The 115,343-nt window shown below is 41.9% G+C and carries 95 protein-coding genes (1 of these 95 running past the window's edge); 44 read left to right on the top strand and 51 right to left on the bottom strand.

Annotation, left to right across the window (positions count from 1 at the left end; all coding sequences use genetic code 11):
• The 6 genes from G7092_RS28970 to G7092_RS28995 all read right to left on the bottom strand — a co-directional run.
• Positions 1-3,329, bottom strand: a 3,329-nt coding sequence (locus tag G7092_RS28970) for an RHS repeat domain-containing protein (RefSeq protein WP_166095609.1), incomplete at its 3' end; no start/stop codon positions are given.
• A gap of 87 nt (positions 3,330-3,416) precedes the next feature.
• Positions 3,417-4,535: a hypothetical protein gene (locus tag G7092_RS28975; RefSeq protein WP_166095611.1), complete on the bottom strand. Its 1,119-nt coding sequence runs from the start codon at positions 4,533-4,535 to the stop codon at positions 3,417-3,419.
• Between the two features lie 594 nt (positions 4,536-5,129).
• Positions 5,130-6,053, bottom strand: a complete 924-nt coding sequence (locus G7092_RS28980; protein WP_166095613.1) for a PorP/SprF family type IX secretion system membrane protein — start codon at positions 6,051-6,053, stop codon at positions 5,130-5,132.
• Between the two features lie 57 nt (positions 6,054-6,110).
• Positions 6,111-14,039, bottom strand: coding sequence for an MBG domain-containing protein (locus tag G7092_RS28985; RefSeq protein ID WP_166095616.1), 7,929 nt, complete (start codon positions 14,037-14,039; stop codon positions 6,111-6,113).
• A gap of 68 nt (positions 14,040-14,107) precedes the next feature.
• Positions 14,108-15,067, bottom strand: coding sequence for a methionyl-tRNA formyltransferase (locus tag G7092_RS28990; RefSeq protein ID WP_166095618.1), 960 nt, complete (start codon positions 15,065-15,067; stop codon positions 14,108-14,110).
• A gap of 24 nt (positions 15,068-15,091) precedes the next feature.
• Positions 15,092-15,631 (bottom strand): phage tail protein, encoded by a 540-nt coding sequence (locus G7092_RS28995; RefSeq protein ID WP_166095620.1) that lies wholly within the window; start codon positions 15,629-15,631, stop codon positions 15,092-15,094.
• Between the two features lie 401 nt (positions 15,632-16,032).
• On the opposite strand from G7092_RS28995, the gene G7092_RS29000 reads away from it, so the two are divergent.
• From G7092_RS29000 to endOF3, 4 genes are all read left to right on the top strand, one after another.
• Positions 16,033-17,457: an inorganic phosphate transporter gene (locus G7092_RS29000; RefSeq protein ID WP_166095622.1), complete on the top strand. Its 1,425-nt coding sequence runs from the start codon at positions 16,033-16,035 to the stop codon at positions 17,455-17,457.
• Positions 17,458-17,471: 14 nt separating this feature from the next.
• Positions 17,472-18,293: a universal stress protein gene (locus G7092_RS29005; protein WP_166095624.1), complete on the top strand. Its 822-nt coding sequence runs from the start codon at positions 17,472-17,474 to the stop codon at positions 18,291-18,293.
• Entirely contained in the window at positions 18,293-19,351 is a 1,059-nt protein-coding gene (locus G7092_RS29010; RefSeq protein WP_166095626.1) for a metallophosphoesterase family protein, read from the top strand. The genes G7092_RS29005 and G7092_RS29010 overlap by 1 nt, the downstream gene beginning before the upstream one ends.
• Before the next feature lie 541 nt (positions 19,352-19,892).
• Entirely contained in the window at positions 19,893-20,888 is a 996-nt protein-coding gene (gene endOF3, locus G7092_RS29015; RefSeq protein ID WP_166095629.1) for an endo-beta-N-acetylglucosaminidase F3, read from the top strand.
• A 155-nt stretch (positions 20,889-21,043) separates the two neighbouring features.
• Here endOF3 and G7092_RS29020 read toward each other — a convergent pair whose 3' ends face one another.
• The 6 genes from G7092_RS29020 to G7092_RS29045 all read right to left on the bottom strand — a co-directional run bounded on the left by G7092_RS29020 (position 21,044) and on the right by G7092_RS29045 (position 29,835).
• A complete protein-coding gene (locus G7092_RS29020; protein ID WP_166095632.1) occupies positions 21,044-21,898 on the bottom strand; it encodes an HD domain-containing protein in 855 nt (284 codons plus the stop codon).
• Positions 21,899-22,102: 204 nt separating this feature from the next.
• Entirely contained in the window at positions 22,103-23,215 is a 1,113-nt protein-coding gene (locus G7092_RS29025; RefSeq protein WP_166095634.1) for a phytase, read from the bottom strand.
• 54 nt (positions 23,216-23,269) lie between these two features.
• On the bottom strand, positions 23,270-24,523 hold the full coding sequence (locus G7092_RS29030; RefSeq protein WP_166095636.1) for a right-handed parallel beta-helix repeat-containing protein: 1,254 nt from the start codon (positions 24,521-24,523) through the stop codon (positions 23,270-23,272).
• A gap of 30 nt (positions 24,524-24,553) precedes the next feature.
• Positions 24,554-27,322 carry a TonB-dependent receptor gene (locus G7092_RS29035; RefSeq protein ID WP_166095638.1) on the bottom strand — a complete coding sequence of 923 codons (2,769 nt, stop codon included), beginning with the start codon at positions 27,320-27,322 and terminating at the stop codon, positions 24,554-24,556.
• A gap of 521 nt (positions 27,323-27,843) precedes the next feature.
• Positions 27,844-29,424 carry a tetratricopeptide repeat protein gene (locus G7092_RS29040; protein WP_235953969.1) on the bottom strand — a complete coding sequence of 527 codons (1,581 nt, stop codon included), beginning with the start codon at positions 29,422-29,424 and terminating at the stop codon, positions 27,844-27,846.
• A gap of 252 nt (positions 29,425-29,676) precedes the next feature.
• Positions 29,677-29,835 carry a hypothetical protein gene (locus tag G7092_RS29045; RefSeq protein ID WP_166095640.1) on the bottom strand — a complete coding sequence of 53 codons (159 nt, stop codon included), beginning with the start codon at positions 29,833-29,835 and terminating at the stop codon, positions 29,677-29,679.
• Between the two features lie 472 nt (positions 29,836-30,307).
• Here G7092_RS29045 and G7092_RS29050 point away from each other — a divergent pair, with 472 nt between their 5' ends.
• The 5 genes from G7092_RS29050 (at position 30,308) to G7092_RS29070 (ending at position 37,177) form a co-directional block, all read left to right on the top strand.
• Complete coding sequence (locus G7092_RS29050) at positions 30,308-32,809, top strand: TonB-dependent receptor (RefSeq protein WP_166095642.1); 2,502 nt, start codon at positions 30,308-30,310, stop codon at positions 32,807-32,809.
• A 29-nt stretch (positions 32,810-32,838) separates the two neighbouring features.
• Positions 32,839-35,235 carry a TonB-dependent receptor gene (locus G7092_RS29055; RefSeq protein ID WP_166095644.1) on the top strand — a complete coding sequence of 799 codons (2,397 nt, stop codon included), beginning with the start codon at positions 32,839-32,841 and terminating at the stop codon, positions 35,233-35,235.
• Position 35,236: 1 nt separating this feature from the next.
• On the top strand, positions 35,237-36,412 hold the full coding sequence (locus G7092_RS29060) for a PepSY-associated TM helix domain-containing protein (protein WP_166095646.1): 1,176 nt from the start codon (positions 35,237-35,239) through the stop codon (positions 36,410-36,412).
• 2 nt (positions 36,413-36,414) lie between these two features.
• The gene (locus G7092_RS29065; RefSeq protein WP_166095648.1) at positions 36,415-36,591 is read left to right on the top strand and encodes a hypothetical protein; all 177 of its coding nucleotides are present in this window, start codon (positions 36,415-36,417) and stop codon (positions 36,589-36,591) included.
• 148 nt (positions 36,592-36,739) lie between these two features.
• Complete coding sequence (locus G7092_RS29070; RefSeq protein ID WP_166095650.1) at positions 36,740-37,177, top strand: DoxX family membrane protein; 438 nt, start codon at positions 36,740-36,742, stop codon at positions 37,175-37,177.
• Positions 37,178-37,189: 12 nt separating this feature from the next.
• Here the strand turns inward: G7092_RS29070 and G7092_RS29075 are convergent, their stop codons facing one another.
• Positions 37,190-37,771, bottom strand: coding sequence for a TetR/AcrR family transcriptional regulator (locus G7092_RS29075; RefSeq protein ID WP_166095653.1), 582 nt, complete (start codon positions 37,769-37,771; stop codon positions 37,190-37,192).
• Between the two features lie 115 nt (positions 37,772-37,886).
• Entirely contained in the window at positions 37,887-38,642 is a 756-nt protein-coding gene (locus G7092_RS29080; protein WP_166095656.1) for a glucose 1-dehydrogenase, read from the bottom strand.
• 326 nt (positions 38,643-38,968) lie between these two features.
• On the opposite strand from G7092_RS29080, the gene G7092_RS29085 reads away from it, so the two are divergent.
• Positions 38,969-40,738 (top strand): peptidase associated/transthyretin-like domain-containing protein, encoded by a 1,770-nt coding sequence (locus tag G7092_RS29085; protein WP_166095658.1) that lies wholly within the window; start codon positions 38,969-38,971, stop codon positions 40,736-40,738.
• 656 nt (positions 40,739-41,394) lie between these two features.
• Here the strand turns inward: G7092_RS29085 and G7092_RS29090 are convergent.
• From G7092_RS29090 to G7092_RS29105, 4 genes are all read right to left on the bottom strand, one after another.
• Positions 41,395-42,375, bottom strand: a complete 981-nt coding sequence (locus G7092_RS29090; RefSeq protein ID WP_166095660.1) for a FecR domain-containing protein — start codon at positions 42,373-42,375, stop codon at positions 41,395-41,397.
• A complete protein-coding gene (locus tag G7092_RS29095; RefSeq protein WP_166095662.1) occupies positions 42,372-42,947 on the bottom strand; it encodes an RNA polymerase sigma-70 factor in 576 nt (191 codons plus the stop codon). The genes G7092_RS29090 and G7092_RS29095 overlap by 4 nt, the downstream gene beginning before the upstream one ends.
• Before the next feature lie 101 nt (positions 42,948-43,048).
• Entirely contained in the window at positions 43,049-43,624 is a 576-nt protein-coding gene (locus G7092_RS29100) for a porin family protein (protein WP_166095665.1), read from the bottom strand.
• 220 nt (positions 43,625-43,844) lie between these two features.
• Positions 43,845-44,909: a hypothetical protein gene (locus tag G7092_RS29105; RefSeq protein WP_166095667.1), complete on the bottom strand. Its 1,065-nt coding sequence runs from the start codon at positions 44,907-44,909 to the stop codon at positions 43,845-43,847.
• A gap of 281 nt (positions 44,910-45,190) precedes the next feature.
• Between G7092_RS29105 and G7092_RS29110 the strand changes: the two genes are divergently transcribed.
• From G7092_RS29110 to G7092_RS29120, 3 genes are all read left to right on the top strand, one after another.
• Entirely contained in the window at positions 45,191-45,694 is a 504-nt protein-coding gene (locus G7092_RS29110) for an RNA polymerase sigma factor (RefSeq protein ID WP_166095670.1), read from the top strand.
• 4 nt (positions 45,695-45,698) lie between these two features.
• A complete protein-coding gene (locus G7092_RS29115; RefSeq protein WP_166095673.1) occupies positions 45,699-46,364 on the top strand; it encodes a hypothetical protein in 666 nt (221 codons plus the stop codon).
• A gap of 87 nt (positions 46,365-46,451) precedes the next feature.
• Entirely contained in the window at positions 46,452-46,805 is a 354-nt protein-coding gene (locus G7092_RS29120) for a DUF488 domain-containing protein (protein WP_166095675.1), read from the top strand.
• Positions 46,806-46,969: 164 nt separating this feature from the next.
• Here the strand turns inward: G7092_RS29120 and G7092_RS29125 are convergent, their stop codons facing one another.
• Positions 46,970-48,856, bottom strand: coding sequence for a chloride channel protein (locus G7092_RS29125; RefSeq protein WP_202985460.1), 1,887 nt, complete (start codon positions 48,854-48,856; stop codon positions 46,970-46,972).
• Between the two features lie 207 nt (positions 48,857-49,063).
• Here G7092_RS29125 and G7092_RS29130 point away from each other — a divergent pair, with 207 nt between their 5' ends.
• The 3 genes from G7092_RS29130 to G7092_RS29140 all read left to right on the top strand — a co-directional run bounded on the left by G7092_RS29130 (position 49,064) and on the right by G7092_RS29140 (position 52,293).
• A complete protein-coding gene (locus G7092_RS29130) occupies positions 49,064-49,759 on the top strand; it encodes a Crp/Fnr family transcriptional regulator (protein ID WP_166095677.1) in 696 nt (231 codons plus the stop codon).
• 77 nt (positions 49,760-49,836) lie between these two features.
• Positions 49,837-51,684, top strand: a complete 1,848-nt coding sequence (locus tag G7092_RS29135; protein WP_166095679.1) for a chloride channel protein — start codon at positions 49,837-49,839, stop codon at positions 51,682-51,684.
• Positions 51,685-51,699: 15 nt separating this feature from the next.
• Complete coding sequence (locus G7092_RS29140; RefSeq protein WP_166095681.1) at positions 51,700-52,293, top strand: DUF4202 domain-containing protein; 594 nt, start codon at positions 51,700-51,702, stop codon at positions 52,291-52,293.
• On the opposite strand, the gene G7092_RS29145 is transcribed toward G7092_RS29140, so the two are convergent.
• On the bottom strand, positions 52,294-53,589 hold the full coding sequence (locus G7092_RS29145) for a pepsin/retropepsin-like aspartic protease family protein (protein ID WP_166095684.1): 1,296 nt from the start codon (positions 53,587-53,589) through the stop codon (positions 52,294-52,296).
• Positions 53,590-53,751: 162 nt separating this feature from the next.
• Between G7092_RS29145 and G7092_RS29150 the strand changes: the two genes are divergently transcribed.
• Positions 53,752-56,208 (top strand): AsmA family protein, encoded by a 2,457-nt coding sequence (locus G7092_RS29150; RefSeq protein WP_166095686.1) that lies wholly within the window; start codon positions 53,752-53,754, stop codon positions 56,206-56,208.
• Positions 56,209-56,522: 314 nt separating this feature from the next.
• Entirely contained in the window at positions 56,523-57,383 is an 861-nt protein-coding gene (locus G7092_RS29155) for a sigma-70 family RNA polymerase sigma factor (protein WP_166095688.1), read from the top strand.
• A 139-nt stretch (positions 57,384-57,522) separates the two neighbouring features.
• Here G7092_RS29155 and G7092_RS29160 read toward each other — a convergent pair whose 3' ends face one another.
• The gene (locus tag G7092_RS29160) at positions 57,523-57,714 is read right to left on the bottom strand and encodes a cold-shock protein (RefSeq protein ID WP_076378023.1); all 192 of its coding nucleotides are present in this window, start codon (positions 57,712-57,714) and stop codon (positions 57,523-57,525) included.
• A gap of 265 nt (positions 57,715-57,979) precedes the next feature.
• Between G7092_RS29160 and G7092_RS29165 the strand changes: the two genes are divergently transcribed.
• Both G7092_RS29165 and G7092_RS29170 read left to right on the top strand, forming a co-directional pair.
• On the top strand, positions 57,980-58,531 hold the full coding sequence (locus G7092_RS29165) for a hypothetical protein (protein ID WP_166095690.1): 552 nt from the start codon (positions 57,980-57,982) through the stop codon (positions 58,529-58,531).
• 120 nt (positions 58,532-58,651) lie between these two features.
• Positions 58,652-60,835, top strand: a complete 2,184-nt coding sequence (locus tag G7092_RS29170) for a TonB-dependent receptor family protein (RefSeq protein ID WP_166095693.1) — start codon at positions 58,652-58,654, stop codon at positions 60,833-60,835.
• A 139-nt stretch (positions 60,836-60,974) separates the two neighbouring features.
• Here G7092_RS29170 and G7092_RS29175 read toward each other — a convergent pair whose 3' ends face one another.
• Both G7092_RS29175 and G7092_RS29180 read right to left on the bottom strand, forming a co-directional pair.
• Complete coding sequence (locus tag G7092_RS29175; protein WP_166095695.1) at positions 60,975-61,352, bottom strand: response regulator; 378 nt, start codon at positions 61,350-61,352, stop codon at positions 60,975-60,977.
• A gap of 151 nt (positions 61,353-61,503) precedes the next feature.
• Positions 61,504-62,076, bottom strand: coding sequence for a thymidine kinase (locus G7092_RS29180; RefSeq protein ID WP_166095697.1), 573 nt, complete (start codon positions 62,074-62,076; stop codon positions 61,504-61,506).
• Positions 62,077-62,148: 72 nt separating this feature from the next.
• Here G7092_RS29180 and G7092_RS29185 point away from each other — a divergent pair, with 72 nt between their 5' ends.
• Entirely contained in the window at positions 62,149-63,192 is a 1,044-nt protein-coding gene (locus G7092_RS29185; protein WP_166095699.1) for a DUF8457 domain-containing protein, read from the top strand.
• Positions 63,193-63,265: 73 nt separating this feature from the next.
• On the opposite strand, the gene G7092_RS29190 is transcribed toward G7092_RS29185, so the two are convergent.
• The 15 genes from G7092_RS29190 to purH all read right to left on the bottom strand — a co-directional run bounded on the left by G7092_RS29190 (position 63,266) and on the right by purH (position 76,860).
• Positions 63,266-65,377 (bottom strand): peptidase domain-containing ABC transporter, encoded by a 2,112-nt coding sequence (locus G7092_RS29190; protein ID WP_166095702.1) that lies wholly within the window; start codon positions 65,375-65,377, stop codon positions 63,266-63,268.
• Between the two features lie 11 nt (positions 65,378-65,388).
• Positions 65,389-66,555, bottom strand: coding sequence for an HlyD family secretion protein (locus tag G7092_RS29195; RefSeq protein ID WP_166095704.1), 1,167 nt, complete (start codon positions 66,553-66,555; stop codon positions 65,389-65,391).
• Positions 66,556-66,621: 66 nt separating this feature from the next.
• Positions 66,622-66,783, bottom strand: a complete 162-nt coding sequence (locus tag G7092_RS29200) for a hypothetical protein (RefSeq protein WP_166095710.1) — start codon at positions 66,781-66,783, stop codon at positions 66,622-66,624.
• A 145-nt stretch (positions 66,784-66,928) separates the two neighbouring features.
• On the bottom strand, positions 66,929-67,111 hold the full coding sequence (locus G7092_RS29205) for a hypothetical protein (protein WP_166095713.1): 183 nt from the start codon (positions 67,109-67,111) through the stop codon (positions 66,929-66,931).
• A gap of 113 nt (positions 67,112-67,224) precedes the next feature.
• Positions 67,225-67,434 (bottom strand): hypothetical protein, encoded by a 210-nt coding sequence (locus G7092_RS29210; protein WP_166095715.1) that lies wholly within the window; start codon positions 67,432-67,434, stop codon positions 67,225-67,227.
• Positions 67,435-67,565: 131 nt separating this feature from the next.
• The gene (locus G7092_RS29215) at positions 67,566-67,781 is read right to left on the bottom strand and encodes a hypothetical protein (RefSeq protein WP_166095718.1); all 216 of its coding nucleotides are present in this window, start codon (positions 67,779-67,781) and stop codon (positions 67,566-67,568) included.
• An 84-nt stretch (positions 67,782-67,865) separates the two neighbouring features.
• Positions 67,866-68,072, bottom strand: coding sequence for a hypothetical protein (locus G7092_RS29220; RefSeq protein WP_166095606.1), 207 nt, complete (start codon positions 68,070-68,072; stop codon positions 67,866-67,868).
• A 148-nt stretch (positions 68,073-68,220) separates the two neighbouring features.
• Entirely contained in the window at positions 68,221-68,418 is a 198-nt protein-coding gene (locus tag G7092_RS29225) for a hypothetical protein (protein WP_166095720.1), read from the bottom strand.
• A gap of 197 nt (positions 68,419-68,615) precedes the next feature.
• Entirely contained in the window at positions 68,616-68,819 is a 204-nt protein-coding gene (locus tag G7092_RS29230; RefSeq protein ID WP_166095722.1) for a hypothetical protein, read from the bottom strand.
• 538 nt (positions 68,820-69,357) lie between these two features.
• Positions 69,358-70,626: a rod shape-determining protein RodA gene (rodA, locus tag G7092_RS29235; protein WP_166095724.1), complete on the bottom strand. Its 1,269-nt coding sequence runs from the start codon at positions 70,624-70,626 to the stop codon at positions 69,358-69,360.
• A gap of 1 nt (position 70,627) precedes the next feature.
• Positions 70,628-72,640: a penicillin-binding protein 2 gene (gene mrdA, locus G7092_RS29240; protein WP_166095726.1), complete on the bottom strand. Its 2,013-nt coding sequence runs from the start codon at positions 72,638-72,640 to the stop codon at positions 70,628-70,630.
• Positions 72,637-73,155: a rod shape-determining protein MreD gene (locus G7092_RS29245; protein WP_166095728.1), complete on the bottom strand. Its 519-nt coding sequence runs from the start codon at positions 73,153-73,155 to the stop codon at positions 72,637-72,639. Before G7092_RS29245 ends, mrdA begins: the two co-directional genes overlap by 4 nt.
• Positions 73,148-73,981, bottom strand: a complete 834-nt coding sequence (mreC, locus tag G7092_RS29250; RefSeq protein WP_166095731.1) for a rod shape-determining protein MreC — start codon at positions 73,979-73,981, stop codon at positions 73,148-73,150. Before mreC ends, G7092_RS29245 begins: the two co-directional genes overlap by 8 nt.
• 116 nt (positions 73,982-74,097) lie before the next feature.
• Positions 74,098-75,120, bottom strand: a complete 1,023-nt coding sequence (locus G7092_RS29255; RefSeq protein WP_076378059.1) for a rod shape-determining protein — start codon at positions 75,118-75,120, stop codon at positions 74,098-74,100.
• A 213-nt stretch (positions 75,121-75,333) separates the two neighbouring features.
• Positions 75,334-76,860 carry a bifunctional phosphoribosylaminoimidazolecarboxamide formyltransferase/IMP cyclohydrolase gene (gene purH / locus G7092_RS29260; RefSeq protein WP_166095734.1) on the bottom strand — a complete coding sequence of 509 codons (1,527 nt, stop codon included), beginning with the start codon at positions 76,858-76,860 and terminating at the stop codon, positions 75,334-75,336.
• A gap of 216 nt (positions 76,861-77,076) precedes the next feature.
• Here purH and fabG point away from each other — a divergent pair, with 216 nt between their 5' ends.
• The 5 genes from fabG to G7092_RS29285 all read left to right on the top strand — a co-directional run bounded on the left by fabG (position 77,077) and on the right by G7092_RS29285 (position 82,775).
• On the top strand, positions 77,077-77,820 hold the full coding sequence (gene fabG / locus G7092_RS29265) for a 3-oxoacyl-[acyl-carrier-protein] reductase (protein WP_166095737.1): 744 nt from the start codon (positions 77,077-77,079) through the stop codon (positions 77,818-77,820).
• A gap of 247 nt (positions 77,821-78,067) precedes the next feature.
• On the top strand, positions 78,068-78,655 hold the full coding sequence (locus G7092_RS29270; protein ID WP_166095739.1) for a hypothetical protein: 588 nt from the start codon (positions 78,068-78,070) through the stop codon (positions 78,653-78,655).
• Positions 78,656-78,672: 17 nt separating this feature from the next.
• Positions 78,673-79,119, top strand: coding sequence for an energy transducer TonB (locus G7092_RS29275; RefSeq protein WP_166095741.1), 447 nt, complete (start codon positions 78,673-78,675; stop codon positions 79,117-79,119).
• Between the two features lie 86 nt (positions 79,120-79,205).
• Positions 79,206-81,287, top strand: coding sequence for a vWA domain-containing protein (locus G7092_RS29280; RefSeq protein WP_166095744.1), 2,082 nt, complete (start codon positions 79,206-79,208; stop codon positions 81,285-81,287).
• 321 nt (positions 81,288-81,608) lie between these two features.
• On the top strand, positions 81,609-82,775 hold the full coding sequence (locus G7092_RS29285; RefSeq protein WP_166095746.1) for an acyltransferase family protein: 1,167 nt from the start codon (positions 81,609-81,611) through the stop codon (positions 82,773-82,775).
• A 160-nt stretch (positions 82,776-82,935) separates the two neighbouring features.
• Here G7092_RS29285 and G7092_RS29290 read toward each other — a convergent pair whose 3' ends face one another.
• The 10 genes from G7092_RS29290 to G7092_RS29335 form a co-directional block, all read right to left on the bottom strand.
• Complete coding sequence (locus G7092_RS29290; protein ID WP_166095748.1) at positions 82,936-83,397, bottom strand: hypothetical protein; 462 nt, start codon at positions 83,395-83,397, stop codon at positions 82,936-82,938.
• Positions 83,398-83,528: 131 nt separating this feature from the next.
• Positions 83,529-83,852, bottom strand: coding sequence for an FtsB family cell division protein (locus G7092_RS29295; RefSeq protein ID WP_317170018.1), 324 nt, complete (start codon positions 83,850-83,852; stop codon positions 83,529-83,531).
• Positions 83,853-84,016: 164 nt separating this feature from the next.
• The gene (locus G7092_RS29300; protein WP_166095750.1) at positions 84,017-85,390 is read right to left on the bottom strand and encodes a DEAD/DEAH box helicase; all 1,374 of its coding nucleotides are present in this window, start codon (positions 85,388-85,390) and stop codon (positions 84,017-84,019) included.
• A 476-nt stretch (positions 85,391-85,866) separates the two neighbouring features.
• On the bottom strand, positions 85,867-86,409 hold the full coding sequence (gene lspA / locus G7092_RS29305) for a signal peptidase II (RefSeq protein WP_166095754.1): 543 nt from the start codon (positions 86,407-86,409) through the stop codon (positions 85,867-85,869).
• A gap of 61 nt (positions 86,410-86,470) precedes the next feature.
• Positions 86,471-86,791, bottom strand: a complete 321-nt coding sequence (locus G7092_RS29310; protein ID WP_166095756.1) for a DUF7683 domain-containing protein — start codon at positions 86,789-86,791, stop codon at positions 86,471-86,473.
• Positions 86,792-86,849: 58 nt separating this feature from the next.
• A complete protein-coding gene (gene eno / locus G7092_RS29315) occupies positions 86,850-88,145 on the bottom strand; it encodes a phosphopyruvate hydratase (protein ID WP_166095758.1) in 1,296 nt (431 codons plus the stop codon).
• A gap of 162 nt (positions 88,146-88,307) precedes the next feature.
• Positions 88,308-89,042: a DUF2490 domain-containing protein gene (locus G7092_RS29320; protein ID WP_166095761.1), complete on the bottom strand. Its 735-nt coding sequence runs from the start codon at positions 89,040-89,042 to the stop codon at positions 88,308-88,310.
• 83 nt (positions 89,043-89,125) lie between these two features.
• Positions 89,126-90,619 carry a TonB-dependent receptor gene (locus G7092_RS29325; protein ID WP_202985462.1) on the bottom strand — a complete coding sequence of 498 codons (1,494 nt, stop codon included), beginning with the start codon at positions 90,617-90,619 and terminating at the stop codon, positions 89,126-89,128.
• A gap of 212 nt (positions 90,620-90,831) precedes the next feature.
• On the bottom strand, positions 90,832-91,929 hold the full coding sequence (locus tag G7092_RS29330) for an ABC transporter permease (RefSeq protein ID WP_166095763.1): 1,098 nt from the start codon (positions 91,927-91,929) through the stop codon (positions 90,832-90,834).
• Between the two features lie 128 nt (positions 91,930-92,057).
• Positions 92,058-92,822, bottom strand: coding sequence for an ABC transporter ATP-binding protein (locus G7092_RS29335; protein ID WP_166095765.1), 765 nt, complete (start codon positions 92,820-92,822; stop codon positions 92,058-92,060).
• Positions 92,823-93,418: 596 nt separating this feature from the next.
• Between G7092_RS29335 and G7092_RS29340 the strand changes: the two genes are divergently transcribed.
• Positions 93,419-94,663 (top strand): dicarboxylate/amino acid:cation symporter, encoded by a 1,245-nt coding sequence (locus G7092_RS29340; protein ID WP_166095767.1) that lies wholly within the window; start codon positions 93,419-93,421, stop codon positions 94,661-94,663.
• A 321-nt stretch (positions 94,664-94,984) separates the two neighbouring features.
• Here G7092_RS29340 and G7092_RS29345 read toward each other — a convergent pair whose 3' ends face one another.
• Together G7092_RS29345 and G7092_RS29350 are read right to left on the bottom strand one after the other, a co-directional pair.
• Positions 94,985-95,899 (bottom strand): C1 family peptidase, encoded by a 915-nt coding sequence (locus tag G7092_RS29345; RefSeq protein ID WP_166095770.1) that lies wholly within the window; start codon positions 95,897-95,899, stop codon positions 94,985-94,987.
• A gap of 737 nt (positions 95,900-96,636) precedes the next feature.
• Entirely contained in the window at positions 96,637-97,641 is a 1,005-nt protein-coding gene (locus tag G7092_RS29350) for a hypothetical protein (RefSeq protein ID WP_166095772.1), read from the bottom strand.
• 201 nt (positions 97,642-97,842) lie between these two features.
• On the opposite strand from G7092_RS29350, the gene sucD reads away from it, so the two are divergent.
• From sucD to G7092_RS29405, 12 genes are all read left to right on the top strand, one after another.
• Positions 97,843-98,718, top strand: coding sequence for a succinate--CoA ligase subunit alpha (gene sucD / locus G7092_RS29355; RefSeq protein ID WP_166095774.1), 876 nt, complete (start codon positions 97,843-97,845; stop codon positions 98,716-98,718).
• 372 nt (positions 98,719-99,090) lie between these two features.
• The gene (locus G7092_RS29360) at positions 99,091-99,972 is read left to right on the top strand and encodes a helix-turn-helix domain-containing protein (RefSeq protein ID WP_166095776.1); all 882 of its coding nucleotides are present in this window, start codon (positions 99,091-99,093) and stop codon (positions 99,970-99,972) included.
• A gap of 119 nt (positions 99,973-100,091) precedes the next feature.
• The gene (locus tag G7092_RS29365; RefSeq protein ID WP_166095778.1) at positions 100,092-100,490 is read left to right on the top strand and encodes a (R)-mandelonitrile lyase; all 399 of its coding nucleotides are present in this window, start codon (positions 100,092-100,094) and stop codon (positions 100,488-100,490) included.
• A 10-nt stretch (positions 100,491-100,500) separates the two neighbouring features.
• Entirely contained in the window at positions 100,501-100,914 is a 414-nt protein-coding gene (locus G7092_RS29370; protein ID WP_166095780.1) for a putative quinol monooxygenase, read from the top strand.
• Between the two features lie 21 nt (positions 100,915-100,935).
• Positions 100,936-101,919, top strand: a complete 984-nt coding sequence (locus tag G7092_RS29375; protein ID WP_166095783.1) for an aldo/keto reductase — start codon at positions 100,936-100,938, stop codon at positions 101,917-101,919.
• A gap of 389 nt (positions 101,920-102,308) precedes the next feature.
• Positions 102,309-102,686 (top strand): methionine-R-sulfoxide reductase, encoded by a 378-nt coding sequence (locus tag G7092_RS29380; RefSeq protein WP_166095786.1) that lies wholly within the window; start codon positions 102,309-102,311, stop codon positions 102,684-102,686.
• A 555-nt stretch (positions 102,687-103,241) separates the two neighbouring features.
• Entirely contained in the window at positions 103,242-104,213 is a 972-nt protein-coding gene (locus G7092_RS29385; RefSeq protein WP_166095789.1) for a ribonucleoside-diphosphate reductase small subunit, read from the top strand.
• A 205-nt stretch (positions 104,214-104,418) separates the two neighbouring features.
• Positions 104,419-106,791 carry a ribonucleoside-diphosphate reductase subunit alpha gene (locus G7092_RS29390; RefSeq protein ID WP_166095791.1) on the top strand — a complete coding sequence of 791 codons (2,373 nt, stop codon included), beginning with the start codon at positions 104,419-104,421 and terminating at the stop codon, positions 106,789-106,791.
• A gap of 165 nt (positions 106,792-106,956) precedes the next feature.
• Positions 106,957-107,163 carry a cysteine-rich CWC family protein gene (locus tag G7092_RS29395; RefSeq protein WP_166095793.1) on the top strand — a complete coding sequence of 69 codons (207 nt, stop codon included), beginning with the start codon at positions 106,957-106,959 and terminating at the stop codon, positions 107,161-107,163.
• Positions 107,164-107,250: 87 nt separating this feature from the next.
• Positions 107,251-108,207, top strand: coding sequence for an acyltransferase family protein (locus G7092_RS29400; protein WP_166095796.1), 957 nt, complete (start codon positions 107,251-107,253; stop codon positions 108,205-108,207).
• 114 nt (positions 108,208-108,321) lie between these two features.
• Positions 108,322-108,450 carry a hypothetical protein gene (locus G7092_RS30865; protein WP_262889524.1) on the top strand — a complete coding sequence of 43 codons (129 nt, stop codon included), beginning with the start codon at positions 108,322-108,324 and terminating at the stop codon, positions 108,448-108,450.
• Between the two features lie 341 nt (positions 108,451-108,791).
• Positions 108,792-108,965, top strand: coding sequence for a hypothetical protein (locus G7092_RS29405; protein WP_166095798.1), 174 nt, complete (start codon positions 108,792-108,794; stop codon positions 108,963-108,965).
• A 77-nt stretch (positions 108,966-109,042) separates the two neighbouring features.
• Here the strand turns inward: G7092_RS29405 and G7092_RS29410 are convergent, their stop codons facing one another.
• Positions 109,043-110,248: a LamG domain-containing protein gene (locus tag G7092_RS29410; protein WP_166095801.1), complete on the bottom strand. Its 1,206-nt coding sequence runs from the start codon at positions 110,246-110,248 to the stop codon at positions 109,043-109,045.
• Positions 110,249-110,335: 87 nt separating this feature from the next.
• Here G7092_RS29410 and G7092_RS29415 point away from each other — a divergent pair, with 87 nt between their 5' ends.
• The 5 genes from G7092_RS29415 to rpsJ all read left to right on the top strand — a co-directional run.
• On the top strand, positions 110,336-111,613 hold the full coding sequence (locus G7092_RS29415) for a hypothetical protein (RefSeq protein WP_166095803.1): 1,278 nt from the start codon (positions 110,336-110,338) through the stop codon (positions 111,611-111,613).
• A 322-nt stretch (positions 111,614-111,935) separates the two neighbouring features.
• Positions 111,936-112,349: a 30S ribosomal protein S12 gene (rpsL, locus tag G7092_RS29420; protein ID WP_002993550.1), complete on the top strand. Its 414-nt coding sequence runs from the start codon at positions 111,936-111,938 to the stop codon at positions 112,347-112,349.
• 19 nt (positions 112,350-112,368) lie between these two features.
• Positions 112,369-112,836, top strand: a complete 468-nt coding sequence (gene rpsG / locus G7092_RS29425; protein WP_090462876.1) for a 30S ribosomal protein S7 — start codon at positions 112,369-112,371, stop codon at positions 112,834-112,836.
• Positions 112,837-112,965: 129 nt separating this feature from the next.
• Positions 112,966-115,077 carry an elongation factor G gene (fusA, locus tag G7092_RS29430; protein ID WP_166095805.1) on the top strand — a complete coding sequence of 704 codons (2,112 nt, stop codon included), beginning with the start codon at positions 112,966-112,968 and terminating at the stop codon, positions 115,075-115,077.
• A gap of 158 nt (positions 115,078-115,235) precedes the next feature.
• Positions 115,236-115,343 carry the 5' end (the start) of a 30S ribosomal protein S10 gene (rpsJ, locus tag G7092_RS29435; RefSeq protein WP_022830652.1) on the top strand. 198 nt of this gene lie beyond the right edge of the window, so 108 of the gene's 306 nt are visible here — the first part of the coding sequence; it begins with the start codon at positions 115,236-115,238; its stop codon lies beyond the right edge, outside the window.

The raw sequence follows: 115,343 nt of genomic DNA on the forward strand, positions 1-115,343 counted from the left end.
TAATGATAATCCATGTGTTTCACAATATTCCCATCCTTATCCTTCACATTCATTAACCGCTGGAAGCTATCATACTCGTAAGTCGTTGTCTCTCCCTTCGTATCTGTTATACTCGTTATACCAGAAAGTGTATTGTGCTTGAATCTCACGATCTGACCTTTGACTAGCCCTGCATTAGACAATAAAGGCGAGAGAAAATTATCCACATTTATGCTGCTAGGATTCCTGGTATTCCTGAAGGCTTCGATGGTTGATGCCCCGCCCAAGGCATTAGTAACAGTGGTATAATCAGCATTAGAAAGTTGCGCCACGAGGTGATTGCCACCGTATCCCCATATATAAGTCATCGGCGGTCCATTTTCCTTTTGCAGGGAAACCGGCGCTCCATGGGTATCATATTGCATATACCTTAACCTAGTTTCTTCCGCGAAGGCAAGTGTTTTGGTGATCACCGTTTCGGGGGCATATAACATCCCTGACCAGTTCCTGTATTTTGTTTTTCTCAAAAAAGTTTGTGTCGTGCCTGTAAATAATATTTCACTAATAACAGGTTTTATGATATTCTTACTTAACATCCCGTTGTAAACCACGACATCCTCACCTGCAACGACCATATCATTAGGGTAGTTATACTGCGTTTTGAGTTCCACGTTTTTACTGTTGACTATACTGGATTGTTTTAGATAATAGTATATTGGGTCGTACGTATTCGTAGTAGTCACCGCAGTGGTCAGATTATTGGATGAATAATCGGTAAGAGTGCTTTGTATCAGTTCACTCCTTCCGGCTATTGGCGTAAAGCTGGACATCAAAAAATAATAGGGATCTTGTTTAGGATCGATATGATAAACAAGTGGGGTGCCCTGGGGTACTTTCGGCCACAGGAAACGAACAGGAGCGATGCTGATAGACCGGAAGTTCTCAACCCTGGTAGGATTAGAGGAATAGTTATCCGTTACAGAATTATAAGTATTCTCAGTTTTTTTTAACAGTGTATTATTAGCGTCATATATCTCTTCGGATTTCAACAGACCGTAGTTCCAATCGGCATACTCTACCGGGGTAGAGGGGAAATTTTCCAAAAGCGTTGGTGGCTGATCCGCGAAAGAAGTAAACGTTCGGACGGTTTTTCCGATATAAACCCCATTCTGACCATTTTTTTCTATAATGCGCTTATAAGTTACAGGGCTTCCATTGATTACCGGTAGATCGTTGACCGATGACGAGGTCCGGATAATATATCCATAACCGGTAAAATAAGCAGGGGCCTCATTGCTGGTTTCGTCATATTTATAATCATAATCAGCCAGATAAGTGTAAACCGGCCTATATCCAAGCGCCCCCGAAGAGGTAGTGCCATCTTCCAGCACATACTGATATTCACGAACAGTAGCAGGAGTAGTATTGGGTAAATAATCTGTTATTTTTTTTGCTCTAATCCCGCCCACATAACGTTGCACATGGCTCAATACAATTTGTGAACTTGACCCTGCATTGATCTCCCGCCATCCGATCTCTACATAATCATCATAACCAGATAAGTTTAGTGTATAACACTTTACCGTATAGGTTGCCCCTTTAATCAGATTAGTAATACTAAAACTGAGCGTTTGCTGATTAATATCACCAGAAGGAAAAGGGAGTATCTTAGTTACCAGGAGTTGATTGGAAGGATTATAAAACTCAAATTTAATTCCGCAGCCAGATGAAGTACAGGCTGTAGCTGATGGATTGCCCTTGATAGTAAAATCCGTACTGGTGTTATTTTCGCCCTGGAAAACAAAGGGAACCGTTGCCGATGGGTTAATAGAACTGCTTACACCGCTACTCGTACTCCTGTCTGTAAACGGAGGCGTTTGTACGGTAACCGTTTCATTTTGATTGAGCCAAACATCCTTGGCAGTATTGGCCTCCATCTCAAATACGGTATACCCCCCTGTCGGATAGGTTATCTTAGTGAGACTTCCTGCTTTTACCCTTTCCGGATCAGTATCCCGGTTCCCACCTAAAAATTCCCGAAAGGGTGGATATTGTCCACCTGGTGCACGAAAATATTCGTGAGGAATCAGGTCGTTACTGGGATTGTTATTATAATACCCCCAATGATCCTTGTTGTTATTAAAGCGTTGAGGCAACGCGGGAGAGTTCACATATTCAAATAAATAAGGCTTCAAGGTATTCGATTCAGTGCTGCCGAATTGTTGAACGGATTGTAAAGTGGCCCTTCCGCCCAGGGAATAATCCTGGGCTAATAAAAATCCATAGGACATTCCGCCTTTACTCAGGATGATCTTTTGGAGCAAGTTATCACTGGAACCCGTGGGTACATCTTGTCTAATAGTTGGATTATAAAGGAAACTCACCGTATTATCATCCGGAAAAGTAATCTTCTTTATTCTTTTCCCTTTGATATCTACTGATGAAGGACCGCCCATATACGCGCTAAGACCTAGTCCATCGTTGGTTACCGGCAAGGCTATTGTTTGACTGTAAGATATTTGATGATTGGAGAGCAGGGTATTATCATATTCTATTTGGATATAATCCGTACCAGCAGGGTTAAAAACTTTAGTCAGGAACCAGGAAGAAGTGTGATTACCTTGATAGCCGTATTTACTGGTGGTAGTAATCTCATAATCCTCAAAGGAATACTGATACCCCATTTCATCAGTAATAATAAATTTGCTGATGACGGGCTTATTGTTAACCTCCGTAATAAATTTTTCGATCTTTAATCTGGATTGATCCAATAATAGGATATCGTTATTTTTACCCAACACGAAACTACCGCTGCGTCCGTTAAAATTAAAATTGAAGATATCATTTTGGGTATCGATCAGGCCGGAGTTCATTCGGTAAAATAATCTTTCGGCATGTGGTGTGTCGCCTGAGCCGTTTCCTTCGGTATTATTGGAAGGCATAGATCGGTATAGGAAGCCATCACCGGGTAATTCATCATAAACACCTCTTACAGTCCGGGTGATTACCCCACCGGCATTTAAGGACCAACCCAGGCCAACAGTAGAGGCCATTTCATCCACTTTAATCCCGCCGGCATGATAATCCAATGAGATCGTCATGCTAATACCGAAATTTCCCCCGGGCCAGGTATAAATGGGTATCCCCACCTGTGGAATCCCTGTTGACTGATTGACCTGGATATTCCCCGGTTTCGTAATGGCGCTGGCGTTGGGTGATGCAGGGATCACATTTTCAAAGGTTGGTGTGAGGGTTATTGGGTTTGTTTGGGCCCATACACTCGGCAAAAATAATACTGTAATTAACAGAAAAATAATAAGGCGTGAGCGGTATACATAATATACTTTCATAATGCAGGAGTTTGTATAAGATTAAGTTATGGCAATTTATCGTGATCATACTACTGGTCATGGCAAGAAACCAGTAACAGGGGGTTGTTATTTATCCTTGGCGATCATTTGTTCCAGTTTTTGAAGCCGTTTGTCCTGAGCTTTTTGCACTTGTTGCTGCTGTTCAATTTGCTCTTGCTGCTTTTTCAATTGCTCTTCCTTTTGTATCAGGTAAAGAGTCAGCTCTTCTACCTTCTTCATCAATAATTTATTCATCTCGCTTACGTCAAGCCCTTTCTTGATCATTTCCAGTTCGGAAGGTATTTCTGGTAAATGTTGATTCTCTTCGATATATGCTTTTACTTCATTTAACGGTCTTAGTTGATAATCTTTTTTAAATACATAATCCGACCATCCGTTTAGATCGATCAATACGGATTTGGAATGAATTGTGCCATTCACTGACAACTTTTGATCTGGAGTAAGCGTTCCGACTCCGATATTTCCTCCTCCATCAATAACAAGGTCATTTCCATAATACCACTGGCTTCCTGTACCAAGTTTATCAAACATTCGCCTTGTTCCTAAAATCATTTTTCCTGTGGCATTACCATTGCCCGCATTTCCTGCTACGGTTATTATTCTTGCTTGTCCCCACACATTAGAGCCGTCTGTGTTAGCAGGAATAACGAATTCCAATTGAGCTCCTGTAGTTGTGGACCTGCCTCCTGTATTTGCCTGAATCACCAGACCATCGTTGTTAATACCAACATTATTACCACCACCATCTATTGAAACACCATTTCCAACTATATGAAAAATTGCTCTTGGTAAGGTAGTACCGATACCCACATTTCCATTGTATAACCAAGTCATTGCATGCCGATCAGGTATATCATTGATATTGCTTCCTCCATTTATAAATAAATCTAACTGAGACCCCGATGTACCCGGTCCTCCATGCCCTATTCTAAATTCCGCACTTTCGTTATAAGAATAATTGGGAGTTCCGTATCTTGAAAGTTTAAAAACCGATTTCGTTGGTGCCTGAACACCCCCTGGCTTGCTGGTTGATGGTTCGGAAATATGTAGATTACTTGCTGGTGATGTTGTACCAATACCAATGGAATTGGTGGTTGAAGTAACAGTGCCGTTAGTTGTCCACTGGGCATGTACTAAAGGTGAAAAGCTTAAAAATAAGGACAGTGGAAAGATGAGTTTCTTCACGATGTAAGACGACGGTTAAGGGTTTGATTAAAAATGTATAAGCAGAATCAATCTGTATAGATTAATACTAAGTTGTTATTGAATGAATAATATTGTTTGATTGAAGCCTTATGGTAGGGATTTCTTACTGTGATAATGTGATCATATTGCAGGATTAAGGTGACTCAAATATAATTATTTATCATTCCAAACAAATACAGATGATAAAATATTCATATTGTTCATTGTAACAGTTAATAAACACTTGTGAATTGTTTTTGGGACCATCTGTGAAGAGAGAAGGCACGGATTCACACCATCCTTTATTTATAATTTGGTGTATCTTCATCGAACTATACAAATATCGGTGCTATTATTTATTTAGATGGTGACACTCCTTTGTCAGTCAAACTTAATAAGGAAAAGTCTGATCTTGGATAATAAGGAGCTTGCTATTAAATCCTTGTTTCGCTCGTTCGATCCCAACTGATACCACAAAAAAAGTATCAACTTATATCAAAACCTGTAAATTGACAATTTACAGGTTTTTTGTTTAGTCCAAATGCCAAGCAACACGAGGATATCTGATATCTATTTCATAACTACCTATCCTCTTTACTTGCGGAACAGTTTTAACTTCAATCCTAATTCAAATGCACCGGCTGTATAACCACTAAGCTTTCCGGTTTCAAGGTTATAGGTGAAGTTAAAAGCATAGGCTTTCTGGTCAAACACCAAACCAAGGCCTGTACTTTGATTGCTATGATAGATGGCTTGTAACGATATAAAGTAATTACTCATGGTGAAGTTAAAACCGGCATCAACAATATCCTTAGCGCCTTTAACTTTACGATAAGCAGTAAGCGGCTCTATCAGCAAATCGGTATAACCACTGCTTATATATATTTTATAACTGGCAGCTGCAAAAAACTCGACCCTATCTACATCTATACGTTCAATGGAATTTCTAAAAAAAGCAGCTTTTAGGTTAGGAATAGCCCCTTCTAAAAATAAATTCTCACTGGTATAAGCTATTCCAAAATCACCATCTATATAAGGTTTTGCCTGGTTGTACCTGGCTATCTGCTCGTCAGTCTCATCCCCTACTACCTTGTCGAGATCAATACGCCCGTCATTCACACCCAAGGAAAGACCAAAATTCAGTTTCTGGTTATGATCGCCAAGCGGCAGGTGATAGGCATAAGTACCCATGGCACGGGTTTGCCTGATCAACCCCGACTGATCGTCGGTTACATTCAAGCCCACACCTACCCTATCCGTTGCATGATAATCAGCTGTAAGTGTTTGTGATTTTGGTGAACCAGGAAACGTGTTCCATTGCTGGCGATAGCCTAAATTAATATTGAGCCCCTGATCCAAACCAGCCATAGCGGGATTAATCAGGTACCTGTTCTGGAAATACATAGATTGAAAAGGATTTAATTGCGCCCTGCTACACAATGTAAAACATGTAAGGAGCGCCATTAACAACAAAGGCTTTTTAAAACTTATATGATGATGTTGTTTAAGGTTTTTCATTTTATTTATAGTTTCTTTTGATCTTCGGTTTTTCTTGTTGCTCTGATTCTGATTGGTTTATCTATCGTGGATAATGGTGATAAATCCTTTGAACTGGCGTTTTTGCGGCCCCAGGTCAACAATGTAATAATACGTTCCTTCTGTTAGTGGGGCGCCGCCATAGGTTCCATTCCAGTCGTTGGTGTAACCATGTTTGGTGTAAACTGTGCGTCCTGCCTTATCAAAAACCGTAACCGTGTTATTAGGAAAAAGCTGAATATCGGCTATTACCCAGGTATCGTTCTTGCCGTCGCCATTGGGGGTAAGTATATTGCTGGCTACAATACTCTTTTGATCCTCGCCCCTGTAAACAACCAGCGTATAAGTATTCTTAGTAATATGATCCTGAGCCGTTACTATGATATTGATGGTGTTATTACCAACGTTAAGCGGAATAAAGAATGACTGCCGGTCATTTGGTGCTGAAGATCCGTTAATAGTCGCTGTAGCCGTTGGATCAAAAGTGAGTGTAAGACGTACTCCTTGTATTTCGTTATCGACCTGCGCATTATAACTGAAATTATCTGAATTAAATGAAGGTGTTAAGGTACCGTATGTTGATACCAGATTGATCAGTTTAGCATTGCTGAGTGCTATAACCGTTAGCTTACCCGATACATAATTAAAGGAGTAATTGGCTGCTACGGCACCGCTTGCTGTAATCGAATATGAACCCGGTAATGAAGCAGAATTGGCAACGGTAGCCAGCACAGGCAACTTGGTTAATGCAGCCTGATCATCGCCGTTCACAAAACCGCTGTACACTGCGGTGAACGCCGGATTAGCCACACCGTACAAACGGCTTTTATCTTCGGCTGTAATGGTTAGCATAGCTTTATTAATGGTTAATGTTCCGGCTATGTAAACAATTTGATAGTTTGCAATGGCAGCCCCACTTACCGTTATAGGGTAAGTTCCAGCTGAAGATGATTGTGTCGCAGTTGTAGCGATAGCTGGCTGTGTAGTTAAGTTACTGGCACTTTCACCATTTACAAATCCGTTGTAGCTGATGTTTAGTACTGGATTAGCCGAGCCGTAAATTTTGCTGGCATTATTAGCGGTAATAGTGAGCGTTCTTAGCGTAATAGTCAGGTTAGCTCCAACATAAGTTAGTGTATAATTACTATTGAGTGCCAGACTGCCTTGCTGAATAGCATATGTACCTACGTTCTCTCCTGCAACACGGGTAAGTGCACCGGTAAATTTATCTGTGCCTACTAATGCGCCGGTAGTGATAGCATAAGTTAGTGCAGGATCAGCAGTACCGTAAACTTTGCTCTGTGCAATGGCCGTAACAGCGATAACTGCTTTTCCAATAGTTAGATTTGCGCCTGCATAGGTTAGCGTATAGTTACTATTAAGTGCAAGGCTGCCTTGCTGTATGGCATAGACACCTACATTTTCACCCACAACACGAGTAAGTGCACCGGTAAATTTGTCTGTCCCTACCAATGCGCCGCTGGTAACAGCATAGGTCAGGGCCGGATCAGCAGCACCGTAAATCTTGTTTTGTGCATTGGCCGTTACTGTGATAGCAGCTTTTCCGATGGTCAGATTTGCACCAGCATAAGTCAACGTATAGTTACCATTAAGCGCCAGACTGCCTTGCTGAATAGCGTAAACCCCTACGTTTTCACCTGCTGCACGGGTTAACGCACCAGTGAATTTATCTGTGCCCACTAATGCGCCCGTCGTGATCTTATAGGTCAACGTCGGATCAATTGTACCATAAATTTTGTTTTGCGCATCAGCGGTAACTGTGACAGATGCTTTGTCTATAGTTAGGTTAGCGCCAATATAAGTCAGTGTATAATTACCGTTAAGCGCCAGGGTACCTTGTTGAATGGCATAAGTACCTACATCTTCACCTGCAGCCCTGGCCAAGGCGCCGGTAAATATATCCTTACCTACCAGCGAGCCATTGGTGATACTATAAGTTAGCGCCGGATCCACTGTTCCATAGATTTTGCTCTGTGCATTAGCTGTAATTGCGATAGCGGCTTTACCAATGCTAAGATTAGCTCCTACATAAGTCAACGTATAATTATTGCTAAGAGCCAGGCCACCTTGCTGAATAGCGTAAATCCCTACGTTTTCACCTGCTGCACGGGTTAACGCACCAGTGAATTTATCTGTACCCACTAATGCGCCACTGGTGATCGTATAGGTTAAGGCGGGATCAGTAGTTCCGTAAATTTTGTTTTGTGCATCGGCCGTAATCGTGACAGCGGCTTTGCCAATACTAAGATTAGCACCAATATAAGTTAGTGTATAATTACTATTAAGCGCGAGTGTGCCCTGCTGAATAGCATAGGTACCTATGTTCTCCCCTGCAACACGGGCTAGCGCACCGGTAAATTTATCTGCGCCCACTAATGCACCGGTTGTAATCTTGTAAGTCAGTGCAGGATCTACTTCACCATAAATCTTTGTTTTTGCATCCGCAGTAACAGTAATTGCGGCTTTACCAATCGTTAGGTTAGCGCCTGTGTAAGTCAGTGTGTAATTACTGCTCAAGGCCAGGCTGCCCTGCTGAATAGCATAAGTGCCTACATTTTCGCCGGCTGCACGGGTAAGTGAGCCGGTAAAGGTATCCGCAAATTTTAACGCTCCGCTGGTGATCTTGTAGGTTAGCGCAGGGTCGGCTTCACCGTAAGCTTTGGTTTTCGCATCGGCGGTAACAGTGATGGCCGCTTTACCTATGGTGAGGTTAGCGCCTGCGTAAGTGAGGTTATAATTGCTGCTGAGTGCCAGGGAGCCTTGCTGAATAGCATAAGTACCTGCGTTTTCGCCTGCAGCACGGGTAAGCGAACCAGTAAAAGTATCCGCAAATTTTAAGGCTCCGGTGGTGATCTTGTAGGTCAATGTTGGATCAACATCGCCATAAGCTTTGGTTTGCACATCGGCGGTTACCGTGATAGCGGCTTTACCAATGGTCAAATTAGCGCCCACATAAGTAAGCGTATAATTGCTGCCGAGCGTCAAAGTACCTTGCTTAATGGCGTAAGTGCCCACGTTTTCACCGGCTGCACGGATAAGCGAACCGGTAAAGGTGTCCTTGCCTGCCAGGGCACCGCTGGTGATCTTATAAGTTAAGACAGGATCGGCATCGCCATAAGTTTTTGTTTGCGCATCGGCAGTTACGGTGATGGCCGTTTTGCCAATGGTGAGGTTAGCGCCTACATAAGTCAATGTATAATTGCTGCTGAGCGCCAAAGTACCTTGCTGAATTGCATAAGTGCCCACATTTTCGCCCGGAGCACGGGTAAGCGAGCCGGTAAAGGTATCCGCAAATTTTAACCCTCCACTGGTTATCTTGTAGGTCAATACCGGATCAGCATCACCAAAATTTTTACTTTGCGCATCAGCAGTAACCGTAATGGCTGCTTTACCAATCGTGAGGTTTGCGCCCACGTAGGTTAGTGTATAATTGCTGCTGAGTGCCAGGGTACCCTGCTGAATAGCGTAAGTGCCTGCGTTTTCGCCGGCGGTGCGGGTTAACGTACCGGTAAATTTATCAGTACCTACCAACGCACCATTCGTGATCTTATAGGTCAGTGCCGGATCAGTTGTCCCGTAAATTTTTGTTTGTGCATCAGCCGTTACGGTGACTGCCGCTTTACCAATGCTCAGGTTAGCACCAACGTAGGTTAGGGTATAATTACTGCTGAGTGCCAGGCTGCCTTGTTGTATGGTGTAAATACCTGCGTTTTCACCCACAGCGCGGGTAAGTGCACCTGTAAACTTATCTGTACCTACCAATGCTCCGCTGGTAACCTTATAGGTTAGTGCAGGATCAGCTGCACCAAAAGCTTTGTTTTGTGCATCGGCGGTTACCGTGATAGCGGCTTTACCAATGGTCAGGTTAGCACCTGCATAAGTGAGGTTATAATTACTACTAAGCGCCAAAGTACCTTGTTGAATGGCATAAGTACCTGCATTTTCACCTGCAACACGTGTAAGCGCGCCGGTAAAGGTATCCCCCAATTTTAGCAGCCCGCTGGTGACTTTGAACGTCAGCGCCGGATCAACTGCACCGTAAGCCTTGGTTTGTGCATTGGCAGTTACCGTGATGGCTGCTTTACCAATGGTCAGATTAGCACCAACATAAGTCAGCGTATAATTGCTGCCGAGCATCAAAGTACCTTGCTGAATAGCATAAGTACCCACATTTTGGCCTGCAGCACGAGTAAGCGAACCTGTAAATGTATCACCGGGCGCCAATGTACCGCTGGTGATCTTATAGGTTAATACCGGATCAACATCACCATAAGTTTTGGTTTGTACGTCGGCCGTTACGGTAATGGCCGTTTTGCCAATGCTGAGGTTAGCGCCTACGTAAGTAAGATTATAATTGCTGCTGAGGGCCAACGTACCTTGCAGAATAGCGTAAGTACCTGCACTTTCGCCCGGAGCACGTGTAAGAGCGCCGGTAAAGGTATCCGCAAATGCCAGTCTTCCACTGGTAATTCTATAGGTCAGTACCGGATCAGCGGCACCAAAAGCCTTTGTTTGCGGATCGGCAGTGACGGTTATGTCGGCTTTATTAATGGTAAAATTAGCGGTAACGAAAGTCAGCGTATAATTATTATTGAGTGCCAAACTTCCCTGTCTGATGGCATAAATGCCCGCATTTTCGCCGGGTACACGGGTCAGGGAGCCAGTAAATGCATCTGTGCCTACCAATGCGCCTGTAGTAACTGCATAGGTTAAAGTAGGATCGACGTTGCCATAAATTTTATTTCCCGCATTAGCGGTAATCGTAATAGCAGCTTTACCTATGGTAATGTTCCCGGCAACATAGCTAATGGTATAGTTCGCCGGGTTAAATGTACCTCCGGTAGCAGCGCTCGGCACAATAGAACCGGTATATGTATTTACCGCAGCCCCGGCTGCGGCGCCCGTTCCATAAGCAAGGGTTACACTGCCGATGGTTTCTGTACCTACTAGTCCTGTTGAGGTAAAGGCTGTAGACCCTGCTCCCCCAGTAAGGGTTTGGCCGTATGTTTTTGTTTGATCGGTTGCCGTAATGGTCAATGCCGCCTGAGTTACAGTTAGTACACCCGGTTTATAAATAAAAGTATAGTTTGATGATACCGCACCGCTGGGTGTTATTGGATAAGTACCTACCGGCGAATCGGTTACCACGGGAGTTGTTAAAGTGGGGGCTGTTATTAAACTTCCTGCATTATCGGTGCCTACAAAACCACTGTAGCTTACTCCTAATAGCGGAACAGTAGCCCCGTAGATTTTAGAGGCATTATTGGCGGTAACTGTTAGTGCTGCCGGTGTTACCGTTAGCGTTCCCGACTGATAAACAATGGTGTAGTTTGATGACACTGCACCGCTCGGCGTTATTGGATAAGTGTTCACCGGCGAATTGGCAACCACCGGAGTGCTGATAGTAGGCAGTGTAGTTAAGCTGGAAGGACCGTCGGTACCCACAAAACCACTATAACTTACCGTCAGGATTGGAACAGGTGCGCCATATGTTTTGGTAGAGCTGTTGGCTGTTATCGTTAAAATTGCCTGCCCAACGGTGAGGGTGCCTGCTGCATAGGTGATACTATAGTTAGCTGCACTGAAAGTACCACCAGTTGCCGCGCTCGGCACTATCGAACCGGGGTACGCTCCCACTGCAGCATTGACCGCAGCCCCCGCACCATAAGTAATGGCTACGCTGCCGATGGTTTCTGTACCTACCAGGCCGGTTGACGTAAAATCAACAGAGCCGGGACCACCGGTAAGTAAGGTTCCAAATGCTTTCCCTTTATTATTGGCTGTAATGGTCAGGGCCGCCTTATTCACCACAATATCACCGGCCACATAATTAATAGCATAGTTGGCCGGTGTAAATGTTCCGCCGTTAGCAGCACTGGCCGTTACCGAGCCGGTGTAAGTATTAACCCCGGCATTGGCAGCAGCACCTGTACCGTAAGCAAGGGTAACATTACCAATGGTTTCTGTGCCAACCAATCCGGCAGTGGTAAATTCTGTAGTTGTGGCTCCGCCGGTAAGCGTTTGTCCATAAGTTTTGGTTATATTTTTAGCAGTGATAGTCAATTTTTTAGGGTTAACTATACTGGCGGCCGTTGCTACATTTACATTGCTTGCACCAGAGCTGCTTAGTACCACATTGCCCGAGTAAGTACCTGCGTTATCGCCGGCAATCAGCCTAATGTAAACTGGTGTTGAAGAAACATTTCCGGCTGAGCCGATGGTCACCGTAGGGCTGAATGTGGCGTTATCTACGCTCACCTCAAAGCCAGTTGGCGCGGTAACCAATATACCAGCAGTAAGATTTATACCCAATACACTAAATGTACCAGGAGCTGAAGCCGTGCCGTAGGTGGTGTTTAAAGCTGATAATGTACCGGTTGCATTGATATTCGACAGAGCAATACTTACAGCTTTACTCACCGGGTTACTGTTCAAAGTACCATCATTTACCGAAAAGGTGATGGTTCTTACGTTTGCGGTAGGGGGCGAATTCAGGTTTCTGTAAGCTATTGAACGTAATGCAGCCTGCCATTGTGCAACAGTGGCCACTCCACTCGGCGATTGCAGAGACAATATCCCCACGAGATTGTTATAAGAGCCTGTAATATCACCCGTGGCACCGCTGGCTGTAAACACCAATCGGTCTTCTGCTGAGTGCAGACCACCGGTAATGGTAACTATACCAGAAGCTAAAGTGCCGCTATCATCAGTTACCGTAATTCCCGGATCTATAATAGCATCCGAACCTGAAAATACAGTTGTGCCTGCAGATGCCGTTAATACCGGGGCTGAGTTGATATGCGTCAGCGTTACTGTAACCGTGTTGCCATCAACCTTGCCATCATTAGCCTTGTAAGTGAACTGATCGTTAGCCGTACTGGTTGAACTGTAAATAAAACTGCCGTTTGAATTTAATGTCAGGGTACCGTTAGCAGGGCCAGATACCAATATGGCGGTAAGAGGATCACCGTCGGCATCGGTATCGTTACCTAAAATGCCGGGAGCAGGAATGGTTAAGGTCACACCGGTACTAAAACTATAATTATCGGCCACCGTTACCGGTGCGTGGTTAGCAGCAAGCGTAGTAAAAGCTTTATCGGCGCCATAGGCTGTACCAATGCTATTGGTAGCATAAGCCCTCACATGGTATGTAGTACTACCGGCCAAGCCCAGGGCGTTTACAGAAATAGCACCGGTACCGGTGCCATTGGTCATTTTAGTATTAGCAATAGTAGGGTTGGCCGTGGTAGCATAAACCACCCCTTTTTCGTTTACCGTAGCGCCGCCATCAGCAGTTACATTGCCAGATAATGTGGCCGAATTGGCGGTAACCGCAGCCGGATCGCCCGTGGTTACTGTTGGTATTACTGCCCCGGTGGTAATAACCACATCGTCAATACCAACGCCAAAGGCGGCAGGTTGATCAGAAGTGAACCTGATTTCATCAATATTGACGAAAGCCCCTAACTGCGATTCCGGGATATTCACCAGCGTTATTGAGCCAAGAGAACCTGTTGATGTCGATCCCTGCTCTCGTCCGCCCTTGTAAGCATGAAGCGTAATTACCTGATTACCTCCGGCAGCAGCACCTACCGATGTTGGTGTAACCGATATGCTCTTCAACGTAAATAAAGCACCAGATGCCGTTAATAAGCGGGCAAAGCTAAATACCGCATCGGTACCCACTTTTTGCATCCGGATGTAAGGATTTCCACCCAGAGCCGAAGACAGGATACGCTGTTCGCCGGTTCCCTGGCACTGCAGTACCCAGCCATTGGCTACGCTGCAATTAGCAGTAGTCAGATTAAGGTTGGCTAAACCATTGTTATCGGCCAGTATGGTGCCCGAAGTAGGAAAACATGACCAGTCGAAAGTTTGGGCCGATGTCCGCAAACTGGTCATAATACTTAAAAGGCCTATACAAAAAATGAGTAAATGTTTTTTCATTTTACTAAGGTTGATTAGTAAGACCGATGCCTTATGATAATCGGGCTTGAATAATTTTATGATCGTTTTTAGTTGGTTTCTGCTGTTGTATAGGTTAAATGCGGCACGCTGTTTGCAAAACTTTGCCCGCTTTTAAAACCATAGGCACCGGCAAACCTGCCCGGTATATAATTATTGTGCATCTTAAAAAAGTTAATATTTAATAAGCGTTCGCCTTTGCACATTACTGCAAACGTGCGCTTATTGATAATAATAGTACCCGATGGATAAGAGTAGTTATTGGTTAAGCCCACAGATGCATCCAGTATTTTTAATTCCAGCCCGTTAATAAGTGCAACAGCCCCCATGTTCCAGGGGTTACAGGCCTGGATAGTATCTATGATCTCTGTGGCCTCCATTTCTTGCCAATTAATAAAAACATCTTTTAGCTCAGGCCGTGCATAATACGCCGCCAGGCTTTCATCCTGTTCAATAAGTGGTAATCTATTACCGTTGTTAACACCATTAAGTATGGCCAGCACGCCTTGTATCTGTAACTGGCCAAACAGTTGATGAACGTTATCGTAATTATAATGCGGCTGATTGGGTATGTTTTGCTGCCAGATGACTGGTCCGCTGTCTAACTGGTCTGTAAGCTTGTGAATGGCCAGTCCAATTTCCTGAACGCCTTTTCGCAATTGCCAGAAAACCGGCGACGGCCCACGAAATTGAGGCAGGGCGCCAAAATGAATGTTATAGGCGCCGTGTGGTATTTGTTCCAGATATTGTGTTTTAACAATGCTGCTATAACCTGAAAAAAAAACGATATCATGTTGTTGCAGCCAGGTATAAAGGTCGGCTTTATCGTGCTCAAATGTAAGTCCAATGCCGGCAGCATTACAATAGCTCACCGTTTCGGGCACACTGTTATCAGGTGCCGTTGAATTACCTACGTAAAGCATAAGCCCTGCTTTCGCCTTATAATGATATAAGGCCGAAAGCAGGGGCATATACAGTGTTGCTGAGTTGGATACAATACCTATTTTCATCAGTTTACTGTGCCGTATATTCCATTAGTTGCGTGATGGGAATATCCCCTCCAGCGCGATAATAAAAGTTACCGCCAGGTATGGCTGCATATTATTATGAGGCAGGCTTCCACCTGTTGGGCCGATGGCATTAGGAGCCATAACCGTGTTAACTCCGTTTGCAGCTGTGAAATTTATTGGGTTACCGCCAGCATCCGGGTCTGTTGAAGTAGCCAGTACACCACTTGTTGGGGAAGGTTGACTCCCGGTGTTAGTACTTGCATTAAGTGCATGAGTGTGTATTGGTATCTGCGAGTTTATCAATGTCACGTTTTCATCGCCTGCCCGCTCGCCGATAACTCTGTTAGTTAAGCCGGGCCCCTGTCCCCAATGTATGGGTGCGCGTCCGCGCAGGTCGGGTAAGGCAAAAGTTGTTATGCCATCGCCGCCATAAAATGTGCCCAGAATAGAAAAAAGTGCACTGTACCTTGCTATTGGTAAAAGCTGACCGTTACAAAGTGCCCAGCCACGTGGTGCAAAATTGCCCGCAAATAATGAAATGGTGCCTAAAAATGGATTGTCCATAATTTTAAAGGTGATTGGTTTGGTTATTGGGTTTAATTAATTGAGATACTATAAAGGATAGATTCCTTACGACAAGACATACCATGCCCGGGCATACTTAATAAAGTATGATACCAGTACGTAGGATGATCTTAAGATAACAAGGGGATGTTTTGAGTGATCTTCATGTTTAAAAAGGGTTAGGGTTTATTATATAAATATAGAGTAAATATAATTATATTTAATATTATAATTTTCAGTTCTTTTTATTCACTTTCCTCAATGTCAATAAATAGCAGCCCAGCAATTGAATTATATAGTAACAATATACTAATATTAAATTTATCTTAAGGCAACCTAAGAAGTGGTTATTTGAAAAGCATGCAACAGATTATGAAATCTGACGTCAGAAGCGTAGTTCTATGAATCACTCACTTATTGCAACTTTTTTCCCTTTTATTGGCCAGGTTGATTTAAGCGGTTATCTTGTGATCGTTTTCATCCTTTGTATCCTGGCAGTTATTGGATTTGAATTCGTAAACGGGTTTCATGATACCGCCAATGCAGTAGCAACGGTTATTTATACCAAAGCCCTGAAGCCTGTTTACGCAATCCCCTGGTCTGGCACCTGGAATTTCCTGGGCGTTTTTCTGGGTGGTGTAACCGTTGCTATGGGCATTCTGAAACTGGTGCCACTGGATAAATTGATGACCCTTCCTATTAGCGTGGGTGCCTGCCTGGTTTTATCTGTACTATTAGCGTCTATAATCTGGAACCTAGGCACCTGGTATCTTGGCATTCCCTGCTCCAGCTCGCATACTATGATTGGAGCAATGATTGGCGCAGGCCTGGCCTTTACCTGGTACTATAATGGCCCCGGGGTAAATTGGGGAAAAGCCGAAGAGATTGGATCATCGCTAATCCTTTCGCCCATTATTGGCTTTGGCGCAGCTGCTTTGCTCATGCTGTTTCTGAAGCATGTAACCAAATCACATGCGCTTTTTCACATTCCCACTGGTGAGAATGACCGGCCGCCTATCCACATCAGAATATTGCTGATCACAACCTGCACATTAGTGAGCTTTTTCCATGGCAGTAATGACGGACAAAAGGGTGTGGGTTTATTTATGCTGATCCTGATCGCATTTCTGCCTGCCCGCTTTGCTGTCAATCATGCTATTCCGAATAGTAAGATATCTGCCGCATTGAACCAAACCGAACAGGTAATTACTAAGAAATTAGAAAGTGATGCATCTAAAAATATAGTATTAACAAAATTGATGGAGGCGGTTAATCAAACCAAAACTTACCTGGCCGAAAAGAATGAAAAAGAGGTGGCCAAAACTTACCGTTACCGTAAACAGGTAGAAAGCGTTGTTAAAGATATCAGGGCATTGTTAAAAGATAAGCAGGTAACTTTATCCATGGAGGAAAAGGAAAAACTTAAATTCGCTTCAGACGAACTGGAACATGTTACCGACTTTGCCCCCATATGGGCTATCGCTACCATATCCCTTTCACTCGGATTAGGAACCATGATTGGTTGGAAAAGGATTGTTGTTACCATTGGAGAAAAAATAGGGAACGAACATCTAAACTATGCCCAGGGTGCTACCTCCGAGATAGTTGCAGCTTCAACCATCGGACTAAGTACAGCGTTCGGCCTCCCGGTTAGTACTACACACGTCTTGTCCAGCGGTATTGCAGGTGCCATGGTTGCATCGGGAGGTAAGGGTAATCTTAACAATAAAACCCTTAAAAACATTGCATTGGCCTGGGTATTAACTTTGCCTGTAGCTATTCTTTTAGCGATGTTGCTGTTTATGTTATTTCATTTGTTTATATAGATAATTATCCTAAAATGAAACAGATCCTGGTTGCCTCTGATTTTTCGCCAAGTGCCGCAAACGCTATGGAGTATGCGATGTCGCTCGCGGTATTATTAAAGCTGGAAGTATGTGTTATTCATGCTATTCACCCAACCGAGGGCATTAATAACAGTATTTATAATGCCATTTTTATTGAAGACTATTACCGCAATAAAAGAGAAGCATTAAAGGCCTGGGCAGCGGTTTATACAGATAAAGACGAATTTAAAAGTGTCAGTGTAACTACCCGGTGCGATATCGGTTTTTTAAAAAATGTCATCACCCATTATATAGACAATTACCCTGTCGAACTCTTGGCTATGGGTATTACCGGCGCCACCGGTTTGAGTGGTATTGTTGGCAGCAATGCCAGCATGATGGTAGCCAGGGTAAAGACCCCCACATTGATCATTCCCCTGGAAAGCCGGTTTCCGGATATTCCGGCTATTACGCTGGCAACCGATTATGAAACAAAGTTGTCGCCAAATGATGTTACCGCGCTCAACGAAATGATCAAAGCCTTCCATACCAAACAAATGCAGGTATTGTATGTGGACGAAAAATCGGATGTGAAACATATTCAAACCGGAGAGGCCAGACTTAAAGAACTTCTCCCGCATACCGAACTTATATTTAATTACCTGAAAGACAGCACGCCACTCAGCGGGATCATGGAATTTATTGAAGAAAACGAAACCGATATTCTCTGCCTGGTTAAACACCACCATAACATTATATACCGTTTATTTAACCGGAGTACCGTTAACCAGATCATGAGCCGGTCTGTTAAAGCCATCCTTGTACTGCATGAATAATGAATTATACTACCCCTGTCATAAAAAAAGACCAGCCGGACGATACTTTTAAAACTCAACCGTTACCGGAACCCATAGGTAAATACCCTTATCATCTCCTTGTAGATGATATTCTACCAGTTGCCAGCCCCAATCAAATGGATTTTCACCTGGTTGGTGATACGGGCGGCACAGGTAATCCCGAAGCCCGACAGGAAATAATTAACCAAATGAGCCTGCAATATGCCCCAGGAAGTTTTTTATATCATCTTGGTGATCTGGTTTATCATTACGGGGAAGCATCTCAATATGCTGATCAGTTTTTTAAACCTTTTGAAAAATACCCCGGACCAATTTTCGCTATAGCGGGCAATCATGACAGCGATGTAAACCCGGACAGCAAAAATCCATACCAAAGCCTGGATGCTTTTACCGCTGTATTTTGCGATAATGAACCCCGGCGTGTTGTTTTCAGCGAGGAAAGTAAAAGACAAAGCATGACCCAGCCCAATATTTTCTGGACGCTGGAAACACCCCTGGCCACCATCATCAGTTTGCACACCAATGTACCAAAGTATGGTGCAGTTTCGGCAGAACAGGAGAATTGGTTCCATAACGAGCTGAAGTCGGCACCATCAGATAAAATGCTGATTTTATGTTTACACCATGCACCATATTCTGCCGATATCAATCATGGTTCTAGCCTACCCATGATCGATATACTGGAAAATGCTTTTAATAGTACAGGTGTACGACCAGATATTGTTTTCAGTGGTCATGTACATAATTACCAGCGGTTTCATAAATCATATGCAGATGGCATAGAAGTACCTTATATCGTTTCGGGCGCAGGCGGCTTTGATGAATTGCACCGTATTGCCGCACTGGATGACAGTCGTTTTGAACCCCTTCCCTTTCCGGGAATTTATCTGAAATCTTACTGCGATGATGAGCATGGATTTTTGCAAATCAGTATTACGCAAACTGGCGATCAATTACAACTAACTGGTAAATATTATTCTGTCAGGGTTGGTGCCCCTTCCATATTACGTGATATTTTTACCGTGCACAAAGCTTAGCCTATTAAAAATCGAGAAATATCGCCGTATAAAATAATTATGCAAACGTTTGCGTGATAATCTGATACCTGTTTTACGCTCCGTTAAAATTCCATATGCAAATACCTCTTTTCTAAGTAGTTTTACCAGCAAACAGCTCAGATCATTAACAGTTGAGCCCCATAACATCCATATTTACTACTGACATTCTTATTATACGCTCTTAATTTACGCAAACGTTTGTGTAACCATAATAATACAAAATCACATCTTTTTGATTTACATTCACTTATGTGTTAGATAGGTTATAACACTGTTATTACGCAAAAATGCTGGCAGCCCTAATGTCCGGCAATTTAAAAAAATTGGCTGCTATCCAGAGTGAGACCTGGATATGGTTGATTAAGTGGTTAGTATAAGGACCCTTTTTAGGAAGGGTTCTTTTTTTGACCTTCTAAACTATCCATTTAAACCCCTTTTGTAAGAAGCGATACCGGGCTATATCAAAGCGCTTTTAAAAGTTACTATACCAATTTTACCGACACCCCCTTTAAAATCAATTATGAAAGAAAAATTTATTTCCCTAATCGGGCTTTTCGTGCTTTGCATGTCAGTGCTGGCATTCACACAATCTTGTAAAAAAGATAATCAGGCAAAGGCTCCCACAAATAGTACGATTAATAGAGCCGTAACCAACAGCACTAATACTCAAAAATTCATTGCCTACTTTGTAACAGATGGACGAAACCCCACTTATAAACTGACTGATATTCCTGACGGGGTAGACATTGTGGTTTTGTTTGTGGTTAAACTTCCAAATTACATTGATACTGTAAAATATCCGGCCAGTGGAGGCTACATCGGCGCTTATAAATCCTATGGTGCTTTTTATGGTGATATAAAAAAGCTGCAGGCACGTGGTATTAAGGTAATACAAAACATTGATGACGACTCCAGCTGGCAAACTACAAAACCTGCCGGATACGCCAGCGCATCTGCCTATGCTTTAAAAATGAAACAGGTATTGCTTGATCAGTTACATTTGGATGGAATAACTTTGGATGTAGAACACAGTGGTACGCCACCCTCTCCAATTCCTGCCTTCCCGGCATATAATAAGATTGGTTATTATGGTTGGTATAGTTCAAGCATGGCTGCCAACGCAAACTACATCAATTGCATTAAAGAAATGACAAAATACTTTGGCACCACGGCCAGCAATGAGTTGGAAATAGCATCGGGCCTGGATTGTTATGCCTGGAACAATATTGCCAGCAATTTTGTAAACAATTTTACTTATTTCGGCGTACAATCTTACGATGGTAATTCAGCCCGTACCCAGTTAATGAATAATTATGCTACGGGTACCAATAAAATACCATCGGCAAAAATGGTTTACGGCCATAATGCGGAAACTGCAAGCTCTCAAAGTGATGCTGTTGATATTGCTAAATGGACACCAACCCAAGGCCAAAAAGGTGGTGTATTTGTTTATGCCTTTAACAGTGATCCTACAGGTTATGGAGCTGCGGTTTTGACCGCAGTAAAAGGTAAATAATATCGTTAAAAATAATCAACATCAAAAATTTAATACCCATCATACTGATAAAGGTGCATTAAAGTTTAAAATGACACAAGCCCGGCTAAAATCTCCGGGCTTGTTTTTTTGTATAAAGTTTAGGTTGTATTTATCTTTTGATTGAGGACACGGTTTTAAACCATAACCAAGGGATATAACGATCTTTGCTTAAATCGTTCTGTTGCACCTTTATTAGCAAATTGCTTAAAATGTGCCATGTTTTCGATATCATTTAATCGCTGGCTCATACTCTTATCCATATTTAATTTACGCAATACCTGGAAATCATCCCGTAAAAGATCGTTCTTTTGAAGTAACCCTTCAGTCAAAGCGTCTTTAATAAGCTCGGCCAGTTTCAGGTTGGCGTATACGTGCTCCGGCTTTTTAAAATAAGCCTCATTTAAACGCCTAAACTGATTTTTGATCCAATCACCCGCTTTTTCGGACTTAACGACCATGCAACCATCCTGGATGGTGAGCTCACTGATAAAGTTCCTGATTTCGGTTAAACCGATAAAGCCAGCCTGGTATAAATCTCTCAAAGTATAATCTACCCGGTCGGCACAAAGCCCGGGGAGCGGCTGCTCCAAAATGGTATGGGCATGCTTAAATAAGGTAGTGCTATCGAATCTGTATTTTTTGAGAATAGCAGGAATTTCTGAGCGATTGATCACCTCATCAAATATGGTTTCGTGATAATCTTCCTTGATGTTTTCAAACACATAATCAGCTACGTGCGAGAAAGCAGTATGTGAAACATCGTGCAGTAAAGCAGCTATTTGTTCTTCGATACCTCCACCAAAATGCTTTACCAGATAAAGTACGCCAACAGAATGCGCATAACGAGTTTGATTTAAAGCCGGGTTTATCAGAAATATCGCTCCTCCCTGATGAATATTTTTTAACCGCTGTACAGGTGCCGACAAGATCAATTCTTCCAGCACTGGCCCTACCTCAAAATTACCGTAAATCTTATCCTCAATCTTCATATCACTTTTTTATATCTGTTAAAAAAATCGGGTATTGCCCCTCCGATTCTGTGATACAAACCTAAATTAAATTTTATTAAAATACTAATATTTTTAGCAATTATTTATGAGTTTAAACGTTTATCAGTGCTATAGACAAAGTAAAAAGTCGCCGTGATTTTTTTCAAGGCGACTTTTTATTATTAATAATTAATTGCGCATCAGTTACTTACCAGTTATTTTCACTTTTAACTCTTTACCAGCAATATCTTCCCAACGGTAATAGTGAAATGTTTTATCGTTACTCATCACCACAAAAATGCCGTGTTTAAAAGTATCATTAAGCGGGGTGGCCACCACATCTGAGCCATCACTTTGCTGGGCAGCTACATTGGCAATTTTCAGCAGTTTATGTTCAAAAGGATTGGCTTTTGTTCCTTCGCGGCTAAAGATCTGGAAACGGTTGGCTCCCTGATCAGATACCAAAATATAACCTGTTTTGTCTGTCAGTTTATAAATAGAGATGCCCTCATGGTCAGCCTCAAAACCAGATGTACCAAATATGGCCAGTTCTTTATCCCCTTTCTCCGGATCGGCATAGTACTGGCGCACGCCAACCTGCTCATCGGAATAATAAATATAGCCCAACTCATTATCAACAGCAATGGCTTCGATCTCTTTTTTGCCGCTGTATTTGCCAAACTTGCGCACCAGAGTAGCTTTAACATTTCCAGTACCGTCGTCTTCTAACAAATACTGCCACAGGTAACTGCCATCTTTCGGTCCATTTTTACGACCGGCTACAGCGTACATCTTACCCGCTTTTGAAGTGTATATAGATATACCCATCAAGTCGCGGTATTCAAAACCTGTTTCGCCAACAAATGCGTCAATACCACCATTATCTACCGGTTTCATATCCGGCAGGGAAAATATCCGCAACTTATGGGTCATACGTTCGGTAGTAATAACAATATCAGTAGGCTTGCCACCTAACATCAGGCCGTAAGCCAGATCGACATTGTTTGGTCGTTTTAAACCACGTACCACTTTATCTTTTACAATTTTTCCTTGCAGGTCAAATACATAAAGTGCTCCTTCGCTATTTTTATCAGTACCGATAATCAGGCTTTGAGCCGGATCTGCAGGGTTTACCCATATCGCGGGATCATCCGTATCAAATAATACAGGCTCTGTAATAATAACTGGTTTAATAGCTTGCGGGGAAACTGCAGGCATTATATTCCCCTTATGATCACGTAACTGGCTCTGGCCATAAGCTGTGTTAAACAACACGATGCCCAGTGATGCCAATAAAAAAGTGTTTAATTTATTCATCAATTATATTTCAAAATGTCCTGCATAAGCAGGGCTATAGATTTTTCTGTTTGTTTATTTTGTTCCGAAAGCGCCGATGTAGGTAGCAGGATCTGGCGATACATAGGTCACCCCATTTACTGTAATACCTGCGGCATGGTGACGGGTAAAGTTAGTTTTACCATGATTTAAGGCAGGCGAACCGCTTTGTAAATGAAAATCCCAGGCGGTATTAAACACCGCATTTAGTACCGGGGTAGATTCGGGGTAATTCACAAATTTAGGGTCGTTGTCACCCGCTTTGGTACTGATAATATCGTTCACACCACCAACAATATCTTTTGATGGCTGAAACTGATTTACCGTGGTTTGGTCATAACCATAATAAAGGTTATTGCTGATCACCGTACGTTTATCTTCGGTTGATTTAGTATCTCTTTTGATACCAAAACGGGTATTGGCAAACAGGTTGTTATAAATATCGGCATGTACATTGTTTTCCAGCCAGATAGAGCCCCCTTTGGCTGATGGTCTGCGCCAGCCGGTATTTACCATGGTATTGTTATAGGCAATAATATAAGCCTGCGGGTTACGATCGCCTGAGTTGGATAACTTAAGGGCATTGGTATTGGCACTATAAACCAGGTTAAAACCCACATCGGCCAAACAGCCCGATTTAAAGTTCATCGCCTCGCCGCCGGTTACCCCGGTTGTATAAAAAGTATTGTTGGCAAAAATGATTTTACCACCTTCAATATAAGTACAGTCCTCCTGGAAGTTACGAACAATGGAGTTAACCACGATAAGCTTACCATTAACGTTCGAGAACCATAAGGCCGGTAAGTTTTCGCCAGCCACGGCTTTATATAGTCCTTGTTTGACAGAGGTTGATGCATCTGATGTTGTATTACCACCATACTCTAAAATGGTATGATCCAGTACCAATTCTGCACAGCTTGGGGCAGCCAGGATACCACCCCACATCTTTCCGAATTTTTTGGCATCGGTACGGTATTGTTCAGCTACGGTGATCTTAACCGGATTTTCGGCTGTACCCATCGAGTACAGATTACCTTTTACGATGAATTCTGGCTTGGCAACAGTATCCATCAATACGGTAACACCTTCTTCAATGGTTAATGATTTGCCTGCCGGGATAATAATATCACCTTTGATGATCTGGGTGCTGCCTTTGGTCCAAACACCTGAAACCTCGCCGCTGGCCGATCCGTTGCCGGAGCTGGTATCCACGTCCAGATTGGCTTTTCTGCAACCACTAATGGTTATAGCCGATAACAGCAGCGCTGTAAATATGGGTTTTAAGTTCATCTTATTTTTGATTAAAATGATTGACATTTTTTAAAGTTTATAGCGCACACCTATCAGGTATGTTTGTTTGTAATAATCACTGCGAATCAGCGTATGTCCGTTCGATTCGATGTTGTCGTCTTTCAGGGCTGCATTGGCCGGATTGGTTCCTTTGATGAACAGCTTGCTTGGCGTGTTAAGCAGGTTACCGCCTTTAACAAATACACTCAATCCGTTTTTAAAGCGTTTCTCGGCCGAGGCATCCATCTGTATAAAACCTTTTTGCCACAGATCATTATTCAGGAACTGCGATACGGTATTGATACGCGGCCCGGTATAAGCACCAGAAACCTGCGCGTCCCAGCCTTTTTTGGTATCCTTATACAATAGGGAAACATTGGCGATATGCTCAGACTGGCCATACAGCGGGCGCGACTGGTTCACTGATATTTTACGGGTATCGCCATTAGCATCGGTTATATAAGTATCCTTTGGTGTAGTGATACGGGAATGGGTGTAAGTGTAATTGGCCTTTACACCAATCTTGTTAAAGAACTTAATGAAATCCAGCTCTAAACCATAGTTATGGGCAGTACCAAAATTACCTGGCGTATAATAAGTATCCTGCCCGCGGGTAGCATCGGCCTGGAAAATATACTCGATTGGGTTTTTGATATTTTTATAAAAAGCACCTGCCAGTAACTGCGTTCCTGCATCCGGGAAAAGTTCATATCTTAAATCGTAGTTATCGGCAATGGCGCGTTTCAGATCGGGGTTACCACGTTCCTGGTATTCCTCGTTAACTACTTTGCTCGGCACTATCTCATAAAACCCGGGGCGGTTAAGCGACCTGAAATAAGAAGCATGCAACTGCTGCTTATTTGTTAAAAAGTACTTGATGGTTAAGCTTGGCAATACATCGGTATATATTTGATTCCCTGTAGGACGAGTTTCGCCGGCCGGGAAAAGCATACGGTATCCCTGATCGGTATGTTCTATCCGTGCACCGCCCACAACCTGTACTGCCTTGGTGGTGAACTTGAACATACCATATCCTGCCCCTATTTTTTCAGAGGCATCATAAGTTAAAGGATTGTTTACGGCGCCGCCCGGGTTGGTTACCGTAAAAGACAGATCGGTATAATTCTGAAAATCGGTACCGTATACTGCTCCCGGGTTAACCGGGGTAAGCGCGTAGTTATTATAAAAACTGCTGCGCTGTTTATCGCGATATAAACCACCTGCAGAGAAATCAACATTTACACCCGCAACCGGCGCGGTATACGTAAGATCGAGGTAACCAGCCTTATCCTCATCCGTATTACGTTCCCAACGATGGGTAAGCGGCGTACCGTTGGTAAGCAATGTTCGCCTGTCTACAAAGTTTTCGCGCACACCATTCAGGCTGATGGTGGTATTATCAGGAACTTCGTTTTCTGCCGATGAATAAACCGCCGACCATTGTACTTTTAATTTATCATTAAACAATTGATGATCGCCCCGCAGCATACCATTATAAATTTGCTGCTTGGTTAAACGGCTACGTGTGGAATAACCCAACTGCGCATTTCCCTTATCAGGATCATAATCGGTCGAAAAATTGGTTGAAACCTCATCCCTAACCTGTATATTAGTTAAATTAACATAGGTATTAAACAAGCTCAGCTTATTACGCTTATCAATCACGTAATCAACTTTGGAGAATAAGCCGTAACGTTTTTGCTGTTCCGAATATTCCCTGTCGCTCTTGCTGGTAACAGCGGCATACTGAGCCGTTGGAACGACTTTTGAACTATAGAATATACTATTGCTACCCCGATAAGTATTCTGATAGCTGCCGGCAACAAGTACGCCTAATTTATTATCAAAAAAGCGCTGGCCTAAGGTTAAGCTGCCCACCACATTCGGCGCCGGATGCTTTAAAGCATAGCTTAGAGTACCTTTTGAAAAATCGTTTTGGGTAGCCTGGTAAGCTTTACCATTTATTTCAGAAGGTGATTTATAGTTGATACCGGAGTAATCGTAGCTCATAAACTTACGGTCGATAAATAGCTGACTATAACCTCCGGCTATATTGGCGTTCACTGTAAGGCGATCGGGAGCATCTTTCATCACCATGTTAACGGCGCCACCAACCGCATCGCCTTCCATATTAGGTGTCAGGGTTTTGTATACTTCGAGGCGATCCAGCAAATCTGCCGGAAAAATATCAAGCGGAACATAGCGATATTTATTATCTGGGCTCGGAATCTTTACGCCGTTAACCAGCGTATAGTTATAGCGTTTGTCCATACCTCTTAAAATGGCATACTGACCATCACCATTGCTATTTCGTTCAACCGAAACACCCGATACACGGGCAATCACATTGGCTACCGTCAAATCCGGCGATATTTCGATAGCCCTGCCAGATACCACATTCATTACCTGGGTTGATTGTTGCTCCAATCTCCTGGCAGTGTTTTCAGAGGCCGCATTCTTTTTGGTTGAGATGGTTACCTCCTGCAATGCCTTACCTGCCTCTTCCAGGTAAATTTTCAGATGCGGGTTATCCTCTTTAGTTATTTCCAGTTCCTGTATCACGGTTTGATACATTACGTAGGAAACCCGCAGATTGAATGCACCTTTTGGTACATCTTTTAATTCGAATGAGCCATCCAGTCCGGTAGTGGTTGCTTTGTTAGTTTTATCCAGACTAACGGTAGCACCAACCATAGGTTCGCCGGTTTTACGGTCGTAAACATGGCCCTTAAGCTTTGTAGCGTTTGCAGCGGTAACGCATAACAACAGGAATAATAAGGTCTGTAAATATTTATTCATTTTTGTTAACGATTGATACAATTGTGTTTGATTTTTTTGACGATGCAAAAGTGTTTAAACCATCTCTTTGCTCCCGAATATTTGCCGTTACAAAAAGGAAACACCGTTACAAGCAGCATATATACAACAGCAACATAAAATCATAACTCAATCATTATCAACAATATAATAACAAACAAAACCTCCATTATCATTACTTTACCGTTACATTAAGGAAGTGTTAAGCACTTAGTGAATGGTGATTAGTGAGTGGAGAATAGTTAGCAAACGGTCATTCTGAGAAACGATGGATCTATTAATTACAAGAAAAATTATTCGAACCGGAATTTGTCTGAATCAGAATTTTCAGAATTAAAGAATTTTCAGAATTTGATTAATTTGCTTAGCATTTTTCCAAACTCACCACTCACCACTCACCACTCACCACTCACCACTCACCACTCACCACTCATCACTCACCACTCATCACTCACCACTCATCACTCACCACTCACCACTCACCACTCACCACTCACTACTCACTACAAAGCTTGTATAAAAGTTGATAGGTTATCGCCCTGTTCCAGGTTGAGTTTTTTGCGGAGGCGATAGCGGGCAACACGCAGGCTATCATTGGAGATACCTAATAAGCCGGCAATATCTTTAGAATCCATATTCACTTTAAGCAAAGTGATCAGCCTCATATCTGCCGATGTTAGCTCATTGCTATGCTGTTTCAATTTATCAAAAAACCGCTGGTGCACCTGCTCAAAAGCAAGGGTAAATTCTTTCCATTGCTGCTCGTGGTTAAAACTTTGGTTTATTTGCTGGATGATCTGCTGCATTTGTTTTTTCTGATCGCGCTTGTCTTCCTTCACCATATCCTGCAGCGTATTACGCATGTTTTCCAGTAACTGATTATTTTTAATGAGATTTAATGTATGGGTTGAAAGTTCCTGGCTTTTAAGCTCCAGCTGCTGTTTCAGACTTTCTTCTTCCAGTTGCTTGTTTTTTAATTCCAACTGCATCAATTCATGCTGGGCTTCAAATATCGATTTGTTCTGTTCGGCCAAAGCACGCTGATCTTTGATCTTTAACCGCTGCCTGCTAAATGTCACCAAGCCCAAAATAATCAGCAACAGTATAATGGTGATAATAGCTATAGTAACTATCTGGTTAATTTTCCGAATATTATTGAGCCGTATAATTTCATCACTCTTCTTATCCATATCATACAACACCTGCAAAAAAGACGTTTGCTTGAGGCTCTCCCTGGAATACACTTCAAGCGAATATTTGCGACTCAGCTCCAGGTAATGATAGGCGCTGTCCATTTGATGAAGCAACTGATAGCCCTTGCCCAGATCACGGCAAGCCGCAGCAAGCTGATACAGGTTATTGTTTTTTACAGACAAGGTATAAGCCAGGCGCGATTGTTCAATTCCCTGCGCATACTTACCCGTTTTGCGTAAAATATCACCAATGTTATTGATCACCTCAATGCTGGCAACCTCATCATGATGTTGCCGGTAAATCTCCAGCGATCTTTTAAAACAAGAGTAAGATGAATCGTAATTGGCCAGGTCTTCATGGATACTACCCAGATTCTCATATATTTTTGCCTGCCCGTAGTTATCGCCTATCTGGTTATAAGTACGTAAGGCTAAATGCTGGTAATAAAAGGAACTATCGTACTGATGATGTTTCTCGTACAGATGCCCTATGGCGCCAAATATTTCTGCTTGTCCTTTTTTATTACCGGTAGATGTGTAAAGAGCCCGGGCTTTATTGTAAACCTGGAATGCTTTGTCGGGTTGTTTGTTATAATAATACAGGATACCCATTTTACCCATGTTCCCGGCCAGCAGGTCTTTATTATTTTCCTGCGCGAATATTTTATCGGCATGTAAATAAAAATCAAGGGCCTGGGCGTAATGCCCCTGGTTAAAGCAAATTTGCCCCATTTGCTGCAAAATACGACCTGCTGCCAGGCTATCATTATCCTGAACAGCTTTGGCATGTGCCTTTTTAAGTATAATAAGTGCCGAATCCGGGCGCGGCTGCCCTAATGATTGTAATTGCTGAAGCTGGGCGCTTTTTTCTGATTGGGCACGGGCCGCCATGTTTAAACATAAAAAAAGTCCAAACAGAACCAACATGAATTGCGAGGGCCGGGCATAAATGCTAACCATACATTAAAATTGAATGGGTGATCATAGTATTAAACAGGGCATTAACTCGCTATCAGGAACAGCAAACAAAGAAAACATTTTAATGTAACCTCAATGTTAACAAACAGGCAGATTACATTAAAGAAACATTGCAATAACAATTCTTTATTCGGGAATATTAATCTGTAAGGCTCCGGATACCGTTCAGGCGTTGGTTTTATGGTCGTTATGTTTTTCGGCTCTGATATCGGAACGGTTCATTTCCTTCTCTATCTTTTTTTTATCCTTTTGATTTTTCCAGGCCAGTAAGCCGATAACTCCCAGCGCCAATAAAATGATCAATACAATTAAAGGATAGTTCATAACCGGTTAATGAGGATTTTAGACGTAGAGGAAGGATTCGAACCTTCAGCGTGCTGCCATCCAGCGCTCTACTATTACCATAATAAATTATAGTTTCTTTTAATTCGGGGGCAAATCTAATCAGCCAATACTATCTCCGGGTTAATCATATATTAATTAATTGCTTGATGCGAAACCAATAATCGATCTCCGATCGGTTTTAATTCTAGCTATAAAGTAATGTCATTTTATTGTTGTTTTTATTTGGATTTAATCTAAATAAGAATTTATTTTGCCACGTGATTATTTCCAGGGAAATAAAAAGGGTTCAAAAATTCCACAATACGCATAGTCATGGTGACATTATTACATACGTGCCTTCTTGTATTTACCCCTTCTTTATTCCTGATCACAAGCAAACCGGAGCCTGCCTGCAAAATTTCAGGCTCTGAATTTTAACCGGTCTTTTAATCATTAATTATTTACACCAACTATGGATTTTCTTTACCCTACCCTTCCAAGTTTTACCCCCACAGATTCTAACAAACGACTGTTCCGTTATCGCGGAGCAGCTATAAAGTTTTTAAACTTTATTATTTTATTAGCTACCTCATATGGAAGCTACGGACAGTCGGCTACTACCGGCATCATTACAGGAACCGTACAAACGGCCGACGGCAAACCGGCAGCTTCCGTTTCTATTTCACTAAAAGGGAATAACCATGGCACAACCGTTGATCTTAACGGACATTACGAATTAAAAAACGTGCGTCCTGGCTCCTATAGTCTGGTTGCACGTCTTATTGGTTTATCAACCCAAACAAAACAGGTAACAGTAAAAGCCGGCGAAACCCTGCAGGTAAATTTTACACTTCAGGAAAGCAACGAACAATTAAATGAGGTAGTGGTAAGCAGTAAAAAAGCCAATCGCTTTTCAGCACCAAAAAGTAGCGATGCTGCTAAAATGCCCTTAAATAACCTGGAGAACCCTCAGGTATATTCAACTGTAACAAGCGCATTGATGACAGAACAGTCTGCTTTCAACATGGATCTCGCCTTAAGAAACGTACCGGGTATCAACAGGCTTTGGGCAGCAACCGACAGATCTGGATTTGGTAATGGCAGTTCTTTTGCCCTGCGCGGATTTCAATTGAATACCTCTCTGCGAAACGGCTTACCCAGTAATGTGAGTACTACCATAGACGCTGCAAATGTAGAGAGTGTAGAAGTACTTAAAGGCCCTTCGGGTACCTTGTTTGGTAGTGCGGTAACAGCATATGGCGGATTGATTAACCGGGTTACAAAAAAACCATATGATCGCTTTGGCGGCGAAATTGCTTACAGTGGCGGAAGCTATGGGTTTAACCGCCTTTCGGCAGATGTTAATACACCGCTTGATTCTGCTAAAAATCTCTTATTTCGTATCAACACCTCACTGAATACACAAAAAACATGGCAGGATGCCGGTTTCCACAACAGCATATTTGTTGCGCCAAGCCTTACCTATAAAGTAAATGACCGCTTATCTTTCTCGTTTGATGCAGAACTGTATAAATCTGAAGGTACTACACCAACCACATTCTTCTTTAACGCAACTGTACCTCAATTAGGTGTTAACAGTGCCGATAAGCTTAACTTAGATTACAACCGCGCGTATATCAGTAATGACCTGGTGTTGAGATCCACCAATCTTAACTTTGTTGGGCAGATGGATTATAAACTATCTGGCAATTGGACCTCGCAAACCAATATCTCGGTCGTGAATACCAATTCGTACGGCCCTATGCCATACTTCTACCTTTTACCAGGCAACAACCAGATTGCGCGTAACGTTTGGACAATAGATGGGTACGACCGTACGCTTGATATTCAACAAAATTTTGTGGGTAAGTTCAATATCGGGACGGTAAAAAACCGCGTGGTGGCCGGTATAGATTACTATAATTACAATGCCAATGTAGTTTACCATGAGTTTTCAGGAACAGCAGGCGGCCAAACTGCCGATGATTTGTTTGATGTGATTAACTCAACAGGCAAAATCCCCAATTATTTAAATTTTAACAAGGCTAAAGTAGATTCAGCCTATGCCAATAGCCCTGCCTCTAAAAATCCGTATATTATATCCAACAAACAATATATAACCAGCGCCTACATATCAGACGTGGTTAATATCACCGATCAGCTGATTGTTAATGCAGCATTACGAATTGACCATTTTGACAATGCCGGCAATTATGATCCCACCAACGGCACAACCAGCGGCGGGTTTAAACAAACTGCATTATCGCCAAAATTTGGTGTAATTTATCAGGTAGTTAAAGACAAGGTATCCTTGTTTGGTAATTTTCAAAACGGTTTTACCAATAAAACCGGGACCGATTTTGCAGGCCATTCCTTCAAACCGGAGCAAGCTAATCAACTGGAAGGCGGCGTTAAGCTGAATGCTTTTGACGGTAAGCTAACCGGAACGATAAGCTATTATGATATAAAGGTATCAAACATTGTGCGCTCAGATATCGACCATCCTAACTTCTCTATCCAAAACGGCACGCAGTTAAGTAAAGGTTTAGAAGCCGAGATCATTGCCAATCCGTTCACCGGTTTCAATATCGTGGCAGGCTACGCCCATAATAACAGCAAATACACCAATGCAGATAATGATGTGAACGGGCTGAGGCCAAATAGTTCGGGTCCTGAAGATATGGCCAACCTGTGGCTAAGCTACCGCATTACAAAAGGAGCGGCAAAAGGATTAGGTGCTGGTTTTGGAGGTAATTATTCTGGTAAGAGTTTAGTAGTAAGCAGCAAAAGTGCCGGTCAGTTTTATGTTCCGGAATACACGGTGTTAAATACCAGCGTATTTTATGATGCCGGTAAATTCCGCCTGGCAGCTTCGGTAAACAACCTCGCTAATAAAAAATACTGGATTGGCTGGTATACCGTAAACCCACAGCAATTAAGGAGTATTTCAGGCAGTATCGCATTTAAATTTTAACCATTTATAACAGATCATTTACACCAACCATGAATTTTATATCTCAGTTCCGTTTTAACAAATCAGGTCGCAATATATTTTGCAGATGCATTGCCGCTTTTTTGCTGTTTCTGTTTTGGTTACCATCTTTTGCGCAATCGCAATCGGGTTCTGTTAAAGGTTCAATAACCTCTGCCGGAGCAAAAGCCGAGCCTTTGGTGAGCATCACCATAAAAGGCAGCACTAAAGGCACTCACACAGATGATAATGGATTTTACCAGATTTTAAACATCAAGCCGGGTACCTATACCCTGGTTATTAAGCATGTTGGGTTTGTTGCACAAAATAAAACCATAGTTGTTAAGCCAGGTGAAGCAGTTACTGCTGATTTTATACTCAGCGAAGATAACCAGGCGCTACAGGAAGTTGTAATAACTTCAGGCTATAACAAATTCGCCAAAAAAGAAACAGGCGACGTAGCCAAAATGCCTTTAAAAAACCTGGAGAACCCACAAGTATACAATGTGGTGCCTAAAGAATTGTTGCAAGACCAGGTGATTGTTAGCTATAACGATGTATTAAAAAATGTTACGGGAGTAAGCCAGGCATTGGTTAACGGTTCCAACTCTTTTAACCTGCGCGGTTTTTTTACAACAAGCTATCTCCGTAATGGCTTGCAGGATAATAAAACTAATAGTATTGAAGTAGCTAACATTGAGCGTATTGAAGTATTAAAAGGCCCTTCGGCTACTCTATTTGGCAGCAGTTTAACCTCTTTTGGCGGTTTGCTTAACCGGGTAACCAAAAAGCCGTTTGAAACTTTCGGCGGCGAAATAGCTTATACCGTAGGTGGCTTTGGCTTAAGCAGGGTAACGGCCGATATCAACACGCCTTTAAATAAAGATAAAGGTTTGTTTTTACGTACCAATGTAGCCTATGACGATGAAGGCAGTTTCCAGGATGCCGGTTTTACCAAACGCTTTTTTGTGGCGCCTTCATTACTGTATAAGGTAAATGATCGCTTGTCGATATCCTTAGATGCCGAGATCTATACGCAGAAAGCCAATGACTTTAACCGCCTGTTCCCGGAGGCATCTTTCACCAAAACCAATCCACGCGATTTGGGTATCGACTGGACAAAATCATACAGCAGTAATGATTTATATGAAACCACGCCCTCTGTAAGTGTATACGGAAAAGTTGATTATAAGCTGTCTGACAACTGGACATCGCAAACCTCTTTTTCGCACACCAACTCCAGTGTGGAGGGCTATTGGAGCTATAACAGTATCCAGGGTGATAGCGTAGTATCACGTAACCCCGGTTATGAGCATACCAACTATAATTATACTGAAGTACAGCAAAATTTTAACGGAGATTTTAAAATAGGCAAGCTTCGCAACCGAATAGTAATCGGGCTGGATTATTACAATAGTACATCCAACAGTTCATCATTAACATTATACGGTTTTGACCAGGTGCGCATACAGGGAAAAGATCCGCGATATAATGAACTCACTAAAACATCATTGGATGCAGCGCTTTCTAAACAACCCTATAACAAAAGCGCAACCAGCCAAAGCACCTACAGTGCTTATGCTTCGGATGTTTTAAACCTAACCGATAATTTGCTGGCCATGGCCAGCCTGCGGGTTGATCATTTTGTAAACAACGGTAACAGAAACATTAACCAGGATACTATCACCGGCAAGTTTAACCAAACCGCATTTTCACCAAAATTGGGTTTGGTATACCAGATCGTTCCCCAGCATGTTTCATTGTTTGGAAATTACATGAACGGTTTTAGCAATAATGCACCAGTACGTCAGCCCGATGGCAGTTTCTCATCATTTAAACCAAGCCAGGCCAATCAATGGGAAGGCGGTGTAAAACTGGATTTGTTTGATGGTAAGCTGAACAGCACCCTGAGCTATTACCACATCAAAGTAAGCGATGTGATTCATCAGGATTTTACGCCCGGACGCTCGGCTTACCAGGTTCAGGATGGCGGGCAGCTAAGCAAGGGCTTCGAGGCCGAACTGATAGCTAATCCGTTCAGAGGCTTTAACCTGATAGCGGGATATGCTTATAATGATATATATACCATCAACACCAATCCCGACGTGGATGGTTTACATCAATGGACCGGTCCGGCCCAAACTGCTAACCTGTGGTTAAGCTATCACTTTTTAAACACCGATTTAAAAGGCTTGGGTCTGGGCATTGGCGGTAACTACAACGGAAAAGCTTATATACAACAGTCCAGGTCACAGGGCGAATTTTATATGCCTTCCTATACTGTATTAAACGCGGTAATTAGCTATGATAAACCAGTTTACCGGGTGAGCCTGAAAATGGATAACCTCACCAACAAAGTTTATTGGGGTAGCTATGTAAGTCAGATGATGCCGCGCAGGTTTAGCGCTACGGTAGCTTTTAAATTATAATATGGCACAATTAAAAAATATCAAAAAGTGGTTTTGGGTTCACCGGTGGACCAGCCTCATCTGTACTCTGTTTTTGCTGCTGCTATGCCTCACTGGCTTGCCGCTCATATTTGAGGATGAGATACAGCAATGGTTAAGTACCGATCCGCCGTACGCGGTGATGCCTAAAAACACGCCTACGGTCAACCTGGATAAATTTGTAAGCCAGGCACGCCATCGCTATCCAAAAGACGTGATCACTTATATTTTTGTTGATGACGACGAGCCGCAGGTAGTGGTGAATATGCTGCCCTCCTATACTTCGGATGACAAGCTAACCCATTCCATGCAATTTGATGCCCGTACAGCCAAATTGCTCAAGGACGAACCACCACTTAACAGCCGGCCGCCAAATTTTATAGCGATAATGCTTTCCCTACACCGTGATTTGTTCATGGAACTGCCCGGCGAGCTGTTTGTCGGTTTGATGGGTATATTCTTCGTAGTATCTATGATCTCGGGTATAGTGTTGTACGGCCCGTTCATGAAAAAACTTGATTTCGGAACCGTACGATCAGGCCGTTCGCGCCGGCTTAAATGGCTCGATCTGCATAATCTGCTGGGCATTGCCACCGCTGCATGGCTGCTGGTGGTAGGTTTTACAGGTGTGATGAATGAGCTTTCCACTCCCCTTTTTGGCCTGTGGCAAATAACCGATGTTAAAGCCATGCTAGATAAATACAAAGGTAAACCTGTTCCCAAAACGGAGGATTTAAGTTCGGTACAGGCTGCATATCAAACCGCCAAAAAAGCCCTGCCCGATGCTACCATAGTGAGTATTGTTTACCCGGGTAACGTATATGGCAGCCCGTTCCATTACCTGTTTTGGGCCAAGGGTAATACGCCTTTAACATCGCAGTTATTTAACCCCATATTGGTTGATGCACCTTCGGGCAAATTAACTGCCGTTGTAAAAATGCCCTGGTATCTCCGTTCTATAGAAATATCCAGGCCACTACATTTTGGTAACTATGGGGGCACGCCTTTAAAGATCATCTGGGCCATATTTGATGTAATAGCCATTATAGTGCTCATCAGCGGTGTGTATCTGTGGATTGTGCGCCGTAAGTTCTACGCGGAATATTTCCTGCGCCTGTCGGCCGAAGAAAATAATGAATCACTCATAACCAATAATTAAGGATGAACAAAAAAGTTTGGGGTGCCCCCTTGATACTGGCCCTTATCTCCATATTTGGATTACTGGCCGCCTTATTAGGTACCGGTGTATGGTATGTACTTTCGTGGATAACGCTGACTATTCCGGTAGTGATTATTATTTGGAAATGGGGAAAACCCACTATCAGATCAAAAAGTTGATCTTAAACAAGAACGGGCTCTGAAAGGCCCGTTCTTGTTTAAGAAAATAGATGTTGCCACATCTATGTCAATTTTGAACCACTTTCAGGTTCAAAGCCCCCGGACATATAAATGTTATCTACCTTTACCTGCATCTTAACACACTATCATGAATAACACAGCTAAAACACCACAACTATTTTTGCGCCTGGCACTTGGCATAGGCTTTATATTGCCGGTACTTGATAGGCTCGGCGCGCTTGGTGCAGCCGGCGAACACGGTAACGCCTGGGGTAATTGGGACAATTTTGTAACTTATACCAATACCCTGCTCCCGTTTTTGGGTAAACCGGCTGCTGGTGTTATGGCCCTGCTGGCTACCATTGCCGAAACCTTATTTGGTATTTTACTGATCATCGGATACAAAACCAAACTCACCGCATTAGGCAGTTTCGCGCTTACTTTGATTTTTGCCTTATGTATGGCCATTTTTGTTGGCCCGAGAATACCTTTCAACTATTCGGTATTTGCCGATAGCGCCGCGGCACTTTTATTGTCAACTATCCCGGTTTATTACTGGAGCGTGGATCGATATCTGAAAAAGTGATTTATCATTCTTTTATTTTAAAGATGAGGTAGCCACCTCGGCAATATCACGGAGTGTTTGTTCATCGGCGCCAGTCCGGGCAGCTACCTTGATACCTGTGATATTGGCAAAAACAAACCGGGCCAATGTACGGGCGCTTTTTTGTATGCCGAATTGCCCCTGCTCCTGCCCCTTTGCTATCAGTTGGGTTAGCGCATCTTCCACGCTCAGGTTATTGTTATTTACCATATCGCCTATCTCTTTATCCTGCCCAGCCAGTTCAACGGCGGTGTTTACCATGAAACAGCCTTTCAACAACTGATCTTCTACACTCTCTTTGATCAGCCCATCAAAAATTTGCTTTATCGTGGCTTCGGGGTCTGTGGCTTTGGCCAGCATGCTGAGCATAGCCCCGGTTTGCTGGGTTTGGTATAGCGACAACGATTTTTTAAACAGCGTTCTTTTATCGGTATAGGTATTGTACAAACTCGACCGGTTGATGTTCAAACAGTCCACCAAATCCTGCGCCGATGTGCCGTTGTATCCCTTTCTCCAAAAAAGCTCCGCTGCCTTCCCCAGCAATTCATCTTCATCAAAATCTTTTTTACGTGCCATGATCAACAAAATTAAATGTCTTATCCCCCACTTGCCAATCAGGCAAACAGGGCAATAAGACAAAGTTAGTAAATTTAATTATTTGAAACAATCGTTTCAAATAAGGACAAATTTTTTAATACACAATAGCGTTCACAGTGAAACCTCCATCCACGGTAATTTCGGTACCGGTAATGAATGAAGCATCATCAGAAGCCAGGAACCGTACAACATTGGCAATTTCTTCTGATTGACCAAAACGGTTCAATAATATCCGTTGGCTCAAAATGGAACCAAAGGCATCAGCCTGCTCCTGTTCTAAACCAAGTTTATCATGAAGAGGAGTTGCAACCGGGCCAGGAGAAATAGCATTAACCCTGATCTTACGCGAAGCCAGTTCGCGTGCCAGTACTTTGTTAAAAGATAACAATGCTGCCTTGCTGGCGGCATAAATACTGCTATCAGGCATACCTAAAACGGCGTTCACAGAAGCATTGAATATAATTGAGCCACCATCATTCAGCAGCGGAATAAACTTTTGAACGGTAAAATAAACACCTTTTACATTCAGATTCATGATGCTGTCATAATGATCTTCAGTGGCGGTTTCTACCGGGCTAAATGCGGCTATACCGGCGTTGAGGAACAGGATATCAACCTTGCCAAATTGGTCTTTAACGGCTTGAACCAGTTGATCAATCTGGTCTATTTTACTTTGGTCTGATACGATACCTGTAGCGCCCAGTTCTTCGGCTGCTTTGTTTACAGCATCGCGGTTACGGCCGGTGATCACTACGGTTGCACCTCGTGCTATCAGTTCTTTTGCGGCTGCATATCCAATACCGCTGTTACCACCAGTAACTACGGCAATTTTGTTTGTTAAATTATTCATTTTTTTAGTGCTTAAGATTCTTGTTTTGAAATGTTGAATCAAAGATAAGTATTTTGAAACGATCATTTCAAAATAAAAATCAATATTTATTTATTGCTTACAATGGGCTGACATTTAGGGAATAAAATGGTTAATTTTGCCGTATTCAAAACATCGCCGGAGATTTCTTTGTCACTTTTTGACAAAACAATCATCTAACCTAAAATAATTTAAAACAGTGTAAGGGTAAAAGCCCTTGAGCGTGTTATCATATGCGCCATGCTTTATGCGGCCTTTAACGGTTCATAAAACAGGCGCACTATTACACACAAAGCATCTATAAATTAATGACCATCAACCAAAAACTAATCACCCGTGGCCTCGCGCTTTTTATACCCGCAGTTTTTTGCTCTAAACTTTATGCTCAGAATAACCTGATGAAAGAGATCTCCATCGGTGAGATCAAACAACAACGCATGGGCAGTGTGCTGGATAAAATTGCCAGTAAAGGCAACTTTTATTTTGCCTATAATAACAAAACCATCCCGGCCGATAGTATGGTATCTGTTGCGGGATACCACGGAACACTTTTTAGTTTGTTAGATAAATTACTGGGTGATAGCTACGAATTTAAAGAAGTGCCCGGATACATTGTATTAAGGCATGCACCCGGCAAATTGTACATTACTGCCGAGGTTGATAAAGAATTAGGCATAGTTAAAGGTTATGTAAATGATGTTACAGGACAAAAAGCTATACCGCAGGCCAGCGTTTATGAAAAGAACCAGCTGGTATCAACCCTAACCAATGACAAGGGCTATTTTGAACTCCGGCTTAAAAACCCAACTGGCGCGCTCTCTTTAAGCGTAAGCAAGGAGAATTATCGCGATACCGCCCTTTATATATTACCGGTAGTAAACGTGGACTCCAAGAATAATAACAACAAGAATTATAAATATTATCCCGACGAAGGCTCAGGGAACGGTGTGGAACACAGCAGGTTTGCGCGCTTCTTTATCAGTTCCAAACAACTGGTACAGGGTATGAACCTGGGCAACTTTTTTGCCACAAGCCCCTATCAGGTTTCGCTGGTACCTGGCTTAAGTACGCATGGTATGTATAACAGCCAGATCATTGACAAAGTTTCCTATAACCTCCTGGGCGGCTATACTGCAGGTATTAACGGCGTTGAAGCAGCCGGTATATTTAATATCAACCGCAAAGATGTAATCGGTTTTCAGATGGCCGGGATATTTAACGTAGTAGGTGGCAGCCTGAGCGGTTTTGAGATAGCCGGGATTTACAACAATGTGCTCAATAATTCAAGCGGCATGCAGGTGGCCGGTATAGGTAACAGGACCAATAAATTTAAAGGTGTGCAGGTGGCTGGTATAGCCAACCGCGATCAGGAGGCACAGGGCTTTCAAATGGCAGGGCTTTCTAATCACGTAAAGAATTTTACTGGCGGCGTACAGGTAGCTGGTTTGTACAATACCGGTCAGCAATCCAGCGGTTTGCAGTTTGCCGGTCTTTTCAATTGGTCGGCTGTGCAAACCGGCTCACAAATGGCAGGTCTTTTCAACGTAGCCAAAAAGGTAAAGGGGGTTCAGTTTAGCTTTTTATTTAACGTAGCTGATAGCAGCGACTACCCTATCGGCATCATCAACTTTATTAAAAACGGCGAGAAAAGTTTAGCCATTAGCACGGATGAAAACCTGTTTACTCATCTCGATTTCCGCTCAGGCGGCAGGGTCATGTACGGCTTGATAGGCGTCGGTTATAGCCTGCGCAATGCACCCGCCAAATACATATTTGATCTGGGTTTCGGCGCTCACATCATTAACCATCAAAAATTCTCTTTAAATGGTGAGTATACGGTAGAACTTATTACCGATACCAAAAAGAAATTCTATGAAACCCAATCTCTTAAATTATTACCAGGCTATAAGCTTAGTAAGCTGCTGCGCTTATTTGCAGGCCCAACATTTGATGCCACCAGCGCCAATGTAAATGACGAGGCCCAAATACATGGCTGGCAACTGAATAAACATATCAGCGGTAATAACATCTCTACTTTAAGTATTGGCGTAACTGGCGGCTTACAGTTTGTCTGGTAACAAAAAGAGACGCAGGTGATGCGCCTCTATGGTTATAAAAATGGGGTAAAAGAATTATTGCAAAACGGGTGTCATGCTGAGCCCTATGATAAAAGCAAAAAATTTCAATTCCCTCCCCACGGGAGGGGCGCGTAGGGCAAGTGTAATGGCAGGGAGGGGTTTCTACGCGCGATGATTATCCTGTTCTATAAACCCCTTCCTCCCCTTCCCGAGGGAAGGAATTGCACGAGGCTTATGCTTTTAAAATTTGGGGGACGATGTCATGCTGAGCCCATCGAAATATGACGGGCAGACCTCCGGGCTCTACCCTTCGGTGTTCTCATCATCATATTATCGCGCCCACCCAGGCGTCCACGCCTGGATGTATTTTAGGTAAGCGTCCACGCTTACTTTTACTAACTGTAAGCATAGACGCTTATCTAAGTTTGGTTCAAGCGTGGACGCTTGAACCGTCAGCAGATATTGATGCAAAAAGTGGGTTTACACATTTTCGCCAAAAAAATTATTAATTTATTAATTATCAATAATATAAATCAATGTAAACCCTAAAAAGTGTAAACCATGTAAACCCACTTTTTGGCAATCCAAAACTATAAAGTATCCGAATAGATCAAATAAAAAAGAGGCTGATCATGATTGATAATCGGCCTCTTTTTTTATTTAATGATGATGTTATTTCCGGTGCCAACGATATTCATGGCAGGGGTTGTACCTTTTATGGCGTTCACTGCGTTGCTCAGCGGATCGGCCCATTTAATAGGGATAGTGATAGGGATATTACGCATGACGGCATTTTCAATTTTGATATTGGCGCCGTAAGACTGATTCAATACATCAACGAGTCGCCAAAGCGGCACATTTACGGCGTTAAATACAGGGTTTTTATAGTAGCCGTACAGATTGTCGGTGCTCTCTTCAACCTTCCATTGTTTGTCCCCGGGGTTAATGCTTACCATCTGGTTACGGGTTAGCCTCACGGCGTTGCTGCTCCGGCTTACTTGTACAATCCCACTTTCTACAATGATCTGGGTGTTGCGCTGTTTACTTTTTACGTTGAAAGCCGTGCCTACATCTCTAACGGTTACATCATTCACATGTACGGTAAAGGGGGCTGCCTCATCATGCTTCACATCAAAAAATGCCTCTCCGGTAAGTGTGATCTCCCGTTTTGATTTAAAAGTACCTACGTAGCTTATACCCGAATTTTTGTTCAGATGCACCACTGAACCATCGGGCAGCGTATCAACCCGTACCTGGTTATTGGCCTGGATGTTCACTACCTGGGTAGCGGCATTTTGCTGGTATAAAGAGTAGCCTATCCATCCTCCGCCTATTACCAACACTGCTGCTGCAGCTATACGCAGCCAACCCGTATTCCTGTTTAACGGAACTACTTTGGCGGGCTCTTGTCTGCCGGTTGCCCTTTTCTCCTTAAATTTTTCCCAGGCCTCGGCCTCACCCAGCGGACTAACCTGAGCTAGTCGCTTGCTGGTTTCCAGGATAATTTTTACCTCCTCAAATTTTTTGGCGTTAGCGTCGCTGTCCCTTCTCCAGGTCTCAATTTCCTCCCTTTCGCCGGTGCTAGCTTCCCCCAAAATATATTTGATCAGTATATCTTCGCTCATATCCTGTTTCATGATCTAAACATATTAAATAGCATTAATGCAATAAGTGGTAAAAACTCTTTCATTTCTTTTCTTAATATCCGCAGCGCTTTACCCATATGGGTTTCTACTGTTTTTATGGAAATATCCAGCTGCGTAGCTATTTCCTGGTATTTTAATTCCTGAAACCGGCTCAGCTGAAATATGGCCCGGCATTTTTCGGGCAGCTTACTCAGGGCCTGGCTTAAATGCTGCTCCAGTTCGCTCATTTTTAACTTGCCTGCCGCATCATCTGTATCGTTCTTCATGGCATACGCTGTTGAGGTTTGATATTTTAATTGAACTTTTTGTCGCCTGATATAGTTCAGGCTGTCATGATATACCGATTTGTACAGGTACGATTTAATGGATGTTTGTATATGCGACCATTCGTTTTTTTCCCAAAGTTTCAGGAACAGCGATTGCACAATTTCTTCCGCCACATCCCAGTCCTTCAGTAACGAGAAAGCATACGCGTGGAGTTCCCTAAAATGTTTTTTGAACAGCTGCTCAAAAACGGCTTCATTTTCATTGATCAAATCAACCGTCATCTCCTTATTATCCATTATCCGCTATTAGGTTCAGTAAAAGTAATTGTATAATCAATATCAGTGATTTAAAAATTATTTTAAAACCCTCTCCTTTGGAGAGGGCTGGGTGAGGCTTTTTATTGAAATTTAAACCCAACTCCCAGGCTAAAGATATTGGCTTTTTGCCCCAGATCTTTATTCACCTTACTTAAGCCTAAGCTATAGCGGGCATCAAAAGTTAAGCTGCCAATGTCAACCCCTGCGTTAATCACACCACCAGCACTAAAATCTTTGTATTTAAAGCCTTCCGGAGCAATTGGCTTTTTAAGATTATAGTACAAATCCGGACCGGCAGAAACCCTAAAAACCAGATTGGCTGTATTTATAAACTTGTATCCCACCATTAAAGGTACATTCAATTGCCTGAATTTAGCTTCATAGGCGTTTGAATTAAAACGGTATTTATCGCTGAAGGTTACATAATTTATCTCCGGCTGAAAATATATGGTTTGTCCGGCCCTGGCAAATACACCGGCGTTAAAACCTATTTTGCCAGATTTATCATTAATAGCGCTCAGTCCAGTTTTTAAGGTAGAAAAGTTAACACCCGCCTTGATACCAAATTCAAGATCTGGTGACGATTGAGCTTTTGCAGAGCCTATTCCTAAAGTAAACAGGATAGCTGCTGTCGCAAATAATTTAATTGCTTTCATTTTTTGGTTTTTGTTAGTGATCATCTTTATCTGTTTATTATTTGTTATTCGGTAGTATGACACGCCCGGTAAGCTTTACCCTGACTGTGTTCTGAAAAAAATTTGTTTGATACTAAAACAGGGTGTCATGCTGAGCTCCGTCGAAGCATGGTGGTGCAGGCCTCTGCGCTCTACCCTTCGACGGAGCTCAGGGTGACATCCCTCTTTGTGCAATAAATACCTACAAACCCACCTGTATACCCGCGGTATAGCCCCAATAAAATCCATACAGATCACGACCATCATGGCGTGTCCAGCTGTTGATATATTTGGTGGTCATCTTTCGCCCTTCTTCGGTATTGGTGTTTACATAATTGATAGACGGACCGGCAAATATCTCCACCTTGTTGGCTATCCGGAATGATGGCATCAGCCTGAAAGTCGATCTCCAGTATTCGCCGCCTTTAAAGCTTTCCAGGCCATCGTTAACCAATTCTGTATTCAGGCGGAACGATTGGATGGTTAATACATGGGCACCAAAACCAGCCTCGTAGGCATACTTTTGTTTTTTATTCTTGAAATTATAACCAATACCCACAATGCCGTAAAACACTTTACCACCAGAGCGGAAGGTTAACAACGCGGTTTGATTCTGATCGAAGGTAGCGCCCAGGCTTTTTTCGCCGTTTTTAGCGATGTTGATTATACCTACCTGCGCACCTGCGCTATCAGCAATATTGATAAAGCCTATTTGGGCATCTTTTGATTTTTTGGCCAGGTTCATAAAACCGGCTATCTGGGTGCCTTTATTGTCGCGGGCTATGTTCATAAAACCGGCCAGTTGCAGGGTTGACACATTACCACCCTTATTCAGGAAACCCGCTATCTGTGCACCACTGCTGTTAGTGGCTATGTTGGCAAAACCGGCAACAGCCGTTCCGTGACCACCCTCGTAGGTGTTTAAAAACCCGGCTATCATAGTACCATCGGCATTTTTGCCAACATGGTTCGAAAATCCGGCTATCTGGAAACCACGCGCATCATTGTGGATAATGTTAGAGAAACCGGCAATGGTAGCCCCATGCTCAGCGGCTGATACACCAGCGATAAGATTTAATGAAAAACTATTGGTATCGCGGGGAGCGCTTGTCCAGTTGCTGCTAAGCGGGTAAACCAGGCCAACATTGGTACGGGGTCGGTCGTGATTCTGGGCTTGTGCATTGGTGCCTGCAAATACTATTAAAAAAAACGTCCATATCTTTAAAATAGTTAATAAGAGGCTGTCATTGTAATTGTAAAAGTTCATGTCTATATTATTTATCGTGTATTTGGAGCTATGACACACTTCATAAACTTTACCCTGACTCTGATTTAAAAAATTTGAGAAAATAGAATCAAGAGACAAGAATCAGGAATCAGGAATCAGGAATCAGGACAAGGAAAAAATCCTATAGATTTATGTAACAATAATTCGGACGGGGCTTTCTCTCTTGATTCCTGACTCTTATTTCTTGATTCTAAAAAAACTGTAACATTTTAACCACCCGTGCGAATAATTGGTAAAACAGAATCACAATAAGGCATTCAATGAGTAATCAACAAGAGGAAATATTTTTAACCGTAATTGAACAAAACAAGGGGATCATTTACAAGATCGCCAATTCGTTCAAGAAGGATGAAAATGATAAAAAGGATCTGGTGCAGGAGATCATCTTCCAGCTTTGGCGAGCCTTCCCCAGTTTTGATGACCGCAGCAAACTGTCTACCTGGATGTACCGTGTTGCGCTCAATGTGGGTATCAGCTCTTACCGGAAGGAGAAAAAGAAAAATGACGTGATCGTTCCGCTGTCCGAAACGATGATAGATTTTAGTGATGAAGCAGAGACATCGCCCGAAACAGATCTTAGCCTCCTCCAGCAGTTTATTAATGAATTGAAGGAGCTGGACAGGGCTCTGATGCTGCTTTATCTGGAAGAAAAAAGCGGCAAGGAAATAGCCGAAATACTGGGCTTGTCTGAAGCGAACGTACGCACCAAAACCAACCGCATTAAAGAACAATTAAAACAAAAATTTTCAAAAATTAACGCTTAATACAATGGAAGAATCAATGATAAAACAACTGTGGCAGGAGTATGATCAGAAGCTGGAAAAAAGCCTGCAGCTCAATTATAAGATCATCAGGGAAATGCAAACCAAAAAAATCGAGGACCATATCAACTCGTTCCGCCGCAACCAGCTTTTTGGTGTGGTGATTGGTATATTATTTACCGTTTTTCTGGTGTTCCTGGTGGTTAATAGTTTAAACAATATTTATTTCGCTATCTCCATCGGTCTTATTGCCCTGTTCAATATTTTCGCTGTAGCCGCCTATATCAGGCATTTGGCTATGTTAGAGCAGGTAAGTATTACAGATTCCATTACCCATACGCAGGAAAAGCTGGCGGCTATACAAAGCTCCTTTAATATGGTAGGCCGGATAATGGTATTGCAAACCCCTTTTTGGTGCACGTTTTGGTACAGCCAGCAACTGGTTGACCATGGGGGTGTAACATTTTGGACCATCAATCTTACTGTACTTGCTTTGTTTACTATACTGTCTGTTTATTTATTCAGAACCCTTACCTATAAAAACATCCACCGCAGATGGGTCAGAAGTTTTATTGAAAGTTTCGGAGGCAAAAAGATCATCAAAGCCATGGAGTTTTTGAAAGAGATAGAGGATTATAAAGCGGAGGATGGAGAATCGGGAATCAAGAGATAAGAATCAAGTAAAAAAAGGAAATACGATTAGCGGAGTTAAATATTTCCTAAATTGCTGGATATTTTCTTAACTCTTGATTCTTGTCTCTTGACTCTCAACATAAAACGCATATATAACCCGGCCGACAAAGCAGATGGCTTGCGCATACTGGTCGACCGGTTATGGCCCCGCGGTGTAACTAAAGAACGGGCTCAGGTTGACCGTTGGATGAAAGATATAGCCCCATCAACAGAACTGCGTAAACAGTTTCATGCCAATCCGCAAAATTGGGCCGAATTTCAGCATAACTATATCACCGAACTGCAACAATCAAAAGGAGCAGTTAACGAATTGATCGAACTGATAAAAACACATGAAACGGTCACACTACTCTATTCTGTTCATGACGAACAGCAAAATCATGCGGTGTTGTTGCGGGAGTTTTTGCTGGCATTCTTATAACCAGACTTACGAAGTTTTAAAAACTTCGTAAGTCTGGTTATAAGAGGTGTCATGCTGAGCGCCGTCGAAGCATGGTGGGCAGGCCTCTACGCTCGCTCTTCGACAAGCTCAGAGTGACAGCCCCGTCCTGAGTCCATGTTCTTTAGAGCCTTCTCTTCCGATAGTTATCTGGATGGAGAGCTGGATGAGGTCTTCCTCCCCTTCACCAACATTTTCATGCGCTGCCGTTTAAGCGATATTTTCACGTAAGGCTGCTGGGTTTTATCGGTCTCCATTTTAAACGCCGAAATAATGTCCCGATAGGATAATATGCCGGTAACCCGGTTATCAGTGGCAGATAATACCGGCAATACCTCTACGTCAGTTTTCGACATCATTTCCATAGCATAACGCAGCGTATCGGTGCTTTTAACAGAAGCCCAGGACTCTTTTTTAAGCATACCCTGTAATGGCGAAGTCGGATCAAGGTTTGTACTATAAATATCTGTAAGCTTTAAGGTGCCGTTAAATTCGCCATCGTTATTTACTACAATGAGGTAATTGTCATGGATATTATGGGTACTTGCCCAGGCGCGTAAATCAGCTATGCTGTTATTGAGGTTGATAACCGTTGCTTCGTTGCTGATCACCTGCGAAACCACCATTTTTTGCAGCAGATCGGGTTCAAAAGAATCCGGCGTAAAAATGCCACGACGGGCTATCTTTTCTGTCATGATGGTGTTCTCCATCAGGAAAAACGAAACCATGTAAGCAGCCGTACAAGCACCCAGCAAAGGCAGCAACGCGTGCGACTGCATAGTAGCTTCCAGCGCGAAGGTAATACTGGTTAAATACGCCCGCGAAGCTCCTGCGAACATCGCCGACATACCGATCAGCGCAGCCATCGGGATGCTGATACCCGAGTTGGGGAACACCAGTAAAATAAGTGTGCCTGTTAACGCCCCGGCAGCACCACCCATTGTGAGTAATGGTGCCAGAGTACCACCGGAGGTGCCGCTGCCCAACGCAATTGCCCAGGACAAAAATTTCAGGAACAACAGGTTGCAGATAATGATCAGCGGCCATTTGCCCGATAGTAAACCGGTAATATTATCATACCCTACCCCCAGTGTATGCGGCGCGAAGAAACCGATAACACCCACTGCAAGGCCTCCTATAGCAGGCCACCAGATCCAGTGGATAGGCAGTTTCTCAAAATTGTCCTCAATAACGTATACAATTTTGGTAATACCTAATGACAAGAAGCCAATGATGATGCCCATAAAGCTGTAAATGCCCAAGGCCAGATTTGATGGCGTTGGCAAATCTGGCATTGGGAATACCGGGCCCGACTCGAACAGCAGATGATGCCCCGCCGCGCCGGTGATACAGGCTAAAGCTACAGGCAGGATAGCTTTCGGCGAAAACTCAAACAACAACAACTCAATAGCCAAAAACACCGCCGCTATAGGCGTACCAAATATGGCCGACATGCCAGCCGTGGCCCCCGAAGCCAGGATGATCTTCCGCTCGTTAGCGGTTATCCGGAATAACTGTCCCAGCGTCGATCCTAAAGCACCTCCCGTTGCTATTATAGGTCCCTCGGCACCAAACGGTCCGCCGGTACCAATGGCAATAGCCGACGACACCGGCTTTAAAAAAGTAATAGCCGGGTTAATATTACTTTCGTTCACCAGGATCTGCTCCATAGCCTCCGGGATACCATGCCCCCGGATAGCTTTTGAGCCATAAAAAGCCATAATACCTACCAATACTCCACCAATGGCCGGGATAACAATAACCCATGGCCCCAAATGGTTACCAGCCGGCGAATGAAAACCCAAGCTAAACGAACCATAAAAAGAAATATTGGTAACCAGGTTTATCAAATAGATCAAAACCTTGGCGATAAGACTGATAGCGATAGCCACCGTTACCGATAAACAGGAAATAAACAGGAGTCGCTTTTTTTGGATGATACCGTTTCCAGAATTGGATGGGTTCTCCATATAATTTAACGCGGGTGATATGGGTATCCCGGTTTTACCTGTTTCTTTTTTTAATGGTTCCATTTTTACAATGCCGGCAATTAATTGTTAAGACCAGCTTTTCGAGATACAAAATTAGAGTTTTTTAATTATAAATATTGCTTAAACAATATAAATAAATAATAATTTTTATATTTTTACATTAATTACATTATAAAGGCAATAAAAATCACCCTGGCGTTTAATTTAACGCTAACCGATTAAATACCTATTATTGCACACGCAACATTTATGACAAAAGCCACCAACACCTGCGATCTGAGTACCTGCTTTTTGTGTCGCAACAGCCTCAAAGACTGGCTGCCGGCCATTGGCGCCCATAAACAGAATATCACCCTAAAAAAAGGGCAACAGCTGTTTAAGGAAGGCGACGATGTAAACGGCATATACTTTATGTATCAAGGCGTGGTAAAAGTGCACAAACAATGGGACCAGGAGAAAGACCTGATCCTGCGATTTGCCAAACAAGGTGATATATTGGGTCATTTAGGTTTGGGCGATACATCCACCTACCCAGTCTCGGCAACAGCTATTGAACCGGGGATTGTTTGTTATGTTAAGATGGATTTCTTTGAATCATCATTAAATGTAAACAGCCAGCTTACGTACAAGCTCATGAAGTTTTTTGCTAATGAACTGCAGGAGTCGGAAAAACGGATGCGTAACCTGGCACATATGCCGGTAAAGGAACGCATCGCCCAGGCTTTGCTGTCCCTGCGTAACCAGTTTGGTTTAAATGAAGATGGCTATGTAAATATTGAACTTACCCGGCAGGATATCTCCTCTTATGCCAGCGTGGTATATGAAACTTTTTTCAAGGTAACACAGGAGTTTATACAAAACAAGCTCATCACCCTGGATGGCAAAAGCTTTAAACTCCTGAACGAGGATGCCCTGAAAGAAATGACTTTGGGAAGGAAGAGATAGCAGCTAGATCTTACTGATTTGAATATCTTAAACGCTTGCTCCAAATTTATACCTAAATTGCAGCCGGGAGGTTTTCATTGAGTAAATACAGTAAATTAAAACGTTTTCATAACTTTTTTAAGTTTCAGCGCGATTTCAGGGCCAACAGTGTTCAAAAGGTCAGGAGCTACGAAATAGTGCTGCTCTGGGTGCGCAATTATCTTTCGCACAGCCATTTTCTGATACTATCGGGTATCCTGGTGGGTTGTACCGCTGGTTTGGCGGGGGTAGTTTTAAAAATGCTGGTGCATTATATCCATTACCTTATTACCTCTAAATTTCAGTTTGAAGAGCAGGTTATTTTTTATGTAGTATTCCCCTTGCTGGGTATCGTGCTCACCACATTGGTAGTATTATACATTTACCGGGGTAACGATCGTAAAGGTATTCCGGCTATACTGTATGAAATTGCGCAGAACTCCAGCCTGGTATCACCGGTAAAAATGTACTCACAGATAGTGCAAAGTGCCATTACGGTAGGTCTGGGTGGTTCAGCTGGTTTGGAAAGTCCTATTGCGGTGACGGGCTCGGCCATTGGCTCCAACTTTGCCAAAACCTACAAATTAGATTATAAAGACCGCACCTTATTACTAGCTGCAGGTGCCACAGCGGGTATAGCTTCAGCCTTCAACGCCCCTATTGCAGGTATGATGTTTGCTTTTGAAATATTGCTTACCGGTGTGGTTTTTACTGATTTTATACCCCTGGTTGTTGCCGCCGTTTGTGGCAGTTTGGTATCCAGGATCATTTTAAATGAGGAGGCTTTGTTTCAATTTACATCAAGACAGGCTTTTAACTATAAAAATATACCATTTTATATTGTATTGGGTATTGCCTGTGGTTTGTATGCCCGTTACTTTGTGGTGATATCACAATGGGTGGAGCATCAGTTTAAGCACATTAAAAGGAGCAGGTTGCAAAAGGCCATCATAGCCGGGTTACTATTATCAATCCTCTGCGTGCTGTTCCCTCCTTTATTTGGCGAAGGTTATTCGACCATTAAGGTGCTGGCTACCGGGAAGATAGAATCAGTAGTAGCGGTTAGCTTTTTTAAATATTTCACTTTTCATGAGTGGTTTATTTTGTTGTTCCTGGGTTTTATTTGCCTTTTAAAAGCCTTTGCCACATCTATCACTATTTATGGTGGTGGTAATGGTGGTAATTTCGCCCCATCGTTATTTGCCGGCGGTACGCTGGGTTATTTTATAGCAGTAGTATGCACCCAGATGGGTATCCCGAATGTGCCTACAACCAATATGGTTATTGTGGGAATGGCCGGGGTAATGAGCGGAGTATTATACGCGCCGCTTACGGCTATATTTCTGATCGCTGAGTCAAGTTCGGGATATGATCTTTTCCTGCCGTTGATGATTGTTTCGGTGGTATCATTTCTCATTGCTAAACGATTTTCGGCTATATCTCCCGACTTAAAACAGCTGGCCGAAGAAGGCAAGATATTTACCCGTGAGCACGATCAAAATCTGCTCCTGCTATTGCATACCCCCGACCTGATTGATCATGATATACAGGAAATCAGCATCTATGCCTCATTTACTGAATTGATTGAACTGATAAGTGTAGGTAAGAAAAACTTTATTGCCGTAACTAACGATGATCACATACTGGAAGGCATCATCCGGTTAGATGATATCAGACCAGTAATGTTCAATAAGGATATGTATGATGAATTGAACGTACAAAAAGTAATGGTTACCCCTCCGGCTATTATTAACGCGGAAGATGATGTACGGGAAATTGTCAAAAAATTTGATGAAACCAATACCTGGAACCTGCCGGTGGTTGATCAGCACAAATTTGTAGGCTTTATATCTAAATCAAGCGTACTGAACCGTTACCGGCAATTGCTTAAGGAATACTCCGGATAAAAATCAGTTATCACTATGAATAAACTAAACGCAGCCTTTGAGCAATTTGATGCCTACAACCAGAACGATCCAAATACTTTTGCCTGGGAGGGCAAAAGCTATCCGCAGGAATACTTTCTGGCTATTGAACTGTACAACTGGGTAAATAAATTAAATGCTGATGCCAGTGAAGAGTTGTTACTTGCTTCCAGGAGTCAGCATATCGGTCGCTGGGAAATACCGCGCAATACTTATCCGGAAGGCCGGGAAGCCTATTTAAAATGGCGCAAGGATCTGGCTTTGTATCATGCCGAGAAAACAGCTGCCATTATGGAAAATGTGGGTTACACCACAGAGCAAATTGCCAGGGTGCGGCAGGTCCTGCTCAAGCAGAAGATCAAGGTTGACCATGACGTGCAAACCATGGAAAACGCGCTCTGCCTGGTTTTCCTGCAATTTCAATACGAGGATTTTCACCCCAAATATGAGGCTGATAAAGTGATCAATATCCTCAAAAAATCGCTGTTAAAAATGGATGCACACGGTCATCAATTTGCATTAATGCTAAATTATTCCGATCAGGGTTTACATTATATACAGGAGGCCTTGAAGCTGATCAACGGCAATTGATTACTTCGTTGGTTCTTTTCTGTCACCAAATGAAACGGATGAATTTACAAAGTTGATAGTCATATGGGTAAACTGAGTAAACATATCCTGCCCTATATTGCCATTATAATATTGATCGCTAACTTGTGTGGTCTCTAAACTTATCTGTACGTTATTGAATACGGCCTGCTTTTTATCAACAGCAAAAACCAATTGCGGCATCTTTAGGGATTTCATTTTCCTTGCACCGCCGGCACCACCCAAACGCAGGCTATCCTGTTTGGCAGTAGCATCCAGTTTGGTCTTAAATTGTTTATAAAAATTATCACTAAATAAAGTTACCTGGGCACCGGTATCAAATGTAAAAGGCAATGGCTGATCCTGATAGTCCATATATATAACAGGCTGCAGCAGATCAAGCGCTAAATTATGCCGAACTGGTCTTTTGTCAGCCACTAAAGGTATCTGCATAGTGTCTTTATTAATGGTTATTTCTTCCAATGCTTTAATAATAGGTAAGCCAATAATGCCGTTTATTTTATAGGCTCCACCCGCAAAACTTAATGCGCTATCCGGAAATATCAGGAACAACGCATTATTAATTTGCACTTTACCTATATATAATTGTTTGGCTATGCCTAAGTTTACTTTGCTGCTTACACCGTTCATACCACCTTCAATGCGTACTTCGGAGTTTTTAATAACATCCAAATTCAGTTTTTTTGCATAGGTAGCGGTTATGGTTGATATATTGGCGCCGGTATCAAAAATAAACAGATAACTGCTATCCTGTTGTTGTACGGGTATATTCCACAAACCGGCCATATCTTTTTTTACCGGGATAGCCGATGAAGCATGTTTTTGCACCTGCTGAGCAGGAGCAGCTGCAAGTGCGGCCCATATTTTGTTTTCGTCCAACTGATCGGTTAGTTCGCTCGTGCTAAACCAGGTACGGTAATCTTTAACCAATTGTTCGGCAGCTATATGAGCCTCTTTATAATTATTTAATTTAACATAGTTATCATAAGCAATACGATGCAGGTAAAATTGCAATTTACTGTCGCCTGCCGCTATTTTAACGGTAAATATTTTTTTGAGGAGCAAATTGGAAACCTCGGGTTGATTAAACGCGTTGGTCAAAATCGCTTTATAAAGTAGCTTGTCATTTGTCGATAGATTAATCGTGGATAAAACCTGCTCTAATTGCGTATATTGTTTGGTGTATACTAATTCATTAAGCTGCTTTATCTGGGCAGATGCCGGCAATTGAAAAGTAAGTACGATAGCTATGAATATTAAAAGGTATATTGTTTTCATGAAACGGTATGTATTGTTAAGATATTTTCGACCGGATTTTGTTACAAGTCATTGTTTTATATAGATGATGAACTTTTGTAAAAAAGAGCAGACATTTTATAACCATGCGCTTTATAAACAAACAATTAGGTTGTTCAACCCTTTATTGATAAATTAACAAACATGCCTAAGTGGGTTAAAACAACATTAAAAGTATTGGGTGGTATTATAGCATTGGCTGTATTAGCTTTTATAGGCGTTACCGTTTATGTGGTTTATAACAAACAAAAAGTACTTAACCTTATCACCACCGAACTTAATAAAAACCTGAATGGTACACTTAGTATCGGCGGGCTCGATCCTACTTTCTTTAAAGGCTTTCCGGGGGTATCGGTAGCGTTAAAGAATGTTACCCTGAAAGATAAGCTTTGGGCCAGCCACCACCATACCTTGCTGGATGCAAAAGATATTTATGTTTCTGTAGATGCCCGCGCCTTATTTAAAGGCACAGTTAATATTAATAAAATAGAGATCAGTAATGCCAATATCGATCTGTTTACTGATAGTACCGGTTATAGCAATACTGCTATTTTTAAAAGTAACCATCCCAAGAACGCCTCAACTAAAGAAAAAAGCAGTTCGCCAACATTGATAAAACGCTTTGAACTAAGTAATGTTAATTTTGTTGTAGATGACCGTAAAGCATCTAAGTTATTTCATTTTGAGGTACAGGATATTGATGGCAAAATGGACTATCCCCCTACCGGCTGGAAATCTCATCTCCAACTAAGAACATTGGTAAAAAGTTTTTCATTCAACACGCAAAAAGGAAGCTTTTTAAAGGATAAGCTACTCAATGGCCCTTTTGACATCAGTTACGATAACAAAAACAAATTGATAACGGTGGCGCCTAACCAATTAGGAATTGGCGATGATACTTTTACAATAGGTGGTCAGTTTAATTTAGCAAAGGACCCGGTAACTTTTACACTGAACATTGCCGACGATCACATCCTTTGGAAAAGCGCGTCAAATCTACTGGCTGCCAATATTACCAAAAGCTTGCGGATGTTTGATCTGGACGCGCCTATTGCCGTAACTGCGGATTTGAAAGGCAGTTTTGGCGCCGGTGACCCATTAATCTTTGTTACCTGTAAGGTAAAAGATAATACGCTTACTACCCCCGCCGGCCGTCTTAATAATTGCAGCTTCAACGGGGTGTTCAGCAACAATTATATCAATGGCAAAGGTTTAACGGATGAAAACTCTGTTATCAAGCTGTATCATTTTAATGGCAATTACAAGGGTTTGCCATTTACCGTTGATACCGCTTTTGTTAACAATTTGAGTACCCCGGTTGCTACCGGTATATTTCGGTCACAATTTGATGTAGAAAAACTTAATCCCGTTATTGGCGAGCAGAGCCTTAAGTTTACAAAAGGAACTGCCGATATTACCATGGCTTACAAAGCCGACCTGGTAAATTACGAGTTAAACAAGCCTTTGCTGGATGGTGTAGTTAATATCAAAAATGCCGACGTAAGTTATTTACCGCGTAACCTTCATTTTAAAAATACGGGTATTGCACTAAGATTTTATAAGAACGATTTGTATATGAATAATATCCGCTTGCAAACTGGTAATAGCGTGGTAAATATGCAAGGAAAGGTGAGTAATTTTTTAAATCTGTACTACACCGCGCCTGAGAAAATACTGATCGTATGGCAAATAACAAGCCCGCAACTACATATAGCCGAATTTTTAGGCTTCTTGAATGCCCGCCAAAGCGAAGCGCCGGCCAAAACAAAAAATACCAAAGTAAATTTGAACAACAAGCTCAACACGGCATTTGATAAAGGCAAAGCCGAACTGCATTTGCGGGTAGCCAAAGTTTATTATAAAAAGTTTTTAGCCACCGATGCTACTGCCGATCTGCTACTGGATAATAATATTATAAAAGTGCAAAATGTAAGCGTTAAAAACGCGGGTGGGTCATTAAAACTGGCAGGAAACCTTGTTCAAAATGGTAAGGTGAACAACTTTTTGCTCAATACCCAAATTGATAACGTTAATGTAAGCAACTTCTTTGACTCATTTAACGATTTTGGATTGAAGAGCTTTTCATCGAAAAACTTAAGAGGATTTTTATCAGCGCAGGCACATCTTACGGGCGGTATCAACAATGATGGTGACTTGGTGCCTCGGTCGTTAAATGGCACCGCAACCATTGACCTGCAAAAGGGAGCATTGATTAATTTTACCCCCATAACAAGTGTAGGTAGATTCGCGTTCCCGTTCCGCGATCTGAAGAATATTACTTTTTCAAACCTAAAGGGTAGGTTTGATATTGACGGTGATAAAATCAACATCAGCCCAATGCAAATTAACTCCAGCGTGTTGAACATGGATGTAGCCGGTGTATATTCTTTGTCAAAAGGCACCAATATTGCACTTGACATACCGCTCCGTAACCCTAAAAAAGATACGGCTATAGTTGATCAAACTGAACGAAATAAAAAACGCATGAAGGGTATTGTTTTACATATATTAGCTACAGACGGTGATGACGGAAAAATCAAGATAAAGTGGAACAAGAACAGGGCGAAAAAAGAAGAGCCAAACACCGAAACAACTAACTAAATTAAAAAAGAGCATAAAAAAACCGTTATTACATCCCTGCGTCATGTAATTTTGACACAATAATAGCATTTAATTGAGTATCTTTGTGCATCCATTTAAGAGATCATACATTTGATTAAACATTTATTGGTTACTAACACCACGCTTCGTACTGCAATAACAGCATTAGCCAACCCTCGTAACTATCCCGGGTATAGTAAAATTTACAGAAGCAAAGTTTAATTTAATTTATTTTTTAATACCGCCTGGTTAAGTTTAGCCAGACAAAATCTTATCGGACTGTTTATTAGCTTGAAAAAAATCTATTCAAAAAAATGAGACAACTTAAAATATCCCAATCAATTACTAACCGCGAGTCTCAGTCGCTTGAAAAGTATCTGCATGAAATAGGCAAGGTAGATTTAATTAGTGCACAGGAAGAAGTGATCCTGGCGCAAAAGATCCGTGAGGGCGACCAGGCTGCATTAGAGAGGTTAACTAAAACTAACCTCCGCTTTGTAGTATCAGTGGCAAAACAGTACCAAAATCAGGGCCTTACTTTAGGCGACCTTATAAACGAAGGCAACTTAGGTTTAATTAAAGCTGCCAGACGTTTTGACGAAACCAAAGGCTTTAAATTTATTTCATATGCCGTATGGTGGATCCGTCAGTCGATATTATCGGCTGTTGCTGAGCAATCACGTATTGTACGCTTGCCTTTAAACCAAATTGGTTCATTAAGTAAGATACATAAAGCTGCTTCGAAATTAGAGCAGGAATATGAAAGACAGCCAACACCAGAGGAGCTGGCTGAAGACCTGGAAGTATCTGTTGACAAAATTGCCGATTCACTAAGTAATGCCGGCCGTCAAATATCTATGGATGCTCCGTTTATACAGGGTGAAGAAAATACCTTGCTTGATGTATTGCAAAGCACTGATGCCGCGACTGATACAGAATTGATGATGGACTCTCTTTCGCAAGAGATTAAACGTTCATTAAGCATACTTGCCGAGCGCGACCGTGAAGTGATTATTTTATTCTTTGGTTTGGGTGGATATGCCCCTCACTCCTTAGAGGAAATAGGTGAGAAATTTAATCTTACCCGCGAACGCGTACGCCAGTTAAAAGATAAAGCTTTGATGCGTTTACGTCATAACTCCAAGTCAAATCTTTTACAATCGTATTTGAACTAAGTAATTACCGGGCATTAGCCCATGAATAAGAAAGCGGATGGCCAAAACCATTCGCTTTTTTTTATTTATGCCAATTATTGAACATAAAAAAAGCATCCACACAATGTGCAGATGCTTGTACGATTATAATAATAGTTATTTAACCTACTTTTACATTTACCGCATTTAAGCCTTTTTTACCTTGTTCTACATCGTAGGTAACACTGTCGTTTTCACGGATAGTGTCAATAAGGCCTGAGGCATGTACAAAAACTTCGGCACCACCATTACTTGGTGTAATAAATCCAAAACCTTTGCTTTCATTGAAAAATTTTACTGTTCCTTGCATTATATTTTTATTTAATTAAGTAAAGATACGGTTAATAATCAACAATTAACTATAAATAAGGCAATTAAGTTTTTTTACCAGTTTTTAGCGTTAACGGATGATATAAAAATTTACCTGTTAACAAAGCCGTGCAACCTTAGGCTAAGCTGTTTAACTTACTGCTTAGTGTAATAAATACACAACAAATATTCTTTCGTTATTCTAAAGATTTATTGCAAAACTGAATGAATTTATGCCTAGTATTGTTATAATTTAGATTGATTATTAATTGACCCGAACTCTCGCCACCTTCCTGCTTTTTTTACACCTGTTTAATACGGGCGGATATACGGTGCTTAACCAATATTTGGTATACCAATCTGATAAGTTTGTGGCCGATCAGATAAGCAAGGGCAAATACGATATCAATAACCTTGTCGAAATAAAAATAAAACAACACCTGCCCCAAATCCAGGATTGGAAAACCTACGCGCGCGTATCGGGCCAAATTCAGCTAAACGGAGTAGCCTATAACTATGTGAGGCTTAAAATGACCCGCGATACCCTATTTGTACAGTGCATACCCAACTATGAAACCACCAAACTGCTTAATGAGAACATTATATATGCCAAACAGATTAATGATATCCCGGTAAGTAAAAAAGCGCATGAATCATCGGGCAAAAAAACCGGGATGGATAATAAATACAATTTCCCGGTAACCTCTAATATTCTTTTTGCAGTGTCTCCGGAAGTTCAAAAATTAAATACCTTCATTTATATCAGCATAAAACAGCCACTGGTTCAGATAGCCACCAGACCTCCGGAAGCAATGGCCTAAAATCTTCTTCTTGCTATTATTAATAAAGTTAATTCATACATAATTGCTGCGCTGTTTTTACGTGTGCCTGATGTATGTGATATTAACCGGTATGCTCATCATTCTATCAATTCTTTTTACATGAATAATTTTTATAAAATATTACTGTTTATACCACCTGTTTTAGGTTTTAACCACTTGCATGCCCAACAAAAAAACGCCAGAGATACGTTGCAGCTCGATAGCGTAATTATTAAAGAAAACCGGCTTAAGCATTTACCCAATGTAATTGGCACCTACATTTTTGCAGGCAAAAAAACAAACCTGTTGTTTCCTGATGAAGGCAAAGCAAACCTGGCCAATAACAACGTCCGTATGACTTTTGTCAAAGTACCGGGATTAAATGTTTGGGAAATGGATGGCGCTGGCTTGCAAATCAATATAGGTACCAGAGGTACCGACGTGCACCGTTCAATTGAGGTTAATATGCGTCAAAATGGATACAATACCAACTCAGACGTATTTGGATATCCCGAAAACCATTATAATGTACCCTTCCAGGCTATCAGCGAAATTCAATATGTACGCGGCTCCGCTGCCTTACAATTTGGCAGCCAGTTTGGTGGGATGGTGAATTATAAGATTAAAGAGGGCGACAGTACCAAAGTGTTTGGCTTTGAGACCGAACAGAGCGCCGGTTCCAACCGTTTTTTTAACTCCTATAACGCTATTGGCGGTAAAGTAGGTAAGATAAGCTATTATGCATTTTATTCGGCCCGTACCGGTGATGGATGGCGCCCCGATGCCGCTTTTAACTATCGGGCTTATTATGCCAACATCAAATACCAATTTAACAGTAAAGGTAGCCTCGCACTACAATTTTCGCGCTCAGATTACCGGCAACAAATTGCAGGTGGTTTAACCGACAATCAGTTTAATGCCAACAACAGGCAATCTACCCGTTTCCGTAATTTCTTTAATCCCGAAATTAATATCCCGGCGTTACTGTTTAACTACGCCTTTAACAGCAATACCAGATTGGAGGTAACCTCTCATGTACTATTTGGTCAGCGTAACAGTGTACAATTCATCAATACACCTAATGTGCCAGACACGGTTAATACCAAACTAAACACCTATAACCCACGCCAGGTTGATCGTGATTATTATGCAGGCTTCACCACCGAAGCCCGTTTGCTACATAGCTATAAGCTAGGCGATCTGAAAAGCACCTTCACCACCGGTGTACGATATTTTGAGGAAACAACCAAGCGCAAACAAAAAGGTGTTGGCACTACCGGAACCGACTTTGACCTAAGTCTGGTTAAACCATACGGCATCGACCTGAGGTTACACAGTTTAAACTACGCTGCTTTTGCCGAAAACATATTCCAGATAACACCGGCATTTACCATAACTCCAGGTGTACGATACGAGGTGATTAAAACTACCACATCGGGCGTCATCAATAATGCCAGCTTCCCGATAGGTTATAAAGGTAACCGCAACTACCCGCTTTTTGGTACAGGTCTTCAATACGAATTTAGCAACGGCAGCCAATTATACGGTAATTTTTCGCAGGCTTACCGCCCGTATCTATATGCGGCCGTTACCCCTGCCGATCAGCTTACTGTTATTGATCCTAACATCAAAGACAGCCGGGGTTATGATATCGACCTGGGGTACCGTGGCCGCATAAGCAATATATTTAATTTTGATGTTAATGGCTTTTACGTACGTTATAATAATCGCGCAGGTACACTAACCCAAACCGATGCCAACAATGTAACCCACCTGTTTATGACCAACATTGGCGATGCTGTTGCCAAAGGCATAGAGGCCTACACCGAAGTATCAATGATCAGATCATTTAATGAACATGCCGGAAGCGATTTGCGGTTGTTTAACTCACTGGCTTATACCCATGGTCGTTATATCAACGGATCTATCAATCAATCGGGTAAAAATATCAGCCTAAAAAACAATTATACCGAAAGTACACCTGATTGGATAAACCGCACAGGTTTAACATTTTTAAGCGGGCATGTGAGCAGCACACTACAGTACAGCTACACCAGTAAAAGTTTCAGCGATGCCAATAATACCGTATTTAATCCAACCGGCGCTACGGGTTTGGTACCAGCTTACCATGTGGTTGACTGGGCATTAAACTTTAACTTTCTCAAAAATTATCATCTTACTGCAAACGTTAATAACCTGTTTAACGCCAAATATTTTACACGCCGTATCAATATGTACCCAGGTCCCGGAATTTTACCAGCCGACGGCCGTACATTTAATATTGGCTTCGGTATGAAGCTATAGATACAAAAACGGCCTTTCAAACTATATTTGAAGGGCCGTTTTGACAATAAGTATTTTCATGTAAACCAGAAGATTAAAAGCAAAAAGCATCTCCTGTTATTAGTGCCTTTTTTCTTGATTCCAATATTTCTATTTTTTTTTATAAATCTATTGCAATATGTCGTTTTACCACTTCACTAAGTTCGGTCAGGTCAAATGGTTTCTGGATATATCCATCAGCCTCGCCGGCCTGGGCAATTTCTTTTAAATTATTAACCGCCGAAACAAGGATCACCGGTATATGCCTGGTAGTTGGGTTATTTTTCAATGCCTTGCTTAACTGTTGCCCGCTTAAATCACTCGTCCAGTCGGTAAGCCAGTTATCGAGCAATATCAGATCGGGTTCCAGGTCGTTTACTTTTTTCAGTATCCTGGCATTATCAGAGGCTATTACTTCATAGCCCTCCTCTTCCAGTACGTACACAATGGTATCCCTGATGTCTTTATCGTCTTCGATCACTAAGATTTTTTTCGCCATAAAACCCATAACTTAAGAATGAATAGCACATGCTTTAATTATAATTAAATAAATTAATTATAAGCACACTATAATCTACCAAAACATAAACACATGACATGCTACCTTTTGTTTTGAAAAAGAGGGATTTATACAAAAAATATTTTTCCTGTTAGCTATGATAGCAAATACGGCAGCGGGGTTCATAACTTTCCTGTTCACCCAGGAGTATTTTGGCTTCATCGGGCACTAAACGGTACGAATAAAGCGCCGGGTTACCACACCTTACACATACAGCGTGTAATTTGGTAACCGATTCGGCAATGGCCATAATGGCCGGCATCGGGCCGAATGGACGACCCTTAAAATCCATATCCAACCCCGCAACTATTACACGTATACCCTTATTGGCTAATACGTTGCAAACATCGGGCAGCTCATCATCAAAAAACTGGGCTTCATCAATGCCAACCACGTGCACATCGCTACTCAGTAACAATATGGCCGAAGCATTATCAACCGGGGTAGAAGGAATTGAATTGGCATTGTGTGATACCAGGGCATCTTCAACAAAACGAGTGTCGGCTTTGGGACTAAATATCTCTATTTTCAGCTTCGCGATCCGGGCACGATTAAGCCTTCTGATCAGCTCTTCTGTTTTACCAGAAAACATCGATCCGCAGATCAGTTCAATACTTCCGCCTAATTCACTTTTACGTTTAAAAATTTCCTCGTTAAATACCATTCTGACTATTGTGGAGGGCAAATATCAGAATTTAATCCTATTTTTGGTAAGCATTTTTCTAAGATTGAAGCCATGAAGCAATTGGATGTATTTAAAAAGATAGGTGGTATTTTAAAAGAGCTTAATGACCAATATAATTATCTTGAAGCCGAAAGCAGCGAACTGAATGAACTTGAGTTGGAACTGTTTGTTGCCAATGCCCATTTTCTGAAAGACCATGCCGAAATATTACGCCGATTGCATGAGCGCGCCAATCCGCCCGCACCGGCCCCCATCGCCGAAAAGCCGGAGCCGGTAATAGAAATAAGCAAACCCATTCCATTGCCGTTGCCTCCCCCTGCACCTATTGATAAAAAGCCGGAGCCTATACATGAGCAACGTTATTTTGAACCTGTGGTACAACAAAAGCCTGCTGTTGAAAGTAAACTGGAGCTAACTCAAGCCGCTGTTCCGCCTGTTCAGCCACCTTATAACCCTGTTCAAAACGAGCCAGAGCCATTAAAGGAAGAACAGTCTGTTCCACACATTGATCTGGAAACGGAAAGCACGAGCGACACCTATTCATTTGAACGTCATGAACCAGAACCTGTAAAAGAAGAACTGGAGATTGACCAGACCGCTGAATGGGAAGATGAAGAGGACCACTTTGAACAGGAAGAGCTTACTGAACAATTGCCCCCGGCAACCGCAGATGTTCAACCTGTTTCAGAACTGCCTTTTAGAGAAACCAAATCAGAGCCAATTGTTGATCACGCAGATAATAGTAAAGCTGCTACTGACGATAAGATACTTACCATTAATCAAAAAATATCGGCACTAAAAGCCGAAAAAGATAAAGGGGCTCCTGCTGCCTCATCTCCAGCAACTGTTTTGCCTATTACCGATCTAAAATCGGCCATTAACCTAAACGATAAACTGCTTTATATTAAAGATTTGTTTAATGGTTACAGTTTGGCATATAGCGAAGCTGTTGAAATAGTGAACCGCTTTAATTCATTTGAGGAAGCCGAACGTTTCTTGAAAACCAACTATGTTGTAAAAAATAACTGGGAAAGCAAACCTACTACTGCCGAAAAATTTTATGCTTTACTAAAGCGAAGATATCCTGCAGGCTAAAAACTAAAACAAGAAAAGCCCCGATATATCGGGGCTTTTCTTGTTTTAAGGAAAAACGTTAAGCTTTCGGCTTTTAGCTCAAACTATAATTTAATTTTTTATGGCTTCCTTGTTCTATCACCATACCTTTGTCCAATACAATGATATTATCTGCATTATTTAAAGTGCTTGAACGGTGCGTAATAACAATTACTGTCTTTTGCTCTTCTTTTAACATTTCAATCATCTTTTGCACGTACTTTTCAGACACAGAATCAAGCGAAGAAGTGGCTTCGTCCAATATCAGAATTTCGGGATTACGGTATAATGCCCGGGCTATTGCAATACGTTGCCTTTGACCGCCAGAGAGTGATGTTCCATTCTCACCCAGGTAAGTTTGGAATCCTTTGGGTAACGATTCGATAAAGCCGGTTATACCCAACTTAGCTGATATATCGATGATCTTTTTCATATCCGGCTCATTGTCGCCAACAGCGATGTTATCAATAACATTACCGGCAAACAGGTCAATTTGCTGGGGCACTACTGATATCATCTGACGAAGAGACGAATTGTTGATGTATTTGAGATCATACTCGCCTATACGTACATTACCTCCTTGTATAGGATATATGTTTTGCAATATCGACATGAGTGTAGATTTACCCGAACCGCTTTCGCCTACAATAGCGGTAAACTTACCCTTCGGGATAATCAAACTCAGGTTATCAAAAACAGCTACTCTTGTACCATACCTGAAAGAAACATTTTCAAAACGGATATCACCAATTTTATCGGGACTGAGATCAATTTGGTTCTCATCTTTTTCGCGCTCCAGGTCCATAATCTCAAACAACCTGTCGGCCGCAATCACGGCATCCTGTACGGTTCTGTTCATCCCGATCAATGATGATACCGGTCCGGTAAAATAACCTATCAAGGTATAAAATGATAAAAGCTCACCAGGGGTTATGTTATTATCCATCACATAACCGGCACCTACCCAAAGCAGGGCTATGGTTAATAAACGAGATATCAATTCGGAAGAGGTACCTGAAAACACAGAGTTCAGGTTTGATTTCATGCCGATTTTCAGCAATCTAACAAAACGCACTTCTGTTTTTTCATCTGCATGATCTTCCAGGCCAAAACGTTTTATGGTACCAACAGCGTTTAAGCTTTCTACCAGCTGCGATTCCAGCTCTGCAGCATCCTCCATCAGTTTGCGCTGCGCCTTTTTATTGAGTTTATCAGTTATGTAATAAATAGCCAGATATAAAGGAATAACGCTAAGCATGATGAGTGCCAGTTTCCAATAATAGGTAAACATCATGATAAAGGAAAACACAACGATGAATATGTTTACCAGGAAATTGATACTTACATCATTCAAAAACGTACGGATCTTTACTGCATCATTGATACGCGAAATGATCTCGCCCACGCGCATGGTATCAAAAAACTGTTGCGGCAGCCTGAGCAAATGTTTATAATAGCCCAAGATGAGTTTGGCATCAATCATTTGCCCGGTTTTCAGGGTAAATATAGTTTTGGCAGTACCTATAAAAAGCTGCAATGCCAAAATAATTACCATGCCTATACCCATAATATTGAGCAGGTTTCGGTTTCCGTCAACCAATACAAAGTCGACCAGTTTTTGCACAAAAACCGAAGTTGACAAACCTAAAATGGTATAAACAACAGCACCAAACAGCGCCTGTATTAAAATACTTCTGTGGGGTTTAATCAATGTCCAAAAACGCCCCTCTACAGATTTTTTTTCGTTCCCCGCTTCAAATTCTTCCGACGGTAGCAACAAAATCAGTGTTCCGGACCATTCTTTCTTAAATTCATCATGGGTCCTGCGACTCAGTTGCCCGTCAATTGGGTCCATCACCTCGATGAATTTATCGGTAACCTTATAGATTACTACGTAGTGGTGCAAAATTTCTTTTACCACCAGGTGGGCTATAGCAGGTTTAGGTATTTTGAACAAGCTTTCAAAAGGGCCTTTTACCCCTTTGGCTTCAAACCCTAATTTCTGGGCCGCCTCAACCATGCCCAATACATTGGTTCCTTTTTTATCGGTACCTGCCAGCTGCCTGATACGGGCAACCGCAAGATCAAGTTTATAGTGTGATGAGACAGAAGCTAAACAAGCTGCCCCGCAATCCGTTATATCCCGCTGTTTTATTTTAATGCTCATTGCTTTCTGGTTTAGCTGCCAATATTAGGATTTACCCAGTCATCCACCTTATCGTACAATAATTGATATAAACTCCGTTTGGTTACGTTAAAACGGGCTGTAAAATTCATTCCCTTTTTCAGATATCCTTTATAACCGTTTTTTAAGGTGAGGTAATTTTTATCAAGGGTGCATTTTACTTTAAATACAGGTTGGTTTTGGTTTACGATAATAATATCATCAGAAATATCAACTACTTTACCGGTTACCAGGCCCCATTGATTATAATTAAAGGCATCTACCTGGAAACGCACCTCCTGCCCTTTTTTAATCAATCCGATATCCGATGGCTTGATATAGCAAAAGGCGGTTAGGTTGGCGTCTGGAGATATTTCGCCGATCTTTTGGTTCGCAAACACATATGCACCATTTTGCACGCCTGTTATATTTTGAACTGAGCCGCTTATAGGAGCCCTCAGCATGTATTGTCTTTTTTGTTCGTTTATCTCAGCTTCCTGCCCGTTTAGCTGACGTAGTTCATTCCTGAACCCATTGGCTTCTGTTTGCCATTGGGTTTTATATTTGGCCAATATCATTAAATAGGCAGATTTGGCCTGGTCATACTCAAACTTATACTTTTCGTACTCAGACTCGGTGAGTACTTTGTTTTTATACAATTCGTTATAGCGGTTAAATGTACTTGCCGCCTGTTCTTTGGCAATAGCCGAATTTTGCAGCTCCTGTGCAAATTGCTGCCATGAGGCATTATATTGTCCGGTTTGCAAATTAGGGGTACGTGTTCTTTCGTTATTGACACCAGCCAGCAATTCGTTGATATCTCCTAAAAACTGCCCTATTTGTCGTTTTCGATTATCGGCCAAAGCGCCTTGTTGTTTCTGAACAGAGGCATCTATCACTAAAATGGTATCGCCCCGTGTAATTTTTTGATTGTCGGTAAGTTTAAGTCTGGTGAGCCGTCCGTTAACCGGGATGGTTAATTCGGCTTTTTCGATAGATGATTGTAAAAGCCCGTTACCCTTTACACTGATAGGGGTTTTAATAAATGGAAGCACTGCAAAAGTTACTAATATCGCTAATACGGTAACCACGTAGATAAGCTGGGTTCGCCTGCTGATCTGTGAACGGTAAACGATAGAGGTTTCAGCAATTGTTTCTGTAGAATAGGTAGATAATGCCATGCTTTTGTTAACATATTAAAATAGTCGTTACCCTGAAAAATTCATGATAACGACTATCCTATGTTTTTATAAACCTTGAACCAATTTAACAACAGCGTCTAAAATAGAGCCTAAAGCTGTAAAAACGGCGCCAAGCAAATCGCCTAAGCCGTAACCGCCATTAACATTGATCATTTCATTGGCGTCCATTTCCTGAACACCAAGTTCTTTTAATTCTAAATTTTTCATAATTGTGAGTGTTTATTTGATTTTTTACGAAATTGAGCGAAGTTAAGTTGCCAGTATTGCTATTACCGTAACGTAGATAAGCTGTGTCGGCGGCTGATCTATGAAGGGTAAATGACAGTGGCTTCAGCCATTGTTTTCTGTAGAATTATAAACCCTGAATCAATTTAACAACGGCATTTAAGATGTTTCCAACGGCTAAAAGAACAGTTGCAAGTACATTAACTATTGGACCGATAGGATTTAGATCTAATCCTCCACCGTTTACACTGATTGCTGCTTTAGCATCCAGTTCCTGAACACCAAGTTCTTTTAATTCTAAGTTTTTCATAACGCTGCACGTTTACTTGTTTCTATACAAAAACGGGCCAATTAAATTGGCTCTGTTGAAAACAAAATAGCCGCGCTTTCAAGAACTTAAAAGCAACGACTATTTATTATTTTCTATAATTGTCCCTGAAGTAATTGGAACAGCGAACCTAATGTTTTAGTAAGGAGAGTGCCGGTATCAGTTAAAACCCCTGCTAAAAATTTCAAAACAGGCTCAAGGTTAAGGTTAATGTTGATATCACCTAAACCACCACCATTAACTTTTGTCATTTCAGCAGTGTTCATTTCCTGAACACCAAGTTCTTTTAACTTTAAATTTTTCATAACTGAATTTTTAATCATTTCCCTTACTCTATTTAGAGGCTTTTCAGGATACGCCCTAATCGGCAAAAGCCGTTATATCACATTATAAAGCTATCTTATCGCTTTAATTAACTCAAGTCCTCGTTAAGATCTTAAATTCCGCTAAGGAGACCTGACACAGAATGTAAAAGACCCACAATTACAATTGAAAGCCCTGGAAGCAGGGGACCAAGGGTACCACCTAAAATAATAGCGAGGTTATCTACAAGAGCAGCAACACCACCCAAAATAGCGCCACCATTAACTATAGTCATTTCAGCAGTATTCAATTCCTGAACACCCAGTTCTTTTAATTCTATATTTTTCATAATTGTAGTCTTAAATATTTGTCCTTACTCTATTAAGGCTTTTCAGGGTTCGCCATTTATATAAATTTCAGGGATAGTCTTAGCTTACGGGTGTAGCAAACCTTTAAGAGTAGTAAAAAAGGTTTTAAAGTCCTGAATGATTCCATCAAGATTTACATTTTTCTGAAGACCGTCTACAAGTGCCTGAATAGCATTGATGATACCTCCAATTACACTGCCGCCATTTATATTGGCCATTTCGGTAACATTCATTTCCTGAACACCAAGTTCTTTTAACTCTAAATTTTTCATAAGGGTAGTTTTAAAAAATTTCCCTACTCTGTTAATGGCTTTTCGGGGTACGCCATTTATGTGAATTTGAGGAATAGGATTTGTTCGGTGCGATGGAAGTAAATAGCCGTTAACCCAATCAGGGCAACGGCTATTTAACAAGCTTTTATTATAATGCTTTAAGAGCAGCACCAAGGATGCTTACTTGAGCACCAACAAAAGCTACAACTTCAGTCAGTGTTTTGTTAACTTGAGCTAAAAGACCGCTAAGATCAAGGCTGATACCTAATAAACCACCATTAACATTAGTCATTTCAGTAGCATTCATTTCTTGAACACCAAGTTCTTTCAATTCTAAATTTTTCATAATAGTATTTTTTGTTCAATAATCCCTTACTCTGTTAAGGCTTTTCAGGATTCGCCCGGTTGGCCCACCGTTATATACATAATGGCACAGCCCAATTAATTAGAATTGCAATCGTTGAAATAAACTGTATTGATTGTTTTCTTTACAGTAAACACCGATTGCAAAGTTGTTTTTGGGAAATAGTTAAATAAAATAAATTAGCTTTTAATGAAATTTAAAAGAGAATTTACAGTATAACCAGCAAACTGAACTGTGTTATTTACCAAAATGTAAGCAGCTCCTAAAACTACAGCCAAAGTGTTACCAAGCAGATCGCTTAAAGGACCACCACCGTTAACATTAGTCATTTCTGTAGTGTTCATTTCTTGAACACCAAGTTCTTTTAATTCTAAATTTTTCATAATAGTGTTACTTATTGTTTTGTTCCCCTACTCTGTTAAAGGCTTTTCAGGATACGCCTCCGTTTGGCCAAACGCTTAAAACAAATATAATATATAACAATAAATACTTAAGTACGAGCTCGTTTGCCGGCATTGCCTGGGAAAGAAAAAAAGGCCTAAAAACGGGGTAAAACACTATAAAAAACGGCTTTTTAGACTAAAAACATGCTTTTAAGCAATCATATTCAATTCATTCATTTTACTATACAACAGTTCTGACATCAATTTCAGGCGCCTATTTAATAGATAAATGCTAAACTATGGGGTTGAGAAGGAATTTTTAAGAAAAGTAATCTATAATTAAGACAATTGTTACTGAGTCAATTATTTAATTAACAGATTAATTATTTAATTATTAGATACAGAAATATTTAACCATTCTGTAACTAATATCAGCCATATTATTATTTAATAAATTAATATTAATGTAACAATGTTTTAATAAGTTAAAACATACATGATACATAATCAAGGCGTTAACCTAAGATTCCCCTGTAAATTAAACGATCCCCATGCGGTTAGAATCGAGCTTAACAAGGATAAAAAGAAGTATAGTAAAGCTAAGCAAAGAGGAGCCTCCATAGCTTATAAATGGCAATGGTATACCAATTACCGGCACTATCCCAATGGTCATGCCAATGTTGATAACCACGTGAAAAAACAATACCGATGCTACCCCATAACCATATATGCGAGAGAATGGCGATCGCTGTCGCTCGGCCAAGTAAATCACCCGCAATATTAAAAACAGGTAAAGACCTATAACAACAACCGACCCTGCAAAACCCCACTCCTCACCTATAGTACAAAAAATAAAGTCAGTACTTTGTGCTGGCACAAAGGAATATTTGGTTTGTGTACCATGCAAATAACCCTTACCCCATAACTTACCCGAGCCTATGGCTATTTTTGACTGGTTTACATTGTATCCCTTCCCTCTTAAATCGGTAGTGATGCCCAGTAATATATTGATACGCTCCGTTTGGTGTGGTTTTAAAACGTGGGAGTAAATAAATTTTACTGAAAAAATAAAGGTAACCGATATAGCCAATCCAACAAGCATGGTAAAAATAAGCTGGCGGTGTTTCCTGAATAAGAATATGATGAGAGCGGTTATTATAACCAGTGTCAGAATAACATACAGCGGATTGTACAAAAGCGAAACCACAAAGAGCACAATAAGTAAACCGCTGATCACCAAAAAATATGGGGACAAGCCCTCCCGGTAAAGCACAAAAACAAGAGAACAGAAAACCAGGGTTGAGCCAGTATCGGGTTGCAACATGATCAGCAACATGGGGAAACCGATAATAGCGGCAGCTATCAGAAAAGATTTCAGTTCGGTAACCTTTATATTAACCGAACTCAGATAACGGGCCAGCAGTAAACACGTTGAAAACTTGGCAAACTCCGAGGGTTGCAGCCGAAAACCACCACCCATATTTATCCAGGCCTGGTTACCACCCACGTTTCGGCCCACTACCAATACCAATATGAGTAATAGTACCGTTATGCCATAAAACGCTGGTGCCAGCGCAGTTAAAAACCGACTCTCCAGCAACAATATAACAATGGCTACTACAATTGATACGTTGATATAGATAAACTGCTTACCGTAATTGGTTGAAGCATCGATAATGCTCGGGTGTTTTTCATCAAATACAGCAGCATGAATATTAAACCAGCCAATAGTACACAGGGCCAGGTATAAAAATACGGTTAGCCAATCTACATTGAAAAAAAAGCTGCGCTGGTTATTTACACTCATATTATTTACCAGTCCCCCTACCCGTTAAAAAACCAATTAAGGTACCTTTTTTATTATTGCTGGCTGTTTTGAGCTGGCCCGCCTTCTTTATCGAATCAGCTTTCACCTTTCTGATCGAGTCGGCCCGCACGGCACGGATACTATCTCTTCTACGTTCTTTTAACCTGTTCTGCATAGAAGTGTTCAGATCGGGTAAAAGGTTTTTGTTGATATAATAATCTGGCGTAATGCCCGACGGTCGTTGCGATATCGATTTCTTTAAATATTGTTCCACAATAAAACTGGCGATAGGCGCCGCCCAGGTACCACCCTGCCCCGCATCCTCAACCACCACGGCTATGGCTATCTTAGGATTTTCACGTGGCGCAAAAGCAACAAATACAGAGTTATCAATACCTACTGCTTTTTGAGCAGTACCGGTTTTACCACACATTATAATGCCAGGTATTTTTGACGCCCTTGCTGTGCCATACTCCACAACACTTTCCATACCATCTATAACTGGTTTAAAATATTGCGAGTCGACACCTACATAGTTTCTCAAAGTGTACTCATGCTTAATCACTTGTTTGTCGCCAATAGCTTTTATCAAATGGGGCTTATAATAGAAACCACGGTTTGCGATTGTAGCCTCAATGTTGGCTAATTGCAAAGGGGTAGCTAATAACTCGCCCTGCCCTATCCCTAATGAAATAACTGTACTTGAACGCCAGCCACCCTTATGATACACTTTATCGTAATAGGATGCTTTGGGCAGATTGCCTCTACCCTCGCCTGGCATATCCAAACCTAATCTTGAACCTAAACCAAACTTGGCCACATTATTTCTCCAGTAATTAAATGATGTGTCGGTTTTTTTAGCACCATTACGATTGATCAGTTTCTCAAAAACCATATCAAAATAGCCATTACATGACTCAGCTACAGCCTTGGCCAGGTTAACCGCGCCATGTACTTCATGGTGAAAACAAGGTACTCTCCGGTTTCCGGCTACATAGTATCCAGGGCAGTAATATATAGTTTCGGGCGTAATTACTCCCTCCTGTATCGCAATAAGTGCGCTTAAGGGCTTAAATGACGATCCTGGCGGATAATAGGCCTGTATAGGGCGGATAAAAAACGGATTATAGGGATCATCGTATAATTTAGCAGCATTGTTACCACGCTCACGACCCACCATCAGGTTTGGATCATACGTAGGGCTGCTCACATAGCACAGTATTTCACCGCTTGATGGTTCAATGGCTACAATACTACCCAATTTATTTTTCATCAGCTTTTCACCCAGTTTTTGCAGGTTGATATCCAATGACGAAGTAAGCCGTTCGCCGGGATGGGCCAAAGTATCAAAGGCGCCATTGGCAAAAGAACCTTTTGGTACGCCGCGCGAATCAACCATTTGTATTTTTACCCCCCGTTGTCCCCGCAAAGTTAGTTCATAGGACTTCTCGACACCGGTAACACCAATATAATCACCCTGGCGATAATAGCCATTTGAGCGCTTAATATCACGATCCTGCACTTCACCAATGAAACCTAAAAACTGTGCGGCGGTTGAATCTGGATAAGTTCGGACGGTACGTGGCTGCACATAAAAACCCGGAAACTCCGTTAATCTTTCCTGAAAAGATGCATACAGTTCAAAAGGAAGCTGCTTTTCAAATATCGATTCTTTATTAGGTGAATATTTAATAGCCTTGGTCAAACGTTTGTCAAAGCCTTCTTTATCAATACCTACTAATTTACAAAACTCCAGCGTATCAAAAGGTTTCACCTCTTTGGGATTAACCGTGATGTCATAAATGGGTACATTCTGAACCAGTATTTTACCATTACGGTCAAGTATAGGGCCACGTGATGGGTACTGGATCTGTACACGCCTTACGTTACTATTGGCATATACGGTATAACGGTCATCAACTATCTGGATATAATAAAGCCTACCCAAAAGTGTGATCATAATTACCAAAAAAATGCCTGTTACAACGTAGCGACGCTCAAAAAACTTGTTCATTTACGTTCTTTCCTTCTGAAAAATAGTAATCCTGAAATAAGCATTAAAAATACAGTAAATATTGAACTCAATACAACACGACTTAGTGTATATTGTATTTCAGAAAAACTAAAAACCTCTAAATTCAACAGAAAGAAATGATGAAAGAGGGTAAGCACCAGGGCATAGGTAAAAAACCACCGGAATCCCATAATACTTAAGGTAGGTTCGGGTTCATTATCAAACCCGTCTTTTTGTACGGTGATACTGATAAACAGGATACGCACCAGGGCTAGTACTACACAGGCGGCCGCGTGCAAACCGGGTGTATCGTAAAAAGCATCAATGGTTAATCCCAATAAAAACGACAGTACGAACAGTAATATATTTGGCACCTCAAACGGAAGTAGCAAAATAAACAAGATATACAGATACGGGGTAGACAGGTTATAAAAAGTGATATTTTTTAACAAAAAGACCTGCATAAAAACCAGTACCAGGAACCGTATGGTATTGACTAAAATAGTTCTACTCATTTTTCTTTTGCCCGGCCTCCAATCCAGTTTGCTCAGGTGCAAATTTGTTATTTACCACGTACACATACTCCAGTTTGCTAAAGTCAACGGCAAGAGTTACATCCACATTAAGCAGTAATCCGCCGCCTTTGGCATGCAGGTTTGTTATTTTGCCAAATGGAATACCCGTTGGAAAAAGCGAGTAGCCCGAAGTAACCACCTGTTCGCCTAATTTGGGCTGCGCATCGTTCTGTATATCTATCAACAGACCTTTTTTAGGATCAAGATCAGTACCCCATATAAATGAACCAATTTCTTTGTTATTGGCCAACATGGCGCTAAACTTGGTGTTTTTATTTAATACCGACTGTACGATAGCCAAATGCTCAGACACATCAACTACCATCCCTACCACCCCCGAGCTGCTAATTACTCCCATATCTTTGGCTATCCCTTCTTTGCTACCCCTGTTTATGGTAATATAGTTACTGCGCTTATTGGTGGAGTTATTGATTACCCTGGCTACAATGTAAGTGTATTGTTGCTTGTAAACGGTATCAACCACTTTACGTTTATCAACAGAATCAATATAAAAAGCCGATTTAAGCTGCCCACGAAGATTGGCATTTTCACGTGCCAGGCTGTCATTTACATTTTTTAATGACAAATACCCTTTAAGCTCACTAACCTGACTATATAAAGTACCTGTAACCTTATTGGTTGAATTGATGAAGGTAGCTTTTTGAAAGGAGTTATACTTGATATAAATAAGCAAGGAGCTTATCTCAAAAATCAGGAACAGAAAAAACGCGTTATACTTAGTGATAAAAATCAAGAGGTTACGCATCGTTTTATAATTATTGAATTAGTGAATTACTGAATTACTGAGTGTTTATTTGAATGATGAGGCTTTATACTTTTTCATTCACTAACTCACTAATTCACTAACCCACTAATTATAGACTATTGCATTAAAAATTTAAAATTTCCTATGTTTTTAAGGGCGGTTCCGGTTCCGCGAACTACGGCGCGCAGCGGATCTTCGGCAACATGAACCGGAAGCTTTGTTTTCGCGGCAACACGCTTATCTAAACCACGCAATAAGGCTCCCCCACCTGTTAAATAAATACCGGTTTGGTAAATATCCGCTGATAGCTCGGGCGGGGTAATTTCCAACGCTTTTAATATCGCTTCTTCAATTTTGGAGATCGATTTATCCAGACAGTGTGCGATTTCAGTGTAGGATACCATAATCTGCTTTGGAACACCGGTCATCAGATCGCGACCCTGAACAGCAAAATCACTTGGTGGATCGGCCAGTTCTGGTAGTGCCGCACCAACTTCTATTTTGATCTTCTCGGCAGTACGGTCACCGATCATGATATTATGCTGACGGCGGATATATTGTACAATGTCGGAGTCAAAGTTATCACCAGCTACACGGATAGACTGATCACACACGATACCAGATAAGGCGATAACCGCGATTTCGGTAGTACCACCACCTATATCAATGATCATGTTACCCATAGGCTCTTCCACGTCAATACCGATACCTACGGCGGCAGCCATCGGCTCATGAATCAGGTAAACTTCCTTAGCACCGGCAATCTCGGCCGAGTCACGCACGGCACGTTTCTCTACCTCGGTAATACCCGACGGAATACAGATCACCATACGCAATGAAGGGAAAAACCATCCCTTGCCCTGATTGATCATTTTGATCATGCCACGTATCATATGTTCGGCGGCGTTAAAGTCGGCAATTACACCATCCTTCAGCGGGCGTACCGTGCGGATGTTATCATGTGTTTTACCTTCCATTTGCATGGCCTGCCTGCCAATGGCAATCACTTTATTGGTTGTCCTGTCGAACGCCACGATAGAAGGTTCGTCAACAACAACTTTGTCGTTATGTATAATGAGGGTATTTGCAGTACCCAAATCGATAGCTATTTCTTGTGTAAAAAAGTTAAATAAACCCATCTGTTGCTTCTTTCAAATAATCTGTAAAGTTTATAAAAATACGCTTAAAAAAATCACATAGTTGCAATTAAGAGCGTATAAATTTCATATTTATTGTTTGGACAGGTCGGTTATGTTAAATTATGTTAATCGGGCTTTAGGGGTCATCAAATCCCTTCCTATTTCCAATCCCTCACACTTCATCCTACCCAATAAGCCCGCTTAAATAAAATTTTAGTGTTTAAAATGACGAACACCAGTAGTCACCATCGAAATGTTTTTTTCGTTACACATTTCAACAGAAAGCTTGTCATTTATTGATCCGCCTGGTTGTAATATAGCTGTTATACCTGCTTCGGCAGCCAGCTCGGCACAATCCGGGAACGGGAAAAACGCATCGGATGCCATTACCGCGCCTTTCAGATCGAACCCAAAACTTTCGGCTTTGATAACCGCCTGTTTCAATGAATCAACCCTGGAGGTTTGACCAACACCGCTCGCCATTAACTGACCGTTTTTGGCAAAAACGATAGTATTTGATTTGGTATGTTTTACCACCTTGTTTGCGAAGAACAAATCATGCAGTTCATGCTCGGTTGGTTTTCTGTTGGTAACCGGGGTCATCTGAGCCGGACCTTCAATAACCGCGTCCTTATCCTGTTCAATAACGCCGTTCAACAAAGTTTTGAACTGCTTGGTTGGCAGGGCCACTGGCTGACGAACCAAAATGATCCGGTTCTTTTTGCTTTGTAATATTTTTACAGCCTCATCAGTATAAGCTGGTGCTATCAGTACTTCGTAGAAGATGTTGCTGATCTCGGTAGCAGTATCCGCGTCGATCTCATCATTAGCAATGATCACACCACCAAAAGCCGAAACCGGATCACAAGCCAGCGCATCAATCCAGGCTTCTTTTATAGAAGAGCGGGAAGCGATACCACAGGCATTGGTGTGCTTTAAAATAGCTACGGTTGGCTCGGTAAATTCATCAATAAGAGCAACTGCAGCATCCACATCAACCAGGTTGTTGTAGGATAGCTCTTTGCCATGCAATTTGGTAAACATGGCATCCAGATCGCCATAAAACACCCCCCCTTGATGAGGGTTTTCGCCGTAACGTAAAACCTGGCTGCTTTGTATGCTTTGTTTAAATACCGGCAGCGATTCTTCCTGGTTAAAATACTGGAAGATGGCACTATCGTAATGTGACGATATATTGAATGCTTTTTGTGCAAATGAACGGCGTTGATCACGTGTTGTTGCGCCGCCTTGTGTTTTCAGGATTTCTTCCAGTGTACCGTAGTCATTTTTGGAAGCTACGATCACTACATCTTTAAAGTTTTTTGCTGCTGCGCGGATCAGGGAAATACCACCGATATCGATCTTCTCGATCACATCTTCTTCGGCTGCGCCAGATTTTACAGTTTCTTCAAAAGGATAAAGATCAACAATCACCAGGTCGATCTCTGGTATTTCGTATTGGGCCAGTTGCTGTTCGTCGCCGTCAAAACTTCTGCGGGCCAGGATGCCGCCAAACACTTTGGGATGCAGGGTTTTAACACGTCCGCCTAAGATAGATGGATATGATGTAAGGTCCTCTACAGGTACTACATTAACACCCAGGTTACGGATAAAAGTTTCGGTACCACCGGTGGAATAGATCTCGACACCAAGGCGGTTTAACTCCAGGATAATGGGCTCTAAATTATCTTTGTAGTAAACAGAAATTAAAGCGTTTTTTATTTGAACAGACTGGCTCATGCACACGTAATTTTTTGAGCCGCAAAGGTAGTGATATTTAGTTAATTGATTAAGTTTTTCTGTAGGAAAAACAGTTCATAGTTAATGGTTCATAGATCATAGCCAAAGATGTTATTATTCAACTGGTTTAAATTACCTCTATGAACCATCAACTACTAACTATGAACCAAAATAAAAAACCACTAACTTCACCGCCCGAAATCATATATTCAATTTATGAAATTATTAGAAGGAAAAATAGCGCTTATTACCGGCGCGTCAAAAGGTATAGGGCGTAAAATAGCCGAGAAGTTTGCCGAGCATGGCGCCAACGTGGCATTCACCTATTTATCGTCGGTTGAAAAAGGCCAGGCCCTTGAGCAGGAACTGCAAAGCTTTGGCACCAAGGTAAAAGGCTACCGTTCCGACGCTTCTAAATTTGACGAAGCCGAAAAACTGATCAATGATATTGTTGCCGATTTTGGCACCCTGCATATAGTGGTTAACAACGCTGGTATTACCAAAGATGGTTTGCTGATGCGCATGACCGAAGAGAACTGGGACGAGGTACTTGACGTAAACCTTAAATCGATATTTAACGTTACCAAAGCCGCCTCCAAGATCATGATGAAAAACCGTAATGGCGTGTTCATCAACATGAGCTCGGTAGTAGGTGTACAAGGTAATGCTGGTCAGGCTAATTATGCTGCATCCAAAGCGGGCATCATTGGTTTCTCCAAATCAGTAGCTAAAGAGCTGGGCTCACGTAACATCCGTACCAACGTAGTGGCACCAGGCTTTATCAAAACCGAAATGACCGACGTACTCGACCCTAAAGTAGTGGAAGGCTGGGAAGCTGATATCCCATTGAAACGTGCCGGTCAGCCCGAAGATGTGGCCAACGCCTGCGTTTTCCTGGCATCAGACATGGCAACCTACATCACAGGCCAGGTAATCCCGGTTGATGGTGGAATGCTTTAATGGAAAGTCAAAATTCAAAAGTTAAAAAGTCAAAAAAACACCCAGGTCATCCTGAACTTGTTTCAGGATCTCTCAGGACGGTTAAGCATCATGCGAAACTTTGCATGTGGGATGCCGAAACAAGTTCAGCATGACAAACCTATTTTAAACAAGGCCAGTTAACGCTGGCCTTGTTTAGTTTTGCTAATTCATGGTCAATAGTGTGTCTAAAATTTGATAACTTAGACCATAAACCATTACCTAAACTATGAACAAGCTCATCCTCTTAATTTTTTTAATGCCAATTATTGCTTTTGGGCAAAAAAGGTTACCCGGGCCACCTACAAAGGAGGAAGAAGAAATTGCTGAAAGAAATTATCAATGCCTTAATCATCATAAATATAATGCTGCACAGAGGCGGGCCCGTTTTCCGTTTAACACAGCGAAAAGCGTTATGCTGATATCTTTTAATGATCCTAAAGCCGATATCAACTATTTACCGGTTAAAAATCATGTCTTAATTTCAGGTAAAGTAAGAGAGCGCAAAATTCTGTCAAGAACGGGGATCGATTCATTAACAGACATATTATTTAATGTAGGCTATACATCACATAACGGACCTTTAGAAATAGCAGATCCTGGAGCCAAGTGCTATAATCCCAGGAACGCAGTACTGTTTATGGATAACAACGGGCGGGTAGCTCAATATATTGAATATTGTTTTCAGTGTCAACATAATCGGCTCAGCTCAAAAAATATAAAAGCTATTGAATATTGCGAGCAGAAGTATGATATTTTAAAAGGCTATTTTTTAGCTCAGGGAATTAAGATTGGCACCCTACTGGAAACAAAATAGATTAAGCGTTCAGACATATGACATATAAGAAAACTTTCCTTACCACAATAGCTGCAATTTGCTTGTTATGTCTTGTTTTTTCTGATGCTTTCGCCCAAAACAACGAAAATAAATGTGAAGGTAAACAAGATACGCTACTGCATAAATTTGTTTACACAAAGGTTGACGAAGTGCCAGAACCTGAAGGAGGAATAGTTTCCTTGAATGGGGTAATTGGAAAAAATCTTAGATTTCCGCCCGGAGAAAATCATTATGCCGGTAGTACCATCGTTACTTTCGTAGTAGAACCTGACGGCTCAATAGATGGTACAAGAGTTTTAAGAGATTCATCGGGAGATAAGCAATTTTTTGGTAAACAGGTATTAAATATTGTTAGCAAGGTTAAATGGAAGCCAGGCAAGTGCGGTGATCAACCAGTTGCTTGCTTATACTCCATCCCAGTGCATTTTGGGTCAAGTGAATAAAAACTTATTCCCCGCAATTCACAATAATTTCGCATTTTGCAGCTGAACGTAATACATATTACGTTATACCTACAACGTAAAATAAAATGTTTTCAATAACCTGGGGGTCTGTTTCCGGATGGTGGGTGCCTGTTTGTTTAATACTGGGGGTATTATATGCCTGGTTATTATACCGGCAACCCGTTAACCTGGGCAAAAATTTCAGGTTGTGGTTAGCTGTCCTTCGGGCGCTGGTGGTGTTTGTTATCGCTATGCTGCTGGTTTCGCCGCTGGTAAAAACCATTAAATATGATCCGCAGAAACCTTTAGTGCTCATCGCGCAGGATAATTCATCCTCCATCAATACCTTTAAACCCGCCGGTTTCAATTCTGCTCAATTTATAAGCGATCTGGCCAAACTCAAACAGCAACTGGGCGATCAGTATGATGTACAGGAATTTAATTTCAGTAAAGAGCTGACCAATGGTCTTTCCGATAAATTCAACGGCAAGCAAACCGATATTGCAGGGGCTTTGCAGCAACTTAACAACCGCTTTGTAAACCAAAACATCGGCGCACTGATTTTAGCTACCGATGGCCTGTACAACCAGGGTAACGATCCGCAGTACGAAGCCAAAAATATCAAAACCAGTATTTATACCATTGCCCTGGGCGACACTGTTGCCAAACGCGATCTGTTTATAGGCAACGTCAATTACAACAAGACCGCCTTTTTGGGTAACGATTTTGAAATAGAAGTTTTGGCCACCGCCTATCAAAGCAAAGGCGAAAATATGCACATCACCGTTACTGAAGATGGCAAACCTGTATTCGCCCAAACCATCCCGATTATTTCTGCCGATTTTAAAAAGACCATCCCCATCAAACTTACTGCCGATAAAAAGGGGCTGCGAAAATTCAACATTAACATTACACCGGTTAAAAACGAATTGTCGACTCAAAACAATACCGAAACTATCTATGTGGATGTACTGGATGCCCGGCAAAAGGTACTGTTGGTATATGGCAGTCCGCATCCTGATATTACCGTGATCAAACAGGCTATTGAAACCAATAAAAATTTCGAGGTAAAAACAGTACTACTCAGTGATATTGCCAGCATTAAACTGGCCGATTACAGCCTAATCATTCTTTATCAAGCCCAGGCTGCAGCATACGCCCCATTAAAAAGCTTTATAACTAAAAGCAAGACCCCGGTTTGGTACATGCTGGGTTCACAAACAGATCTGCAGGCCTTTAATGCCGAGCAAAATAGTATCAAGATCAGCGCCGGTCGTTCGGAGTCACAAGAGGTACTTGCCCTTCCCGAAGCCGGTTTTTCGGCCTTTACCCTATCCGACTCAGCCCGTAAAAAAATAGCGGTTATGCCGCCCTTGCTGGCCCCTTTTGGCAGCTATGGCTCGGCCGCCAATACTGCCGTGCTCTTGAAACAAAAAATTGGTGCGGTAGTTACCACTTATCCTCTGCTGGCTTTTGCCGATGATGCCGGACGCCGTACCGCCATACTCACCGGCGAAGGTCTTTGGCGCTGGCAGCTGACCGAATACCAAAATTATGGCAACCGTAACGCTACCGACGAGCTGCTGAGCCAAACCGTGCAATACCTAACCGCCAATGCTAATCGCCAGCGTTTTCGGGTATATCCGGCCCATAATGTTTTTGATGAAGGCGAAAATGTAATTCTGAATGCTGAACTATATAATGATGCCCTGGAATTGATCAATACGCCCGATGTCCGGATCGAGCTAAAAAACCAAACCGGGAAAAATTATAGTTTCCTGTTTAGCCGCAGCGGCCAAAGCTACCAGCTGGATGCCGGTACATTGCCTGTGGGTGAATACAGCTACAACGCAGGAACGCAAAACGGAGCTCAGCGTTTCACCGCCAGTGGACAATTAACCGTAAAACCACTTAACCTGGAAACCCGCCAAAGCGCCGCCAATCATCAACTGCTAAACACCATAGCCAAACAAAGCGGCGGCCAGATGCTCTACCCCAACCAACTCAGCCAACTGGCCGATCTCATCCGCAAAAACGACAATATCAAAACCGTTGTTTATGAAGACAAACACTACAGCGACATCATCGACGTAAAATGGATATTTGTGTTGATACTTCTGCTACTATCTGGCGAATGGTTTTTACGCAAACGCGAGGGCGAGGTTTAGGGTGGAGAGGCAAGAAGTGAGAATCAAGAAATAAGAGCTTTTTGATAATTTGTGATCAGTGCTATAATCGTACCGAATACTGATAACAGCCTGTCATTTCGAACGAGGTACGAGGAGAAATCTTCTACAACTTAAAGTAGAAGCTTTGCATTATGTAGAAGATTTTTCGCTTCGCTCAAGAGATAGTTTCTCTTTCACGCAACGCTCATACCCACCCAAGCTCTATCGAAATGACAATTTTTTTATAGAAATAAGATGCGAGTATCTGTTATTACCCTCTTTATTCAATAAATTACAGCCTAAATTCTCCCGTTATATTTCATGTCAGATACTATCACTGCCAGCATATCCGATAAGCATAAATTATTGGGTTTAGATCATTTACGGGCATTGGCCATTACTTATGTTTTGCTGTTTCATTACCAGCTTTTCGGGCATCCGGAATGGGTGTCTAAAATAGGCGGCTTTGGCTGGACGGGTGTCGACCTGTTTTTTGTCCTTAGCGGATTTTTGATTGCGGGGCAGCTTTTTAATACTATCAAAAAAGGCAACGCTATCAATATGCGCGAATTTTTCGCCAAGCGTTTCTTCCGCATCATTCCGCCTTACCTAGTTATACTGCTTTTATATACAGCCTTCCCGTTTCTGCGCGAGCGGGAACATATGGCTCCGCTCTGGAAGTACATCACTTTTACCCTCAATTTTGGCTTGGATCTGAAAACCACCGGGACTTTTACCCATGCCTGGTCGTTATGCGTGGAGGAACAGTTTTATTTAATACTTCCTTTAACCTTTTGGCTGCTCAATCATTTTAAAGCGGGCAAAAAAGCCATTTACATCCTGGCCGCGTTATTTATTGCAGGTTTTATGATCAGATATGCCGGCTGGCACTATTTTGCAGAACCTCATCTATCTGAAGATGATTTTGGAGCGATATGGCACCGGGTGATCTACTACCCTACTTACAATCGCTTAGATGGATTGCTTATAGGTGTGAGCATTGCAGGTGCTTACACTTTTTATCCGCGCATAAAAGAAATAGCAAACAGGTACAATCACCTGCTGATGCTGCTGGGACTGATAATTTTAATAGCCGCTTATTTTGTTTGCTCGCCTAGTGATAGCCTGATCAGCACTGTTTGGGGCTTCTCCTTGGTTTCGTTGGGATATGGACTCATTTTGGCAGCGATCGTTTGCCCCTCCAATTTTCTTTATCGCCGTCGATCAGTCGTAACAGCGCAACTAGCTACCTTATCTTATAGCATCTATCTATCGCATAAACTGGTGATCCACCTTACCCAAAACCTGCTCCAAAAAGCCGGCATCGATAAAAACAGTAACCTGATGATGCTCTGCTGCCTGCTCAGCACCATCGCGTTCGCATTGATACTAAGATATACTATTGAGAAACCTTCCTTAAAAGTAAGGGATAAGTTATTGTGGCGCTGGAAGCACAGTAAAAAACGTTTGGCGGTGGGGGTGGTATAATGGTATAAAAAGATGGCGGTCAATACCAAGGCTATTCCGATAAAAAACCCGTCATTGCGAGGTACGAAGCAATCCCCTATAAGCGGAGCCGCCCTGTAAAGCATAGGGATTGCTTCGTACCTCGCAATGACGCGTGTAAGAAAGGTTCTACCAAGCGCAACTACTCCCCATCCAACCCTGCTTTAATTTTTTCCAAGTCAGCTTCCTTCATGATACCGGAACCGGAATACAATGCAAACACCTCTTTTTCTTTGTCAAAAACAACAAGTTTGCTAATGTAACTCCTCGTCACGCTCTCTGTTAACATCTTTGTGCTGATGTTACTTTTTTTAATAATGTGTTGATACAGCTCATCTTTATACAATAATTCAAAAACAAACTCTTCATCCTCTTCCATTATAGATACGGCTTGTATAAATCTGTATTTGTATTGGCTTGCATAACCTAATAGGACAGGAAAGAACAGAACAAAAGCAACCGCGAAGAATGTGAAAGAACCTTCAGTTCCAATGATTATGGCGCCTATCACGAGAATACAAATAATCAATGACCATATCATTTCACTCCAGATGCGGAAAGAAAATTTTTGTGGTTCTGCTGTGTAGATAGTTTTGGTTGACATCCTATTTTAATTGGAGACTAATGTACTATCCAATTCTTTAACGATAAAATAAGCCACAAAAAAAGCGACGGGTAAAACCCACCGCTTTCTATATCTTATTTTCTGATTCTTATTTCCTGATTCTAAAAACCTTATTTTTCTTTTTTCTCGTGAACAATCACGTAAACATCCTCATTGTCTTTTTTCATGAGGTATTTTTCGCGGGCAAACTTTTCGAGTTTTTGGGGGTTTGAGGTTAATTCGTCCAGTTCTTTAGTTACCTGGTCGGTCTCCTTTTTATAAAAATCGCGTTCCTGTTTTAGTTTGTTTACCTGCTTGCGATACTCATATTGCGAAAACAGGTCGTTCTTATCAAAAAAAATCATCCAAACTAAAAAGGCCATGGTAACCAGAAAAAACTTATTCTTTACCAGGTTAATGAGGCGTTTCATGGATATTGGCTCTATAAATTTCATTTAAAGCTATTTAAAAAAATGTAGAGGTACAAATATGCTTATTAACTTATTAACAAATGCGTTCATTGGTTCATTAGCTCATTGGTTCATTGGTATCAGATGATTAATAAGTAACCTATAACAAAGCCCAATAAACTAATGAGCTAGTGAACCAATGAACGAAATTATCTTCCTGATGATCTGCTGGCCCCGCTCATGCCGCTTCCGCCGCCTGGCTTGTTGCTACCGCCACGACTATTGCCGCCACCTGAGCGATTACCACCACCTGAGCGATTACCGCCTCCACCATTTCCGCCACGACGTTTGTTACCGCCACCGCTCCGGCCACCTGATGAGCCCTTACGTAAATTGGCATTAGCCGTCCCTTTTTTAGCGCCCATGCCAGCGGCTATAGCCACCGGACTAAGCGGGTAAGGATGTGCTTCTTCAACAGGGATCTCTTTGGCTATCAGCTTGTGGATGTCCTTTAAAAATTCTATTTCATCCTCATCGCAAAAAGAAAGCGCGATACCGCTTGCCCCAGCACGGCCGGTACGGCCAATACGGTGTACATAGGTTTCGGGAATGTTAGGGATCTCGTAGTTGATTACGTGGGTCAGCTCGTCGATATCAATACCGCGGGCAGCAATATCGGTAGCAATCAGTACACGTGTTGTGCGGTTTTTGAAATTGGTCAATGCCCGCTGACGTGCATTTTGTGATTTATTACCGTGGATGGCCTCGGCAGTAATACCGGCACGCACCAGGTCTTTCACCACCTTATCGGCACCGTGTTTGGTACGGGTAAATACCAGGGCCGTTTTAATATTTTTATCCTTGAGGATGTGGATCAGCAATGATTTTTTATCGCCTTTATCTACATAAAAAAGCGACTGCTGTATGGTATCGGCTGTGGAAGAAACCGGGGTAACTTCAATTTTTTCAGGATCGGTCAGGATACTATCGGCCAGTTGCTGGATCTCTTTAGGCATAGTAGCCGAAAAGAACAGGGTTTGCCTTTTAGCAGGTACTTTAGTGATGATCTTTTTAACATCATGCACAAAACCCATATCCAGCATACGGTCGGCTTCATCCAGGATCAGCATTTTTACGTGCTCCAGGTGTACATAGCGCTGATTAACCAGGTCGAGCAAACGACCAGGAGTGGCTATCAGGATATCCACACCGCGCCTTAAAGCGTCAACTTGTGGGTTTTGCGAAACACCACCAAAAATAACCAGATTTTTTAAGCCGGTATGTTTACCATAAGCGGTAAAACTTTCGGCAATCTGGATAGCCAGCTCGCGGGTTGGTGTAAGGATAAGCGCCTTAATAGTCTTTTGTTCTTTGTGCTGCTGCCTGTCCTGGTGTAACAATTGTAAAATAGGTAGTGCAAAGGCAGCGGTTTTACCGGTACCGGTTTGCGCACAACCTAAAAGGTCGCGGCGTTGCAATACAATAGGTATTGCTTGCGCCTGTATAGGGGTTGGTGAGGTATATCCCTCGGTTTTTAAAGCCTTTAATAAAGGCTCAATTAAATTTAAATTTTCGAATGACATGTAATGATTATTGTATATGTGCTATCGCCAAAGCATAAGCGGGTCTGAAGAATTCTCGGTGATCAAAACCGTAAGCGATCGTGTAATCTTTTTTTGCAAAGATACGCTTTTTATTGCAGATGCTAACAGATGTGCGAATGTGCAGGTTTCAAGGGTGCGGATGACTCAAATATCTCCTGTTATTTTTGTATATTTGTATATACAACGGCCCGGATTCTCCCAAAAAGGAAATTCGGGCTGTTTTGTTAAAGGGAAAGACAGGCCCAAAATCGACTCATTTTAATTCAGTTATTTGAGTATCAATCAATTAATACTTTTTAAACTTTTCAAAACGCATCAAAAATTTGTTAAAAAGTGTTAAAATGGCGTTAAAATTTAGTTAAAACGAGCAAAAATGAAGCCTTTTTATGCTGTTTTTGACTAAAAAAGTGTTAAAATTTAAGGTTTAAAAAGTTTTAAGAATCCTGAGAGTTAAATTAAGCGGTTACTTTTTCCGGGTTATTTTCAGATTTTTTATTGGAAGATTTCCGGTCGTTCAAAAATGATTGGATCAGTAACAAACCCACTCCTATCATGATAGAGACATCGGCCACGTTGAATACTCCTGTTTTAAACCAGGGATATTTGATAAGCATAAAATCGGTTACACTACCATAAACCCAACGGTCGTAAAGATTGCCTATACCACCTGCCAATACCAGGATAATACCCAGAACAGTTAGCTTATGCAGGTTGGTTTTTATAATGATATAAGTAAGGCCAAATAACAGTACAGCCGCCGGCATCAATGAAAGCAGCATAAACCGCCAAGGGTTACCCAACGAATCGCCGAGGCTTAAAAAGGCACCCGTATTCTCTACTCGGGTAATGAGGTAATGGAGATTATTTTTGAAAGGCAGTATCTCTTCGTAGTAACGAAAATTATGGCGTATATAGTTTTTAGTAATCCTGTCTAAACCGATATCGGCAACCAGGATCAACACTATGGCCAGAGCCCTCAAAACCCATTTTTTATTCATTAATATAGCTTGTATGTAGTTATGGTAATAACGTGGCTGGAGTGGTTAAATTATTCAGGGCTTATTGCTTAGGCAGTGGATATTGGCCCATGAAACCTTTGTCGCGTTTGGTTTGCTCCCAGTTATTGGTATAAGCTGCCAACCAGTAATCATACTTTTCAAAATCAAATTCCAGTGTGGTGTATGGTTTCAAAAAAGTAGCATCAATGGGCTCTAATTGGTAAGTATCAAATATGGGATCATCGGCATCGGCATCAAAATAGTTTTGAAGGATAGACAGTTCAATAGGCGCAAGCTCAGCATCTCCGGCTAAAGATTCATCGGCCTTATTAAAGTACTGTACTTCCCGTTTTAACCATTCGGGCTGTTTGTTCTTTCCCATCTATACCAATTAAAAAGAGCCACCTGTTTTGAGACAGATGGCTCTTTAATAAGTTAAATTATTTTTTGTAGAATTTGAAATTCTTGCCGATGAATTTTGCATTGCTGCCTAATTCTTCTTCGATGCGTAATAACTGGTTGTATTTCGCGATCCTATCTGAACGTGAAGCAGAACCGGTTTTGATCTGACCGCAATTTAAAGCTACAGCAAGATCGGCGATGGTAGCGTCTTCAGTTTCGCCAGAACGATGGCTCATTACAGAAGTGTAGCCATTTGTTTGAGCTAAACTTACCGCGTTGATAGTTTCGGTTAATGAACCTATCTGGTTTACTTTTACCAGGATAGAGTTGGCAATACCTTCGGTGATACCTTTTTGTAAACGGGTGGTGTTGGTTACAAATAAATCGTCGCCTACTAATTGTACTTTGGCACCTAATTTTTCGGTTAATAATTTCCAGCCAGCCCAATCATCTTCGTGCATACCATCTTCAATCGAAATTACAGGGTATTTAGATGCTAATTCAGCTAAATATTCTACCTGCTCGGCGCTGGTGCGGATGGCACCTTTTTCGCCTTCAAACTTGGTATAATCGTATTTGCCATCTTTGTAAAACTCAGAAGCAGCACAGTCAAATGCCAGGAAAATATCTTCGCCAGCTTTGTAACCTGCCTTTTCAATAGCTTTTAAAACGGTTTCAACAGCATCTTCGGTGCTATCAAAGGTTGGCGCGAAACCACCTTCGTCACCTACAGCGGTAGAAAGACCACGGTCATGCAAAATCTTTTTCAAGTTATGAAATACTTCAGTACCCCAGCGTAATGCTTCAGAAAAAGATGGTGCGCCAACCGGCATGATCATAAATTCCTGAAACGCGATAGGCGCATCAGAGTGAGAACCACCGTTGATGATATTCATCATTGGGATAGGTAAAGTATTAGCGTTTACACCACCAATATAGCGGTATAAAGGCTGACGACTTTCCTGAGCTGCAGCTTTAGCAACTGCTAAAGAAACACCTAAAATGGCGTTAGCGCCCAATTTTCCTTTGTTCTCAGTACCATCAATCTCGATCATGATCGCGTCGATAGCATTTTGTTCAAAAACATCAATACCTTTCAATTCAGGTGCAATGATGTCATTTACGTTGGCAACGGCTTTTAAAACGCCTTTACCCATGTATTTTGATTTATCGTTATCGCGAAGTTCAACAGCTTCGTGCGCACCGGTTGATGCACCTGATGGTACAGCAGCACGACCTAAAGCGCCGTTCTCGGTTAAAACTTCTACCTCCACAGTGGGATTACCGCGCGAATCTAAGATCTGGCGGGCGTGTACGTCAATTATTAAGCTCATAGTTTATTGTCAGATATTTGTAATTTGTAAACCGCGGGCTAAGTTAACAGCAAATTCAAGAAATCACAAAAAAGAGTTAAGATATTAGAGTTAAGCTTTCTTTAAGAATAAGGACAATACAAATAAAATTCTTGTTCTTTACTCTTTAAGCCCTTGCTCCCTTTAATCCGTTGTTGTTGGTACATGCTCGCGCTGCCCAGCTCCTTTACGATTAATGCGATACATCACCATCAGCAGGATATTATTTTTGCCGCTGCTTTGGGTAGTGGTATAATTACGCTGATTGATCCAGCCAGCCTGTGCTATCCATGAATTATCAAACTGATACCCCAATGCCGCCGATATCCGGTTACGTTCAAAATTGGGGGCTTTGTTGTTAAAGAACACTTCATCAAAAACAGAAATGAACCAGGTTTTAGCTACAATTTTTGTACTATTTAAGGGTACAAACATATTTAACCTGTACCGGAAGCGATTACGATAGTCGCCGTTAACCCAGCGCTGCTCTATACGGTAACGATGTTCAAATTTAAGGCGGTACAAAAATTGATTAACGGTCATTTGCTCCCATAATCTGAATTCATTGGTATTGGGACCGCTGCCCAGATCGGCATAGTCATAAGTATGATAGGTACCTGTGCCCAGCAAGGCTGTAAAATCCTTATTGATATCGTAGCTTACACCAGCCTTGGCCTCATAGTACTGAAACTGACTTAATGGCCCATTGGTACGCACCTGTAATTCGGAGTAACCACCCCATTTGTGACTGCTATCACCAGGAAGTACAACCGTGGCAATTCCCCAGGTACCTACTTTAGAATCCTGGGCATGGGCACGAAAAGAACGGGCTGTTAACAGTAAAAAAATTACGGAAATAACAATAGGAGGCTTCAACATCTTCTGCAGGTTTGATGCCGCAAAGATATTTCCTAAATGTTATACAAATGTTAATTTTTATTATAATTAATATTTTATTAACATTAAGCAATATCCTTCACTGCCCCAGAGTCCTCATTTGCAGCAGGTTGGTCTTGTTTAGCTTCATCAGATGCTACAGGGTAACCAAATAAGTGTCGTTCTTTGATCATTGTTGCTACTTCAGCTGGTACATATTCTTCCCATCCGGTTGCTCCTTGCTTGATGAGTTGTAATACATTATCAGTCTCCACATTCAGGTTATTCTCATTAAAGTGCCTGATATCCTCAATTTTATTATTGGCTATCAGATATCTGAACAAGTCGATCAGGTGTGAAGGCAGCGAAAATTTCAGGCAATTCCAAATCACACCATCGCGTAAAGTAGGATAGATAAATAGTTTTACTTTGCGGCTGAACAAGGTGGCAAATGATTCGAGAATACCACCCGGCAAATCCTGATAATGTTCTTCCGAGAAAATATATTCCAGGTTCGGATAGCCTAACACCACTCCCATTTTTAACTTGGTGATCTTAGATAAATAAGCTACCAGCTTATAATATTCATGAAAGTTAGAGATCAAAACCGTTTGGCCCAGTGAGCAAAGGATATCTACCCGGTCAAGAAAATCTTTTTCATCGATCTCGGCGTTAAGATCGGCATCTCTTTCCTTTAACGATTGCAGCGTAAGCTCTGTAACAACGATTACATTGTTCTTATCTACATCGGGTTCTTGCAGAAATTGCTTAACACCCTGGGTTAACATATCAATATGTACGTTGATAACCGGACGGAAACGACCGCGTATTACTACTGCATGCTTTTTATATAATGCCTCTGTAGGTTGCAGATTTTTACCATCAGGACCAAATACAGCTGCATCAGAAAATCCAAACTTAACCAGGTGCAGACTCATTAAACGGTTATCTACTTTCCGGAAATCCGGTCCTTCAAAGCTGATCATATCTATCTGGATACGATCTCTTGACAGGTTATCTATCAGCGAAAGCAAAAACACGGGAGCTATTTCGTGATAATAAAAGCAGGCATATATCAGGTTAACACCCAATATGCCAGCCGCCTGCTGCTGCAGAATGTTATCATTATCTAATAGCTTTACGTGGATTACCACATCGTTATATTCGCCATTGGGCTCCAGCTGGAAACGAACCCCCATCCAGCCATGTCCCTCATTTGTTTTATGATAGTTGAGGGCCGAAAAAGTATCTGAAAAAGCAAAAAAGGTTGTGTTATCGCCACGTAGTGCGGCCAAACGTTCAATCAACAGCCCATACTCATGGTCGAGCATAGATATCAACCGCGATTCACTTACATAGCGGCGTGTTTGCTGTACTCCGTAAATAGCATCAGAAAAAATCATGTCATAAGCCGACATGGTTTTGGCTATTGTGCCTGATGATGCACCGGCTTTGAAAAAGTTAGCAGCTACCTCCTGCCCTGCGCCAATTTCGGCAAAGGAACCATAAATTGAAGGGTCGAGGTTAATGGCAAGCGCTTTTTGTTTTGTCCCAATATCCTTATTATGAACGATATTCATAAGCTACATTATTTATAGTTTACTGCTGCCAGTATGATGATCTGAAATACAGTTCAAAAATACGATTTTTTAAAGAATACAGCGGAAAACTTATGAACAAAGCAAGAAATCGACTTTCATTTTTCGGTTTTGGGATTTTACATTAAGGAAGAGTTATCAGTATATTAACGACCTCTTCTTCAATGACAAAAACCCTCATTTTAGATTTTAAACTATTCCCATTTAAAGGTTTTAACGGCAACAGCGTATATAATTACAAACCATATCAGCAATATAAACAACTGATGGGTAACATCGCCTAAACCAGCACCCTCAAAGGCAACTTTGCGCATAGCATTATTAAGGTGAGTTAGCGGCAGCACATTGCTGATTCCCTGTAACCACTTCGGAAAGGCTGTGACAGAAAAGAACGTACCCGACAGCAAAAATTGTGGCAGGGTTATAATGTTCGATAGCGGAGGCACCGTGCTTTCATTTTTGGCGATGCCTGATATAGTAAAGCCAAAACCCATAAAAATAATGAGTCCAATAGCCGAGAGTACCAGCATATTGAGCACCGTTGTTACGCCGTGTACCAGGGTGAAACCAAACATATAGTGACCAACCAGAATAATGAACAAAGAGCCCAGTAACGAGAACGTCATTCTGGCTAATGCCTCACCTAATACTATACTATAGCGCTTAACCGGTGTAGCAAAAAAACGTTTAATCACCAAAGTTAAACGTAAGCTCAGGAATACGAATGCCGTACCAAAAACACCGCTACTTAACAATGAGAAACCCAACTGCCCGGGCAATATAAAATCAATGTATTTATACTCGCGCCCTTGTATCGTGGTTTCCCTGATCTCGGCCACCGGCGGGGTATTGATCTGCGCATTATTATTGATGTTGTAATAAATATTACTGAGTACCGACCGCAGGATATTCCCCTTTTCGGCAGATGCCTTAGTATACTCTACATTAACCGTAAATGGTGGCCTGGTGCTATTTTTTTGTATATTAATAATAGCATCAATACTTCCTTTTGACAGGTTCATATTCATTTCCTCTGTCGACTGATCCTTTACCAGGTGAACCACTTTCACATTTTTCAATGCCTGATAAACCGGACTAAGCGTATCGCAGGTTTTGGCCACTCCTACGTCAACTGTAACACCGCCGCCGCCAATGTTTGCAAAAACGATAATAAATATCAAAGGGAAAGCCAAAGTAAATACCACTGCCGAAGGGCTGCGCAGTATCGACCGGAAACTGGCCTTAGCTATCGCCAGTGTTGCTTTTGTATTGCTGTATGGTTTTGGGTTCATTTCAATTTAGTCATTAGGTCGTTCGCCGACGGCATTATTAGGTCATTTGGAATTGTCATTAAATCATTTGCTTATGGCGTCATTGAGTCATCTTTTTAACTGCAAACTCGAAACTGCCAACTGGGTATCTACCCCTCCCGCCATTCTTTGCCGGTGAGGTTTATAAACACATCCTCCAGATTAGCGAGTTTCACTTGTTTTTTGCGTTCAAAACCCGACGCTACTAATTGATCAATAAAATGATCGGGGGTATCGATGCCTATGATATAACCACCATCAACAAATGCCACCCTATCGCACAATACCTCAGCCTCATCCATATAATGAGTAGTGATCACAACGGTAGTACCCTGATCACGGATCTCACGGATCAGATCCCACAAATTGCGACGGGCCTGTGGGTCGAGACCAGTTGTTGGTTCATCCAAAAAAATGATCCTTGGATTATTAATAAGCGTTGTGGCAATAGAGAAGCGTTGCTTTTGCCCACCCGATAGGTCTTTATATTTAGCTTTCGCCTTATCGGTAAGTGCTACTTTCTCCAGCATTTCCATAGGGCTTTTATCAATACCATATAAGCCGGAGAACAGGGTAATCAGTTCCGATAGATTCAGATTGGGATAATAACCCGCGGCCTGTAATTGTACACCGATGCGTTTTTTGATACTATCGGTATCGCTTTCAATATCAAAGCCATCAACAATAATACGGCCTGATGTTTTTTGGCGCAGGGTTTCAATAATCTCGAGAGTGGTGGTTTTACCGGCACCGTTTGGGCCCAGCAAACCAAAAATTTCGCCCTCATACACTTCAAAACTAATGCCTTTTACGGCTGCAAAATCGCCATAGTTTTTTACCAGGTCATTTACAGTGATGATGGGTTGTTTTGTCATAGGGTAAAAATGCATTACTATAATGAAATAACCATGAGTTTTATTTTTATCCCGAAAATTTTACAGCTCGGGGAATATGTTACTTAATCAAATGACCAATAGAGTGCCACAATGCTTCGGCATGATGGGCGGCTTTCATGACCAGGTGAATAATTTGTATGGCGAGTAGCGTTTTCATGATGTGGTGATTTTATGGTTCAAATGTGCTAACAGAATATGTTTTTGAGTAGTGCTTTTAGGTAAAGGCAGCTAAACTTCCGGTAAACGGCGGAAAATTACCGATGAATGAGTTTGCTTTAGCTAATTATATAACTAAGCATTCTTAAACGCTGTTTAGGTAAATAAATTAGCTATCAGTTGCGTAAACCAAGGCGAATGTTCCTGCAGATAAACTATTACCGATATAATGGGAGTAGATAAAATTTTCATAGCAATGTTGTTTTTTCTTCAAAATTGCTGTGTGAACATCACAGTAGCCAAAGCTTTTTGATCAGCTGCATGAAAATTTCGGTGAACGGCAGAAAATAGCAGGTCAATATTTTTACCGGTACTATAAACATATTGATATCCTGAACCTAAAGCCGTATCATTGGCTAATGAAGCGCCTTTTATCAAACCTCACGTTCCAAGTTCTTATTGCTATTGCTTTGGGTATCATCGTCGGACTGAATTTTAAACAGTTCGGGCCAACGGCCGAAATGATCAGCAAAATGTTCATCAGTTTGATCACGATGCTGATAGCCCCCATCATATTTTTCACCATAGTGCTTGGCATAGCCGGCATGAGCGATATGAAAAAAGTTGGCCGTGTAGGCGGTAAAGCTTTGCTTTATTTTGAGATCGTAACCTCTTTTGCACTCATTATAGGAGTTACGGTAGCTAATATTATTAAACCTGGTGCAGGCTTTGTAAACCATACTTCTATTGATACCAGTAAACTAGCCACCTATCAAAAAGCCGCAGAGGAAATGCACTGGGGCGATTTTCTAACGCACATCATCCCATCCAATGCTTTTGAAGCTTTTGCCAAGGGCGATATCCTACAGATCCTGTTTTTTGCCGTGCTGTTTGGCTTTGGCCTGAGCCGCATGGGCGATACCGGGCAATCGGTTATCCAGTTGTTTGATAAACTTTCCAAAGTATTTTTTAACATCATGCGTATCGTAATGAAGGTGGCCCCCATCGGTGCTTTTGGCGGTATGGCTTTCACTATCAGCAAATACGGATTGAAAACTTTGCAGCCGCTTGCTATGCTCATGGGCTCGGTTTACCTCACTATGTTCTTGTTTATTTTTGCGATACTCAATATCATTTGCTATCTGTTTAAGTTTAGCCTGTGGAAATATCTGGTGCATATTAAGGAGGAGATCCTGATTGTTCTGGGAACTTCCTCATCCGAATCGGCACTGCCCGGTATGATGGATAAGCTCGAAAAATTCGGCTGCTCTAAATCGGTTGTGGGTTTAGTGATCCCTACGGGCTACTCCTTTAACCTGGACGGCACTACTATTTACTTGTCCATGTCGGTTATATTTTTGGCGCAGGTTTTTCATATCCCATTATCCCTTTTTCAGGAGTTTACCATTATCGGGATCCTCATGATCACCTCCAAAGGTGCGGCAGGGGTTACCGGTAGCGGATTTATAGTGCTGACCAGCACCCTGGCAGCCATCAAAGTGATTCCGGTTGAGGGAGTGGCCATTTTGCTCGGGGTAGACCGGTTTATGTCCGAAGCACGAGCTATCACCAATGTAATCGGGAACGGGGTAGCAACCATTGTAATTGCCAAAAGCGAAAAGGAATTTCATCCGCCTGTTTCGGAAGGGCAAACGTTAAAATAAACTTTTTAAACCTTAAATTTTAACACTTTTCTGACCAAAATTGGATGAAAATCGATCGAAAACAGATCAAAAAACCTTCATTTTAACATTTTTTAACAAATTAAAAGGCCATTTTGAGTAGTTTTAGAAACTTTAAAAAGTATTAATTTATTGACTATCAAATAACTACATGTAAAACAGTTGATTTTTGGCCTGTTTTATCCTTAACTAAAACGGCCCGTTTCTCCGGATGAAGGAGAACGGGCCGTGGTGTTTTATAAAGATACAAAAATTTTGCGGTAAACTCAAATTCACCCGATAGCTTATACTTATAGCAGGCTATTATTTTGGCTGAGCTACATAAAGTTCAATACCCAATTTTGATTGTGTAAATATGCTATAATCAAGCCACATACAACCTGGGTTTTGTGAATCTCCGCCAGATGTGCCCCATGAGTTCTGGATAAGAACAGCATTTTTAGCATCACTATACCCAATAATACAAATGGCATGCCCTCCTAAAAGTGAGCCACTGGTTTTTTTGTAAACTGTACCGTTGTCAAAGGCTGTTTCAAAACTATCATATACATTAAAGCCCATTTCTACCGGCAGGTTCATACTCAATGCGTTCTTGATATCGGCAACGGTTGAAATAGCAGCATAACTACTCACATTCTTGTCTGTAGCAGCACTGGCATCAACGGAGGAAGACGGAGCCTGGCAAGGCGACCCAAGACTGGCATCCAGGTTAGCAGCCGGCACCCCGTAATTTTGCAAAATATCCAACCCGCTTGTTACATACATTCCATCGTCGGTATCACAATCGTTATTAGCCGAGTGATCTTTTTGATACACGTACCATCCGCTTCTGGGATTTGATACATTGGCGATTGGAAATTCGTTATTTAAGGTACCCATTAAGGCATATCCCGACGACCAGGATACACAAGTACCCGTTTGCCCCTGATCGCCTATGGCAGGGTGATTTAGAATTACACTGGCCGGCAAAGATTTAGTACTATTTACACTAAGCTTATTTAAATACCCCATCTGAATGAGCCTCGTACGGATCTGATCTAAATCCGCCGCCTGCGTGGCGAGATAAGCTTTTTGATTCAATACGGCTCCTAAACCATGTTTTGGACTGCTGTTATTATTTGCAGCAGGTGCGTTTTCCGTGTTATTTTTTTTACACGACCCAAACATAATAAGCATTAATAATAAAGCAGAAAATCCTGATAAAAAGTTCTTTTTCATAATAAATGTAATTTAATGTTAAAAAAAATGAGGTTAATATAATTTGGTTAACTGCAAGGTAATAAACTATTTACCACATAAACAATAGATTTTAATAAATAAAAAATATATTATTATTTATTAAAATCTATCAATTTCGGCATATTTCAAGCCCATTATTAATAAAATTGCATCCATTTTTCTTCAAAAAACTCTACAAACTGCAACATTAATACTCAAAACGTTACAATAAATTATACATATATCATTAAAAATCAATCATTTTACGCCATTTCATATCTTTTTAATAAAATACAACACAAAAAACATTTAATAATACGTTTTACCAATACCCAAAATAATCTACCCGCCAAACTTTCCGATTTTGTTAAAAAATCAAAAAACGCGTAAAAACACTAAGGTCAATTTGAAAGTTGTTGATTTTGCCTGATAATCTGAGCCAGATAAACGACATTCAATAAGTCACTATTTTACACTAAGTATCAAAACACAAGCATAAACCAGAGTAGTAGCCATAATGGGTTACAAGCAATAGCCTCGAACAAAAATCCATTAACACCTGTCATTTTTCCGCCATACAAAATCCGGAGGACATCAGGCGATAAATACTGCTGTTTTTTAGCGGGGGGGGGGTAGTCGGTTTACAACTTTTAAGGCAGTGAAAAATACCAGATACCTAAAAAAGGTAAAAGAAGAGAAAGATCATGAATCCCCCCTTTTACCTTTTTTAGTTATCATTAATTACAGATCACCTTCAATTTCTTTGTTTTATCGGGATTTAGCGGCTCGTTGGTTTGAGCCAGGCGTTGGGCACCAACATTAGCCGGGCAGGCGATACCATTTGGTCCGTCGTATATCAATCCAGGCTTGGTATCTATCAACTCTTTGGGTACAAAGATCTGTACTGTAGTTTGTGAATAGCCATGCGGAATAAAACGAATGTAATAACCATCGGGATGTAAAGACCAAATACCCGATGGAACTTCCGGATCGGGCTGAGGAGCCAAACCGGCAATCATGGCATATTTCTCCATTTCCTCGTACGATGCATTACCAGAAGCAGCCAGCTGACGGATATTATTTTCGGCCTCAAAAACGCTTTGCGCGGCAGGCGGCAGCTGGTCTTTAGCTTTGGCCATTATACTGGCAGGTAGTACCCCCAACGCGCCACCTTCCAGCATCAGCAATTCGTTGGGCGATAACAGCCTGGTGGCAGTCAATTTAATATCGGTACCAAAATCGGCAAATTTGGTGCGGGCAATTATCGCCCATAATAATATCTGGATACTATGCTGGTTAACCTCCGGATGCGTTTCGGCATGTTTTAATATCAGTATTACCACATCGCGTTTAGGGCCCAGCACAGGGGCAAGCATATAACCATCGCCGGTGCTGGGACCGCGTGTACCGGCGTGCAGACAATAGCTTTTGCTGGTCATTTCATAAAAACCGGCACAAAGTTTATAGGCGCCTTCGGGGGTCTTAGGCAAAAGATACAAAGGCTCAGGTGTTTGACCTTCCATAAATGATGGCGGTTTTGATCCGGTTTTGTTTACATCTTTAAAACTGGTGGTAATAGCCTGCGGCTGTTTCAGAATTTTGCTGAGGCCGCCCCCCGAGGCCATTTCGGTGCCTTTATCCAATAATTTTTTTCCTAAACCGCCAAATTGTGCCTGAGCAGCAGAAGCAAAAAGAAAGCATACGGCAAGTAGGGTAATAAGGTTTTTGTTTATTTGTTTCATAGTGCAAGGTGCATAGTTTGGGGGCTAAATTAGTTAAAATGATAGCAAAACAGGTATCTATACATGCCGTTTCCCATAACCCAAAAGTCAACTTTATGTTAACAAATAAAATTATTACAGCACGAGCGCTCCGGGTGGCTAAATTTAATTTGACTTTATTGTCAATAACTTTAGCTTTGCCGTACTAAACGAAAAAAGCCAATGAGTGTTCTCGTAAATAAAAATTCTAAAGTTATTGTACAGGGTTTCACAGGTAAAGAAGGTACTTACCATGCGGAGCAAATGATTGCTTATGGTACCCAATTGGTTGGGGGTGTTACACCGGGTAAAGGCGGTCAGCAACATTTAGACAGGCCAGTTTTTAATACCGTTAAAGACGCGGTTACTGCTACAGGTGCCGATGTATCCATCATTTTTGTACCTCCGGCTTTTGGCGCGGATGCCATTATGGAAGCTGCCGAAGCTGGTATTAAAGTTATTGTTTGTATCACCGAAGGTATCCCGACCAAGGATATGATTGAGGTAAAAGAATATTTAAGCGATAAGGACTCACGCCTTATAGGCCCTAACTGCCCGGGTATCATTACTGCCGACGAAAGCAAAATTGGTATTATGCCTGGCTTTATCTTCAAAAAAGGTAATGTGGGTGTAGTTTCTAAATCAGGTACCTTAACTTACGAGGCCGTTGACCAGGTGGTTAAAGCCGGTTTAGGTATCACTACCGCTATTGGTATTGGTGGCGACCCGATCATTGGTACACCTACCAAAGAGGCTGTTGAATTGTTAATGAACGATCCGGACACACACGGTATCATCATGATAGGCGAAATTGGTGGTGGCATGGAAGCCGAAGCCGCACGCTGGATCAAAGCTAACGGTACAAAACCTGTAGTTGGTTTCATCGCGGGCCAAACAGCGCCTCCGGGACGCCGTATGGGTCATGCCGGTGCTATTGTTGGTGGTGCCGATGATACTGCTGCCGCTAAAATGAAAATCATGGCCGAATGCGGTATCCGCGTAGTGGCATCTCCTGCCGAAATTGGCGCTGCCATGGCAGAAGAGCTGGCTAAATTATAAGCCCCCTAACCCCCTGAAGGGGGAACTGGAAAATCATATTTAAAATCCCGGTCATGCTTTGGCCGGGATTTTTTAATTATCGGGTTTATAAAATATGTCATTGCGAACGGAGTGAAGCAATCTCATCGCGTTCTCACAGACCAGAATAGCTACGAGGTTACTTCGTGGTTCCTCCTCGCAGTTGACATATATGGGAAAGCCTATTCCCCCTCTTGCGCTCGTTTGCAACGAGTGCTTAATGTGGTTAAGCGATTGCATCGCTCTTGCGTTTTAAACGCAAAGCCATGTTAAGCACTCGTTGCAAACGAGCGCAAGTAGATTGACATAAGCTTTCGCCTTATGTTTACTATTTGTTTTTCTTATTTTTACCATATGGATGATAAAGACATGTCAGCACTTTGTGATGTCCACGCGATGGATTTAAAGCTTAAGGGCTTTAAGGTGTATGAAATAGAAACCGCCGTGAGCCGTACGCCGGTTTACAAGCGGAAGGATTTTTATAAAGTATGTATCCTGAATGCCAAAAGCACCATCCATTATGCCGACAGGAGCATTGACCTCGATGGCACATCTTTATTCTTTGCCAACCCGCACATCCCCTACGCTGCCGAATTACACTCCGATAAGCAAACCGGGTATGCCTGTTTATTTACAGAGGACTTTTTGAAAACACATGAACGCCTGGAAAGCCTGCAGGAATCGCCTTTGTTTAAAATTGGCGGCAACCCTGTTTTTGCATTAAGTGAAGAGCAGGCGGCATTTGTGAACACCATCTTTAAAAAAATGCTGGAGGAACAAAGCACCGATTATCTGTACAAGAACGACCTGATACGCAATTATATCAATTTGCTCATCCACGAGGCATTAAAAATGCAGCCTGCGGATAATTTCATCAAACATAAAAACGCGTCATCACGAACAACCTCTTTGTTTTTGGAGCTTTTAGAAAGACAATTCCCTATTGAGAGCGCCGACCGCCCACTGAAACTAAAAACAGCACAGGACTTTGCTCAAAACCTATCGGTACACGTTAATCATCTTAACCGTTCGGTAAGGGAAATTACGGGCAAACCTACCACCACACACATTGCCGATCGTATCATCAGCGAAGCCAAAGCACTCCTGCAACATACCGATTGGAGCACAGCCGAAATTGCCTACGCCCTGGGATTTGAATATCCAACCTACTTTAATAACTACTTTAAAAGAATTACCGGTACTATACCAAAATCGTTAAGGACTAAAGCTGTTTGATTTTCTTACTTTTCTGTTTGATATTCATTAGCCGCAAGCTTGTTGCCTGCGGTATCTTTGTACTATCTGAAACACTAATGCATAAATTAGTGTAGTAAACATATCAAAGACATCATTTTATGGAAATTAAACGCAGCGGTTCGCAACCATCGGGCAAAGGTCCCGCAGAATATTTTACCGGAACGGTACGTATTGATCCGCTTTTCAATCCACCAGATCCGGCACGCGTAGCCATGGCGCAGGTTACGTTTGAACCCGGTGCCCGCACGGCATGGCACACACACCCGCTTGGCCAAACGCTTATTATTACCGCAGGCGCAGGCTGGGTACAACGCGAAGGCGGACCGATAGAGAACGTTCACCCCGGAGATGTAGTTTGGTTTGCACCCAACGAAAAACATTGGCACGGCGCTACCGCCACTACCGCACTGAGCCACATCGCCATACAGGAAAAACACAATGGTTCGCCAGTTGACTGGATGGAGCAGGTAACTGACGAACAATATAATCATCAATAAAACCAAGAAGATGAAGCGTGTTATTTCAAAATCCCGCGTAGGGCTAATACCTATGGCTATGTTTTTTATGCTGATGCTGTTTTCATTCAGTAACGCCGTAGCGCAAAATAAGGATCAAGTAGTACGGATAGCCAAACTACAGATAGATCCGGCTCAGCTGGAAAACTACAAAGCAGCATTGAAGGAACATGCCGAAACTGCCGTGCGCGTAGAACCCGGGGTGATAACCTTATATGCTGTGGCCGAAAAAAATAACCCCACCCACATCACGGTTTTTGAAATATATGCTAATGCCGAAGCATACCAGGCGCATTTGCAAACAGCTCATTTTAAAAAATACAAGAGCACCACAAAGGATATGGTCAAATCGCTCGAATTGGTTGATGTTGATCCGATTGCTTTGGAAAGCAAAATGAAGCAGTAAGCATTAAAAAAATCAAACAAAATGGAAAAACGAAAATTAGGAAATAGCGGCCTGGAAGTTTCTGCACTGGGACTGGGCTGCATGGGCTTAAGCTTTGGCTATGGCCCGGCTACAAACATACCGGATGCCATTAAACTCATCCGTACCGCCTTTGAAAGCGGCGTTACCTTTTTTGACAGCGCCGAAGCTTATGGCCCTTTTAAAAATGAAGAACTGCTGGGCGAAGCCTTAGCTCCATTTCGGAACGAAGTGGTGATCGCCACCAAATTTGGCTTTAAGAACGGAAACGTTCAGGAAGGTGTGGATAGCCGCCCGGAAAACATCCGCCAGGTTACAGAAGCCTCGCTTAAACGGTTAAAAACCGATCGGATCGATCTGCTGTACCAGCACCGGGTAGACCCTAATGTACCTATGGAAGATGTGGCCGGTACCGTAAAAGAACTTATTGCCGAAGGCAAAGTAAAGCACTTTGGTATGTCGGAAGCCGGTGTGCAAAACATTCGTAAAGCACATGCGGTGCTGCCGGTTGCGGCCTTACAGAGTGAATACTCCTTATGGTGGCGCGAGCCGGAGCAGGAGATCATTCCAACATTAGAAGAACTAGGTATTGGCTTTGTACCGTTTAGTCCGCTGGGCAAAGGTTTTTTAACCGGAGCCATCAATGAGAACACCACGTTTGACAGTACCGACTTTCGCAACATTGTGCCGCGCTTTACGCCCGAAGCTCGCAAAGCGAACCAGGCATTGGTTGACCTGCTGGGAAAAATAGCCGCGCAAAAGGAAGCCACACCCGCCCAGATAGCACTGGCCTGGCTGCTGGCCCAAAAGCCATGGATAGCGCCGATACCAGGCACCACCAAACTACATCGCCTGGAAGAAAATCTCGGAGCAGCTCAAATAACACTTACAGCCGATGACCTGCGCGAAATTGAAGCCGCAGCTGACAGTGTTACCATTGAAGGCGCCCGCTATCCACAGCACCTGCAGCAACGGGTTGACCGCTGATAAGCGGATACTTTACTATCACTCTTGTCATTTCGAACGAGGTACGAGGAGAAACTATCTCTTGAGCAATAAGTCCCGGCGCAAAAGATCTCTCCTCGTACCTCGTTCGAGATGACATTTTTGTTTTCTCTCCCACCACCCTACACTAGAATTTTTGTCATGCTGAACGGAGTGAAGTATCTATTCTGCTATTTGCATGGTCAATAACAGATCCTTCGCTTCGCTCAGGATGACAATTTATATTCTATACAAATACCCCAACTTCCATGTCAAACCAGTGTAAACACTCCCTCCAAAAGCAATCCATCCCAACAAAACTTCGTATCTTTAAGTAAAGAAAAAGGGGTTATTTCAATCACTAATTCAGTAATTCACTAAATCAATAATTAATGATGTATAATCAGTTAACGCCCGAAGAAGAATGGGTGATATTGCATAAAGGAACCGAAAGACCATTTACCGGCGCTTTGCTGGACAATAAGGCCCAGGGCCTATATGTTTGCAAACGTTGCGACACGCCGTTGTACACCTCCGAATCAAAATTTGAGTCGCACTGCGGCTGGCCAAGCTTTGATGACGAAATACCCGGCGCAGTGAAAAGGGTACCCGATGCCGATGGCCGCAGGGTAGAAATTGTATGCGCCAATTGCGGTGCCCATTTGGGGCATGTGTTTGAGGGGGAATACCTCACACCCAAAAATGTGCGCCATTGTGTTAATTCGGTGTCGATGAAATTTGTATCGGCCGATGATATAAAAAATAATTAAAAAAACTGGAGAGGTATCCCGGCGAACAAGCGGTTTTTCGGGATATTTTTTTCAACAATGGGATATCAGGACCAGGCTTTCAAACAAATTTCAAAATTGGAATTGAAGCTTAGCAAAGGCGTTATGTAATTGGCAATAATTGTCGGTGTTAAGTCAACTAATTCTTAATGTTAAATTATCGTTTTCTGCAAATTTTTGGGTGGCAAAAATCATCCACATTTTTTAACCGACTGTAATCAAGTTCATTAATTTTTTCTTTTGTCAGGGAATGCTTATAAAGTGTTAATAACTCGCCCCTTTGTTAAAAACTATCATTAAAATCTTAAGATATCATACCTTAACTTTGTTGAACAAGGTTCGCAAAAAGTATTCAAAAGACAGCCGGATGTATTCCCCATCCAAAACACAAGAACTTAGCTGTCAGTAAGTTACACAATAAAACCTGTGATTGGTCAGACCAAACGCAAACAACCAAATTACCTGATTGAAAAATTGGGGTGGCTTTCGTGTCTGATTGCTTGAAGTAATAAAAAGGAACAATAAAAAAGGTATCATATGAAACAGGAAGATGAAATATTACTCAAAGAAAACAAGGACAGGTTCGTAATTCTGCCGATTAAATATCCTGCCATTTGGGAAATGTACAAAAAGGCCGAGGCCAGTTTCTGGACGGCCGAGGAGATCGACCTTTCGGACGATATGAAACATTGGGAAAACCTGAATGATGGCGAGCGTCATTTTATTTCACACATCCTGGCATTCTTTGCGGCGAGCGATGGCATCGTGAACGAAAACCTGGCTGTAAATTTCATGAGCGAGGTGCAATTGCCCGAAGCCCGTTGCTTTTATGGCTTCCAGATCATGATGGAGAACATCCACTCCGAAACTTATGCCCTGCTTATTGATACTTATATAAAAGATCCGGCAGAAAAAGACCGCCTTTTCCACGCCATTGATACCGTGCCATGCGTGGGTAAAAAGGCCGAATGGGCATTGCGCTGGATAAACAACGGCAACTTTGCCGAACGCCTGGTAGCATTTGCCGCTGTAGAAGGCATTTTCTTTTCAGGTAGTTTCTGCTCTATATTCTGGCTTAAAAAACGCGGCCTGATGCCAGGCTTAACCTTCAGTAACGAGCTGATATCACGCGATGAAGGTTCACACTGCGAGTTTGCCTGCCTGCTATACAAGATGCTGAATACACGCTTAAGCGCCGAAGCTGTAACCAAGATCATTACCGATGCGGTAGAAATAGAAAAAGAATTTGTGACCGATGCATTGCCGGTAAACCTGATTGGTATGAACGCCAAAATGATGAGCCAGTATATTGAGTTTGTGGCCGACAGATGGCTGGGCGAGCTGGGTTACGAAAAACATTACAACGCTACCAATCCGTTCGACTTTATGGAGATGATTTCGCTGCAGGGCAAAACCAACTTCTTTGAAAAACGCGTAGGCGACTATCAAAAAAGCGGTGTCATGAACAATGCAGAAAGCAAAGCATTTTCGTTAGACGAGGACTTTTAGGTATAGTATCAAGTAGCTAGTATCAAGTATCACGATAAAAACAATTTTGATACCCACTATTAGCAATTGATACGAAACCCTAACAACAGTTAGTAAAAAAGTCTTGATACTTGATACTAGCTACTTGATACTAAATATAAAAATTCACCAGTCGGTAAAAAGAGTCCTGCAAAGCTTTAATACCGGCGACTAAATAGATAAAAACATGCTTGTAGTAAAAAGAGACGGTAGAAAAGAGTCGGTAAAATTCGACAAGATCACAGCACGTATAGAAAAACTGTGCTATGGGTTTAACCTGGTTGACCCCATTGATGTGGCTAAAAAAGTAATTGAAGGTTTGTTTGACGGGGTTACTACGTCTGAGCTGGATAACCTGGCTGCAGAAACGGCGGCATCATTAACCACCAAACACCCCGATTATGCATTGCTGGCATCTCGTATAGCGGTATCCAACCTGCATAAAAACACCATCAAATCGTTCTCTGAAACCATGCGTTTACTGCATGAATATATTGATCCAAAAACCGGCAAAGATGCATCATTAATAGCTGATGATGTTTGGGAGGTTATCCAAGCCAATGCCGAGTTACTGGACAGTACCATTATTTACGACCGCGACTTTGGTTTTGATTACTTCGGTTTTAAAACTTTGGAGAAATCATACCTGTTAAAGATCAACGGTAAAATTGCCGAGCGTCCGCAACACTTGTTCATGCGTGTATCGGTTGGTATCCACAAAAACGATATTGAAAGCGCCATTAAAACCTACCATTTAATGAGCGAGCGCTGGTTTACCCACGCTACCCCTACGCTGTTTAACGCAGGTACACCAAAACCACAAATGTCGTCATGCTTCCTGTTAACCATGAAAGATGACAGCATTGATGGTATTTATGATACTTTAAAGCAAACGGCTAAAATTTCGCAAAGCGCCGGTGGTATCGGTTTAAGCATCCACAATGTAAGGGCTACTGGCTCGTACATCAGCGGCACCAACGGTACCAGCAACGGTATTATCCCGATGCTGCGCGTGTTTAACGATACTGCCCGTTATGTTGACCAGGGTGGTGGCAAACGTAAAGGTGCCTTCGCTATTTACCTGGAACCATGGCATGCCGATATATTTGAATTCCTTGACCTGCGTAAAAACCACGGTAAGGAAGAAATGCGTGCCCGCGATTTGTTCTATGCCCTTTGGGTATCTGACTTGTTTATGCAGCGTGTAGAGGCCAATGAAGACTGGAGTTTGTTCTGCCCGCATGAAGCACCGGGCCTGGCCGATTGCTTTGGCGATGAGTTTGTTGCCCTGTACACCCAATACGAAAAAGAAGGCCGTGCCCGTAAAGTGATCAAAGCACAGGAATTGTGGTTTGCCGTACTGGATGCCCAGGTGGAAACCGGTACACCATACCTGTTATATAAAGATGCGGCCAACGCAAAATCAAACCAGCAAAATTTAGGTACTATCAAAAGTTCAAACTTGTGTACCGAAATTATGGAGTATACCGATGCCAATGAGATAGCCGTTTGTAACCTGGCTTCATTAGCATTGCCACGCTATATTATCAATGGCGAGTTTGATCACCAAAAATTATACGAAGTAACTTACCAGGCTACTTTGAACCTGAACCGCATCATCGACGGTAACTACTATCCTGTTGCCGAAGCAGAATACTCTAACCTGCGTCACCGCCCTATTGGTTTGGGTGTACAAGGTTTAGCCGATACTTTTATACAACTGCGCATGCCGTTTGAAAGCGACGAAGCAAAACAGTTGAATAAAGAGATCTTCGAAACCATCTACTTCGCAGCTATGACAGCTTCAAAAGATCTGGCTATTGCCGAAGGTCCGTATGAAACTTTCAAAGGCTCACCACTGTCAAAAGGTAAATTCCAATTTGATCTGTGGAACGTAGAGCCTGCCAGCACCCGTTGGGATTGGAAAACCCTGCGTAAGGATGTGATGAAAAATGGTGTACGTAACTCTTTATTAGTTGCACCAATGCCAACTGCATCAACCTCACAAATATTAGGTAACAACGAGTGTTTTGAACCATATACTTCTAACATTTACACCCGCAGGGTACTGAGCGGTGAGTTCATTGTGGTAAACAAATATTTGCTGCGCGATTTAGTAAACCTTGGTTTATGGAGCCCGGCTATGAAAGATAAGATCATCAGCGCCAATGGATCTATCCAGGATATTGCCGAAATACCTGCCGATATCAAAGACCTGTACAAAACCGTTTGGGAAATCAAGATGCGTAACATCATTGATATGGCTGCCGATAGAGGCGCTTATGTTTGCCAGTCGCAATCATTAAACCTGTTCATCAACTCACCAAACGCGTCGAAACTGACTTCAATGCATTTCTATGCATGGAAAAAAGGTTTAAAAACCGGTATGTATTACCTCCGTACTCAAGCAGCGTCACAAGCGGTTAAGTTTACGGTTGAAAATCAGGGTGGTTCAAACATGGAACCTGTAATACCAGAAGTGGTTGCACAAATTGCCGATAACGTACCAGAAGGCCCAAGCTGCTCTATGGAAGAAGGCTGCGTAACCTGCTCTGCATAAGTTTTAATTAGTCGATAGACGATAGTCCATGGACCATAGCCTTAACAGCTATAGTTCATGGACTTTTTTATTTAATGACACTGCTATTTTATTAGTGAACCTAACATTCGCTACTTTTGCAAATCAGATCTATGGTCTATCGACTATGGATCATGGACTAAATAAATGACCAAACACGAGATCATCCGTTGCGAACGCTGTCAGGCACCTTTTGAATGTAAAGCCAATTCATTCAGTAAGTGCCAGTGCAGTACTGTGCAGCTCAGCCTCAACGAAGTGCAGTACGTAAGCGAACTCTATGACGGATGTTTGTGTGCCAGCTGCCTGCTCATCATTCAGCAGGAATACCGGGAGAGCATTGGCCTGGCGTAAAATCCAGTTTCGCATATCTCTCTAATTTTTATATCCTTTCCCTGTCTCCCCGTTTCATTACCATATATAATTATATGATATTTGGCCATGTTCAAAAAGCAAACCCAAATTGAAAGTATCGTTCTGTTAAGAGGGATAGCGGCTTTGGGAGTATGTTTTGTGCATTTTTATCTAACCAATGGGGTGCAGTATGGCCAATTGCTGACACAGCTGTTCTTTAGCGGACAATTGGGGGTATCTATGTTTTTTGTTATTTCGGGCTTTGTGTTGCCTTACTCCTTAAGTCAAAAAAATTACACGATAAAAGCGTTTCCCAATTTCCTTTTAAAAAGAAGTATCCGGATAGATCCACCTTATTGGGCAACCATCGGGTTATTATTTTTATTAGGGTGGGTACCCTGGCATCTGGATATCAACCGTTTGGTTTTACATGTTTTTTACCTGATACCTTTATTTAAAAACTACCAGTGGTACAACAACATCTTCTGGACGCTGTGCATCGAGTTTCAATATTACATTTTGCTAGGGCTATTCTTTCCCCTTCTTATGCGATTTAAAGCGCTGGTATCTATTCTGATATTCCTGCTGATAAGTTTAATATGCATGCTACTAAAAGTAAATATACGCGAACTGATATTTACCTATTTGTATGATTTTGCGGCCGGTTACATTGTGTTTCAATACTTCATCAAAAAAATAAGCCTAAAAACAGCACTGATTTGCTTAATAGCATTTTGTGCCATCGTAGCTTTTAAGGTGTCTATATTAACCGGCTTCATTCCTGCAGTTACAGGTTTAACTATTCTTTTGCTCGATAAAAAGATACCAGCTTTACTTTTACTCTTAGGCAACATTTCCTATTCCCTGTATTTAACCCATACCATTATGATGCCTTTGTATTTGAGGTTTGCTAAAAGCTACGTGTCCAACCAGGCGTTTTTATGCGTAACCGCCATACTGCTCAGTATTATTTTCGCATATTTCTTTTATATCATCATTGAAAAACCAGCCTTGAAGTTATCTAAAAAGGTTGAGCTGAGTTAACGTACTTCATCTAAGCAGTATACATTATCGCCTCCCTATTAATCCTTTTCATTTTAATAGAGTCATATAGGTGTATGTCTTTAATTAGATAGGCAAACTTTAAATACGATCATCATGAAAAAGAGATTTTTTGCATATATGCTTTTACTAGCAGCAATTGTATCAGTAACCTCGGGTTGCGTGGTACGCGAAGGTGGATACGGATATCACCACAGATATTATAACCATTACCGTGGTTATTAATGATTGAAGTTGTTTAAGTGAGTGAGTTTTGATAAATGATGAAAGAGCGGTACGTGAGTGTTACCGCTCTTTTTTTGTTGAAAAAAATAACAACCTGTTATTTAAACCGGAGGGAGAAACTATCTCTTGAGCGATAGCGAAAAATCTTTTGCACAAACCCTCAACTTTCCGGCCGTAGAAGATTTCTCCTCGTACCTCGTTCGAAATGACATTCTTTTTGATATGTCATACCAATACCATTCCTCTGCTACCCTATACCCTCCTATTAATCCTTTTCATTTTGCTGCTGTCAAACTTGTATAATGCCTGTTAGTTAGACAGCCACATTAATAATTATCACCATGAAAAAGAAATTGTTTGCATATATGTTAGCATTAACAGCAATAGTATCAGTAACCTCGGGTTGCATGGTACGTGAAGGATACGGCAACCGCAGATACCATCATGACCGGTATTATAATAACGGTTACGACAATGGTTATAACCGCGGCGATCATCATGATCGTGGTTATTAAAAAAAGTGCTAAAGGTGAGTTTGTTTTGATTAATGATGGAAAGGGCGGTGAGTAATCACCGCTCTTTTTTTCTTTGATTATTGTTGCAAAACGGTAATACCATCCATGGTTTGCATACGTGCCACCATGCCCCAGCCATAAAAATAGTTGGATACCCCAATGATCAGTTCATTATCCCCGGCCTTCAACGGGATATCAAAGGATGAATTGGCAATATCCAGCCTGCCATCGGGGTATTTTCTGATGGGTTGCGGGTATTGGTTCTTATCTACATAAAGTAATCCGCGGTTAATAAATACATATACCTCGTTGCTAAAACCCAGCTGAATTCTGGCGGTTTGCTCTTTGGCGGAGTGTATGGTAGTTTTAAGCCATACGTATCTATTCTTGCTCTGAACGCCGCTACCCCTGTTTTCCATCCCTCCGTATACGCGACTTAGGTTGATCAAGCCCCGGCGCTCGGCCAAAATAGGTTTCCATTTAGTGGTATCCGTTGGCAGATCTTTAATGATGAGCTCCCGCCCGCTTTCCAGGAATTGAGAAGCCGATACATCCCAGCGACGGATATAGTTGATATCATGATTGGTCAGGTCTGCCCCTTCTTCGGGTGATAGGCTTTCGGTTTCATTCGGTTTTACAGTAAGGTTAGCAAAGTAACCAGGCCCGTCAAAAGCAATTGTTCCGGCATGGCTCTCCCCTTCCAAACGCGGAATGAACAGCACCGGCCGTTCCATGTTATTCAGATAAACCTTCATTTGCAGCCCTGATATCACCAGTTTAAAGTGGTTCCAGTCGTCGTTACGGATAGGTGCTGGCCCCTGGAACTGATCATATATGTTCCACATGTTTATACCATGCAGTATAGGCGCGTACTGTATAGCACTATTGCGCTGTTCGCTTTCATCGGGCTGGGTACGTAAATAAACAATTTCGCTTTCGCTGGGGCTTTGCTGCCTGAAATATACACTCATGAATGAAGGACGACTGCCATCAACAGGTTGCGTATCAAATTCAATAGTACCATTAGTAAAATTAAAATCCTTTAATATCACCTGGTGGCTACCGCCCTTGCCCCGTACTATTTTCATGGCTTTTACATTTTTGTAGGTCAAAAATTCGGCATGCTGCTTAGTGGTATCCCAACGGCTTGCTTCAAAGGGAATTGGTAGAGCTTTACCCTTGCCGGTTTTTACCTGGGCTATACCTGCAGTATTTAACAGAAACAGACATAGCATACTTGTAATTAATGGTTTAATTTTGTGTTGGTTAAGTTTATTTTTCATCTTTATGAGTATTTTAGCTAAAGGTGAAATTGTATTGGCGTAATGCCATATTCAAATACATTCAATCGCGTTCACGGGTCATAAACCATGCAGGAAGAGGCTTCATATATTAATATTTGGTGCAAAACGGTAGAAAAATCGCTGGATTGGGGCGAAGGCTCGTCCTGGAGCGATCATGATTTTGAAAAACTGGGTGAGCTTATATTTCAGAAAACCGGCACCCTGCTAAGCATCACTACCCTCAAACGTATTTGGGGGCGGGTTAAATACAATAGTTCGCCCACCATAGCCACGTTAAATACTATGGCACGCTTTGCGGGATCTGAGGACTGGCGAACCTATAAAAAAGCCACACCAATCAATCCAATATGTCATAAGCAACCCGTTACCCCAGTTGGCGCCAAACAAAAAAAGTATGTTATAGCCACACTCGCAGCAGCTTTAGTTATTGTAGCGTTAGGTGTTTTAGCAGCCTGGAACACCAATCCTAAAAAAACAGTCAAAGCCAATTTAAACGGCGTGGTTAAGTTTTCGAGCAGAAAGGTGACCGATGGCCTGCCCAATTCTGTTGTATTTGATTATGACGCGTCGGCATTAAATATAGATAGCGTAACCCTGCAGCAAAGCTGGGATCCGTCGCGGGTAGAAAGATTGGCTAGCAGCGGTAGGCAGCATACTTCTATTTATTATTATCCGGGTTATTTTACAGCAAAGCTGATAGCTAACGGGCAGGTAAAAAAAGAAAGCCCGGTATTCATTAAAACCCATGGATGGACCGGCATTATCAGAAGAAACAACTCCCCTATTTACCTGGCCGATAAGGATATCCATCAACCCGGGGGCTTGGGTCTGGATAGTAAAACCCTGGCCTTAAAGTTATCATCCCCCGTATTTAATGGTCAATGGCTCAGTTTTTATAATGTACGGGAATTTGACGGACTGGAGGGCGGTAATTTTACTTTCGAAACCACGCTACGTAATACCTCAAGGGCCGATGAATCATCCTGCCGTAAATTGATCCTGTATATTTTAGGTAAACAAAACGCCATCATTATTCCCCTGGCCGATAAAGGCTGCATTTCTGATTTGAATATATATACCTCATCCGACTGGGTATCCGGTAAAGATAATGACCTGAGTGCCTTTGGCTGCGATTTCAGCCAATTCCAAAAACTCAAATGCGAGGTTAAGGACATGACATTAAGCGTTTACCTGAACAACAAGCTCATCTTTACAAAACCCATCAGCCAAACCATTACCCAAATTGCGGGCATCTGTATTGCCTTTGAAGGATCTGGGGAGATAAAAGACGTGAAACTGGGAAATAAGACCAGGACGGTGTTAGATGACCATTTTGGAGAGTAATATCTGGTGATATCCAACACTATTAAGCCAGTGGTCGGTGTTATCACCGCACCACGTTGTGATCAAACTACATCATTACAAGATCTTCTTTAAGCTAATAATACAATGGTGCGGTGATAACACCGACCATAGGCTTGAATACCTTAATACTGAAATTATTAGCAAAAAATTCCACCTAAAAATCTCACTCTCGCACCCCGCACCCGCACCCACTCAACCTATTACAAAAACTTTTTTATACAACCCCTTGAAAATCAAAAAATAGTAGCTACCTTTGCAGTCCTTAAAATAAGGATAAAACTGTAAATACAAAAAAGGAAAAATGCCTACTATTCAGCAATTAGTTAGAAAAGGTAGAGTAGCTCTGGTTGACAAGAGTAAGTCACCAGCGTTGGACAGCTGTCCACAGCGAAGAGGCGTATGCACCCGTGTGTATACCACTACCCCTAAGAAACCAAACTCAGCAATGCGTAAAGTTGCCCGTGTGCGCTTAACCAATGGTAAAGAAGTAAATGCTTACATCCCAGGTGAAGGTCACAACTTGCAGGAGCACTCTATCGTGTTGATCCGCGGTGGTCGTGTTAAGGATTTACCAGGTGTACGTTACCACATCATCCGTGGTGCATTAGATACATCAGGTGTAGCCGGTCGTAACCAACGTCGTTCTAAATATGGTACTAAACGCCCTAAACCAGGTCAAGCTGCTGCAGCGCCTGCAAAAGGTAAAAAGAAATAATTAAGGAGGATAGATAGCAATGAGAAAGTCAAAACCAAAAAAGAGAATTATCCTTCCTGATCCAAGGTTCAATGATACCCTGGTAACAAGGTTTGTAAATAACATGATGTATGATGGTAAAAAATCTACCGCGTACTCTATATTCTACAACGCAGTTGACATCGTTGAGAAAAAAACCAGCGAAAATGGTTTAGAGACCTGGAAAAAGGCTTTAAACAATGTAATGCCTGCTGTTGAAGTAAAAAGCCGCCGTGTAGGTGGTGCTAACTTCCAGGTGCCAACCGAAGTTCGTCCGGAGCGTAAAATCGCTTTAGGTATGAAATGGTTGATCAGCTATGCCCGTCGTCGTGGTGAAAAAACCATGATGGAGAAATTAGCCGGTGAGATCATTTCAGCAGCTAAAGGTGAAGGTGCAGCAGTGAAGAAAAAAGAAGATACGCACAAAATGGCTGAAGCTAACAAAGCGTTCTCACACTTCAGATTCTAATTAGTGAATTATTGAATTAGTGAATTATTGATTTGGTAACATCATGCTAATCAATAATTCATTACTTCGCAGATTCAATGAACATTTAAATATTCATTAATTCAATAATTCGATAACTCAATAATTAAAATGTCAAGAGATTTAAGATATACAAGAAACATAGGTATTGCCGCCCACATTGATGCCGGTAAAACCACCACAACCGAACGTATCCTTTATTACGCTGGTGTTAGCCACAAAATTGGTGAAGTGCACGAAGGTGCTGCAACCATGGACTGGATGGCACAAGAGCAAGAGCGTGGTATCACTATCACTTCTGCTGCTACTACCGTAAACTGGAAATACAGGGGCCATAACTATCACATGAACATCATTGATACTCCAGGACACGTGGATTTTACCGTAGAGGTAAACCGCTCCCTGCGTGTATTAGATGGTTTGGTTTTCCTTTTTAGCGCGGTTGATGGTGTTGAGCCACAATCTGAAACTAACTGGAGGCTTGCTAACAACTATAACGTTGCCCGTATCGGTTTCGTTAATAAGATGGACCGTTCTGGTGCCGACTTCTTAAACGTTGTTAAACAAGTTAAAAGCATGTTAGGCAGCAACGCTGTTCCATTGCAATTACCTATTGGTGCTGAAGAGCATTTTAAAGGTGTGGTTGACTTAATTAACTGGAGAGGTATTGTTTGGAATGAGCATGATAAAGGTATGACCTTTACTGAAGTGCCTATCCCAGAGGATATGGTTGAAGAAGCGACCGAGTGGAGAGAGAAATTATTGGAATCAGTAGCTGAGTATGACGAAAGCCTGATGGAAAAATTCTTTGACGCTCCTGAAACCATCACTGAACGCGAAGTGCTTGACGCTTTACGTAAAGCGGTTTTAGATGCTAAGATTGTTCCTATGGTTTGCGGTTCATCTTTCAAAAACAAAGGTGTACAAACCATGCTTGACTATGTGATGGAATTATTGCCTTCACCAATGGACGTAGAAGGTATCATCGGTACTAACCCTGATACTGGCGAAGAAATATTACGTAAACCGGATGTTAAAGAGCCATTTGCCGCTTTAGCATTTAAAATTGCAACCGATCCATTCGTTGGTCGTTTGTGCTTTATCCGCGTTTACTCTGGTAACCTGGAAGCAGGTTCATACGTACATAACATGCGTTCTGACAACAAAGAGCGTATCAGCCGTATATTCCAAATGCATGCTAACAAGCAAAACCCTATCCCTAACGTAGGTGCAGGTGATATTGCTGCGGTAGTAGGCTTTAAGGATATCAAAACTGGTGATACTCTTTGCGACGAGAAACACCCGATCATTCTGGAGTCAATGAACTTCCCAGAGCCGGTTATCGGTTTAGCCATTGAGCCTAAAACTCAGGCCGACGTAGATAAATTAGGTATGGCTCTTGGTAAATTAGCCGAAGAGGATCCAACCTTCCGTGTAAACTCTGACGAAGAAACCGGCCAAACTGTAATTTCAGGTATGGGCGAGCTTCACTTAGATATCATCATGGACCGCTTAAAACGTGAGTTTAAAGTAGAGGTTAATCAAGGTGCTCCGCAAGTTGCTTACAAAGAATCTATCACAGGTACTATCCAACACCGCGAAACATACAAGAAACAAACCGGTGGTCGTGGTAAATTTGCCGATATACAGGTTATCCTTTCTCCAAATGACGAAGGTAAAGAAGGTTTACAGTTTGTGAACGAAATTAGCGGTGGTTCAATCCCTCGTGAGTTTATCCCATCTGTTCAAAAAGGCTTCGAAGCTTCAATGGTAAACGGTGTATTAGCCGGCTATCCATTAACCAGCTTAAAAGTTCGTTTAATTGATGGTTCGTTCCACGCTGTCGATTCAGATGCTTTATCATTTGAGTTAGCTGCTAAAATGGCTTACCGTGAGGCATTGCCAAAATGTAAACCAGTATTGCTGGAGCCGATCATGAAAATCGAGATCCTTACCCCTGAAGAAAACATGGGTGATGTTATCGGTGACATGAACCGTCGTCGTGGCCAACTTTTAGGTATGGATTCACGTGCAGGCGCGCAGGTTATTAAAGCTACTGTACCACTTTCTGAAATGTTTGGTTATGTAACCCAGTTACGTACCATTACTTCGGGTCGTGCTACTTCAACCATGGAGTTTGATCACTATGCTGAAGCACCACGTAACGTACAGGACGAAGTAGTAGCCAAAGCAAAAGGCAAAAAAGCTGCTCAAAACGCATAAATAAATCTTTGATTACACCGATCTTTTTGTGATTTCACAGATGGTCGGTGTAATCTTATAATAAATCACAGTTACTCTAATAAATAGCTCTTAGGGTAACTAATTAAAATCGGTGAAATCATCAGTAAATCGGTGAAATCACAAAAACAAAAAACAAAATGAGCCAAAGAATCAGGATCAAATTAAAATCTTACGATTACAACCTGGTAGATAAATCTGCTGAGAAAATCGTAAAAACAGTAAAGCCAACTGGCGCTGTAGTTAGC

Origin of the sequence: Mucilaginibacter inviolabilis, assembly GCF_011089895.1 — a bacterium.
In the GTDB taxonomy this organism is placed as follows: Bacteria; Bacteroidota; Bacteroidia; order Sphingobacteriales; family Sphingobacteriaceae; genus Mucilaginibacter; species Mucilaginibacter inviolabilis.

What these genes read in the sequence shown, in the direction of transcription:
- G7092_RS28980 (WP_166095613.1), bottom strand. Translation starts at nt 6,053, where the DNA reads ATGAAAAACCTTAAACAACATCATCATATAAGTTTTAAAAAGCCTTTG.
- G7092_RS28985 (WP_166095616.1), bottom strand. Translation starts at nt 14,039, where the DNA reads ATGAAAAAACATTTACTCATTTTTTGTATAGGCCTTTTAAGTATTATG.
- G7092_RS28990 (WP_166095618.1), bottom strand. Translation starts at nt 15,067, where the DNA reads ATGAAAATAGGTATTGTATCCAACTCAGCAACACTGTATATGCCCCTG.
- G7092_RS28995 (WP_166095620.1), bottom strand. Translation starts at nt 15,631, where the DNA reads ATGGACAATCCATTTTTAGGCACCATTTCATTATTTGCGGGCAATTTT.
- G7092_RS29000 (WP_166095622.1), top strand. Translation starts at nt 16,033, where the DNA reads ATGAATCACTCACTTATTGCAACTTTTTTCCCTTTTATTGGCCAGGTT.
- G7092_RS29005 (WP_166095624.1), top strand. Translation starts at nt 17,472, where the DNA reads ATGAAACAGATCCTGGTTGCCTCTGATTTTTCGCCAAGTGCCGCAAAC.
- G7092_RS29010 (WP_166095626.1), top strand. Translation starts at nt 18,293, where the DNA reads ATGAATTATACTACCCCTGTCATAAAAAAAGACCAGCCGGACGATACT.
- endOF3 (WP_166095629.1), top strand. Translation starts at nt 19,893, where the DNA reads ATGAAAGAAAAATTTATTTCCCTAATCGGGCTTTTCGTGCTTTGCATG.
- G7092_RS29020 (WP_166095632.1), bottom strand. Translation starts at nt 21,898, where the DNA reads ATGAAGATTGAGGATAAGATTTACGGTAATTTTGAGGTAGGGCCAGTG.
- G7092_RS29025 (WP_166095634.1), bottom strand. Translation starts at nt 23,215, where the DNA reads ATGAATAAATTAAACACTTTTTTATTGGCATCACTGGGCATCGTGTTG.
- G7092_RS29030 (WP_166095636.1), bottom strand. Translation starts at nt 24,523, where the DNA reads ATGAACTTAAAACCCATATTTACAGCGCTGCTGTTATCGGCTATAACC.
- G7092_RS29035 (WP_166095638.1), bottom strand. Translation starts at nt 27,322, where the DNA reads ATGAATAAATATTTACAGACCTTATTATTCCTGTTGTTATGCGTTACC.
- G7092_RS29040 (WP_235953969.1), bottom strand. Translation starts at nt 29,424, where the DNA reads ATGGCGGCCCGTGCCCAATCAGAAAAAAGCGCCCAGCTTCAGCAATTA.
- G7092_RS29045 (WP_166095640.1), bottom strand. Translation starts at nt 29,835, where the DNA reads ATGAACTATCCTTTAATTGTATTGATCATTTTATTGGCGCTGGGAGTT.
- G7092_RS29050 (WP_166095642.1), top strand. Translation starts at nt 30,308, where the DNA reads ATGGATTTTCTTTACCCTACCCTTCCAAGTTTTACCCCCACAGATTCT.
- G7092_RS29055 (WP_166095644.1), top strand. Translation starts at nt 32,839, where the DNA reads ATGAATTTTATATCTCAGTTCCGTTTTAACAAATCAGGTCGCAATATA.
- G7092_RS29060 (WP_166095646.1), top strand. Translation starts at nt 35,237, where the DNA reads ATGGCACAATTAAAAAATATCAAAAAGTGGTTTTGGGTTCACCGGTGG.
- G7092_RS29065 (WP_166095648.1), top strand. Translation starts at nt 36,415, where the DNA reads ATGAACAAAAAAGTTTGGGGTGCCCCCTTGATACTGGCCCTTATCTCC.
- G7092_RS29070 (WP_166095650.1), top strand. Translation starts at nt 36,740, where the DNA reads ATGAATAACACAGCTAAAACACCACAACTATTTTTGCGCCTGGCACTT.
- G7092_RS29075 (WP_166095653.1), bottom strand. Translation starts at nt 37,771, where the DNA reads ATGGCACGTAAAAAAGATTTTGATGAAGATGAATTGCTGGGGAAGGCA.
- G7092_RS29080 (WP_166095656.1), bottom strand. Translation starts at nt 38,642, where the DNA reads ATGAATAATTTAACAAACAAAATTGCCGTAGTTACTGGTGGTAACAGC.
- G7092_RS29085 (WP_166095658.1), top strand. Translation starts at nt 38,969, where the DNA reads ATGACCATCAACCAAAAACTAATCACCCGTGGCCTCGCGCTTTTTATA.
- G7092_RS29090 (WP_166095660.1), bottom strand. Translation starts at nt 42,375, where the DNA reads ATGAAACAGGATATGAGCGAAGATATACTGATCAAATATATTTTGGGG.
- G7092_RS29095 (WP_166095662.1), bottom strand. Translation starts at nt 42,947, where the DNA reads ATGGATAATAAGGAGATGACGGTTGATTTGATCAATGAAAATGAAGCC.
- G7092_RS29100 (WP_166095665.1), bottom strand. Translation starts at nt 43,624, where the DNA reads ATGAAAGCAATTAAATTATTTGCGACAGCAGCTATCCTGTTTACTTTA.
- G7092_RS29105 (WP_166095667.1), bottom strand. Translation starts at nt 44,909, where the DNA reads ATGAACTTTTACAATTACAATGACAGCCTCTTATTAACTATTTTAAAG.
- G7092_RS29110 (WP_166095670.1), top strand. Translation starts at nt 45,191, where the DNA reads ATGAGTAATCAACAAGAGGAAATATTTTTAACCGTAATTGAACAAAAC.
- G7092_RS29115 (WP_166095673.1), top strand. Translation starts at nt 45,699, where the DNA reads ATGGAAGAATCAATGATAAAACAACTGTGGCAGGAGTATGATCAGAAG.
- G7092_RS29125 (WP_202985460.1), bottom strand. Translation starts at nt 48,856, where the DNA reads ATGGAACCATTAAAAAAAGAAACAGGTAAAACCGGGATACCCATATCA.
- G7092_RS29130 (WP_166095677.1), top strand. Translation starts at nt 49,064, where the DNA reads ATGACAAAAGCCACCAACACCTGCGATCTGAGTACCTGCTTTTTGTGT.
- G7092_RS29140 (WP_166095681.1), top strand. Translation starts at nt 51,700, where the DNA reads ATGAATAAACTAAACGCAGCCTTTGAGCAATTTGATGCCTACAACCAG.
- G7092_RS29145 (WP_166095684.1), bottom strand. Translation starts at nt 53,589, where the DNA reads ATGAAAACAATATACCTTTTAATATTCATAGCTATCGTACTTACTTTT.
- G7092_RS29150 (WP_166095686.1), top strand. Translation starts at nt 53,752, where the DNA reads ATGCCTAAGTGGGTTAAAACAACATTAAAAGTATTGGGTGGTATTATA.
- G7092_RS29155 (WP_166095688.1), top strand. Translation starts at nt 56,523, where the DNA reads ATGAGACAACTTAAAATATCCCAATCAATTACTAACCGCGAGTCTCAG.
- G7092_RS29170 (WP_166095693.1), top strand. Translation starts at nt 58,652, where the DNA reads ATGAATAATTTTTATAAAATATTACTGTTTATACCACCTGTTTTAGGT.
- G7092_RS29175 (WP_166095695.1), bottom strand. Translation starts at nt 61,352, where the DNA reads ATGGCGAAAAAAATCTTAGTGATCGAAGACGATAAAGACATCAGGGAT.
- G7092_RS29180 (WP_166095697.1), bottom strand. Translation starts at nt 62,076, where the DNA reads ATGGTATTTAACGAGGAAATTTTTAAACGTAAAAGTGAATTAGGCGGA.
- G7092_RS29185 (WP_166095699.1), top strand. Translation starts at nt 62,149, where the DNA reads ATGAAGCAATTGGATGTATTTAAAAAGATAGGTGGTATTTTAAAAGAG.
- G7092_RS29190 (WP_166095702.1), bottom strand. Translation starts at nt 65,377, where the DNA reads ATGAGCATTAAAATAAAACAGCGGGATATAACGGATTGCGGGGCAGCT.
- G7092_RS29195 (WP_166095704.1), bottom strand. Translation starts at nt 66,555, where the DNA reads ATGGCATTATCTACCTATTCTACAGAAACAATTGCTGAAACCTCTATC.
- G7092_RS29200 (WP_166095710.1), bottom strand. Translation starts at nt 66,783, where the DNA reads ATGAAAAATTTAGAATTAAAAGAACTTGGTGTTCAGGAAATGGACGCC.
- G7092_RS29205 (WP_166095713.1), bottom strand. Translation starts at nt 67,111, where the DNA reads ATGAAAAACTTAGAATTAAAAGAACTTGGTGTTCAGGAACTGGATGCT.
- G7092_RS29210 (WP_166095715.1), bottom strand. Translation starts at nt 67,434, where the DNA reads ATGAAAAATTTAAAGTTAAAAGAACTTGGTGTTCAGGAAATGAACACT.
- G7092_RS29215 (WP_166095718.1), bottom strand. Translation starts at nt 67,781, where the DNA reads ATGAAAAATATAGAATTAAAAGAACTGGGTGTTCAGGAATTGAATACT.
- G7092_RS29220 (WP_166095606.1), bottom strand. Translation starts at nt 68,072, where the DNA reads ATGAAAAATTTAGAGTTAAAAGAACTTGGTGTTCAGGAAATGAATGTT.
- G7092_RS29225 (WP_166095720.1), bottom strand. Translation starts at nt 68,418, where the DNA reads ATGAAAAATTTAGAATTGAAAGAACTTGGTGTTCAAGAAATGAATGCT.
- G7092_RS29230 (WP_166095722.1), bottom strand. Translation starts at nt 68,819, where the DNA reads ATGAAAAATTTAGAATTAAAAGAACTTGGTGTTCAAGAAATGAACACT.
- rodA (WP_166095724.1), bottom strand. Translation starts at nt 70,626, where the DNA reads ATGAGTGTAAATAACCAGCGCAGCTTTTTTTTCAATGTAGATTGGCTA.
- mrdA (WP_166095726.1), bottom strand. Translation starts at nt 72,640, where the DNA reads ATGAACAAGTTTTTTGAGCGTCGCTACGTTGTAACAGGCATTTTTTTG.
- G7092_RS29245 (WP_166095728.1), bottom strand. Translation starts at nt 73,155, where the DNA reads ATGAGTAGAACTATTTTAGTCAATACCATACGGTTCCTGGTACTGGTT.
- mreC (WP_166095731.1), bottom strand. Translation starts at nt 73,981, where the DNA reads ATGCGTAACCTCTTGATTTTTATCACTAAGTATAACGCGTTTTTTCTG.
- G7092_RS29255 (WP_076378059.1), bottom strand. Translation starts at nt 75,120, where the DNA reads ATGGGTTTATTTAACTTTTTTACACAAGAAATAGCTATCGATTTGGGT.
- purH (WP_166095734.1), bottom strand. Translation starts at nt 76,860, where the DNA reads ATGAGCCAGTCTGTTCAAATAAAAAACGCTTTAATTTCTGTTTACTAC.
- fabG (WP_166095737.1), top strand. Translation starts at nt 77,077, where the DNA reads ATGAAATTATTAGAAGGAAAAATAGCGCTTATTACCGGCGCGTCAAAA.
- G7092_RS29270 (WP_166095739.1), top strand. Translation starts at nt 78,068, where the DNA reads ATGAACAAGCTCATCCTCTTAATTTTTTTAATGCCAATTATTGCTTTT.
- G7092_RS29275 (WP_166095741.1), top strand. Translation starts at nt 78,673, where the DNA reads ATGACATATAAGAAAACTTTCCTTACCACAATAGCTGCAATTTGCTTG.
- G7092_RS29280 (WP_166095744.1), top strand. Translation starts at nt 79,206, where the DNA reads ATGTTTTCAATAACCTGGGGGTCTGTTTCCGGATGGTGGGTGCCTGTT.
- G7092_RS29285 (WP_166095746.1), top strand. Translation starts at nt 81,609, where the DNA reads ATGTCAGATACTATCACTGCCAGCATATCCGATAAGCATAAATTATTG.
- G7092_RS29290 (WP_166095748.1), bottom strand. Translation starts at nt 83,397, where the DNA reads ATGTCAACCAAAACTATCTACACAGCAGAACCACAAAAATTTTCTTTC.
- G7092_RS29295 (WP_317170018.1), bottom strand. Translation starts at nt 83,852, where the DNA reads ATGAAATTTATAGAGCCAATATCCATGAAACGCCTCATTAACCTGGTA.
- G7092_RS29300 (WP_166095750.1), bottom strand. Translation starts at nt 85,390, where the DNA reads ATGTCATTCGAAAATTTAAATTTAATTGAGCCTTTATTAAAGGCTTTA.
- lspA (WP_166095754.1), bottom strand. Translation starts at nt 86,409, where the DNA reads ATGAATAAAAAATGGGTTTTGAGGGCTCTGGCCATAGTGTTGATCCTG.
- G7092_RS29310 (WP_166095756.1), bottom strand. Translation starts at nt 86,791, where the DNA reads ATGGGAAAGAACAAACAGCCCGAATGGTTAAAACGGGAAGTACAGTAC.
- eno (WP_166095758.1), bottom strand. Translation starts at nt 88,145, where the DNA reads ATGAGCTTAATAATTGACGTACACGCCCGCCAGATCTTAGATTCGCGC.
- G7092_RS29320 (WP_166095761.1), bottom strand. Translation starts at nt 89,042, where the DNA reads ATGTTGAAGCCTCCTATTGTTATTTCCGTAATTTTTTTACTGTTAACA.
- G7092_RS29325 (WP_202985462.1), bottom strand. Translation starts at nt 90,619, where the DNA reads ATGAATATCGTTCATAATAAGGATATTGGGACAAAACAAAAAGCGCTT.
- G7092_RS29330 (WP_166095763.1), bottom strand. Translation starts at nt 91,929, where the DNA reads ATGAACCCAAAACCATACAGCAATACAAAAGCAACACTGGCGATAGCT.
- G7092_RS29335 (WP_166095765.1), bottom strand. Translation starts at nt 92,822, where the DNA reads ATGACAAAACAACCCATCATCACTGTAAATGACCTGGTAAAAAACTAT.
- G7092_RS29340 (WP_166095767.1), top strand. Translation starts at nt 93,419, where the DNA reads ATGAAGCGCCTTTTATCAAACCTCACGTTCCAAGTTCTTATTGCTATT.
- G7092_RS29345 (WP_166095770.1), bottom strand. Translation starts at nt 95,899, where the DNA reads ATGAAAAAGAACTTTTTATCAGGATTTTCTGCTTTATTATTAATGCTT.
- G7092_RS29350 (WP_166095772.1), bottom strand. Translation starts at nt 97,641, where the DNA reads ATGAAACAAATAAACAAAAACCTTATTACCCTACTTGCCGTATGCTTT.
- sucD (WP_166095774.1), top strand. Translation starts at nt 97,843, where the DNA reads ATGAGTGTTCTCGTAAATAAAAATTCTAAAGTTATTGTACAGGGTTTC.
- G7092_RS29360 (WP_166095776.1), top strand. Translation starts at nt 99,091, where the DNA reads ATGGATGATAAAGACATGTCAGCACTTTGTGATGTCCACGCGATGGAT.
- G7092_RS29365 (WP_166095778.1), top strand. Translation starts at nt 100,092, where the DNA reads ATGGAAATTAAACGCAGCGGTTCGCAACCATCGGGCAAAGGTCCCGCA.
- G7092_RS29370 (WP_166095780.1), top strand. Translation starts at nt 100,501, where the DNA reads ATGAAGCGTGTTATTTCAAAATCCCGCGTAGGGCTAATACCTATGGCT.
- G7092_RS29375 (WP_166095783.1), top strand. Translation starts at nt 100,936, where the DNA reads ATGGAAAAACGAAAATTAGGAAATAGCGGCCTGGAAGTTTCTGCACTG.
- G7092_RS29380 (WP_166095786.1), top strand. Translation starts at nt 102,309, where the DNA reads ATGATGTATAATCAGTTAACGCCCGAAGAAGAATGGGTGATATTGCAT.
- G7092_RS29385 (WP_166095789.1), top strand. Translation starts at nt 103,242, where the DNA reads ATGAAACAGGAAGATGAAATATTACTCAAAGAAAACAAGGACAGGTTC.
- G7092_RS29390 (WP_166095791.1), top strand. Translation starts at nt 104,419, where the DNA reads ATGCTTGTAGTAAAAAGAGACGGTAGAAAAGAGTCGGTAAAATTCGAC.
- G7092_RS29395 (WP_166095793.1), top strand. Translation starts at nt 106,957, where the DNA reads ATGACCAAACACGAGATCATCCGTTGCGAACGCTGTCAGGCACCTTTT.
- G7092_RS29400 (WP_166095796.1), top strand. Translation starts at nt 107,251, where the DNA reads ATGTTCAAAAAGCAAACCCAAATTGAAAGTATCGTTCTGTTAAGAGGG.
- G7092_RS30865 (WP_262889524.1), top strand. Translation starts at nt 108,322, where the DNA reads ATGAAAAAGAGATTTTTTGCATATATGCTTTTACTAGCAGCAATTGTA.
- G7092_RS29405 (WP_166095798.1), top strand. Translation starts at nt 108,792, where the DNA reads ATGAAAAAGAAATTGTTTGCATATATGTTAGCATTAACAGCAATAGTA.
- G7092_RS29410 (WP_166095801.1), bottom strand. Translation starts at nt 110,248, where the DNA reads ATGAAAAATAAACTTAACCAACACAAAATTAAACCATTAATTACAAGT.
- G7092_RS29415 (WP_166095803.1), top strand. Translation starts at nt 110,336, where the DNA reads ATGCAGGAAGAGGCTTCATATATTAATATTTGGTGCAAAACGGTAGAA.
- rpsL (WP_002993550.1), top strand. Translation starts at nt 111,936, where the DNA reads ATGCCTACTATTCAGCAATTAGTTAGAAAAGGTAGAGTAGCTCTGGTT.
- rpsG (WP_090462876.1), top strand. Translation starts at nt 112,369, where the DNA reads ATGAGAAAGTCAAAACCAAAAAAGAGAATTATCCTTCCTGATCCAAGG.
- fusA (WP_166095805.1), top strand. Translation starts at nt 112,966, where the DNA reads ATGTCAAGAGATTTAAGATATACAAGAAACATAGGTATTGCCGCCCAC.